Annotated in this window: 111 protein-coding genes (2 of these 111 only partly in view); 53 read left to right on the top strand and 58 right to left on the bottom strand. The window is 60.7% G+C overall.

From position 1 onward, the window contains the following. Positions 1 to 2,177 carry the 3' portion of an ATP-dependent DNA helicase DinG gene (gene dinG, locus ACJ8IL_RS05845; protein WP_025302063.1) on the top strand. 22 nt of this gene lie to the left of the window's left edge, so 2,177 of the gene's 2,199 nt are visible here — the last part of the coding sequence; its start codon lies off the left edge, out of view; it ends in the stop codon at positions 2,175 to 2,177. Here the strand turns inward: dinG and ACJ8IL_RS05850 are convergent, their stop codons facing one another. After that, on the bottom strand, positions 2,178 to 2,612 hold the full coding sequence (locus tag ACJ8IL_RS05850; protein ID WP_442516400.1) for an Lrp/AsnC family transcriptional regulator: 435 nt from the start codon (positions 2,610 to 2,612) through the stop codon (positions 2,178 to 2,180). A 136-nt stretch (positions 2,613 to 2,748) separates the two neighbouring features. On the opposite strand from ACJ8IL_RS05850, the gene ACJ8IL_RS05855 reads away from it, so the two are divergent. Then, a complete protein-coding gene (locus tag ACJ8IL_RS05855) occupies positions 2,749 to 3,657 on the top strand; it encodes a DMT family transporter (protein ID WP_442516401.1) in 909 nt (302 codons plus the stop codon). A 3-nt stretch (positions 3,658 to 3,660) separates the two neighbouring features. Here ACJ8IL_RS05855 and prpR read toward each other — a convergent pair whose 3' ends face one another. After that, positions 3,661 to 5,262, bottom strand: a complete 1,602-nt coding sequence (prpR, locus tag ACJ8IL_RS05860; RefSeq protein WP_442516402.1) for a propionate catabolism operon regulatory protein PrpR — start codon at positions 5,260 to 5,262, stop codon at positions 3,661 to 3,663. Between the two features lie 245 nt (positions 5,263 to 5,507). Here prpR and prpB point away from each other — a divergent pair, with 245 nt between their 5' ends. From prpB to ACJ8IL_RS05880, 4 genes are all read left to right on the top strand, one after another. Further along, positions 5,508 to 6,398, top strand: a complete 891-nt coding sequence (gene prpB, locus ACJ8IL_RS05865) for a methylisocitrate lyase (RefSeq protein ID WP_049203922.1) — start codon at positions 5,508 to 5,510, stop codon at positions 6,396 to 6,398. 33 nt (positions 6,399 to 6,431) lie between these two features. Next, positions 6,432 to 7,595: a bifunctional 2-methylcitrate synthase/citrate synthase gene (gene prpC, locus ACJ8IL_RS05870; RefSeq protein WP_442516403.1), complete on the top strand. Its 1,164-nt coding sequence runs from the start codon at positions 6,432 to 6,434 to the stop codon at positions 7,593 to 7,595. A gap of 50 nt (positions 7,596 to 7,645) precedes the next feature. Next, positions 7,646 to 9,097 carry a bifunctional 2-methylcitrate dehydratase/aconitate hydratase gene (locus ACJ8IL_RS05875; RefSeq protein WP_368907174.1) on the top strand — a complete coding sequence of 484 codons (1,452 nt, stop codon included), beginning with the start codon at positions 7,646 to 7,648 and terminating at the stop codon, positions 9,095 to 9,097. 79 nt (positions 9,098 to 9,176) lie between these two features. Further along, positions 9,177 to 9,806: a LysE family translocator gene (locus ACJ8IL_RS05880; RefSeq protein ID WP_147822963.1), complete on the top strand. Its 630-nt coding sequence runs from the start codon at positions 9,177 to 9,179 to the stop codon at positions 9,804 to 9,806. Here the strand turns inward: ACJ8IL_RS05880 and ACJ8IL_RS05885 are convergent. Next, positions 9,803 to 10,642, bottom strand: a complete 840-nt coding sequence (locus ACJ8IL_RS05885; RefSeq protein ID WP_043137060.1) for a helix-turn-helix transcriptional regulator — start codon at positions 10,640 to 10,642, stop codon at positions 9,803 to 9,805. The two genes, ACJ8IL_RS05880 and ACJ8IL_RS05885, sit on opposite strands and share 4 nt — an antisense overlap. Before the next feature lie 99 nt (positions 10,643 to 10,741). Here ACJ8IL_RS05885 and ACJ8IL_RS05890 point away from each other — a divergent pair, with 99 nt between their 5' ends. Genes ACJ8IL_RS05890 through ACJ8IL_RS05905 form a run of 4 tightly spaced genes read left to right on the top strand, consistent with a single transcriptional unit; the run spans position 10,742 to position 15,754 of the window. Further along, a complete protein-coding gene (locus ACJ8IL_RS05890; RefSeq protein ID WP_142590630.1) occupies positions 10,742 to 12,166 on the top strand; it encodes an MFS transporter in 1,425 nt (474 codons plus the stop codon). Between the two features lie 57 nt (positions 12,167 to 12,223). Next, the gene (locus ACJ8IL_RS05895; protein WP_442516404.1) at positions 12,224 to 12,853 is read left to right on the top strand and encodes an FMN-binding negative transcriptional regulator; all 630 of its coding nucleotides are present in this window, start codon (positions 12,224 to 12,226) and stop codon (positions 12,851 to 12,853) included. Positions 12,854 to 12,891: 38 nt separating this feature from the next. Next, positions 12,892 to 13,851 carry a DNA-binding protein YbiB gene (gene ybiB, locus ACJ8IL_RS05900; protein WP_167324949.1) on the top strand — a complete coding sequence of 320 codons (960 nt, stop codon included), beginning with the start codon at positions 12,892 to 12,894 and terminating at the stop codon, positions 13,849 to 13,851. Between the two features lie 46 nt (positions 13,852 to 13,897). Then, positions 13,898 to 15,754 (top strand): M3 family metallopeptidase, encoded by a 1,857-nt coding sequence (locus ACJ8IL_RS05905; protein ID WP_442516405.1) that lies wholly within the window; start codon positions 13,898 to 13,900, stop codon positions 15,752 to 15,754. A gap of 63 nt (positions 15,755 to 15,817) precedes the next feature. Here the strand turns inward: ACJ8IL_RS05905 and ACJ8IL_RS05910 are convergent, their stop codons facing one another. The 3 genes from ACJ8IL_RS05910 to ACJ8IL_RS05920 all read right to left on the bottom strand — a co-directional run bounded on the left by ACJ8IL_RS05910 (position 15,818) and on the right by ACJ8IL_RS05920 (position 17,796). Beyond that, entirely contained in the window at positions 15,818 to 16,453 is a 636-nt protein-coding gene (locus ACJ8IL_RS05910; RefSeq protein WP_049208897.1) for a carbonic anhydrase, read from the bottom strand. A gap of 286 nt (positions 16,454 to 16,739) precedes the next feature. Further along, positions 16,740 to 17,000, bottom strand: a complete 261-nt coding sequence (gene bhsA, locus ACJ8IL_RS05915; RefSeq protein ID WP_060432705.1) for a multiple stress resistance protein BhsA — start codon at positions 16,998 to 17,000, stop codon at positions 16,740 to 16,742. Between the two features lie 166 nt (positions 17,001 to 17,166). Continuing rightward, positions 17,167 to 17,796, bottom strand: a complete 630-nt coding sequence (locus ACJ8IL_RS05920; protein WP_442516406.1) for a flavin reductase family protein — start codon at positions 17,794 to 17,796, stop codon at positions 17,167 to 17,169. Positions 17,797 to 17,914: 118 nt separating this feature from the next. Between ACJ8IL_RS05920 and rlmF the strand changes: the two genes are divergently transcribed. The 5 genes from rlmF (at position 17,915) to ACJ8IL_RS05945 (ending at position 22,879) form a co-directional block, all read left to right on the top strand. Continuing rightward, positions 17,915 to 18,880, top strand: a complete 966-nt coding sequence (rlmF, locus tag ACJ8IL_RS05925; RefSeq protein ID WP_173889061.1) for a 23S rRNA (adenine(1618)-N(6))-methyltransferase RlmF — start codon at positions 17,915 to 17,917, stop codon at positions 18,878 to 18,880. Between the two features lie 294 nt (positions 18,881 to 19,174). Then, positions 19,175 to 20,479 (top strand): methyl-accepting chemotaxis protein, encoded by a 1,305-nt coding sequence (locus tag ACJ8IL_RS05930; protein ID WP_442516407.1) that lies wholly within the window; start codon positions 19,175 to 19,177, stop codon positions 20,477 to 20,479. 182 nt (positions 20,480 to 20,661) lie between these two features. Next, positions 20,662 to 21,231, top strand: a complete 570-nt coding sequence (locus ACJ8IL_RS05935) for a TetR/AcrR family transcriptional regulator (protein WP_060432707.1) — start codon at positions 20,662 to 20,664, stop codon at positions 21,229 to 21,231. Positions 21,232 to 21,242: 11 nt separating this feature from the next. Then, entirely contained in the window at positions 21,243 to 21,881 is a 639-nt protein-coding gene (locus tag ACJ8IL_RS05940; RefSeq protein ID WP_414104871.1) for a GNAT family N-acetyltransferase, read from the top strand. After that, a complete protein-coding gene (locus tag ACJ8IL_RS05945) occupies positions 21,869 to 22,879 on the top strand; it encodes an alpha/beta hydrolase family protein (RefSeq protein WP_442516408.1) in 1,011 nt (336 codons plus the stop codon). Before ACJ8IL_RS05940 ends, ACJ8IL_RS05945 begins: the two co-directional genes overlap by 13 nt. 2 nt (positions 22,880 to 22,881) lie before the next feature. On the opposite strand, the gene ybiO is transcribed toward ACJ8IL_RS05945, so the two are convergent. The 6 genes from ybiO to dps all read right to left on the bottom strand — a co-directional run bounded on the left by ybiO (position 22,882) and on the right by dps (position 28,732). Beyond that, positions 22,882 to 25,101, bottom strand: coding sequence for a mechanosensitive channel protein (gene ybiO, locus ACJ8IL_RS05950; protein WP_053085973.1), 2,220 nt, complete (start codon positions 25,099 to 25,101; stop codon positions 22,882 to 22,884). Between the two features lie 153 nt (positions 25,102 to 25,254). Continuing rightward, positions 25,255 to 25,977 (bottom strand): glutamine ABC transporter ATP-binding protein GlnQ, encoded by a 723-nt coding sequence (gene glnQ, locus ACJ8IL_RS05955; protein ID WP_004939230.1) that lies wholly within the window; start codon positions 25,975 to 25,977, stop codon positions 25,255 to 25,257. Continuing rightward, positions 25,974 to 26,633, bottom strand: a complete 660-nt coding sequence (gene glnP, locus ACJ8IL_RS05960; RefSeq protein WP_019454487.1) for a glutamine ABC transporter permease GlnP — start codon at positions 26,631 to 26,633, stop codon at positions 25,974 to 25,976. Before glnP ends, glnQ begins: the two co-directional genes overlap by 4 nt. 103 nt (positions 26,634 to 26,736) lie before the next feature. Then, positions 26,737 to 27,480: a glutamine ABC transporter substrate-binding protein GlnH gene (gene glnH, locus ACJ8IL_RS05965; protein ID WP_004939223.1), complete on the bottom strand. Its 744-nt coding sequence runs from the start codon at positions 27,478 to 27,480 to the stop codon at positions 26,737 to 26,739. A 339-nt stretch (positions 27,481 to 27,819) separates the two neighbouring features. Then, on the bottom strand, positions 27,820 to 28,086 hold the full coding sequence (locus ACJ8IL_RS05970; RefSeq protein ID WP_049208895.1) for a DksA/TraR family C4-type zinc finger protein: 267 nt from the start codon (positions 28,084 to 28,086) through the stop codon (positions 27,820 to 27,822). Positions 28,087 to 28,228: 142 nt separating this feature from the next. Continuing rightward, the gene (gene dps, locus ACJ8IL_RS05975; protein WP_025302086.1) at positions 28,229 to 28,732 is read right to left on the bottom strand and encodes a DNA starvation/stationary phase protection protein Dps; all 504 of its coding nucleotides are present in this window, start codon (positions 28,730 to 28,732) and stop codon (positions 28,229 to 28,231) included. 356 nt (positions 28,733 to 29,088) lie between these two features. On the opposite strand from dps, the gene ACJ8IL_RS05980 reads away from it, so the two are divergent. Further along, positions 29,089 to 29,640 (top strand): AAA family ATPase, encoded by a 552-nt coding sequence (locus ACJ8IL_RS05980; RefSeq protein ID WP_025302087.1) that lies wholly within the window; start codon positions 29,089 to 29,091, stop codon positions 29,638 to 29,640. On the opposite strand, the gene nanQ is transcribed toward ACJ8IL_RS05980, so the two are convergent. Then, complete coding sequence (gene nanQ / locus ACJ8IL_RS05985) at positions 29,622 to 30,089, bottom strand: N-acetylneuraminate anomerase (protein ID WP_060432710.1); 468 nt, start codon at positions 30,087 to 30,089, stop codon at positions 29,622 to 29,624. The genes ACJ8IL_RS05980 and nanQ overlap by 19 nt on opposite strands. Before the next feature lie 132 nt (positions 30,090 to 30,221). After that, positions 30,222 to 31,109 (bottom strand): threonine/homoserine exporter RhtA, encoded by an 888-nt coding sequence (gene rhtA / locus ACJ8IL_RS05990; RefSeq protein WP_025302089.1) that lies wholly within the window; start codon positions 31,107 to 31,109, stop codon positions 30,222 to 30,224. A 400-nt stretch (positions 31,110 to 31,509) separates the two neighbouring features. On the opposite strand from rhtA, the gene ompX reads away from it, so the two are divergent. Further along, a complete protein-coding gene (ompX, locus tag ACJ8IL_RS05995) occupies positions 31,510 to 32,028 on the top strand; it encodes an outer membrane protein OmpX (protein WP_019454480.1) in 519 nt (172 codons plus the stop codon). A gap of 86 nt (positions 32,029 to 32,114) precedes the next feature. Here the strand turns inward: ompX and ACJ8IL_RS06000 are convergent, their stop codons facing one another. Beyond that, positions 32,115 to 33,098 (bottom strand): nitrilase family protein, encoded by a 984-nt coding sequence (locus ACJ8IL_RS06000; protein WP_060432711.1) that lies wholly within the window; start codon positions 33,096 to 33,098, stop codon positions 32,115 to 32,117. A 91-nt stretch (positions 33,099 to 33,189) separates the two neighbouring features. On the opposite strand from ACJ8IL_RS06000, the gene ACJ8IL_RS06005 reads away from it, so the two are divergent. Further along, entirely contained in the window at positions 33,190 to 34,062 is an 873-nt protein-coding gene (locus tag ACJ8IL_RS06005) for a LysR family transcriptional regulator (protein ID WP_127146407.1), read from the top strand. A gap of 4 nt (positions 34,063 to 34,066) precedes the next feature. On the opposite strand, the gene ACJ8IL_RS06010 is transcribed toward ACJ8IL_RS06005, so the two are convergent. The 6 genes from ACJ8IL_RS06010 to ltnD all read right to left on the bottom strand — a co-directional run bounded on the left by ACJ8IL_RS06010 (position 34,067) and on the right by ltnD (position 39,718). Beyond that, the gene (locus ACJ8IL_RS06010; RefSeq protein ID WP_147822974.1) at positions 34,067 to 34,597 is read right to left on the bottom strand and encodes a GNAT family N-acetyltransferase; all 531 of its coding nucleotides are present in this window, start codon (positions 34,595 to 34,597) and stop codon (positions 34,067 to 34,069) included. Between the two features lie 63 nt (positions 34,598 to 34,660). Beyond that, complete coding sequence (locus ACJ8IL_RS06015; RefSeq protein WP_048795956.1) at positions 34,661 to 36,031, bottom strand: GntP family transporter; 1,371 nt, start codon at positions 36,029 to 36,031, stop codon at positions 34,661 to 34,663. A 104-nt stretch (positions 36,032 to 36,135) separates the two neighbouring features. Further along, positions 36,136 to 36,912 (bottom strand): 2-oxo-tetronate isomerase, encoded by a 777-nt coding sequence (otnI, locus tag ACJ8IL_RS06020; RefSeq protein WP_025302094.1) that lies wholly within the window; start codon positions 36,910 to 36,912, stop codon positions 36,136 to 36,138. 3 nt (positions 36,913 to 36,915) lie between these two features. After that, complete coding sequence (otnC, locus tag ACJ8IL_RS06025) at positions 36,916 to 37,548, bottom strand: 3-oxo-tetronate 4-phosphate decarboxylase (RefSeq protein ID WP_038629064.1); 633 nt, start codon at positions 37,546 to 37,548, stop codon at positions 36,916 to 36,918. Next, on the bottom strand, positions 37,545 to 38,804 hold the full coding sequence (gene otnK, locus ACJ8IL_RS06030) for a 3-oxo-tetronate kinase (protein WP_442516409.1): 1,260 nt from the start codon (positions 38,802 to 38,804) through the stop codon (positions 37,545 to 37,547). The genes otnC and otnK overlap by 4 nt, the downstream gene beginning before the upstream one ends. Continuing rightward, positions 38,804 to 39,718, bottom strand: coding sequence for an L-threonate dehydrogenase (gene ltnD, locus ACJ8IL_RS06035; RefSeq protein WP_442516410.1), 915 nt, complete (start codon positions 39,716 to 39,718; stop codon positions 38,804 to 38,806). The genes otnK and ltnD overlap by 1 nt, the downstream gene beginning before the upstream one ends. A 283-nt stretch (positions 39,719 to 40,001) precedes the next feature. On the opposite strand from ltnD, the gene ygbI reads away from it, so the two are divergent. After that, complete coding sequence (gene ygbI / locus ACJ8IL_RS06040; protein ID WP_025302098.1) at positions 40,002 to 40,772, top strand: DNA-binding transcriptional repressor YgbI; 771 nt, start codon at positions 40,002 to 40,004, stop codon at positions 40,770 to 40,772. A 13-nt stretch (positions 40,773 to 40,785) separates the two neighbouring features. Here the strand turns inward: ygbI and ACJ8IL_RS06045 are convergent, their stop codons facing one another. The 4 genes from ACJ8IL_RS06045 to ACJ8IL_RS06060 form a co-directional block, all read right to left on the bottom strand. Then, entirely contained in the window at positions 40,786 to 40,980 is a 195-nt protein-coding gene (locus ACJ8IL_RS06045; RefSeq protein WP_442516411.1) for a hypothetical protein, read from the bottom strand. A gap of 179 nt (positions 40,981 to 41,159) precedes the next feature. Beyond that, positions 41,160 to 41,927, bottom strand: a complete 768-nt coding sequence (locus tag ACJ8IL_RS06050; protein WP_025302099.1) for a molybdopterin-dependent oxidoreductase — start codon at positions 41,925 to 41,927, stop codon at positions 41,160 to 41,162. Then, positions 41,920 to 42,525, bottom strand: a complete 606-nt coding sequence (locus ACJ8IL_RS06055; protein ID WP_049203409.1) for a cytochrome b/b6 domain-containing protein — start codon at positions 42,523 to 42,525, stop codon at positions 41,920 to 41,922. The genes ACJ8IL_RS06050 and ACJ8IL_RS06055 overlap by 8 nt, the downstream gene beginning before the upstream one ends. Before the next feature lie 13 nt (positions 42,526 to 42,538). Further along, positions 42,539 to 43,165, bottom strand: coding sequence for a hypothetical protein (locus ACJ8IL_RS06060; protein ID WP_025302101.1), 627 nt, complete (start codon positions 43,163 to 43,165; stop codon positions 42,539 to 42,541). Between the two features lie 140 nt (positions 43,166 to 43,305). Here ACJ8IL_RS06060 and ACJ8IL_RS06065 point away from each other — a divergent pair, with 140 nt between their 5' ends. Then, positions 43,306 to 43,977, top strand: a complete 672-nt coding sequence (locus ACJ8IL_RS06065; protein WP_021504273.1) for a heavy metal response regulator transcription factor — start codon at positions 43,306 to 43,308, stop codon at positions 43,975 to 43,977. Further along, positions 43,974 to 45,392, top strand: coding sequence for a heavy metal sensor histidine kinase (locus ACJ8IL_RS06070; RefSeq protein WP_197835452.1), 1,419 nt, complete (start codon positions 43,974 to 43,976; stop codon positions 45,390 to 45,392). Before ACJ8IL_RS06065 ends, ACJ8IL_RS06070 begins: the two co-directional genes overlap by 4 nt. Before the next feature lie 13 nt (positions 45,393 to 45,405). Here the strand turns inward: ACJ8IL_RS06070 and ACJ8IL_RS06075 are convergent, their stop codons facing one another. Together ACJ8IL_RS06075 and ACJ8IL_RS06080 are read right to left on the bottom strand one after the other, a co-directional pair. Then, positions 45,406 to 46,872, bottom strand: coding sequence for a sensor histidine kinase (locus tag ACJ8IL_RS06075; RefSeq protein ID WP_025302103.1), 1,467 nt, complete (start codon positions 46,870 to 46,872; stop codon positions 45,406 to 45,408). Positions 46,873 to 46,875: 3 nt separating this feature from the next. Beyond that, positions 46,876 to 47,589, bottom strand: coding sequence for a response regulator transcription factor (locus tag ACJ8IL_RS06080; protein WP_141997590.1), 714 nt, complete (start codon positions 47,587 to 47,589; stop codon positions 46,876 to 46,878). Between the two features lie 150 nt (positions 47,590 to 47,739). Here ACJ8IL_RS06080 and ACJ8IL_RS06085 point away from each other — a divergent pair, with 150 nt between their 5' ends. From ACJ8IL_RS06085 to ACJ8IL_RS06100, 4 genes are read left to right on the top strand one after another with little or no spacing between them, the layout of a single operon-like run. Continuing rightward, positions 47,740 to 48,351, top strand: a complete 612-nt coding sequence (locus ACJ8IL_RS06085; protein ID WP_442516412.1) for a cytochrome b/b6 domain-containing protein — start codon at positions 47,740 to 47,742, stop codon at positions 48,349 to 48,351. Positions 48,352 to 48,361: 10 nt separating this feature from the next. Next, positions 48,362 to 49,138, top strand: a complete 777-nt coding sequence (locus ACJ8IL_RS06090; protein ID WP_442516413.1) for a molybdopterin-dependent oxidoreductase — start codon at positions 48,362 to 48,364, stop codon at positions 49,136 to 49,138. A gap of 56 nt (positions 49,139 to 49,194) precedes the next feature. Beyond that, entirely contained in the window at positions 49,195 to 49,485 is a 291-nt protein-coding gene (locus tag ACJ8IL_RS06095) for a pentapeptide MXKDX repeat protein (RefSeq protein WP_141997592.1), read from the top strand. Between the two features lie 51 nt (positions 49,486 to 49,536). Then, the gene (locus ACJ8IL_RS06100) at positions 49,537 to 50,007 is read left to right on the top strand and encodes a YkgB family protein (RefSeq protein WP_004939115.1); all 471 of its coding nucleotides are present in this window, start codon (positions 49,537 to 49,539) and stop codon (positions 50,005 to 50,007) included. Between the two features lie 44 nt (positions 50,008 to 50,051). Here ACJ8IL_RS06100 and ACJ8IL_RS06105 read toward each other — a convergent pair whose 3' ends face one another. Next, positions 50,052 to 52,091, bottom strand: coding sequence for a choline transporter (locus ACJ8IL_RS06105; RefSeq protein ID WP_004939112.1), 2,040 nt, complete (start codon positions 52,089 to 52,091; stop codon positions 50,052 to 50,054). Positions 52,092 to 52,491: 400 nt separating this feature from the next. On the opposite strand from ACJ8IL_RS06105, the gene betI reads away from it, so the two are divergent. The 3 genes from betI to betA all read left to right on the top strand — a co-directional run bounded on the left by betI (position 52,492) and on the right by betA (position 56,473). Then, positions 52,492 to 53,094: a transcriptional regulator BetI gene (betI, locus tag ACJ8IL_RS06110; protein ID WP_025302109.1), complete on the top strand. Its 603-nt coding sequence runs from the start codon at positions 52,492 to 52,494 to the stop codon at positions 53,092 to 53,094. Positions 53,095 to 53,108: 14 nt separating this feature from the next. Next, positions 53,109 to 54,581 (top strand): betaine-aldehyde dehydrogenase, encoded by a 1,473-nt coding sequence (gene betB, locus ACJ8IL_RS06115; RefSeq protein WP_025302110.1) that lies wholly within the window; start codon positions 53,109 to 53,111, stop codon positions 54,579 to 54,581. Between the two features lie 224 nt (positions 54,582 to 54,805). Further along, on the top strand, positions 54,806 to 56,473 hold the full coding sequence (gene betA / locus ACJ8IL_RS06120) for a choline dehydrogenase (RefSeq protein ID WP_442516414.1): 1,668 nt from the start codon (positions 54,806 to 54,808) through the stop codon (positions 56,471 to 56,473). Positions 56,474 to 56,582: 109 nt separating this feature from the next. On the opposite strand, the gene ACJ8IL_RS06125 is transcribed toward betA, so the two are convergent. The 3 genes from ACJ8IL_RS06125 to ACJ8IL_RS06135 form a co-directional block, all read right to left on the bottom strand. Beyond that, entirely contained in the window at positions 56,583 to 58,208 is a 1,626-nt protein-coding gene (locus tag ACJ8IL_RS06125) for an FMN-binding glutamate synthase family protein (RefSeq protein WP_099816784.1), read from the bottom strand. A gap of 186 nt (positions 58,209 to 58,394) precedes the next feature. Continuing rightward, positions 58,395 to 58,985 (bottom strand): LuxR family transcriptional regulator, encoded by a 591-nt coding sequence (locus ACJ8IL_RS06130; RefSeq protein ID WP_004939094.1) that lies wholly within the window; start codon positions 58,983 to 58,985, stop codon positions 58,395 to 58,397. A 21-nt stretch (positions 58,986 to 59,006) separates the two neighbouring features. Further along, a complete protein-coding gene (locus ACJ8IL_RS06135; protein ID WP_033637688.1) occupies positions 59,007 to 59,723 on the bottom strand; it encodes an EAL domain-containing protein in 717 nt (238 codons plus the stop codon). A gap of 514 nt (positions 59,724 to 60,237) precedes the next feature. On the opposite strand from ACJ8IL_RS06135, the gene ACJ8IL_RS06140 reads away from it, so the two are divergent. Genes ACJ8IL_RS06140 through ACJ8IL_RS06155 form a run of 4 tightly spaced genes read left to right on the top strand, consistent with a single transcriptional unit; the run spans position 60,238 to position 65,204 of the window. Next, complete coding sequence (locus ACJ8IL_RS06140; protein ID WP_033647475.1) at positions 60,238 to 60,780, top strand: fimbrial protein; 543 nt, start codon at positions 60,238 to 60,240, stop codon at positions 60,778 to 60,780. Positions 60,781 to 60,828: 48 nt separating this feature from the next. After that, positions 60,829 to 61,515: a fimbrial biogenesis chaperone gene (locus tag ACJ8IL_RS06145; RefSeq protein ID WP_142590616.1), complete on the top strand. Its 687-nt coding sequence runs from the start codon at positions 60,829 to 60,831 to the stop codon at positions 61,513 to 61,515. A 12-nt stretch (positions 61,516 to 61,527) separates the two neighbouring features. Beyond that, positions 61,528 to 64,122 carry a fimbria/pilus outer membrane usher protein gene (locus ACJ8IL_RS06150; protein WP_406903425.1) on the top strand — a complete coding sequence of 865 codons (2,595 nt, stop codon included), beginning with the start codon at positions 61,528 to 61,530 and terminating at the stop codon, positions 64,120 to 64,122. 8 nt (positions 64,123 to 64,130) lie between these two features. Continuing rightward, positions 64,131 to 65,204, top strand: a complete 1,074-nt coding sequence (locus ACJ8IL_RS06155; protein WP_442516415.1) for a fimbrial protein — start codon at positions 64,131 to 64,133, stop codon at positions 65,202 to 65,204. A 75-nt stretch (positions 65,205 to 65,279) separates the two neighbouring features. On the opposite strand, the gene ACJ8IL_RS06160 is transcribed toward ACJ8IL_RS06155, so the two are convergent. The 5 genes from ACJ8IL_RS06160 to ACJ8IL_RS06180 form a co-directional block, all read right to left on the bottom strand. Next, positions 65,280 to 65,738: a helix-turn-helix domain-containing protein gene (locus ACJ8IL_RS06160; RefSeq protein WP_025302117.1), complete on the bottom strand. Its 459-nt coding sequence runs from the start codon at positions 65,736 to 65,738 to the stop codon at positions 65,280 to 65,282. 205 nt (positions 65,739 to 65,943) lie between these two features. After that, positions 65,944 to 67,524: a malate dehydrogenase (quinone) gene (gene mqo, locus ACJ8IL_RS06165; RefSeq protein ID WP_025302118.1), complete on the bottom strand. Its 1,581-nt coding sequence runs from the start codon at positions 67,522 to 67,524 to the stop codon at positions 65,944 to 65,946. Positions 67,525 to 67,985: 461 nt separating this feature from the next. Then, on the bottom strand, positions 67,986 to 69,413 hold the full coding sequence (gene phoA, locus ACJ8IL_RS06170; protein ID WP_060432724.1) for an alkaline phosphatase: 1,428 nt from the start codon (positions 69,411 to 69,413) through the stop codon (positions 67,986 to 67,988). Between the two features lie 130 nt (positions 69,414 to 69,543). Beyond that, positions 69,544 to 70,251 carry a glutathione S-transferase N-terminal domain-containing protein gene (locus ACJ8IL_RS06175; RefSeq protein ID WP_025302120.1) on the bottom strand — a complete coding sequence of 236 codons (708 nt, stop codon included), beginning with the start codon at positions 70,249 to 70,251 and terminating at the stop codon, positions 69,544 to 69,546. 74 nt (positions 70,252 to 70,325) lie between these two features. Then, on the bottom strand, positions 70,326 to 71,009 hold the full coding sequence (locus tag ACJ8IL_RS06180) for an ArsR/SmtB family transcription factor (RefSeq protein ID WP_197780686.1): 684 nt from the start codon (positions 71,007 to 71,009) through the stop codon (positions 70,326 to 70,328). A gap of 174 nt (positions 71,010 to 71,183) precedes the next feature. Here ACJ8IL_RS06180 and ACJ8IL_RS06185 point away from each other — a divergent pair, with 174 nt between their 5' ends. Continuing rightward, the gene (locus tag ACJ8IL_RS06185; protein ID WP_025302122.1) at positions 71,184 to 71,531 is read left to right on the top strand and encodes an antibiotic biosynthesis monooxygenase family protein; all 348 of its coding nucleotides are present in this window, start codon (positions 71,184 to 71,186) and stop codon (positions 71,529 to 71,531) included. A gap of 32 nt (positions 71,532 to 71,563) precedes the next feature. Here the strand turns inward: ACJ8IL_RS06185 and ACJ8IL_RS06190 are convergent, their stop codons facing one another. Beyond that, entirely contained in the window at positions 71,564 to 72,295 is a 732-nt protein-coding gene (locus ACJ8IL_RS06190) for an isochorismatase family protein (protein WP_060447548.1), read from the bottom strand. Positions 72,296 to 72,427: 132 nt separating this feature from the next. Here ACJ8IL_RS06190 and ACJ8IL_RS06195 point away from each other — a divergent pair, with 132 nt between their 5' ends. Further along, complete coding sequence (locus ACJ8IL_RS06195) at positions 72,428 to 73,324, top strand: LysR family transcriptional regulator (RefSeq protein ID WP_043143397.1); 897 nt, start codon at positions 72,428 to 72,430, stop codon at positions 73,322 to 73,324. A gap of 168 nt (positions 73,325 to 73,492) precedes the next feature. Then, positions 73,493 to 73,990, top strand: coding sequence for an AAA family ATPase (locus ACJ8IL_RS06200; protein WP_308369626.1), 498 nt, complete (start codon positions 73,493 to 73,495; stop codon positions 73,988 to 73,990). A 32-nt stretch (positions 73,991 to 74,022) separates the two neighbouring features. Here ACJ8IL_RS06200 and ACJ8IL_RS06205 read toward each other — a convergent pair whose 3' ends face one another. From ACJ8IL_RS06205 to ACJ8IL_RS06220, 4 genes are all read right to left on the bottom strand, one after another. Next, complete coding sequence (locus ACJ8IL_RS06205; protein ID WP_308369625.1) at positions 74,023 to 74,529, bottom strand: GNAT family N-acetyltransferase; 507 nt, start codon at positions 74,527 to 74,529, stop codon at positions 74,023 to 74,025. Positions 74,530 to 74,587: 58 nt separating this feature from the next. Beyond that, a complete protein-coding gene (locus ACJ8IL_RS06210) occupies positions 74,588 to 74,845 on the bottom strand; it encodes a YjhX family toxin (RefSeq protein ID WP_004939031.1) in 258 nt (85 codons plus the stop codon). 233 nt (positions 74,846 to 75,078) lie between these two features. Beyond that, complete coding sequence (gene cynS / locus ACJ8IL_RS06215; RefSeq protein ID WP_049208879.1) at positions 75,079 to 75,549, bottom strand: cyanase; 471 nt, start codon at positions 75,547 to 75,549, stop codon at positions 75,079 to 75,081. 19 nt (positions 75,550 to 75,568) lie between these two features. Further along, a complete protein-coding gene (locus ACJ8IL_RS06220) occupies positions 75,569 to 76,222 on the bottom strand; it encodes a carbonic anhydrase (RefSeq protein ID WP_049203432.1) in 654 nt (217 codons plus the stop codon). Positions 76,223 to 76,336: 114 nt separating this feature from the next. Between ACJ8IL_RS06220 and cynR the strand changes: the two genes are divergently transcribed. Then, positions 76,337 to 77,287, top strand: a complete 951-nt coding sequence (gene cynR, locus ACJ8IL_RS06225; protein ID WP_442516416.1) for a transcriptional regulator CynR — start codon at positions 76,337 to 76,339, stop codon at positions 77,285 to 77,287. On the opposite strand, the gene ACJ8IL_RS06230 is transcribed toward cynR, so the two are convergent. Continuing rightward, a complete protein-coding gene (locus tag ACJ8IL_RS06230) occupies positions 77,211 to 77,642 on the bottom strand; it encodes a hypothetical protein (protein ID WP_442516417.1) in 432 nt (143 codons plus the stop codon). The genes cynR and ACJ8IL_RS06230 overlap by 77 nt on opposite strands. A 91-nt stretch (positions 77,643 to 77,733) precedes the next feature. Between ACJ8IL_RS06230 and ACJ8IL_RS06235 the strand changes: the two genes are divergently transcribed. Beyond that, on the top strand, positions 77,734 to 78,645 hold the full coding sequence (locus ACJ8IL_RS06235) for an alpha/beta hydrolase family protein (RefSeq protein WP_435967733.1): 912 nt from the start codon (positions 77,734 to 77,736) through the stop codon (positions 78,643 to 78,645). Positions 78,646 to 78,731: 86 nt separating this feature from the next. Here ACJ8IL_RS06235 and ACJ8IL_RS06240 read toward each other — a convergent pair whose 3' ends face one another. Continuing rightward, a complete protein-coding gene (locus ACJ8IL_RS06240) occupies positions 78,732 to 78,947 on the bottom strand; it encodes a hypothetical protein (RefSeq protein WP_025302132.1) in 216 nt (71 codons plus the stop codon). After that, the gene (locus ACJ8IL_RS06245) at positions 78,944 to 79,588 is read right to left on the bottom strand and encodes a hypothetical protein (protein ID WP_442516418.1); all 645 of its coding nucleotides are present in this window, start codon (positions 79,586 to 79,588) and stop codon (positions 78,944 to 78,946) included. Before ACJ8IL_RS06245 ends, ACJ8IL_RS06240 begins: the two co-directional genes overlap by 4 nt. A 181-nt stretch (positions 79,589 to 79,769) precedes the next feature. Here ACJ8IL_RS06245 and ACJ8IL_RS06250 point away from each other — a divergent pair, with 181 nt between their 5' ends. Beyond that, a complete protein-coding gene (locus ACJ8IL_RS06250; protein ID WP_025302134.1) occupies positions 79,770 to 81,362 on the top strand; it encodes an ABC-F family ATPase in 1,593 nt (530 codons plus the stop codon). A 51-nt stretch (positions 81,363 to 81,413) separates the two neighbouring features. Here the strand turns inward: ACJ8IL_RS06250 and moeB are convergent, their stop codons facing one another. Next, a complete protein-coding gene (gene moeB, locus ACJ8IL_RS06255) occupies positions 81,414 to 82,169 on the bottom strand; it encodes a molybdopterin-synthase adenylyltransferase MoeB (protein ID WP_049295269.1) in 756 nt (251 codons plus the stop codon). Between the two features lie 2 nt (positions 82,170 to 82,171). Then, positions 82,172 to 83,410, bottom strand: a complete 1,239-nt coding sequence (gene moeA, locus ACJ8IL_RS06260; RefSeq protein WP_060432730.1) for a molybdopterin molybdotransferase MoeA — start codon at positions 83,408 to 83,410, stop codon at positions 82,172 to 82,174. 157 nt (positions 83,411 to 83,567) lie between these two features. Between moeA and ACJ8IL_RS06265 the strand changes: the two genes are divergently transcribed. After that, positions 83,568 to 84,104, top strand: coding sequence for a DUF924 family protein (locus ACJ8IL_RS06265; protein WP_038629078.1), 537 nt, complete (start codon positions 83,568 to 83,570; stop codon positions 84,102 to 84,104). A 116-nt stretch (positions 84,105 to 84,220) separates the two neighbouring features. Here ACJ8IL_RS06265 and ACJ8IL_RS06270 read toward each other — a convergent pair whose 3' ends face one another. Then, complete coding sequence (locus ACJ8IL_RS06270) at positions 84,221 to 84,487, bottom strand: hypothetical protein (protein ID WP_173889037.1); 267 nt, start codon at positions 84,485 to 84,487, stop codon at positions 84,221 to 84,223. 414 nt (positions 84,488 to 84,901) lie between these two features. On the opposite strand from ACJ8IL_RS06270, the gene ACJ8IL_RS06275 reads away from it, so the two are divergent. The 7 genes from ACJ8IL_RS06275 (at position 84,902) to ACJ8IL_RS06305 (ending at position 91,837) form a co-directional block, all read left to right on the top strand. Then, positions 84,902 to 85,858 carry an isoaspartyl peptidase/L-asparaginase family protein gene (locus ACJ8IL_RS06275; protein WP_308369623.1) on the top strand — a complete coding sequence of 319 codons (957 nt, stop codon included), beginning with the start codon at positions 84,902 to 84,904 and terminating at the stop codon, positions 85,856 to 85,858. A 19-nt stretch (positions 85,859 to 85,877) separates the two neighbouring features. Beyond that, a complete protein-coding gene (locus ACJ8IL_RS06280) occupies positions 85,878 to 87,752 on the top strand; it encodes a dipeptide ABC transporter ATP-binding protein (RefSeq protein WP_442516419.1) in 1,875 nt (624 codons plus the stop codon). A 23-nt stretch (positions 87,753 to 87,775) separates the two neighbouring features. After that, a complete protein-coding gene (gene gsiB, locus ACJ8IL_RS06285) occupies positions 87,776 to 89,311 on the top strand; it encodes a glutathione ABC transporter substrate-binding protein GsiB (RefSeq protein WP_025302140.1) in 1,536 nt (511 codons plus the stop codon). Between the two features lie 52 nt (positions 89,312 to 89,363). Next, the gene (gene gsiC / locus ACJ8IL_RS06290; RefSeq protein ID WP_025302141.1) at positions 89,364 to 90,284 is read left to right on the top strand and encodes a glutathione ABC transporter permease GsiC; all 921 of its coding nucleotides are present in this window, start codon (positions 89,364 to 89,366) and stop codon (positions 90,282 to 90,284) included. Between the two features lie 9 nt (positions 90,285 to 90,293). Then, a complete protein-coding gene (gsiD, locus tag ACJ8IL_RS06295; protein WP_169540348.1) occupies positions 90,294 to 91,202 on the top strand; it encodes a glutathione ABC transporter permease GsiD in 909 nt (302 codons plus the stop codon). A gap of 81 nt (positions 91,203 to 91,283) precedes the next feature. After that, on the top strand, positions 91,284 to 91,526 hold the full coding sequence (locus ACJ8IL_RS06300) for a type II toxin-antitoxin system CcdA family antitoxin (RefSeq protein WP_079449478.1): 243 nt from the start codon (positions 91,284 to 91,286) through the stop codon (positions 91,524 to 91,526). 2 nt (positions 91,527 to 91,528) lie between these two features. Then, positions 91,529 to 91,837 carry a CcdB family protein gene (locus tag ACJ8IL_RS06305; RefSeq protein WP_025302144.1) on the top strand — a complete coding sequence of 103 codons (309 nt, stop codon included), beginning with the start codon at positions 91,529 to 91,531 and terminating at the stop codon, positions 91,835 to 91,837. Between the two features lie 34 nt (positions 91,838 to 91,871). On the opposite strand, the gene fghA is transcribed toward ACJ8IL_RS06305, so the two are convergent. Genes fghA through ptrR form a run of 3 tightly spaced genes read right to left on the bottom strand, consistent with a single transcriptional unit; the run spans position 91,872 to position 94,804 of the window. Next, positions 91,872 to 92,714, bottom strand: coding sequence for an S-formylglutathione hydrolase (gene fghA, locus ACJ8IL_RS06310; protein WP_015377214.1), 843 nt, complete (start codon positions 92,712 to 92,714; stop codon positions 91,872 to 91,874). Between the two features lie 14 nt (positions 92,715 to 92,728). Next, complete coding sequence (locus tag ACJ8IL_RS06315; RefSeq protein WP_016928454.1) at positions 92,729 to 93,853, bottom strand: S-(hydroxymethyl)glutathione dehydrogenase/class III alcohol dehydrogenase; 1,125 nt, start codon at positions 93,851 to 93,853, stop codon at positions 92,729 to 92,731. Positions 93,854 to 93,883: 30 nt separating this feature from the next. Further along, a complete protein-coding gene (gene ptrR, locus ACJ8IL_RS06320) occupies positions 93,884 to 94,804 on the bottom strand; it encodes a putrescine utilization regulator PtrR (protein WP_060432733.1) in 921 nt (306 codons plus the stop codon). Between the two features lie 105 nt (positions 94,805 to 94,909). Between ptrR and ACJ8IL_RS06325 the strand changes: the two genes are divergently transcribed. The 7 genes from ACJ8IL_RS06325 (at position 94,910) to mglC (ending at position 103,279) form a co-directional block, all read left to right on the top strand. Further along, a complete protein-coding gene (locus ACJ8IL_RS06325) occupies positions 94,910 to 96,067 on the top strand; it encodes a YbfB/YjiJ family MFS transporter (protein ID WP_197835481.1) in 1,158 nt (385 codons plus the stop codon). A gap of 243 nt (positions 96,068 to 96,310) precedes the next feature. Then, on the top strand, positions 96,311 to 96,976 hold the full coding sequence (folE, locus tag ACJ8IL_RS06330; protein WP_004938969.1) for a GTP cyclohydrolase I FolE: 666 nt from the start codon (positions 96,311 to 96,313) through the stop codon (positions 96,974 to 96,976). Between the two features lie 79 nt (positions 96,977 to 97,055). After that, positions 97,056 to 98,228, top strand: a complete 1,173-nt coding sequence (yeiB, locus tag ACJ8IL_RS06335) for a DUF418 domain-containing protein YeiB (protein WP_442516420.1) — start codon at positions 97,056 to 97,058, stop codon at positions 98,226 to 98,228. 126 nt (positions 98,229 to 98,354) lie between these two features. Further along, on the top strand, positions 98,355 to 99,392 hold the full coding sequence (gene galS / locus ACJ8IL_RS06340; protein ID WP_025302148.1) for an HTH-type transcriptional regulator GalS: 1,038 nt from the start codon (positions 98,355 to 98,357) through the stop codon (positions 99,390 to 99,392). A gap of 264 nt (positions 99,393 to 99,656) precedes the next feature. Continuing rightward, a complete protein-coding gene (gene mglB / locus ACJ8IL_RS06345; RefSeq protein ID WP_025302149.1) occupies positions 99,657 to 100,649 on the top strand; it encodes a galactose/glucose ABC transporter substrate-binding protein MglB in 993 nt (330 codons plus the stop codon). Between the two features lie 99 nt (positions 100,650 to 100,748). Beyond that, the gene (mglA, locus tag ACJ8IL_RS06350; protein ID WP_004938959.1) at positions 100,749 to 102,257 is read left to right on the top strand and encodes a galactose/methyl galactoside ABC transporter ATP-binding protein MglA; all 1,509 of its coding nucleotides are present in this window, start codon (positions 100,749 to 100,751) and stop codon (positions 102,255 to 102,257) included. An 11-nt stretch (positions 102,258 to 102,268) separates the two neighbouring features. After that, the gene (gene mglC / locus ACJ8IL_RS06355) at positions 102,269 to 103,279 is read left to right on the top strand and encodes a galactose/methyl galactoside ABC transporter permease MglC (protein ID WP_004938953.1); all 1,011 of its coding nucleotides are present in this window, start codon (positions 102,269 to 102,271) and stop codon (positions 103,277 to 103,279) included. Positions 103,280 to 103,346: 67 nt separating this feature from the next. On the opposite strand, the gene sanA is transcribed toward mglC, so the two are convergent. The 8 genes from sanA to metG form a co-directional block, all read right to left on the bottom strand. Then, positions 103,347 to 104,090 (bottom strand): outer membrane permeability protein SanA, encoded by a 744-nt coding sequence (sanA, locus tag ACJ8IL_RS06360; RefSeq protein WP_060432736.1) that lies wholly within the window; start codon positions 104,088 to 104,090, stop codon positions 103,347 to 103,349. A 169-nt stretch (positions 104,091 to 104,259) separates the two neighbouring features. Beyond that, complete coding sequence (locus tag ACJ8IL_RS06365; protein WP_004938945.1) at positions 104,260 to 105,957, bottom strand: NAD-dependent malic enzyme; 1,698 nt, start codon at positions 105,955 to 105,957, stop codon at positions 104,260 to 104,262. Positions 105,958 to 106,178: 221 nt separating this feature from the next. After that, positions 106,179 to 107,063 carry a cytidine deaminase gene (cdd, locus tag ACJ8IL_RS06370; protein ID WP_442516421.1) on the bottom strand — a complete coding sequence of 295 codons (885 nt, stop codon included), beginning with the start codon at positions 107,061 to 107,063 and terminating at the stop codon, positions 106,179 to 106,181. Positions 107,064 to 107,200: 137 nt separating this feature from the next. Beyond that, positions 107,201 to 107,896 carry a CidB/LrgB family autolysis modulator gene (locus ACJ8IL_RS06375; RefSeq protein WP_147822994.1) on the bottom strand — a complete coding sequence of 232 codons (696 nt, stop codon included), beginning with the start codon at positions 107,894 to 107,896 and terminating at the stop codon, positions 107,201 to 107,203. Further along, on the bottom strand, positions 107,893 to 108,300 hold the full coding sequence (locus ACJ8IL_RS06380; protein WP_442516422.1) for a CidA/LrgA family protein: 408 nt from the start codon (positions 108,298 to 108,300) through the stop codon (positions 107,893 to 107,895). The genes ACJ8IL_RS06375 and ACJ8IL_RS06380 overlap by 4 nt, the downstream gene beginning before the upstream one ends. A 138-nt stretch (positions 108,301 to 108,438) precedes the next feature. Beyond that, positions 108,439 to 109,650, bottom strand: coding sequence for an MFS transporter (locus ACJ8IL_RS06385; protein ID WP_049205818.1), 1,212 nt, complete (start codon positions 109,648 to 109,650; stop codon positions 108,439 to 108,441). 131 nt (positions 109,651 to 109,781) lie between these two features. Continuing rightward, a complete protein-coding gene (locus ACJ8IL_RS06390) occupies positions 109,782 to 110,849 on the bottom strand; it encodes a sugar ABC transporter substrate-binding protein (protein ID WP_049205821.1) in 1,068 nt (355 codons plus the stop codon). A 221-nt stretch (positions 110,850 to 111,070) separates the two neighbouring features. Next, a protein-coding gene (gene metG / locus ACJ8IL_RS06395) for a methionine--tRNA ligase (protein ID WP_049208866.1) crosses the window boundary here: on the bottom strand, positions 111,071 to 111,240 show its 3' end. The gene runs 1,858 nt beyond the window's last position; 170 of the gene's 2,028 nt are visible here — the last part of the coding sequence; its start codon lies off the right edge, out of view; its stop codon occupies positions 111,071 to 111,073.

Raw genomic sequence — 111,240 nt, forward strand, 5'->3', positions numbered from 1 at the left:
AAGATCAGATTGGCCAGTGGTACAAAGCCCTGCAGCAGCAAATACCGGATTTCATTTCCCGCGCGCCCCAGCGTCAGATGATCGCCGAGGTGGCGAAGACGTTGGCCGGTGACTACCCGCGCCATCTGGCGATCGAGGCGCCGACCGGCGTCGGTAAAACGCTGTCTTATCTGATCCCGGGCATCGCCGTCGGGCGGGCGGAGAGCAAGCCGCTGGTGGTGAGCACCGCCAACGTGGCGCTACAGGACCAGATCTACAGCAAAGATTTGCCGCTGCTGAAGAAGATTATCCCCGATCTGAAATTTACCGGTGCCTTTGGCCGCGGGCGTTACGTCTGCCCGCGTAACCTGGCGGCGATGAGCACCGACGTCAGTCAACAGGGCGATCTGACGCTGTTCCTCGACGACGAACTGGCGCCGTCCAGCGGCGAAGAGCAGGCGCTGTGCCAGAAACTGACCAAGGCGTTGGCTCGCTTCGAGTGGGACGGGCTGCGCGATCACTATCAGCAGAGCATCGACGATCCGCTGTGGGCCAAGCTGAGCACCGACAAGGCCAACTGCCTGGGGCGCAACTGCCACTACATTCGCGAATGCCCGTTCTATATTGCCCGCAAAGAGATCGAGAGCGCCGACGTGGTGGTGGCCAACCACGCGCTGGTGATGGCGGCGCTGGAGACGGAATCGGTGCTGCCGAACCCGAAAGAATTGCTGCTGGTGCTGGACGAAGGCCATCATTTGCCTGAGGTGGCGCGCGACGCGCTGGAGATCGACGGGGAAATCACCGCGCTGTCGACCAACCTGCAGTTGGACATGATCGTGCGCCAGGTCGAGCAGTGCATGACGCAGTACCGGCCGAAGAATCCGCCGGGGCTGGCCAACAGCGAACGGCTGAAAAATCATTGCGAAGAGCTGCGCGAGCTGGTGCAGATCTTCGAGCATCAGGTCAGCGCCTACCTGCCCGGCGATAGCGTGGCGGCCGAGCACCGTTTTGAAATGGGCGAGCTGCCCGCGGAGATGGTGGAGAGCTGCGCGCGGCTGTTTAAACTGACCGATGCATTACGCGGGCTGGCGGAGTTCGTGCTTAACGATCTTACCGAGCAGACCGGCAAGCACGACATCGTGCGTCTGCATCGCGCGATCATTCAGATGAGCCGCACGCTGGGCTATCTGGAGGCGATGAGCAAGCTGTGGCGGCTGGCGGCGCTCGACAAGTCGTCCAACGCGCCGATCTCCAAATGGGTCACGCGCGAGCTGCGCGATAACGTTACCCATCTGTATTTGCACTGCGTCGGCATCCGCGTCAGCGACCAGCTGGAGAAGCTGCTGTGGCGCAAGGTGCCGCACGTGGTGGTCACCTCGGCCACGCTGCGTTCACTGAACAGCTTCGCGCGTCTGCAGGAGATGAGCGGGCTGAGCGAGAAGGCCGGCGATCGCTTCGAAACGCTCTCTTCGCCGTTCAATCACGTCGAACAGGGCAAGATTGTCATTCCGCAGATGCGCTATGAACCGGCGCTCGCCAACGAGGCGGAGCACCTCGAGGAGATGGCGCGGTTTTTCCGCGCCGAGCAGGCGAGCGGCAAGCACAAAGGCATGCTGATCCTGTTCAGCAGCCACCGGGCGATGCAGACTTTCCTCAGCTACGTGACCGATCTGCGGCTGATGCTGCTGGTGCAGGGCGACCAGCCGCGCTACCGGCTGGTGGAAGAGCACCGCAAGCGGGTGGAGAAGGGCGTCGCCAGCGTGCTGGTGGGGCTGCAATCGTTCGCCGAAGGGCTGGATCTGAAAGGCGAACTGCTGACCCAGGTGCATATTCACAAAATCGCGTTCCCGCCGATCGACAGCCCGGTGATCATCACCGAAGGCGAGTGGCTGAAATCACTGAAGCGCTATCCGTTCGAAGTGCAGAGCCTGCCGAGCGCCTCGTTCAACCTGATCCAGCAGGTCGGCCGACTGATCCGCAGTAACCAATGCTACGGCGAGATCGTGATCTACGATCGCCGGCTGTTGACCAAAAACTACGGTTCGCGGCTGTTGGCGTCGCTGCCGGTGTTCCCGATTGAGCAGCGCGCGGTGCCGGAGGCCGACAAGGCGCATCTGGCGGCGCTGAAATCCGCCGCCGACGCGGCCAAAAAAGAGAAGAAGCGCGGCAACCCGTTCGCCCGCAAACGGCGGCGTTGATCAGAGCAGCGGCGGCAGGCGGCGCTTGACCGGCGTGGTTTTCACGATCGAGGTGTTGCTCTGCGCATGCTCGGCCAGCCGATCGAGGGTATGGTCGAGCTGTTCCATCGAGTGCGCCACCAGCCGCACGATAAAGCAGTCTTCGCCGGTCACCTTATCGCATTCGACCACTTCCGGGATCGCCTGAATCAGCTGCTCGACCTTCTTCAGCATGCCCGGCAGCGGCTTGATGCGCACCAGCGACTCGAAGGCATAGCCTACCGCCTGCAGATTGACGTTCAGGGTATAACCCTGGATCACGTCGCTTTCTTCCAGCCGCCGCAGTCTTTCCGACGTGCTCGGCGACGACAGCCCCACCTGCGCGCTCAGCGTCTTCAACGATGCACGCGCATCTTCCGCCAGAATGGTCAGGATTTGGCGATCGATATCATCCATAACGCCTCCGTTAGGTGTTTTCTTTATTATAGCTGCGAGAAAAAGGCAGTTAAGCATATCTGCCTTTTTTATGCTATGGAAAGCCGCCCCGCGAAGCCGCAAGCTATGTCTCTGGGCAAGCTTCGAGGAACGCAGAATGAATGCAGAGATAAAACGCGGATCGCTGGAGATGGCGGCGGCGATGTTGATTTCCGGCTCTATCGGCTGGTTTGTGTTGATGTCCGGCCAGCCGGTTATCAACGTGGTGTTTTGGCGCTGCGCGGTAGGCGCGCTGGTGCTGCTGGCGGTGTGCGGCGTATTGGGGCAGCTGCGACGCGATGCGCTGACGCGCGCCACGCTGCTGCTGGCGATCGCCGGCGGCGTCGCGCTGGTGATCAACTGGCTGCTGCTGTTTGCCGCCTATTCCTATGCCTCTATTTCCATCGCCACCGCGGTGTATAACACCCAGCCGTTTATGCTGGTGGGGCTGGGGGCGCTGTTTTTGGGGGAACGGCTGACCGCCCGCAAGCTGCTGTGGCTGGGGCTGGCGTTCGGCGGCATGATGCTGGTGGTGCTGGCGCAGCCGCGGCAGGCGGGGGAGCAGAGCCATTATCTGGCGGGCATCGCGCTGGCGCTCGGCGCGGCGTTTTTCTACGCCCTGATGGCGCTGGCGGCCAAGCGGCTGAAGGGCACGCCGCCGCATCTCATTGCGCTGATCCAGGTGACGGTAGGGGCGGTGATGCTGTTGCCGCTGGTGGATTTCCATGTTTCGGTCAGCGTTGGGCAGTGGGGGATGCTGGCGATGCTCGGCGTGCTGCACACCGGCCTGATGTACGTGTTGATGTACGGTGCGCTGCAGAAGCTGCCCACCAACCTGATCGGCTCGCTGTCGTTTATCTACCCGATCGCCGCCATGCTGGTGGATCGCCTGGCGTTTGGCCACCGCCTGTCGGCGTGGCAGCTGCTGGGCGCGGCGATCATCCTGCTGGCGGCGGCGGGCATGAACCTGCTGGGCGATCGGCGAGCGCGACTGCTGCCGGCCTCGGACGGCCGGCGCGCCGGCTGATGCTCAGTTCGGTTTTTTCAGCCGGCGCCATAAGGTGGTGCGGCTGATCCCGAGCAACCGGGCGGCGGCGGCGTGGTCGCCCCCGCACCGCGCCAGGGCTTCGTGGGCGGAGATGGGCGCCGCCTGCGTCTCGGGCGGCGTGACCGCCGCCAGCTCCGGCAACAGCCACTGCAGCGTTTCACCGCTCGGCGCTGCGCCGGTGCTCAGCATCAGCGCTACCCGTTCCATCATGTTGCGCAGTTCGCGCAGGTTGCCGGGCCAGGCGTAATGGCTTAGCGCGGCGTAACAGCCGGCCAGGGCGGTGCGCAGCGGCTCCGTCAGCGGCACATCGAGCGCCGCCAGCGACTGTTTCAGAAAGTGTTCCGCCAGCATCGCAATATCGTCGCCGCGCGCCCGCAATGGCGGCAGCTGCAGCCGCAGGGCGCTCAGGCGGTAAAACAGATCGGCGCGAAAACCGCCCCGTTGAATCTCCTGCTCCAGGCGGGTGTGGGTGGCGCTGATGACGCGAAAGTCGACCGTTACCGGCTGTTGCCCGCCCACCCGGGTGATAGTTTTCTCTTCCAGCGCGCGCAGCAGTCGCGTTTGCAGGTGCAGCGGCATTTCGCCGATCTCATCCAGAAACAGAGTGCCGCCGTTGGCGGTTTCCAGCAGCCCGCGCCGGCCGCCGCGCCGTGATCCGGTGAAGGCGCCTTCCTCATAGCCGAACAGTTCCGCCTCCAGCAGCGATTCGGCGATGGCGCCGCAGTTGATGGCGACGAACGGCGGCGTCGCCCCCCTGGACGGTGCGCCGCGCCGGGAAAAGTATTCGCGGTGGATTGCCTGCGCCGCCAGCTCTTTGCCAGTGCCGGTTTCTCCTTCAATTAATACCGCCGCCGGCGAGCGGGCGTACAGCATGATGGTGCGCCGGGTCTGCTCCATCTGCGGGGAGTCGCCCTGCAAATCGCCCAGCCCATAGCGTGGCTGCAGGGTATCGCGTGCGGCGTAATCGCCGCCGCGTTTGCCGCCGCTCAGCATCAGGCGCGTTACGTCCAGCGCATCGCTGAAGGCGGCGCGCAGGGTGGCGGCGGAATAGAGAAAAATGGCGGTGAGCCCGGCCTCTTCCGCCAGATCGCTGATGAGGCCGGCGCCGACCACCGCCTGAATACCGGCGGCTTTCAGCTCGGCGATCTGGCCGCGCGCGTCCTCTTCGGTGACGTAACTGCGCTGCTCCAGCGGCAGATCGAAGGTTTGCTGGAACTCCATCAGCGCGGGCAGGGGCGTTTTATAGGTGATGACACCGATCCGATCGGCGGTTCTGCGCGCCTTGCTCAGCGCCTGCAGCAGGTCGAAGCCGCCGGGCTTGACCAAAATGACCGGCACCGACAGGCGGCTTTTCAGGTAGGCGCCGTTGGAGCCGGCGGCGATGATGGCGTCGCAAGGCTCGGTAGCCAGGCGTGCGCGGATGTGCTGCACCGCCTCCTCGAAGCCGAGACGGATCGGGGTGATGGTCGCCAGATGGTCGAACTCGAGGCTGATGTCCCGGAACAGATCGAACAGGCGGGTGATGGAGACAGTCCAGATCACCGGTTTGTCCGGCGCGCGGGATGGCGTGATGTGATCGCTCATGGTGGGTTACCGAATGGAAGTGGCTGCATTAGGTGTAGCCTTGTTTCAGTCATGTTTCAAATATGCCGATTGAAACCGCGATTGAAACGTTAACTGAAACGTTTTTTATCCCTTTGCCAGGCCAATGGCGCTGAATATGTTGTAATTCACTTATTTTTATCGTTTTTAATTTTTCCCCTCACCGAAGTGAAACCTGGCCCGCTCCTTGCTCTGTCTGTTTCATCTGGCTAATCGGAGAAAACGTCATGACGCTGCGCTCACCCGGGCTCGCCTTTCGTCAGGCCCTGAATAAAGAGAAACCCCTGCAAATCGCCGGCGCGATCAACGCCAACCATGCGCTGCTGGCCCAGCGGGCCGGGTTCCAGGCCATCTATCTTTCCGGCGGCGGCGTGGCGGCGGGTTCGCTGGGGCTGCCGGACCTGGGCATTTCGACGCTGGACGATGTGTTGACCGATATTCGCCGCATCACCGACGTCTGCCCGCTGCCGCTGCTGGTGGATGTCGACAGCGGTTTCGGCGCATCGGCGTTTAACGTTGCCCGCACGGTGCGCTCGGTGAGCAAGGCCGGGGCGGCGGCGCTGCATATCGAAGATCAGGTCGGCGCCAAGCGCTGCGGCCATCGGCCCAATAAGGCCATCGTCTCCACCGAAGAGATGGTGGATCGCATCAAGGCGGCGGTAGATGCGCGCAGCGATCCGGACTTCGTGATCATGGCGCGCACCGACGCGCTGGCGGTGGAGGGGCTGGAAGCGGCCATCGAGCGCGCTCAGGCTTACGTGGCGGCCGGGGCCGACATGCTGTTCCCGGAAGCGATCACCGAACTGGGCATGTACCGCCGTTTCGCCGAAGCGACGCAGGTGCCGATCCTCGCCAACATCACCGAATTCGGCGCGACGCCGCTGTTCACCACCGACGAGCTGCGCAGCGCTCGGGTGGATATGGCGCTGTATCCGCTGTCGGCCTTTCGGGCGATGAACCGGGCGGCGGAGCGGGTGTACCGCGCCCTGCGCGAGGAGGGCACGCAGAAAAGCGTCATCGACACCATGCAGACCCGCAACGAGCTGTACGAAAGCATCAACTACTATTTGTTCGAAGAGAAACTCGACGCTCTGTTCGCTCGCCAACGCGACGAATAGGCGCCATTCACGCAGAAGCCAAATGAGGACAGTATGAGCCAAGCGATCCCCCCGCAAAGCCCGACTGGCGTTAAGCCGAAAAAATCCGTGGCGTTATCCGGCGTGCCCGCCGGAAATACTGCGCTGTGTTCCGTAGGGCGCAGCGGCAACGATCTGCACTACCGCGGTTACGACATCCTCGATCTCGCGCGCCACTGCGAGTTTGAAGAGGTCGCCCATCTGCTGATCCACGGCAAGTTGCCCAACCGCGACGAGCTGCAGGCCTATAAACACCGTCTCAAAGCGCTGCGCGGCCTGCCCGCCAGCGTGCGCACGGTGCTGGAGGCGCTGCCGGCGGCTTCGCATCCGATGGACGTGATGCGCACCGGCGTTTCGGCCCTTGGCTGCACGCTGCCGGAAAAAGAGCAGCACGGCGCGGCCGGCGCGCGCGACATTGCCGATCGGCTGCTGGCGTCGTTGGGATCGATGCTGCTCTACTGGTATCACTACAGCCACAACGGCGAACGTATTCAGCCGGAGACCGACGACGATTCCATTGGTGGCCACTTCCTGCACCTGCTGCACGGCGAGGCGCCTTCCGCCAGCTGGGAACAGGCCATGCACGCGTCATTGATCCTGTACGCCGAGCATGAGTTCAACGCCTCGACCTTCGCCGGCCGGGTGATCGCCGGCACCGGATCCGACGTCTATTCGGCGATCGTCGGCGCCATTGGCGCGCTGCGCGGGCCGAAGCACGGCGGCGCCAACGAGGTGTCGCTGGAGATCCAGCAACGCTATGAAACGCCGGACGAAGCGGAAGCCGACATTCGCCGCCGCATCGACAACAAAGAGGTGGTGATTGGCTTTGGGCACCCGGTGTACACCGCCTCCGATCCGCGCCATCAGGTGATCAAAGAGATCGCACTGCGCCTGTCGCAGGAAGCGGGCGCGATGAAGCTGTATGACATCGCCGATCGGCTGGAAAGCGTGATGCACGACACCAAAAACATGTTCCCCAACCTCGACTGGTTCTCGGCGGTGTCTTACCACCAGCTGGGGGTGCCCACCGAAATGTTCACGCCGCTGTTCGTCATGGCGCGCGTCAGCGGCTGGTCGGCGCACATCATCGAGCAACGGCAGGACAACAAAATCATTCGCCCGTCCGCCAACTATACCGGGCCGGAAGCGCGAGCCTTCGTACCGCTGGATCAGCGCTGAGCGCCGGTCGTTATCGTGTCGTTTTCACTCTGGAGCCTTTGGGAATCATGATGCTTGAGTCTGCCAATACCCGCCGTCCGCCGTTCGATCGCGAAATGGTCGATATCGTCGATTATGTGATGAAAGAGGCCGTCGATACCCCGGCGGCGTACCGCACCGCTCACTATTGCCTGCTCGACACCCTCGGCTGCGGGCTGGAGGCGCTGAGCTACCCGGCCTGCAAGAAACTGATGGGGCCGGTGGTGCCGGGCGCCGAGGTGCTGAACGGCAGCCGGGTGCCGGGCACCCGTTTCCAGCTGGATCCGGTGCAGGCGGCGTTCAATATCGGCGCCATGATCCGCTGGCTCGACTTCAACGACACCTGGCTGGCGGCGGAGTGGGGCCACCCGTCGGATAACCTGGGCGGGATCCTGGCGGTGGCCGATTGGCTCTCTCGCCAGGCGGTGGCGGCAGGCAAAGCGCCGCTGACCATGCGGCAGGTGCTGATCGCCATGATCAAGGCGCATGAGATCCAGGGCTGCCTGGCGCTGGAAAACGCCTTCAACCGGGTAGGGTTGGATCACGTGCTGCTGGTGAAGGTGGCGTCCACCGCGGTGGTGGCGCAGCTGCTCGGCCTGAGCCGCGAGGCGATCCTGAACGCGGTGTCGCTGGCGTGGGTGGACGGGCAGTCACTGCGTACCTATCGCCACGCGCCGAACGCCGGCACCCGCAAATCCTGGGCAGCGGGAGATGCGACCGCCCGCGCGGTGCGGTTGGCGCTGATGGCCGCCACCGGCGAAATGGGCTACCCCTCGGCGCTGACGGCACCGACCTGGGGATTCTACGACGTCTCGTTCAACGGCAAACCTTTCCGCTTCCAGCGGCCGTACGGCGCATATGTGATGGAGAACGTGCTGTTTAAAATTTCGTTCCCGGCGGAGTTCCATGCCCAGACCGCCGTGGAGACGGCCATGACGCTGCACCGCCAGATGCAGGCCGCCGGCAAAACCGCCGCCGACATCGCCAGGGTGAGCATCCGCACCCACGAGGCTTGCCTGCGCATTATCGACAAGCAGGGGCCGCTGGATAACCCGGCGGATCGCGATCACTGCATTCAGTATATGGTGGCGATCCCGTTGCTGTTCGGCCGGCTGACGGCGGCGGATTACGAAGACCGGGTGGCCGAAGATCCGCGTATCGACGCATTGCGTAGCAAGATCCACTGCCATGAAGATCCCGCTTTCACGCGCGATTATCACGATCCGGAAAAGCGCTCGATCGCCAATGCGCTGACGGTGGAGTTCGCCGACGGCAGCCGTCTGGATGAGGTGGCGGTGGAGTATCCTATCGGCCATGCGCGGCGGCGCGAAGAGGGCATCCCCCTGCTGATCGAGAAGTTCAAAACCAACCTGGCGCGCCAGTTCCCAGCCCTGCAGCAGCAGCGCATTCTCGAGGTGTCGCTGGACCGCCAGCGGCTGGCGCAGATGCCGGTCAACGAGTATCTCGATTTGTGGGTGATCTGAGGTGAGCGGCGCTGACAAGCCACGTCGGCGTCGCTATGATGGACGTTCCATCCCCGTCCGTCTTCTTATCAGGTGATTCATGATTGATGCCGCAACGTTGTTGTTGTTTTCCGGTGCCTGCGTGGCGCTGGCGCTGACCCCCGGCCCGGATATGCTGCTGATCGCTTCGCGCAGCGTCAGCCAGGGGCGGCGCGCCGGTTTCGCTTCGCTGGCGGGCATTCAGCTCGGCACATACTGCCACGCGCTGGCGGCGGCGCTGGGGTTGTCGCAACTGTTCGTCGCGGTGCCGCTGGCTTACGACGCGGTGAGAATGTTGGGCGCCGCCTATCTGCTCTACCTGGCGTGGAAAACGCTGCGATCCGGCAGCAGTCTGCAGGCTTCTGCCGGGTTGCAGGCCGTGCCGACGGCGCGAATTTTCCGGCAGGGACTGTTCACCAACATCCTCAACCCGAAAATGGCACTGTTCGTGCTGGCGCTGTTCCCCCAGTTTATCGATCCGCGTGCCGGCTCGGTGGTGGTACAGATGCTGGCGCTGGCGACGGTGCTGAATCTGGTGGGGTTGCTGATTAACGGCGGGGTGATCCTGGCGGTCAGCCGCATGAAAAGCCGCTTCGCCGGCCGCCGCTTCAGCGCCCGCTGGCCGAACTACCTGCTGAGCGGCGTATTTGCCGGGCTGGCCTGCAAGCTCATTTTCGACAGCCGCCGCTAACCCTCGCGCAGCAGCGCTTCAAAGGCCGCGCTGGCCGGTTCGTCCTGCAGCGCGCTGTACATCACCAGCCGCAGGTGGTTCTCTTCGTCGACGATGAAAGAGGCGTGGTCAAAGGTGACCGGGCCGATTGCCGGGACGATGAAGCTGCGCCGCCCCTGGCAACGTCCGTGAATGTCATGCTGCCGCCAGAGCTGGCGGAATTGCGGCGATACCTGCTCCAGCGCCTGTACCCGTTGGCGCATCACCTCATCCTCCGGCGCACGGGCGTAGTCGCGGCGGAAGCTGGCCAGGATTTGCGGCGCCTGCGCCCGCCACTCCAGCAGGCGCGCATTGAGCTGCGGATCGGCAAACAGCATCCACAACATGTTGCGTTCTTGCGCCGGGCGATCGCCGATGGCGAACAGCCGCTGCGCCGCCGGATTCCAGGCGATGATGTCCCAACTCAGGTTCATGACGTAGGCCGGCCGCAGCGTCAAATCGTCCAGCAGGCGCCGCACCAACGGCGAAACCTGGCACCACTGATGCCCAACCGGCACCGGCGGGCGCTGATGCGCCAATAAGAACAGGTGGTAGCGGCCGGCGGCGTCGAGCTGCAGCACCCGCGCCAGATTTTCCAAAAACGTCACCGACGCATTGATTTCCCTGCCTTGCTCCAGCCAGGTGTACCAGGTGAGGCCGACGCCGGCCAGCGCCGCCACCTCCTCGCGCCGCAATCCCGGCGTGCGGCGGCGGCTGCCGCTTGGCAAGCCGACTGACTCTGGTGACAGTTGTTCTCGCTTTTGCCGCAGAAAATCCCCCAGTTCGTGGCGGGTGCGTTCGAGGGTGCGTGGGGGCATGTCGGCCGTCCTGTTGCTGTCAGTAATAGTATAAATGGCTATATAGTAACAGTTTAAACCCTGTTCCATACTGCGGCCATCATAATCTCTGGAGGTGGTATGGAACATTCATTATCTCGTGAGCGGCGAGGGCTGCCTGACCTGCCGGTGCTGCTGTTGGGCGGGTTCGTCACGGTGTTCGATCTGTTCGTGGTCAACGTGGCGGCGCCGGTGATCCAGCGGCAGTTCGCCGCCGATTTCGCCGGGGTCGGTTTGATCGTCGCCGGTTATGAGCTGGCGTTTGGGGTGCTGTTGATCGCCGGTGGGCGTTTGGGCGATCGCTTCGGGCGTCGGCGCTTGTTCAGCCTCGGCATGCTGGGATTCACGCTGAGCTCCCTGTTGTGCGGGCTGGCGGGATCGCTCGGCCTGCTGATCGCCGCGCGTATTCTGCAGGGGGCGACGGCGGCGCTGTTGTTCCCGCAAATTTACGCCTTGATGCGGGTCCTGTACGCGCCGCAACAGCGGCGGCGCGCCTTCGCTTGGCTGGGCATGACGCTGGGATTGGCGGCGATCTTCGGCCAGATCCTCGGCGGATTTATCATCGAGGCTAACCTGTTCGGCAGCGGCTGGCGCATGATCTTTTTGATCAATTTGCCGATCGGCGCAATGGCGCTGTGGGCGGCGCGGCGCATTCCCGAATCGCGCGTGGCGCAGGCGCAGCGGCTGGACGGCGTTGGCCTGTGGCTGGCGGCGACCGGCCTGTCGCTGTTGTTGCTGCCGTTGCTGGAGGGGCCGGCGCGCGGCTGGCCGTGGTGGATAGCGCCGATGTTGGCGTTAGCGATGCTGACGCTGTGGGGCTTTCTGCGTTGGGAGCGCCGTCTGGCGCAGCGCGGTGATGATGCGGTGCTCGATCCGGCGCTGTTCCGTCAGGCGGGCTTCGCGCCGGGCATGGCGGTGGTGCTGGCGATTTATGCCACCGCCTCCTCGTTTTTCTTGTGTTTCGCACTGCTGCTGCAGGCGGGGGCGGGGCTGACGCCTTTTCAGGCGGGCAGCCTGTTCGCCCCGGCCAGCGCGGCCTTTATGCTGGCGTCGATGCTGGCGCCCCGGCTGGCGCTGCGTTGGGGCAATGGCGTACTGAGCGTGGGCGTGGCGATTTACGCCGCCGGGTTGGCGCTATTGATGGCGCAGGCGCTGTGGGGTGAGGCGCTGGCGCACCCTCTGCGGCTGCTGCCGGGGTTAGTGGTGCTGGGATTCGGTCAGGCGCTGAGCATGACGCCGCTGCTGAATCTGGTGCTGGGTTTGGCGCCGGAGCGGCAGGCGGGCATGGCGGCGGGTCTGGTTGCCACCGTGCAGCAGGTGGGGGGCGCGTTGGGCATCGTGGTCAGCGGCGTCGCTTTTGTGCCGCTGTTGGCGAGCGGCGGCGCAGCGGAGCGCTATGCCCAGGCCTTTGCCGGCGCCATGGTATTTAATCTGTTGGCGATGGGCATCGCCCTGCTGTTGTTAAACCGGATCACTCGAAATACTCAGAAAGCGGATCTTAAGTAGGCCGCCGGCGGGTGCTTTACTGTTGTCATCATGAGAGAGCGATAAGGAGCCACACTGATGTTTCAACCCGCCACATTTCGCGAAGACAATCTGGATGCCCAACTGGCGCTGGTGCGCGCCCACCCGTTGGGGCTATTGGTCAGCCACGGCGAGCAGGGATTAACGGCCGATCCGCTGCCGTTTCTGGCCGATGTCGAACAGGGGCAGATCCGGCTGCGGGCGCACCTGTCGCGCGCCAACGCTCACTGGCGACGGCTGCAGCACGCGGCGGAATGCCTGGTGATTTTTCAGGGCGTGGAGGGCTATGTGTCGCCCGGCTGGTACCCGAGCAAGGGCCAGACCGGCAAAGTGGTGCCGACCTGGAACTACAGCATGGTGCAGCTGTATGGCGTGCCGACGGTGACGGACGATCCGGCCTGGCTGCGCCGCCAGCTGATCGACCTGACGGCACAACAGGAAGGGCGCCGCCCGGCGCCCTGGCGGCTCGACGACGCGCCGACCAACTATATCGCCGCACAGCTTAAAGGCATCGTCGGTATCGAGATCGCCGTTACCCGGCGCGAAGGCAAATGGAAAATGAGCCAAAACCGCAGCGCCGACGATGCCGGCGGGGTGATCGCCGGGCTGCGCGAGGGCGATGACGCGCAGCGGCGACTGGCGGCGGAGGTTGAGCGGCGGCGCGGATAGGGTATGCTAACCGAAGAGTGAGCTGAGGGAACCTTCGGATGGATTACACCAAAATTATCAAAGAAATAGGCCGCGGCAAAAATCATGCGCGCGACCTGGACCGGCAGACCGCCTTTGAGCTGTATCAGGCGATGCTGGCCGGGGAGGTCCCCGAGCTGGAGCTGGGCGGCATTCTGATCGCGCTGCGCATCAAGGGCGAAGCCGAAGAGGAGATGCTGGGCTTCTATCAGGCGATGCAGCAGCAGGTCTTGCCGCTGCAGGCGCCGCAGGGGCGGCCACTGCCGGTGGTGCTGCCGAGCTACAACGGCGCGCGCAAGCAGGCCAACCTGACGCCGCTGCTGGCGCTGCTGCTCGCGAAAGTGGGCCTGCCGGTGGTGGTGCACGGCATCCTGGACGACAGCACCCGTGTGACCAGCGCCGAGATTTTCCGTGCCCTGGGGCTGCCGTGGTCGGAACAGGCCGCTCATGCCCAGCAGCGCCTCGATAACGGCGAGGCGGTATTCATGCCGGTTTCCGCGCTGTCGGCGCCGTTGGCGCAGCAGCTTGGGCTGCGTTGGCGCATGGGGGTGCGCAACAGCGCCCATACGCTGGCCAAGCTGGCGACGCCGTTCGGCGAACAGGATGCGCTGCGCCTCGCCAGCGTCTCTCACCCGGAGTATGTTGGCCGGGTGGCGTCGTTTTTCCGCCAGATCGGCGCCCGCGGGCTGTTGATGCACGGCACCGAAGGCGAAGCCTACGCCAACCCGCAGCGCTGCCCGCAGATTCACCATATCGTCGGCGGCGAACAGCACGTATTGCTGGAGCGCACCTTGCAGGATGAAACGCCGGCATTGCCGGCGGCGAAAGACGCGGAAACCACCGCACGCTGGACCGAGCGCTGCCTGGCGGGCGAGGTGGCGATCCCGCAGGCCATCCAGCGGCAGGTCGCCTGTTGCCTGGTGGCCGCCGGCGAGAGCGAGACGCTCGAGCAGGGGCTGCAGCGCCTGCGTCAGGCCTAAGCGCGACTATACTGGGATATTTCCTCATCGGCTGAGAAGGACGGTTATGCAACAGGCTCTCGATTACTTCAATCAATTGAACCAGGATTACCTCGACGTTCACCGCGCCAAAGAAGAGCTGTTCTGGCAAAACTACATGGGCACCGGCGATGAAGGCGTGTCGGCGCGCTTTTCCGCCGCGGAAAGCGCCTATAAGCGCTTTATCGCCGAACCGCGCCGGCTGGCCGAGATCCGCAATCTGCTGGCCGGATTGGAAGCGCTGCCGCAGGAGGCGCAGCGCGATGCGCTGATCCACGGCCTGCAAGGTTGGCTGCGTTTCTTCGACTGTAACGCCATTGAAGATCCGCAGGCGCAGGCGTTGTTGGATCAGATCATCCACGCCGAATCCGATCTCTACTCGCGCCGCAAGGGCTATCAGGTCACGCACCTGAACGCCGACGGCCAGCGGGTGGCGGCCTCGCTCGGCGAGCTGCTGACCAACCAGGCGACCAACCCGAATGAAGACTACCGCCGCAGCTCGCAGCAGGCGCTGCGCGACCTGGAGCAATGGCTGCTGCATAACGGCCTGCCGGAGCTGATTGGCCTGCGCAACCGCTTTGCGCGCCAGATGGGTTATCGCAACTATTTCGACTACAAGGTGAACAAAACCGAGCGCATGACGCCGGAGCAGCTGTTCGCCATTCTGGATCGCTTCGAGCGGGAAACCCGCGAGGCCAACGCGCGCAGCCTGCAACAGCTGGCGGCCGACAAGGGCAGCCAGGCGCTGGAGCCGTGGAACGTGCGCTTCGCCAGCGCCGGCGACGTCACCCGTCAACTGGATCCTTACTTCCCGTTTTCTCGTTCGCTGGAACGCTGGGTCGACAGCTTCAAACGCCTGCACATCGGCTTTGGCGGCGCCGAGATGAATCTCGATCTGCTGGTGCGCAAAGGCAAGTATGAGAACGGCTTTATGCACGGCCCGGTGCCGCCGTTTGTGCGCCAGGGGGAATGGGTGCCGGCGCGCATCAACTTCACCAGCCTGGCGCAGCCGGGGCAGGTGGGCAGCGGCGCTTACGGGCTCAACACCCTGTTCCACGAGGGCGGCCACGCGGCGCACTTCGCCAACATTCGCCAGAATGCGCCGTGCTTCTCGCAGGAGTTCCCACCGACCTCGATGGCCTATGCCGAAACCCAGTCGATGTTCTGCGACAGCCTGCTGGACGACGCCGACTGGCTGAAACGCTATGCGAAAAACGCCGCCGGCGAAGCGGTGCCTGATGCGCTGATCGAGGCCGGCATCGCGGCGCGCCAGCCGATGCGTGCGTTCAACGAACGCCACATCCTGCTGGTGCCGTACTTCGAGTGGGCGCTGTACCAGTGGGATGACGAGCAGCGCACGCCGGAAGCCATTACCGCGCTGGCGCGCGAGGTCGAGCAAAAGATCCTCGGCATCAGCGGCAGCCCGCGTCCGACGTTGGCGATCCCGCACCTGCTGTCGCTAGAATCCGCCTGTTCCTACCAGGGCTATCTGCTGGCGATGATGGCGGTAGAGCAAACCCGTCACTTCTTCCTGCAGCGCGACGGTTACCTGACGGACAACCCGGCCATTGGCCCGGATCTGGCGCAACACTACTGGTTGCCGGGCAACAGCGTCAGCCATGACGACACGCTGCACAGCCTGACCGGCGAAGGGTTTAATCCTGACTATCTGGCGCAGGCCTGCAACCAGACGGTGGCACAGGCGTGGCATGAGGCGCAGCAGACGATGGCCGCCGCGGCCAAGCGCCCGCAGCCGCCGGCAGATTTCGATTTGCAGGCGCACATCCGGGTGGTGGATGGCGAGACGGTATTGGCGGACAACGCCGAGGGTGACGAGCGGATGTGCCGCGACTTCGCTGCGGCGATAGAGGCGCGCTTGCCTTAAGGCTGACAATAAAATCCACGCCGCGGCGTGGATTTTATTTAATGATAAAAACCGGGCGTTATTTTATTCGAAATAGACGTCGGGATTATCGGCCAGAGACACGAAGCTCTTGGTGTTTCTATCCAGCGTGCGAATTTCGCCGCTTTCGATGTCGTATACCCAGCCGTGTAGGCGCAGCCCACTGTTGCGCAGACCCACCGCCACAGAAGGGTGGGTTTTGATATTATTTAGCTGAGCTATGACGTTCTCTTCAACCATAGCGTTAACTTTGTCTGTTTCGTTATCCCAGGTTTTCTTTTCGACCACCGCTTTGGCCGCATCCGCGTAGTGCAGCCAGTGGGCCACCGCAGGCATGGGGTCGAGGCACTGACAGGACGCGATAGCCTTCATGGCGCCACAGTTCGAGTGGCCACAAATCACGATATCAGTCACGCCCAGCGCCACCACCGCGTACTCGATGGTGGCAGAAACCCCACCCGGCTCCGGGCCAAAGGAAGGGACGATGTTACCGGCGTTACGGATAACGAAAAGCTGCCCAGGTTCTTGCTGCGTCACCAGCTCGGGCACCAGACGGCTGTCAGAACAGGAGATGAAAAGCGCTTTAGGATTTTGGCTGGAGGCCAGGCTGCGAAAGAGTTCCTTACGCTGCGGGAAAATCTCTTTCTGGAAACTGAGGAAACCTTCAATGATATGTTGCATACAACGCTCTCTGCATCTGTAGTCTGCGTAACATGATAATCATCCTCTCCCGTTAGTCCAGCAATGGGGTGGTAAAAAAATGTGTGCTTAACTGCCTGAAAACCCCATAAAATAAAGGGTTTCTGCCTGTTGGCGACGGTATTTTCCGGGTCGTTGACGCGTGGGTTGCTGACAAAGCGGACGATAGGAAAATTGCTGTCGTACCCATTCAGCGCTGACGTACGCGAACATAAAAAAAGCCCGCCGGGATGATATCCGGCGGGCTTTTTGACGTCTGGGGCGGCGATTATTTGTAGATAACCGCGGTGGCGTGCATCAGGTTATTGCCGCTGGTAGAGGTGATGGTGAAAGCCTTGGCGCCTGCGGCATCGGCTTTGGCGGCCAGCTGAGAGGTCAGGCTGCTCAGGTCGGTTGCGCCGCTGGCGACGATCACGCCGGCTTTTTCGAATTGGGCGGCATCCTGGGCGCTGACGTGTTCAGCGGCAAAAGTGGTGAAAGAAACGGTGGCCAGAGCAATAGCAGCAGCAAAAGTTTTGATAGTTTTCATGTTCGTCATTCCTGTCAAAGTGAATTAGGGAGAAAGGGTTTGCCTTTCGATGGGCAGATTATTGCGCAGTGACAGGCGGGATGAAATCGGAGAGTGTTGATAGTTTTATTCAGATTTTTTGATTATTAATTCCCCCGTTTATCTTCTGCATAAACGGGGGAAACGATCAGCGTGACGGGCGCGTCAGATCGAGACGGTGCTGTTCGGAAATGCCGTAGTAGGCGGTCGGGCCGCCGGCGCGCAGGATAGGTTCGGCGGCGGCCGTCTGGTAGACGCCGTGTTCATCCAGCAGCGCCGGATCGAGATGCACCGCCACCACCTCGCCCAACACCAGCCAGGTCTCCACCTGTTCCCCGGCGGCGGTTTGCAGTTGGATGCATTGGGTCAGCCGGCATTCGAAGTTCACCGGGCTTTCGGCCACGCGCTCGGCTTTGACCCGGCGCCCGGGCAGCGGCGTGACGCCGGCGAAGGCGAATTCGTCCTCACCGCGCGGCAGGGTGATGGAACTGTTGTTCATCGCTTCCGCCAACGGGCGCGTCGCCAGGTTCCAAACGAACTCGCCGGTTTCTACGATATTCGCCACGCTGTCTTTCCAGCCGGTGCTGGCGAAACCGATGATCGGTGGGCGGTAGTTGAAGCAGTTGAAAAAGCTGTAGGGCGCCAGATTACGCAAGCCAGCGGCGCTGCGGGAAGAGATCCAGCCGATGGGGCGCGGGCCGACGATGGCGTTCAGCGGATCGTGCGGCAGGCCGTGGCCGGCGGCGGGTTCATAATAATAGCGAGATTCACGGCTCATGGGGGCCCCTGTGGCAATCGATGAAGCTTTCATTGTGCCGGGTTTCCCGCCGCTGCGCCATTGCGGGCCGGATGTGTTATCTTACGCGCCGGAAATCCCTTCAAGAGAGCCCGTCACGGTGGAAAAAAAGAAAACCTTCCCGCAGCAGAAAAGCGGCCTGCACCCGCGCAACCGTCATCGTTCGCGCTACGACTTCCCGGCGCTGATCGCCAGCTGCCCGGCGCTGGCGCCGTTCGTGAAACCGAACGCCTGGGGCGATGTTTCGGTGGACTTCGCCGATCCGGCGGCGGTGAAAATGCTGAACCGTGCGTTGCTGCAACACTTTTACGGCATCGAGCACTGGGATATTCCGGCGGACTACCTGTGCCCGCCGATCCCCGGCCGCGCCGACTATCTGCACCACCTGGCGGATCTGCTGGCGACCAGCAACGGCGGCGAGATCCCGCGCGGCAAGGGCGTGGCGATCCTCGACGTCGGCGTCGGCGCCAACTGCATCTACCCGATCGTCGGCCTGCGCGAATACGGCTGGCGTTTCACTGGGTCTGAAATCGATCCGGTGTCGCTCAACGCGGCCAAGATGATCGTCGAGATGAACCCGACACTGCGCAATAGCGTGCGTCTGCGGCTGCAAAAACAGCCTGAGCTGATTTTTAGCGGCATCATCGGCGCGGCCGAGAAATTCGACGCCACCCTGTGCAACCCGCCGTTCCACGCGTCCGAGCAGGAAGCGCGCGCCAGCACCCGCCGCAAGCTGCATAAATTGGGCAAAGGGGAAGTGGCCGACAAGCCGGTGCAAAACTTCGGCGGCAAGAACAACGAGCTGTGGTGCGAAGGCGGCGAAGAAGCCTTTGTGCGCAAGATGGTGGAAGAGAGCGTCAGCAAGGCCAACAACTGCCTGTGGTTCACTTCGCTCATCTCGAAAAACACCACGCTGCCGGCCATTTATCATGCGCTGAAGGTGGCGGGCGCGGCCGAGGTGCGCACCATTGAGATGGCGCAAGGGCAGAAGATCAGCCGCTTCGTCGCCTGGACCTTCCACGACGCCGAGCAACAGGCCACCTGGGCAGCCGAACGCTGGCGTTAATCCTTCCGGCGCCGGTTATCCTGCCGGCGCCGACAAAAAACCGCATTTTACCTTTCAATTTTCATCACTTACGTTATTCTCAATACAGTTTTGATAATAAAAATCTTAGGTTGTTGGTTTATTTAAATTCGAATAATTACTTTACTGAATAAATAAATTTAATCCGGTTAAGAGCAATAACCAGAAGGATCGGCGCTGCCCGTTCCTTCCGCGATGGCACGTCTGCGTGTGGGCGCGGCATGTGGCCAGAAAAAATAAGAAAAGCGCCATCATCTGCCACAAGGACTACACCTTATGCTGTTACGATTCAGTCAGTTAACTACCCACAAAGGCGCCGAACTGAGCGCGATAGAACACGCCGTTCCGATGATCGTATTCTCGCCTGACGGCACGGTCTTGCGCGCCAACGATCTCTTCCTCAGCACGCTGGGATTTCAACGCGATGACGTGATAGGTCAGCATCACCGTATTTTCTGCGATCCGAACTATGTCGCCAGCCCGTTATATCGCAAACATTGGGAGACGCTGAATAAAGGCCAACCCATCACGGACACCATAAAGCGCATCGCGAAAAACGGCGAGGCGGTGTGGCTGCAGGGCACCTATGCGCCGGTGCTGAATAAACAGGGTAAGGTGGTGGAAATCGTCAAAATCGCCAGCGAAGTGACCGAGCGAGTGACGCAGGCGCAGGAGCACCGCAGCCTGCTGGCGGCGTTGAATCGCTCGATGGCGATGATTTCTTTCACGCCGCAGGGCACCATTGTCAGCGCCAACGACAATATGTTGGCGCTGATGGGCTATCGGCTGGAAGAGGCGTGTGGGCAGTCGCATGCGGTGCTGTGCCCGCCGGAGTTCGCCGCTTCCGACGATTATCGGCGGCATTGGCAGCGCCTGGCGCGCGGCGAGTTCATCACCGGGCGTTTTGAGCGCGTCAACCGGCGCGGTGAACGGGTATGGCTGGAGGCCAGCTATAACCCGATCCTCGACAACGACGGCCAGGTGGTGAAAGTGGTGAAGATTGCCCAGGACATCACCCGGCTGATGCAACAGCAGCAGCACGAAGAAGAGATGGTGCGCAACGCGCATCATCTGTCGCTTGACACCGATCGGCAGGCGGCGCAGGGTGCGGTCATCGTACAGCAGGCGGTGAAGGGCATGCAGCAGGTCGAAGCGGCGGCGCGCGAAACCTCAGACGTGGTCACCGAGCTCGGTAAGTGCTCTCAGCAGATCGGCACCATCGTCGAAGCCATTCGTAAAATCGCCTCCCAAACCAACCTGCTGGCGATTAACGCCTCCATCGAAGCCGCCCACGCCGGTGAGCACGGGCGCGGTTTTGCCGTGGTGGCCAACGAAGTGCGCACGCTGGCGGAGCAGTCGCGCAAGGCGGCGACCGAGATCGAACGCATGACCAAGTCTATCCAGCAGGGCGTAGCGGCGGCGATCGCCGGCATGGCGACCTGTGTGGAACAGGCTGGCGGCGGCGTGGCATTGACCCATGACGCCGGAGAAGTGATCAACCAGGTCAACATCGGCATGCACGACGTCGTGAAGCTGATGCAGGCGTTTACGTCGGTGAAGCAGGGCGACGCGCTGCACTGAGTGTGCCGGGCGCCGCCCCTAAAAGCGGGGCGGCGTTTGCCTCTTCCTACCGATTCCTGCGCCGTTGAGCTGCGGTTCAATTTTATCGGTCTATGCTAGACTTGAAAATGAACGAACGTTCGTTCATTTGTTGATGTCAATTTGTGGCGCCAGGCGCCCCTTCACCGTTTCGGGAGCTGACGATGGGAAATCGAGAAAAGATTGTCGAGGCCGCGCTGCACAGCTTTACCCATAAGGGATTTCACCAGACCAGCATGCGAGATATCGCGCAGGCAGCGGGCGTCAGCGTCGGCAACCTCTATAACCATTTTTCCGGCAAGGAGGCGTTGATCGGCGAAATTGCGCTGCTGGAAAACGGCATATTCGCCGAGTTCGCCGCCGGATTGCGGGCCGACAGAACGCGGCCGAAACAGGCGCTGTCGGCCTTTTTCACCGCCTATCACGCCTTTGTCGCCGAGCCGGCCAATGTGCAACTGTCGGCGGAGATCGTGGCGGAGGTGGCACGCAACCCGGCGTTGGCCGAGCCGTTCAGCGCCAACCAGCGGCAACTGATTGAGGCGCTGGCGACGACGATCGCCGACGCTCAGCAAACCGGTGAGATCGCGGCGGCGATAGCGCCGTTACCGCTCGCGCAGCTGGTGCTGGACGTGATCGAAAGCCAGGCCTGGCGGCAGGCGATCTTTGCGTCGCCTGCGCCGGAGGAGACCGCGCCGGTGCGGCTGTTGGAGCAGTTGCTCTACCGCCAACCCTAGACGAGGTTGATATGTTGCATATTGATCCTTATCACGACGCTGATCGCCTGCAAACGGCGGCGCTGATCTACGCCGCGTTCAGCGACAAGTTTCAGCGCGCGCGCCGTCTCAGCGCCCGCCTTCAGTGGCGTCTGTTCTATCGGCTGTGGAGTTGGCAGCAAAGCGGCAGCCGGGAGCGCAGCTTCGTGGTGAAGCAAGATGAACAGGTGGTGGCGGCCTTTGCCCTCCATGCGGCCGCTGGCGAGAACAACGTCGGGCTGCGTCCGCGCACCTTGCCGATTTGGCGGCTGTGCCGCCGCTATGGCTGGCTGAACGTTTGGCGCATGTATCTGCAAATTGCGGTGCTGCAGCACACTCCGGCGGCCGGTGAGCTGTATCTCTCTTACCTGGCGGTGGCCGAGAACCAGCGCGGTAAAGGGGTGGGCAGGCGGCTGCTGCAGTGGATGAACGACTACGCCGCCGAACAAGGCACAGGCCGGCGTCTGAGCCTGCACGTCAGCCGGCGCAACGTGGATGCGCAGCGTCTGTACCGGCGCTGCGGCTTTCAGGTGCGGCGCGAAGAGCATTACGCCTCGCTGGGCTTACTGTTCGGCCAGGCCGATTGGATATTGATGGAGAAACGCAACGGGGAGGCGACGTGCGCAAAATAGGGCTGTGCCTCGTGGCGCTGGTTTTGGCGGCGTTTGGCTGGGTGATTTACGTCAACGACTTTCGCTTTGTCACCGAACCGGTCGTGGTGACCGCCGGCGGCAACCGGTTGACCGGCACGCTGGTGTTGCCGCAGCATGCGCCGAGCAAGCCCGGCATCGTGGTGTTCGTGCACGGCGATGGGCCGGCTAACGCCAGCCGCGACGAAGGCTATTACGGCATTTGGGAGGTGATGGCGCAGCAGGGCTATGCGGTTTTATCCTTCGATAAGCCGGGCGTTGGCGGCTCCGGCGGCAACTGGCTGCATCAGACCATGGCGGATCGCGCGCGGGAAACCGCCGATATCATCGACTGGGCCCGGCGGGACGGGCGCTTCGATGCGCGCTGCGTGGGGCTCTGGGGCACCAGCCAGGCGGGGTGGGTGATGCCGGAGGTGGCGCGTTTGCGCCCCGACATCGCCTTCACGCTGGCGTTGGCGCCGGCGATCAACTGGCTGCGGCAAGGGCGTTATAACACCCGGGCAGCGATGGTGGCGGCAGGGGACAATGAAGCGTCGATCGCCGCGCGCGAGGCGCACTGGCGCCACATTCAAACGCTGCTCGAACAACCGGACGGCTACGCGCAGTACCGCCGCGAGTCTGGCGCCACCGCCGCATTGAGCGCCGACCGCTGGCGCTTTATTCGCGTCAACATGGCCAGCGACGCGACGGCGGGATTGCGAAATTTCACCACGCCGGTGCACCTGATCCTGGGTGGGCGCGACGTCAACGTGGACGTGGACGAAACCGAACGTGTGTATCGGCAAACGGTCCCGGCCTCGCTGTTGACGGTGACGCGCATCGACGAAGCCGACCACGTGATGATCAAACCGCTGTTCGCGCGCCATCCGTGGCTGATCAACGTGGTGGGCCTGTTTGCGCCGCGCTCGGTGCAATACGATGCCTACCGGCAGGACGTGGCGGCCTTCCTGGCCGCTCAGCCCTGCGGGCGCGGGCGCTAACCTCAGATCGCCGCGGGCGGCGCCTGTTCTTCGTGCGGCTGCGGCGCGCGGGAGATCTGCATCGCCTGTTGCGGCATGCCGATACCGGCCCGATCGAAATGGATTTTCACCAGCCGGTCGAGGGCGTATTGCACCACCCACTGTTTCAGCGCCTGCGTGCGCACCGTCACGCGGGTGGTGAACGAGCGGTCTCCCAGCGCCACCACGCCGTTGAAGACCGGCTCGCCAATCAGGAAATGCTTCACCTGTTCATCCTGCTTCAGCGCCTCGATGGCCTGATGCAGCACCTCATTGACCCGATCGATGTCCTCGTCGCGGCTGACGGTGTAGTTGGCGCGATACACCCCAAACTCACGCGCATAGTTGGCCAGCGTGGTGATCGAAGAGTACGGCACGATGTGATAGACGCCGTAGTCGTCGCGCAGGCCGATCGAGCGGATGGTCATGCGCTCCACGGTGCCGGTGATGCCGCTGACGGTGACATATTCGCCGGTGTTCATGCCGTTTTCAAACTGGATGAACACGCCGGTGATCACGTCTTTCACCAGCGTCTGGGCGCCGAAGCTGATGGCCAGCCCCAGCGCGCCGGCGCCCGCCAGCAGCGGCGCGATGTTCAGCCCGACCTGCGACAGCACGATCATCACGGTAATGGTGCTGATCACGATAGCCAGCACGTTGCGAAACAGCGTCAGCAGCGTGCGTTCACGCGCGCTCGGCCGCACGCCGTTGCTCAGTTCCAGCGCCAGGCGGTGTTCGATGATGCTGGCCATCAGCGTCCAGCTGAAGACGGCAATCAGCAGGATCAGCAGGATATGCACCAGCCCGCCGAGCGTCCGCTGGCCATTTTCGCTGCCCGCCCACTGGTACAGGTTGATCAGGTGCCAGGCGTCGAGCAGAAACAGCGTCACCGCCAGCACCACCATCACCCGCAGTATCTTCAACCCGTTGGGGATGTAGGAGTTGATGCGCCGCTCGAGCATCGGATAGCGCAGATTGACGTCGGTCGGCAGCGAAATGCGGCGGAAAATCCAGCGGGTCAGCATGCCGGACAGCAGGGCGCCGACGCCGACCACCAGCAGGCTTTTCACCGTGGCGCTCATCATAAAGCGCAGGCTGTTGCCGATGTCGAACTGAGACAGCACGAACAGCACCAGAAAATAGGCGATCGCCAGCAGGTGCCAGATATGCCCCAGACCGCGCAGGATCACGCTGAAAAACGCCATCGACCGTTCGGCCAGCAGGTTGATCTGTTGCTGTATCGGTTTGCGGTTGTGCAGGATCAGCCAAATGGCGTACAGCGTCAGCGCCAGCATCACCACCAGGTTGACGGCGGCGGCGGCCGGGTAGCTTATTTGTACCGCCACCACCGGCACCACCACCATCAGACCGTAGCCGATCAGCCCGCTGAGCCAGGCGAGGCGCGTGTTCCAGTAGCGTGCGCTCCGGTCGCTGAAGGGGAAGGGACGCAGGTAGTCGAAGTTAGGGGCGAAAATCAGCCGCAGCACCGCCTTGAAAAATTCAATCACCGCGAAGGCGCTGAGAAACAGGGTCTGCAGCCGCAGAATGGTGGCGCTGTCGGCGTGGACGTGGCGGGCGAACAGATTGCCCGCCGCCAGCGCCAGCAGCAGCACCAGCAGATCGACGGCGAAAGCGCCGAGAATGGCGGCGGGGCGCTTATACCACGGGCCGCGCTGCAGCCGCGCATTGTGCCCCCAACTGCCCATGCGTTTGTACAGCGGCGCGATCAACCGCCGGATCAGGTGGAACAGCGCAAAGGTGACCGCCACCGTCAGCAGAAAGTAGCCCAGCGCGCGGAAAAAGCCGGCGGGATTGAAAACGCGCTTCGGGCCGGAGTCGATCAGCTTTTGCAGCGCGCCGAGCTTCTGGTTAAAGGTGCCGATGCCTTCCTGCGCCAGCGAGTTCAGGCTGTCGCTCAGCGTGGCTGGCGTCGATTCCTCCGACGTTGCCGGCGCTGCGGCGGGGGCGTCGCCGGCGGTCTGTTTCAGGTGATTGATGAGTTCCGCGCGCGCTTTGTCATCTTGCAGCAGATCGGCCAGCGCGGCGTAGGCGGCCTTCTGCTGCTCGCTCTTGTCGGCGGGCGCAGGCGGCGCGTTTTGCGCCAGCGCCGGTGGTGCGAAGACGCTCAGGGTCAGCAACAGCAGCAGGAAAAGCAGGTGTTCTCGCAGATGAGAACCTCGTCGGGAGTATGCGTTTGGCGGCATTGTTCCTCTCTTTGGCGTTCTGTGATCGGCGGATGTCAGAGCAATACGATGAAAACAATGAATATAGTAGGAAAGGAAACGCGATGGGGCGTGGGAACGCGTGCGGAATGAAAGCGGCGGGCGCGTGGCGCGCCCGCCGTTAAACCGCCAGGATCAGGAAACGTGCTGCAGGAACTCCTGCAGACGCGGGCTTGGCGGATGGTTGATCAGGTCGTGCGGGTTGCCGTCTTCGGCAATCCGGCCCTTATCGATAAAGATCAGGCGCGACGCCACTTTTTCGGCAAAGCCGACTTCGTGGGTGACGATGACCATCGTCATGCCTTCCTCGGCCAGATCCTGCATCACCTTCAGCACTTCGTGGCGCAGCTCCGGATCGAGCGCAGAGGTCGGCTCGTCGAACAGCATCATTTTCGGCTTCACCGCCAGCGCGCGCGCAATGGCCACGCGCTGCTGCTGGCCGCCCGACAGTTCGGACGGGTAGTGGTGGGCGCGCTCCGCCAAACCGACCTTAGCCAGCAGCTCGCGCGCCAGCTTTTCCGCATCGGACTTCTTCGCGCCGCGCACGCGGATCGGGCCAAAGGCGACGTTTTCCAGCGCCGTCAGGTGCGGGAACAGGTAGAACTGCTGGAATACCATGCCGGCTTCCTGGCGGATCAACCGATCGTCCACTTTCGGATCGTTGGCTTTTAGGCCATCGACGATCAGATCGCCGCTGGTCACCTCTTCCAGCTTGTTGATGCAGCGCAGCAGGGTGGATTTGCCAGAGCCGGATGGCCCGATGATCACCACCACTTCGCCTTTGTCGATCTTCAAATCGATGTTGTGCAGCACCTGGGTTTGGCCAAAATGCTTGGAGACGTTTTTAAATTCAATCACAGGATTTTCATCCTTCTTTCCAGACGACGCAGCACGAAGCTCAGCACCAGGGTAATAATCAGGTAGATAACCGCCACGGCGCTCCAGATTTCCAGCGCGCGGAAGTTACCGGCAATAATTTCCTGACCCTGACGGGTCAGCTCCGCCACGCCGATCACGATGAACAGCGAGGTGTCTTTGATGCTGATGATCCACTGGTTGCCCAGCGGCGGCAGCATGCGACGCAGCGCCAGCGGCATAATGACGTAGCGGATGGTTTCGCGGCGCGACAGGCCGAGCGCCAGGCCGGCTTCGCGGAAACCGTTATGAATCGACAGCACCGCGCCGCGGGTGATTTCCGCGATGTAAGCGCCGGAGTTGATCATGATGGTCACCACTGCCGCGGTGAACGGATCGATACGCAAGTCGCTAAATGCCATCGGCAGGGCGAAGTAGATGAACATCACCTGCACCACGATCGGCGTGCCGCGGATCACTTCGATAAACACCAACGCGATGTGGTTGGCGATCCATCCGCCGTAGGTGCGGGCAAAGCCGGCGACGAGGCCGATGATCAGGCCGCCAATCAGACCGAGGACCGAAATCCACAGGGTCATTTTGGCGCCCTCTAACAAGATAGGAATGGCGGGCCAGATGGCGCTCCAGTCGAACTGCATGATATTTCTCCCGGTGATCCCAAACGTGGGTATCAGATACAACGAAGCGCAGGGGGTTAAGCGACCCCCTGTGCTTAAGTTAATAGCTTGCCAAATTCACAGCTTACTTAGGTTCGGTACCGAACCACTTCTTGTAGATTTCGTTATAGGTGCCGTTCTCGCGCAGGGTTTTCAGCGCGCCGTTCACCTTCTCGCGCAGCTCGTCGCTGCCTTTAGGGAAGGCGATGCCATACTGCTGCGCTTCCAGCGAATCGCCGACGGTTTTGAACTTGCCGGCGCCGGCCGTCTTGATGAAGTATAGGATGTTTGGCGTGTCGTGCAGCACCGCATCGGCGCGCTTGGTGCCCAGCTCCATGTAGGCGTTGTCGATGTTAGGGAACTGACGCAGATCCTTGGTTTTGATGTGCTGCTTGGCGTAATCCACCGAACCGGTGCCGCTCTTCACCGCCACCACTTTACCATTTAGATCGTCGATGCTTTTCACGCTGTTGTTGTCGGCGTTGACCATTACCAGCAGGCCGCTCTTGTAGTAGCCGTCGGAGAAGTCGATAGCTTTCTTGCGCTCATCGGTGATGGTGATGCCGGCCAGCGCCAGATCGACGTTTTTGGTCTGCAGCGCCGGAATGATGCCGCCGAAGTCCATCGGTTTCAGGGTGTAGTCCAGCTTCAGCTCTTTGGCGACAGCCGCCCACAGATCGATGTCGAAGCCGACGTATTTGTCGCCTTGTTTGAACTCAAAAGGAACGAAAGCGGTGTCGGTGGCAACCACCAGTTTGTCTGCTGCGTGGGAACTTACGGCAAAGGCCAGAGAGAGTGCGGCCAGGGAGACTTTAAAAATCGACTTCATGAGAGGAATTCCTGTACAGGTTGCGGATTACCCATTTTTTATATTGCAGTTGGTGCCATGAAAAAATCGTGCCATGTTTTCAACTACTATAAAAACAAAGAGTTACTTCGTGATGTTGTGCCGAAAAGGCGAATTGTTATGGTTGTGCACCACAATGAGGCACCGAAATGGTGCGTAAGAATTATCTTGGTGCACGGGGCTATCATTAACCAAATTTTGGCTGTGAAACAACCGTTCTTTAACGTTTTTGCTTCAATATTGATAACTAACTCTAACTTTCATGATGCACCGACGGTGCAAGCGGGGGCCGCGAGAGGAGAAAAAGGGGAGCAGATAATGCTAACGCAACTGGCTGTCTTTGCTGCCGCGCCGGTTGTACAGGCTATTGGCCGCGTGTTTTTTGTCTTGTTCTGCCTGGCAGGCGAGACAAAAACGCACGCCTGTTAACGCCTTGCGGCGCGCCTCGGGGATCGGTTCTCCGCATTCCTGGCAATAGCGTTCGCTCTCGCCATGCCCGAGCGCATCACGCGCACGCTGCACCGCATCGTCGACGGTGGAGTCAATCTGATCTTGTACGGCGCCGTCTGCCGCCCAGCCGCTGGCCATCATCACCTCCTAACAAGGGAACTCTACCGTTTAATATGGGCCGTTTTTTGCACAATTCAACGACCGCGCAAAAGAAAACAGGCCGGGCGAAGCCCAGCCTGTTCTGCCCGGCACGACGGGCGGTCTGCAACGCGTTGCGGCGTTATTCGATATTGGATTCGATGAACCACAGGAACTTGTCCAGATCGCGCGATGCGGCGGTGAACATGTCGGCGGTGTCTTCATCTTCCACTTCGGTAATGGCCTTACGGATGTCATTCGCCACCGCGCCGTAGCGATCGGCCAGCGCTTTCAGGTGTTCTTGCACGCTGTGGATATTGGTCGGATAGCTTTTCAGCGGCGTCTGATCGTTAACGACCTGTACGGTGCCCAGCGCCACGCCGCCCAGTTGCACTACGCGCTCGGCGAAGGTGTCCTGATGCTCGATGATGGCGGTGCGGAAGCCGTCCAGCATTTCATGAACCGCGATGAAGTTCGCGCCGCGCATGTTCCAGTGCGCCTGTTTGGTGATCAACGAAAGATCGATAAATTGCACGACCTGATGGTTCAGCGCCTTGATGGCTGCCAGTTTGACTTTTTCGTCCAGATCGTTACGGGTATACAGCAGATCAGAAGATTTCGTTTTCACCAGTTTAGCGGTACTCATATCAGATATCCTCTTGATTAGTCGTTGTCCTATTTCGTTACGGGATCAATTATAGCAGGGGTATTTATTTTTGCCGTACGAAAATGGCTATTGCACAAATAGGCTTGGTCTAATGTCAATATTTTAATTTGGTTTGTGTTTCTATGTAATGCAATGAATTTAATTGCTATTTTTATTTTTTTGTTATTGTTTTGGTTAGTGACGATTTATCCCTGTTATCTTATTTTCTGCGGATAGGCTGATTCGACTAAATATCCATATTGTTATCGTGCTGTTAATTGTAAGCCTATTCAGATTGATAGCCGTAATTGATGCGGTTAAAGTAAGGGAATTATCCCAGTTTTTATTGGCGAGTGATGAAAATTAACGTCGTCGGCACCAGCGGCAGCGGTAAAAGCACCCTGGCGCGTCAATTGGCGGAACGGCTTGACGTTCCCTATATCGAGATGGACAGCCTGTATTGGCGGCCCGAGTGGCAGGGGACGCCCGATGACGCGTTCCTGGCGCGGTTAGAGCAGACGCTGGCCGAAGCGGGAGGAGGCTGGGTGCTGGACGGCAACTACAGCCGCACGCAACCGATTAAGTGGCGCGAAGTCGATTATATCCTGTGGTTGGACTACGGCTTCTGCCGCACGCTGTGGCAGGCCGTGCGCCGGGCGTGCCGACGCGCGGCCAGCAAACGTGAGCTGTGGCCGGGCACCGGCAATCGTGAAAGTTTCCGCCGTTCTTTCTTCAGCCGTGAGTCGATCGTGCTCTGGACGATCCGCACTTACTCGAAGAACCGGCGAAAATACCTGGCGGAGATGGCCCGTACCGATGTAGGGCGCCATTTCAAGCGCTTGCGCTCTCCCCGCCAGGCCGCCGATTTTCTACGGGCGCTGCCGCAGGGTCACAGCAGTAGGCGGTGATGGATCCTCACCACCGCTTTCTTAATGTGCTGCGGGCGCTGCCATAGGCAGCCGGTCTTGTGCGGTTCCATCTGGAAAAAGATCGCGAACATACCGTGCGTCATGTGCAGCGTTTGCGGGTGGCGTTTGATGTCCAGCAGCAGCAGATCGCTATTTTCCGCGTGGGGGTGTTCACGATGCCCGTTGCCCGCCAGGCCGTATTCGATTCGCTCTTCACCGCTGATCAGCAGATGCAGCGCGATGTATTCCTGATGCATTTCGGCGCGCTTTTCCGCCGCCGGCGCGGTGGTCAGCGTCATCACGTCCATAAAGATGTTGTCGCCGTCTATCGGGTGATGCCCCAGCGCCAGTTCGGGCAGGTCGCATCGGCGCAACTCGGTCAGGGTTGAAACCAGCGCCGGCGCGAGTCCGCGGCCGAAGCGTGGGTTGAACAGGCTGTTGTGAATCACTGTTATTCTCCATGTGAGCGAAAGTCCAAAGAGCCTGCGATACAGGCTAAGGGGAAGTATGCCGACTTGTCACGAGGAAAACAGTTAACCCGCCTGCATTCCGACGTTGCGGTCTGCAGGCGGGTCGGGCGATCAGGAAAGGCTTTCGAGGCGAGGTTTGGGGCGAATGGTGAGGGCGGAGCCCATGGAGGCGGCGATGATCGCCGCCAGCGCCAGCCATTGCACGCCGCTCAGGTGTTCGCCGAGGAACAGCATGCCGGATAACGCCGCCATCGCCGGTTCCAGGCTCATCAAGGTGCCGAAGGTGCGCGCCGGAATTTTGGGCAGCGCGATGATCTCCAGCGAATAAGGCAGCGCGGTGGAGAGGATGGCTACCGCCAGGGCTATCGGCAGAATCTCAACGTTGAACAGCACGCTGCCGGTTTGCCAGGCGCCGATCGGGCAGAACACCAACGCGGCGATCAGCGAGCCGAGCGCTACCGTGCCGGGGCCGTGATCGCCGCCGGCCTTCTGGCCGAAGATGATATAGACCGCCCAGCAGGCGCCGGCGCCGAGCGCGCAGGCGGCACCGAAGGGGTCTATCCCGCCCACGCCGTGGCCGAGCGGCAGCAGGAACCATAATCCGGCGATCGCCAATGCCACCCAGAGGAAGTCGATCGGCCGCCGCGAGGAGAACATGGCCACCGCGAGCGGGCCAGTAAACTCCAGCGCCACGGCGATGCCGAGCGGCACGGTGCGCAGCGACAGGTAGAACAGGTAATTCATCGCGCCGAGCGACAGGCCGTAAATCAGCAGCGGCAAGCGGCTGCCGGCGGCGATGCGCATACGCCATGGGCGGAAGATAATGAACAGAATCAGGGTGCCGATGAAAAGACGCAGCGTCGTAATGCCTTCCGCACCCACGATCGGGAACAGGCTTTTGGCCAACGAGGCACCGCTCTGGATAGACACCATGGCGATGATTAACAGACAGATAGGCAGCAGCGCGGAGGGCGCTCTGCCGGAAGTAGATAACGACATCCTTAACGGGCCTTTTATGCGCCGTTCCTCAGCCTTGAGAAAACGGTCGAAACGGGGATGCGAGCAGTGTAAATGAAATGGCGAAAATCTGTCTGAGAAAAGCGCGCATCGCGGTGAAATCCACCGATCCTCGGATGAGATGGGGTGGATTTGGTCAAAAAGTGCGCTTTTTCTTAAGAATTATCTGGATATTAAATTGGTGATTTTTGTCACAGAAAGCCGTAGAATATGGCCGAAAATAGAGCGAAAATAAGCAGATACACTGTTCTTGAAATCTTCTGTTACACGATATAAAGCATTAGACACTCATTTCAAGGCAGAGTTTCACGCTAATTTTTGTTATATTTTCAAAGCATGAACAAATGGATGTACTTAATAATAAAACGCGTTTGAGGTGGTTATGAAAAAAATTGCATGTCTTTCCGCAGTAGCAGCTTGCGTATTAGCAGTTAGCGCAGGTACCGCATTCGCTGGTCAGAGCACCGTATCCGCTGGCTATGCGCAGGGTGATTTCCAAGGCGTTGCTAACAAGGCCGACGGTTTCAACCTGAAATACCGTTACGAGTTCGACAACAACCCACTGGGCGTAATCGGTTCCTTTACCCACCTGGAAAAGGACGGTTCTCAGGACGGTTTCTACAACAAAGCTCAGTACAACTCTATCTCTGCCGGTCCAGCATACCGCATCAATGACTGGGCGAGCATCTACGGTCTGGTTGGCCTGGGTTACGGTAAATTCACTACCAACGCTCAGAACGGTACTTCTCGTCACGATACCGCTGACTACGGCTTCACCTACGGTGCCGGTCTGCAGTTCAACCCAATCGAGAACGTTGCCCTGGATGTCGGTTACGAGCAGAACCGCATTCGTAGCGTTGACGTTGGCACCTGGAACGTTGGCGTAGGCTACCGCTTCTAAGTGTGTTCGTGCCTGAGGGCATGAACCTGCGGCAGCTTTTGTCGCACCGATAAAAAATCCGCCTCCGGGCGGATTTTTTTTATCTGTTATCGGCTGCCGCGCCCCGTCGGCTGTGTCGAAAAGCGCGCGCTGCGGGCATCGCGTTCATAGCCTTGCGGTTCGGTCAACAACCCGTACAGCTCGGGGCGGCGTCCGTAAATCCAGCGGCGGCCGGTGCTGAGTGGGATCAGCGTCAGATCGAGATCGGCGCTGACCAGCCGGTCTTCCGCCGCCCAGGTCTCCGCTACGATGCGGCCGTAAGGATCGAGGATCATCGCGTTGCCGGTGCGTATTTCATCGTCATCGCGGCCCACGCCGTTGCTGAACAGCAAGAACAGCCCGTTGTCGTGAGCGCGCGACGGCAGCCAGCGCATTAGCCAGCCGCGGCCGTGTTCGCCGCGAAAGGCGGCTTCTATCGCCTGCGGATCTTCCACCCGCCGCTGCCACAGCGCCTGCGGGATTGGCTTCATGCCGTGCGGGCTGCGCGAATGGGTGCCGCCGGTCTGGTGCGGGGCCATTAGCACGTCCGCGCCCAGCAGCGCCGTTGCGCGCACATTCTCCACCAGATTGTTGTCCCAGCAGATCAATACGCCCACGCGTACGCCCCAGGGGGTATCGAACACCGTATAGCGGTCGCCGCTGGCGATAGCCGGGTGCTCGAAGGCGTGCAGTTTGCGGTGCACATGCAGTTCGCCGTCCGGCAGACAAACGGCATAGGCGTTGTAACACCGGCCATCATCGCCCAGCTCGATCAGCCCGACGCCAATCGCCATGTTGTAACGCTCAGCCAGCGGGCGAATGCGCGCCAGCGAAGGGCTGCTCACGATCGGCTCCGCCAGCGCCCGCACTTCGGCGTCGGACAGATGGCGCACGTGCCAATAGCCGGTGACGCACATTTCCGGGAAGGCCAGCAGCTGTACCTGCTGCTCGGCCGCCTGAGCGATAAAGCGCTCCATGGTCGACAGGTTGTAATTTTTATCGTTGGCGCGATGCTGGAATTGCACCGTGGCGGCGCGTAATGAGATGGTCATGGTGTCTCTCCGGTTAGGGTCTGCGTTGATTACAGCAGGCGAATTGATTACTGTACAATCAATTAAATTCCCTATTTGATAACTTAATGGAATGGATATAAAACAACTGCGCGCCCTGGTGGCGCTGGCCGAACAGGGCAACTATCGTCAGGCGGCGAGCCGGCTATGCATCAGCCAACCGGCGCTGAGCAAGCAAATTCAGGCGCTGGAAACCCAGCTCGGCGTTCGATTGTTCGAGCGTGGCCGACAGGGGGCGGTGCTCACCGCCGGCGGGCAGCGGCTCTACCCGGAGGCGCAGGTGCTGGTGGCGCAGTACCAGCAGTTTCAGCAGCGCGCTCGGCGGGTGGCGCTCGGGGAAGCGGGGCGGCTGTCGCTGGGATTTGGCCTTTCCAGTTTTCATCTGGCGCCGCAGCTGGTGGCCGCCTTTCGCCAACGGTTTCCCGAGGTGGCGATCGGCCTGGAAGACTTGCCGTCCGAACGGCAGTATCAGCTGTTGCTGCAGGGAGAGTTGCAGGCGGGGTTCGTGCGCTTGCCGGTCAATACGCCGCTGTGCGGCGTCGCGTTGTTGAGCGATCGGTTGGTGCTGGCTGCGCCGGGTGCGCTGGCGCTACGTGCCGACGACCTGATGGCGCGTTTCAATCTGCTGCCGCTGTTGCAGTTGACGCCGAAACGCGGGCGCGGGCTGAGCGATCAGTCGCTGCGGTTTATCGCCGCTCACCGGTTGACGCCGAACGTGGTGCAGCAGGCCGGTGATATCCAAACGTTGTTGGCGCTGGTCGCCGCCGGCGTCGGCGTCGCGCTGCTGCCGCACAGCATCACGCATATCGCGCCGGCCGGCATCGACATTTTACCGCTGAGCGGCGAGGAGACGGAGTGGCAGGTCGGTATCGCCTGGGATCCGCAGCGCACCGACGCGCTGCGGGACAACTTCATTCAGACGGCGTTGGCGGTACAACGCGCTTAGGCATTCAAAGCGGGCAATGCATCACCACGATCGGGCTCTGGTGATACTCGCTGCGGTGGCTTTCGCTGAAGCCGACCTTTTTCGCCAACGCCAGCGAAGCCTGGTTTTCAGGCGAGATGATGCAGACGGTTTGCTCGCCCGGCAGGTGCGTCTTACCCCAGGCCAGCGCCGCTCGCAGCGCCTCGGTGGCATAGCCTTTGCCGTGCGCCGAACTCACCAGCGTCCAGCCCATCTCCGGCGCATCGAGCGCCGGGGTGATGTCGCGCAGGAAGTTGGAGAAGCCGATGCTGCCGAGATACTCGCCGCTCTGTTTGTCACGCACCGCCCAATACCCGTACCCCAACAGCGCCCAGTGGCCGACGTAGCGCATCAGGCGCCCCCAGGAGTCTTCCCGGTCGCGCGGGGTGCCGCCGATATAGCGTACCACCAGCGGATCGGCCCACAGAGCGGCCAGCGAGTCGAAGTCGTCCAGCGTGTGTGCGTCCAGCCGCAGGCGTTCGGTGACAAGCGTTGGCGCGGTGTTGATTACGGTCATGTTGCTGCTCCTGCACAGGGTGAAAGGCGATGAAAAACAACGGCGTTCAGTATGCCAGAGAAATCACACCGCCAGCCACAATAGCCAGGTGAACAGAAAGCCGCTCAGACCGAGCAGGGTGGTCAGCACCGTCCAGGTCTTCAGGCCATCGGCCACCGACAGCCCCAAATAGCGCGTGACGATCCAAAAACCGGAGTCGTTGACGTGGGAAAGCCCCAGCCCGCCAAAACAGGTCGCCAACGTCACCAGCACCAGCTGCAGCTGATTCAGCCCGCTGACCGCTTCCGACAACAGACCACCGGTGGTCAGGATCGCCACGGTGGCGGAACCCTGTGAAGCGCGCAGCGCCAGCGAAATGATAAAGGCGGCGGGTACCAGCGGCAGGCCGATGGCCGTCAGTACTTCGGCCAGCGCCTTGCCGACGCCGGATTCCACCAGCACCTTGCCGAACACGCCGCCCGCGCCAGTCACCAGGATCACCACCGCGGCGGTCGGCAGCGCGGCGCCCATCACGTCGCTGGCGTGTTGCAGGCTCCAGCCGCGGCGCAGCGCCAGGAAATAGAAGGCCAGCAGCAGGGCTATCATCAGCGCCACCGCCGGCGAGCCCAGCAGAGACAGCGCATCGCGCAGCGCCGAACCTGCCGGCAACAGCGTGGCGGAGACGGTGCCGAGCATGATGATGGCGATCGGGATGACGATCAGCGCCGCCACCAGGCCGGCGCCAGGCGGGTTGATGCGATCGCTGAGGGGCGCTTGCCCTTCCGGACGCGGCTCCGGCGCCGCCAGCTGCAGCTGTTCCAGCACCTCTATCGATAATGGATAGGTTTTGCGGTTGAGGTAGTTGGCGGCGAAATAGCCGATCACGCCGACCGGGATACAGATCGCGAGGCCGATGATGGTCAGCCAACCGATGTCGGCGTTGAGCAAGCCGGCGGCGGCGACCGGGCCGGGGTGTGGCGGTAGCGCGACGTGTACCGTCAACATCACGCCAGCCATCGGCAGGCCGAACTTCAGCGGTGACACTTTGGCGACCTTGGCGAAGCCGTAAATAATCGGCGCCAGAATGATAAAGCCGACGTCGAAGAACACTGGAATGCCGAGGATAAATGCAGCGAGGGTCAGCGCGGCGACGGTATGTTTCGGCCCCAGCCCCTGGCTGAAGCGCTGCGCCAGCGACTCGGCGCCGCCTGAGTGTTCGATCATGCGCCCGAGCATCGCCCCCAGACCGATGATGATGGTCACCGAGCCGAGCACGCCGCCCATCCCGGCGGTCATTACTTTCATCACTTCACCGGTCGGAATGCCGCTGGCCAACGCCACCAGCAGACTGACCACCAACAGCGCGACAAAGGGCTGCACCTTCGCCTTAATCACCATCAATAACAGCAGCACCACGCCGAGTACGGCAATCAGCAACAGCAGAGAGGTAGACATGAAAAAGCCTTTCGTTGGGTAAGCGTTGGCACCGCGATCGCCGCGTGGCGATACGGGTGCGTTTCATTGTTATAAAATCGATTTCCTGGTGTCGGCGTGCGGCTTTAGCGGTAAGGCTTCAGCCAGCCGAGCCCGGCGGCGGTGTCGCCGCGCGGGCGGTATTCGCAACCGATCCAGCCCTGATAGCCGAGCGCATCCAGCTTGTCGAACAGCCACGGGTAATTCAGTTCGCCCTCGTCAGGCTCATGGCGATCCGGCACCGAGGCTATCTGGATATGCGCGTAGCGCCCGGCCAGCGTCTCCAGCAGCCCGCTGATATTGCCGTCCACCAACTGCGCGTGGAAAAAGTCGAACTGAATGAACACGTTCGGTCTTTCGATCGCCGCCACCGCTTCCGCCGCCTGATGTTGACTGGCGAACAGGTAGTCGGGCTTGACCGGCGGGCTGAGCGCTTCGATCAGCACCTTGACGCCGTGCGGGGCGAAGGCGTCGGCGGCATAGCGCGCATTGGCGATAAAGGTGTCGAGATAACGCTGTCGATCAGCGCCCGCGGGCACTACGCCGGCCATCAGGTGCACGCAGGGGCAGGAAAGGGCGATGGCGTAGGCCAGCGCGCGATCGATATCGGCGCGCGCATCCCGCTCGCGGCCCGGCAGCGCCGCCAGCCCCCACTCACCGGTGGCGGCATCACCGGGCGCGGTGTTGAACAGCACCTGTTGCAGGCCGTGTTCGCGCAGCTTCTCGGCCAACAGCTCCGCGGGATGCTCGTAAGGGAACAGGAATTCCACCGCGTTGAAGCCCTGCGCGGCAGCGGCGGCGAAGCGATCGAGGAATGGCACCTCGGTAAACATCATCGACAAATTGGCGGCAAATTTAGGCATGGTTCAGCTCCGTAATTCGGCAATTTCATCATCGGTCAAATAGCGGATCGGACGATCGCCGAGGGTGAAGATCAGTCGCGCCGCATCTTCCATCTCTTCGGCATTGTCCGCCGCCGCTCGCAGGTCTTTACCGGTCACCACCGGCCCGTGGTTGGCCAGCAAAAAGGCACGGTGGGTCGGCGCCAGGCGGGCCAGATCCTGTGCCAGCCTTTCGTCGCCGGGCCGGTAGTAAGGCACCACCGGCACCTTGCCGACGCGCATCACCACATAGGGGGTGAACGGTTTGATGGCGTTGTCGGCGTCCAGCCCCTGCAGGCAAGAGAGTGCCGTGAGGTAGGTGCAATGCAAGTGCACGACCGCTTTGCATTCCGGGTTGTTCAGATAGAGCGCCCGATGAAAGCTGATCTCTTTCGACGGTTTGTCGCCGGAGAGCCAGTCGCCGTTCAGGCTCACTTTAGACAGGCGGTCGGCCTGCAACTCGCCGAGACAGGAGCCGGTCGGCGTCGCCAGCAGCGCGCCGTCCGGCAGCAACAGCGAGAGGTTGCCGGCAGAGCCGGTGGCGTAGCCGCGTTGGAAAAACGAGGCGCCCAGGCGCACCATCTCTTCACGCGCCTGCTGTTCGGTGGTCATGCTCATACTGAAAACTCCGTTTGCGCGCGTGAGAAGAAGGCTTCATCGCCAAAATTGCCTGATTTCAACGCCAGGGAAATGGCCCGATCGCTGGCGCGCACCCAGGGAACGCCGGGGGAAATGCTGGGGCCGATATGGAAGCCGCGAATGCCCAGCGCCTGCGTGACCACGCCGGAGGTTTCGCCGCCGGCGACGATAAAGCGGTTGAACCCCAACTGATGCAGTTGCATCACCAGTTCGGCGAACAAGGCTTCTACCGCTTCGCTGGCGGCGGCGCCATGCCGTTGTTGCGTTTGCTGCAGCGACTCCGGCGATGCAGTGGCGTAGATCAGCGGGGCAAGCGCTTCCCCGGCATGGCGCTGCGCCCAATGCGCCAACTCGGCGGCGTAGGCCGCTCGCGCCTGCGGATCGAGACAGCGGCCGATATCGATGGCCTGCGCCGCCGCGCGTTCACGGTAGTGCGCCACCTGCCGGTTGGTCATCACAGAACACGAGCCCGACAGCACCGCCGCTTTTTCCCCCTGCGGCGCACCGGCCGCCTCTGCCGAACGTTCGCCATTCTGCGCCCATTGACGCGCCAGGCCGATCGCCAGGCCCGAACCGCCGGTCACCAGCTTCATCGTTTTCAACGCTTCACCCTGGGTGAGCAGATGCCGTTCGTTGAGCGTATCCAGCACTGCGTAGCGCACGCCGTCCTGCGCCAATTGCTGCAGCTTCTCGCTGACCGCCTCGGCGCCGCGATCCATTTCTGCCGCCGTCACCAGCCCACAGCGTCCGGTGGCCTGGGATTCCATCAGGCGAAGCAGGTTGCTGTCGGTCATTGGCGTGACCGGGTGATGACGCATGCCGGATTCAGACAACAGCTGTTCCCCGACAAACAGGTGGCCCTGATAGACCGTGCGGCCGTTTACCGGCAACGCCGGTGAGACAACCGTGAAATTTTCTCCCAGCGCGGCGAGCAGAGCATCGGTCACCGGGCCGATATTGCCCTGTGCGGTGCTGTCGAAGGTGGAGCAGTACTTGAAGTAGAACTGACGGCAGCCCTGTTCTTGCAGCCAGGCCAGCGCCTGCAACGACTGTTCGATCGCCTGCTCTGCCGGGCAGGAACGCGATTTCAGGCTAATGACCGCCGCCTGTGCGTTTATTTGCGTTTCGTCTTGCGGCACGCCATTCAGCTGCACCGTCGGCAGGCCATTTTGCACCAGAAAACTGGCGATGTCGGTCGCGCCGGTAAAGTCATCCGCGATTACGCCAAGCAGCATCAGAGCGCCTCCTTTTTTTGCGGCAAATCAATGCCGGCAAAGATTTTGATCACCGCACTGTCGTCTTCTTTACCGTAGCCGGCGTTGCTGGCGGCGGTAAACATGGTGAAGGCGATGGAGGCCAGCGGCAGCGGGAAATGCAGTGCCTTGGCGGTATCCGCCACCAGCCCCAGATCCTTGACGAAGATATCCACCGCCGATTTGGGCGTATAGTCGCCGTCGACCACGTGGCGCATGCGATTTTCGAACATCCAGGAGTTGCCGGCGGCGTGGGTGACCACGTCGTACATCACGTCCAGCGGGATGCCGGCGCGGGCGGCCAGCGCCATGGCTTCCGCGCCGGCGGCGATGTGTACGCCAGCCAACAGCTGGTGGATGATTTTTACCGTCGCGCCCAGGCCGATCGTTTCGCCGATGCGGTAAACCTTGCCGGCGATGGCGTCCAGCACGGGTTGCAGGCGCTCGAAGGTGGCGTCTGCGCCGGCGGCCATCACCGTCATCTGGCCTTCCTCTGCCTTGGCCGCTCCGCCGGAAACCGGCGCATCCAGCATCGGCAGCCCGTAGTCCAGCAGCCGTTGCTCGATCTGTTTGGCGTCATCAGCGGAAATGGTCGAACAGACCATCACAGCGGTGCCCGGCTTGAGCTTTGGCGCCAGGCCTTGTTCGCCGAACAGGATCTGCTTCACCTGGGCGGCGTTCACCACCAGCAGCAGCACGGCGTCCAACTCGGCGGCGAAGTCGCACGCGCTGGAGGACGTTTGCTTAGCGCCGGCCTGTTGCAGCGCCGCCAGTGCCTGCGGATTCAGGTCCGCCCCGTAGGTGGTCAATCCGGCGCGGAGGCACGAGCGCGCCGCGCCCATGCCCATCGCCCCCAGTCCGATGACGCAAACGGCATAATTCCCTGGGTGTGTCATACTGCACTCCTGTTAATTTTAGTGATAATTTGTTTTGTTGTGTTAAATGTAAGCGCTTAGTGGCCGTTTATCCGCGATCGATATCACAATAATTAACAATGTGTGAAACGAATTTTTCGGGTGATTTCTGGTCCGTATCAACATTACTATTATGTTTTTAAATAAGATTATGTTTACCTGACCTAACTGCGCTCGCCGTCACGCCGCGAAAAATTAGGGCTATCGGCGAACGAAAATTGACGTAAAATCACAATTATTATCACCGCAGCAACGAGAGGGAACCGTGATACCTGTAGAACGCCATCAACAAATTCTTGCGCTGGTATCCGAACGCGGCGTCGTCAGCATTGCCGAGCTGACCGAACGGCTGGGGGTGTCGCACATGACGATCCGCCGCGATTTGCAAAAGCTGGAGGAACAGGGCGCGGTGCAGTCGGTCTCGGGCGGCGTGCAGGCGCCTGAGCGGGTGGCAAGCGAACCTTCGCACCAGGCCAAAGAAGGGATGTTCAGCCGGCAGAAAATCGCCATTGGCCGGCTGGCGGCGCGGCAAATTCCCGCCAACAGCTGTATTTATCTGGATGCCGGTACCACCACGCTGGCGCTGGCGAAACAGATCGGTGAACGTGAAGATTTGACGGTGGTGACCAACGACTTTGTCATCGCCGGGTTCCTGATAGAGCATAGCCAGTGCCGAATCATCCACACCGGCGGCACGGTGTGCCGGGAAAACCGTTCCTGCGTTGGCGAAGCGGCGGCGCAGGCGCTGCGCGGTCTGTTTATCGATCTGGCGTTTATCTCCGCCTCTTCGTGGAGCATGCGCGGCCTGTCGACGCCGAACGAAGACAAGGTGATGGTGAAGAAGGCCATCGTCGAGGCCAGCCGCCGCCGCATTCTGCTCAGCGATACGTCCAAATACGGCAAGGTCGCGACCTACCTGGCGCTGCCGATTGCTGCCTTTGACGCTGTCATTACCGACGAGGGGTTGCCCGCCGCCGCGCGGGAGGCCATTGAGCAAGCGGGGATTGCATTGCTGACGGCGGGAGAAGAAGAATAAGGACGAACCGGAATCAGGATGAAAGTTCGGTATCGATGCTACGTGCGGGCGGTTCACTGGCTTCAACGCCGCCGCGTTCACGCCATTCGCGGCGCCTTTGTTCAGCCCATTCTTCGTGGAAGGCTTGCATCTCTTTTTGGTGCGGTTCCTTCATGCTCATAGGGATTGGGTGGGATTCTGCCGTTAACAGGCGGGATTTCGATGACATATAATCCGTCCTCAATAAGCGCTTGGTTGTACAAATAATGTACGCGATGCGCGTGTTTTTTCAAGAGCGAGTCGTAAATTCTGGCTAATGCTGGCCTGAGCGGTACGCTGAAAACCAATAATCGCAGCGGAGAAGATCCTCCAGCCGCCGATGAAAGTTGTGCGCAGCGCCGCGCAAAACTAAATGCCGCTGAACCAGTTGTAGCCCTGATCTTCCCAATACCCGCCTGGATTGACGTCGCTGACGAAGATCGCGGCGATATGTTTGGCGTTTTTGAACCCCAGTTTGGTCGGCACGCGCAGCCGCAACGGGTAGCCATAGTCAGCCGGCAGCGCCTTGCCGCCGAAATCCAGCGCCAAGATGGTCTGCGGGTGCAGCGCGGTGGCCATGTCGAGGCTGGCGTAGTAACGATCGGCGCATTTGAAGCCGACGTAACCGGCATTCAGATCCGCGCCGACGTGCTGCAGAAAGGTGCGCAGCGGCACGCCTCCCCATTGACCAATGGCGCTCCAGCCCTCAATGCAGATCAGACGCGTGATCTGGCTTTGCTGCGGCAGCCGCTGCAGCTGTTCCAGCGTCCAGGGGGCTTTTTTCTCCACCTTCCCCGCGACTTCAAGCCGGTAGCCGGCGAGATCGATCTCGGGGACGTTGTATTCCGGGTAAAACGCGTTGAAGGGGAAAGGGTGGGTGATCTGGTCCGGCCGGTAAGTTTGCGCCAGCCGCTGGCCGCTGAACAGCCAGGCCTGCACCCGGTCGTTCCAGCGTGACATGGCCCACAGCACCTTATCCACCCGATCGCCGTCTTGCAGGTTGCAACCGGTGAGCATGGCGATGCCGCCCAGTGTCAGCCCGGAGCGCAACATCAGGCGGCGCTGCAGATTGACCAGCTGCTTTTTTTGGTCCGGTTCCAGTTTTGGCGCGGTTGCCCGCGGTTTTTTCTCATTCATGTTTGCCACCCGTTATCATCGCCCACAGGGTTTTGGGCACGACAGCCACCATAAAGACGTGGATCGCCACAAACAGGCCAATGCCGGCCATGGCGAAGAAATGCACGTAGCGCGCGAAATCGAAGCCGCCAAACAGGGCGACCAATCCCTGCAGCTGAACCGGCTTCCAAATCGCCAGGCCGGACAGCACCAGTAATAGCCCCAGCGCCAGTACGCCGAGGTACATCAGTTTCTGAATGGCGTTATAGCGGCCATGCCGGTGGCGCAGGCGCAGCGTCAACGCCAGCCAGATATCCTGCCGCAGCGCGCCGAGGCGAAGCGGCAACAGATCGCGGCGAAAATGACCGCTGAACAGGCTCCACAACAGATAGCAGACGGCGTTGAGCGCCAATAGCCACATCACCGCCAAATGCCAACCAATCGCGCCGCCCAGCCAACCGCCCAGCGTCATCTGCGGCGGAAAGCGGAAATCGAACAGCGGCGAGGCGTTGTAGATTTCCCAACCGCTCATGAACATGCACACCATGGCGAACAGGTTGATCCAATGAGTGATTCGAACCGGCCAGCGATGCACCGGCGGCGACGCGTTGGTCTTCATGGCTTTCCTCCGGTTACATCGGCGGCACAGTGCCGTCTTTGCCGGCGGAAATGCGGGTGGCGATGCGTTCGCCCTTATCGTCGGCGGCGGAGAACAGCACGATGTGCACGCCCGGTTTCAGCAGGCTCAGATCGCCCGGATCCAGCGTCACGATCGGCACGTCTTCCGGCACGACGACGGTTTTCTGCTGGTTGCCGTAGGTGACGGTCAGGGTGCGGCCGTTGGATTTCACCAGTTTACCGACGGTGCCGTTGGTCATGGTGTCCACTTTGCCGTCGGCGGATTCCCAGGCCGAGTGCCCTTCGCCGGTGCCGCGCAGGCTGGCGGCGAACACGTGCACTTCCAGCGCTTTGAGCGTGCCGTCCGGCTGCGGCACGGCGGCGGTGCCGATAAAGCTGTCCGGTTTGATATCGTCCAGCGTGGCTTTGGAAACGCTGAGCACTTTGGTCTGATCGTTCAGCTTGACGCTGAGTGTCTCGCCCTTGCGGTCGGTCAGCTGCAGATTGCCGTCGGCAACCTGCGTGATGGTGCCGCGCAGCGGCGCAATCACCTTGCCCGGCGGTTGGGCGGCGGCGGCCAATCCGCTGGAAAGCAGTAACGTGGACAACAGTAAACCGGCTATACGATGACGGGTAATCATAACGTTCTCCTGAAATGAGTTTGCCGGTTAAGCATGGTTGACCTACTGGGTCAGCGCCATGGCCGTTTGATGACATTAATGTCATCAAGTTTGTCCGCCGAAGCTGCTAGTATTTTTGCAGACGTAACGAGGTGGTGAGCATGCGAATACTGGTAGTTGAAGACGATATCGGCACAGGGGATTACCTGAAGAAAGGGCTGGGGGAAGCGGGCTACGGCGTCGATTTGGCGCGCACCGGCACCGACGGGCTGTTTCGCGCGTTGGAGCAGGACTACGATGCGATCGTGCTCGATGTGATGCTGCCGGGGCTGGACGGTTGGCAGATCATCGAGGTATTGCGCAAGAAAAGCGACGTGCCGATCCTGTTTCTCACCGCCCGTGATGGCGTGCAGGATCGCATCCACGGCCTGGAGCTGGGCGCGGACGACTATCTTATCAAGCCGTTTTCCTTTACCGAGCTGGTGCTGCGTTTACGCACCTTGCTGCGCCGCGGGCCGGCGCGCGAAGCCGATCATTACGCTATCGCCGATCTGCAGCTGGACGTGCTGCGCCGCCGGGCGGTGCGCCAGGATCAGGTGATCCCGTTGACCAACAAGGAATTCATGCTGCTGCACCTGCTGGTGCGGCGCGAGGGCGAAGTGCTGTCGCGTACGCAGATCGCCTCTCAGGTGTGGGACATGAATTTTGACAGCGACACCAATGTGGTTGACGTGGCGATCAAACGCCTGCGCGCCAAAATCGACCGGCCGTTCGACGTCAAGCTGATCCACAGCGTGCGCGGCATCGGCTATGTCTGCGAGCCACGCTCGTGAGCGGGCGCACGTCACGTCGGCCGGTGTCGCTGACGCTGCGCACCGCTACGCTGTTCGCGCTGGTGGCCGCGTTGGTGGTGAGCGGGACAGGCGGGTATCTGTTTAGCGCCATGCGCCAGGAAATGACGCTGCGCAGCGATCTGCAGGTGACCGGGCGCGTAGAGTATTTCCGCCATTTACTGGGGCAGCGCTTTCCTTTGGCGCGCCTGACCGCCAATAACGGCCTGTTTGAAAACATGCTGGGCAATGAACAGGACGTGCTGATTTTCCAAATCCCGGGGCAAAAACCGCTCATCAACGTGAACCCCGCCAGGGTGGCCCTGCCGCCGATCGCGCCGACGCCGCCTGAACAGGCGCAGACGTTGGCCGCCATACGCGGCGGAGAAACGGCGCAGGGGGTGCCGCTGCGCGCCGCTTCGGCGATGGTGCGTCTGGAAGACGGCAGCCTGTTGCAGATCTCCGCCGCGCATGTGATGGCCAACGAGCAGAAGATGCTGGCGCGTTACCTGTGGCGCATCGTCGCGGCGGTCGCGGTGGCTTTCCTGCTGATTGCGCTGCTGGGCTATGGGGTCATGCGGCGGGGATTGAAGCCGTTATGGCGCATGGCGGCGCAGGCGTCGCAGATTGCGCCCAATACGCTGTCGACACGCCTCAGCGAGCAGGGGGCGCCGAAGGAGTTGCAGCAGCTGACCCGTTCGTTCAATGCGATGCTCGATCGGTTGAATGAAGGCTATCAGCGGCTGACGCAATTTTCCGCCGATCTGGCCCATGAGATCCGCACGCCGGTAGGGGCGTTGATGGGCCAGTGCCAGGTGGCGCTTTACCAGCCCCGCAGCGTGGAGGAGTACGAAACCCTGCTGTCGAACAATATGGATGAGCTGGAGCGCATTTCCCGCATGGTGGAAAATATCCTGTTTCTGGCGCGCGCCGGCGAGGCGCAGTCTGCGCTGAACTACAGCCGCCTGGATGTGGCGCTGGAGCTGCGGCGGGTGGCGGATTACTTCGAAGGGCTGGCGGAAGAGCGCGGCATTGCGTTGAGCTGCGAAGGGGAAGGCGCGCTGGAGGCGGACGCGATGTTGTTCCAGCGGGCGCTGAGCAACCTGGTGGCCAACGCGGTGCGTTATGCCGACGAAAACAGCCTGATCGTCCTGCGGGCTGAACGGCGCGCCGATGCCTGGTGGGTGCAGGTCATCAATCAGGGGCAGCCGATCGCGCCGGCACAGTTGGAAAAATTGTTCGATCGTTTCTATCGCGCCGATCCCGCACGCAGCGCCGGCAATCATGCCAGTGGGCTGGGGCTGTCTATCGTGCGCGCCATCATGACGCTGCACGGCGGTGAGGTGCGCGCCGAATGTATCGGGCGCGCGCCTGTCGCCAGCATCCTCTTCAGCCTGCGGTTCCCGATCGCACAATAACCGTTGTGCCGTGTTAACGCGGCGGAATGGCGAAGCGGAAGCAGGCGCCGCTTTGCGCTTGTTCGATCAGCTGAATATCGCTGTCGTGCAGCTGCAGAATACGCCGCACGATCATCAACCCCAGTCCGCCGGAAGGGCGCCGGGCGCCGCTCAGAACAGACGGGCGCACGAACAGATCGGCGCGCAGCGTCTGCGGAATGCCGGGGCCGCTGTCGCTGACCTGGACCATGACCCGATCGTCCTGCCGCCACAGCCGCACGCCGATGTCGCCGCCGGGCGGCGTATGGCGAATGGCGTTGTCCAACAGGTTGGTCAGCACCCGCTCAATCATGCTGAGATCGGCGAACACCGGCGGAATGCCGGGAGCGATGTCGGCGTGCAGCCGCTGGTTGCGCGCCTCTGCCGCCAGCTCGAACTTCTGGAACACGTCCTGCAACAGCTCGCTGAGGGAGAAGGGCTCTTTCTGCGGCTTCACCACGCCATACTCTAATCGAGCCAGCTCGAACAGCTCCTGCGCCAGCTTGCCCACCTTGCGGCTTTGCGCCAGCGCGATCTCCAGATAGCGCCGCCGATCGGCTTCGCTCAGGGTGGCGGCCTTAACCGACAGCGTCTCCAGATAGCCGTGCAGCGAAGTGAGCGGGGTGCGCAGATCGTGCGAGACGTTGGCGATGAATTCACGCCGCAGCCGATCCTGCTGCGCCAGCGTTTGCCATTGTTCGGCCAGGCGCTGCGCCATGCGGTGGAAGGCCTGTTGCAGCTGGCTGACTTCGTCGCGCCCGGCCGGTACTGCAGGCAGCGCCGCGTAGGCCTGCACCGCCTCAATGCCGCCGCTGTCCAGCGCGCTGACCTGGCGGGTCAGGCGACGGATAGGGCGCGTTACCCAATAAAACGCGAAACCGCCGGCTAGCAGGCTGAACAGCACCATCAACCCAGAAGTCCACAGCGCCATCCTGACCGCCGAGTTGAACTGGGCGTTGCTGGCCAGCGCCGTGTACTCTTCGCCGAGCAAGACCACGTACAGATAGCCTTCGACCCGGCCGTCGACCTTCAGCGGCGCGACGCTGAACACCTTGCGCCCGTCCGCGCTGCGCGGATCGTCGCCGTACACCGGCATCTGCGCGCCATCGAGCAGCGCCTGCAGCGGCGCCAGCGCGACCCGCTGCCGCTTCAGATGCCCGGCCGGCGCGGCGTTGCCGATAATCGCGCCCTGTTTGTCGAGCAGGTAAACCTCCACGCTGGGGTTCACCGCCATCAGCTGGTCGAACAGGGTATGCACCGCCTGCGGATCCGGCCCGTTCACCCCCAGCAGCGGATTGCTGTCGGCGATATGCTGCGCCAGGTTGCCGGACAGGCGCTGGATCACCGCCTGGCTGTACTGGGTGCTGCTGCGTACCTGCATCCAGCCGGAAAAGGCGCAGCCGATGACGATCAGCAGCGTGAAGATCAGCGTGAGGCGTTGCGCTAACGTAAGGTTTTTCATGGCTCACTCATGCGGCGTGGCCGCGAATTTATAGCCCATGCCCCACACCGTGAGGATGCGCTCGGGTTCCGCCGGGTTGCGCTCGATCTTGATGCGCAGCCGGTTGATATGGGTGTTGACGGTGTGCTCATACCCTTCGTGCTGATAGCCCCAGACCTGATTCAACAGGCTGAGGCGCGAGAACACCTGGCCCGGATGGCGGGCGAAAAAGTACAGCAGGTCGAATTCGCGCGGCGTCAGCTCGACCGGCTGCTGATGCAGGTGCACTTCGCGGGCGATGGGGTCGATGGTCAGATCGTTGAAGCTGAGCACGCCGGCGTCCATGCGCAGGTTGCGGCTCATCGCCTCCTGGCGGCGAAACAGCGCCTTGACTCGAGCCACCAGCTCCAGCATGGAGAAGGGTTTGGCCAGATAGTCATCGGCGCCCAGCTCCAGCCCCAGCACGCGGTGCACCTCGCTGGAGCGCGCGCTGGTGATGATGATCGGCGTGTAGCGCGTCATGGTGCGCGCCCGGCGGCAAATCTCCAATCCGTCCACGCCCGGCAGCATCAGATCGAGGATGAGGGCATCCCAGCCGCCCTGTTCCAGCATCGCCATGCCCTGATTGCCGTCGGCGGCGTGGCTGATGGCGTAACCCTCGTCACGCAGATGCAGCTGCAGCAGCTCGGCGATGTCGCCGTCGTCCTCGACGATCAAAATTCGTTTTGGCTTTTCCATTCTCATTACCGCTGATTGCCCGATCCTCTCTGAAGTCTACACAACCCCCACCGGTGGAGTTATCACATTTTATTTAACTTTGCGTGAGGTCTTGGGGAACAAATCCGGGGAATACTCGACTCATCGCATCGTTAGCTGGCAGGAATCGTTATGAGCCTCACTCTCACTCCGGAACAACGACAGACCGTGCATCCGCTGTGGCTGCGGTTGACGCATTGGCTGAATGCGCTGGCGATGCTGATCATGGTCACCAGCGGCTGGCGCATCTACAACGCTTCACCGCTGTTCAATTTCAGCTTTTTCAACGAGCTGACGCTCGGGGGCTGGTTGGGCGGCGCGCTGCAGTGGCATTTTGCCGGCATGTGGCTGTTTGGCATCAACGGGCTGTGCTACCTGCTGCTGAACCTCACCAGCGGGCGCTTCAAACGTAAGTATTGGCCGCTCAGCCCGAAGCAGTTTCTCGCCGATGTCGGCGCGGCGCTACGCGGCAGGCTGCAGCACGCCGATCTGCGCCACTACAACATGGTGCAGCGCGTGGCCTATCTGTCGGTGATGATCCTCGGCGTGCTGAGCGCATTGTCCGGACTGGTGCTGTGGAAGTCGGTGCAGTTTCCGCTGCTGCGCGCGCTGCTCGGCGGCTATGAGGCGGCGCGCTATATCCACTTTTTCGCCATGTCGGCGCTGGTGGCCTTCGTCGCGATCCACCTGGTGATGGTGGCGCTGGTGCCGCGTACTCTGCTGGCCATGCTGCGCGGACGTTAAGGAGTTCACGATGAAAAAGGATAAACCGATCATGACGATTGGCGAAGGGCAGACGATCGTCAAAGAAGCGCAGCGCTTGCTGAGCGCGTCTTCGCGCCGCCGCTTTCTGCGCAATGGCCTGACGCTGGGCGGCATCGCCATGCTCACCGGCTGCGATCTCAGCGACAACGCCAACGTCGAGCAGGCGCTAAGCCGCATGTCGCGCCTCAACGATCGGGTGCAGGGCTGGCTGTTCAACGGCGATCGCCTGGCGCCGGTCTACCCGGAATCGATGATCACCCGGCCGTTCCCGTTCAACGCCTTTTACGCCGAGGAGGACGCGCCGGACATCAACGGCGACGACTATCGGCTGGAAGTGGCGGGGTTGGTGCAGGACAAGCGCGCCTGGAGCCTGCCGCAGCTGCATCGGATGGCGCAGGTCAGCCAGGTGACGCGCCATATTTGCGTTGAGGGTTGGAGCGCCATCGGCAAGTGGGGCGGTGTGCCGTTCGCCACCTTTCTCAAGGCGATCGGCGCGGATCTGAGCGCCCGCTACGTCAGCTTCAAATGCGCCGACGACTACTACACCAGCATCGACATGGCCACCGCGCTGCACCCGCAGACGATTATCGCGCTGACCTATGACGGCCAGATCTTGCCGCGCAAGTATGGCTACCCGATGAAGCTGCGCATGCCGACCAAGCTGGGCTACAAGAATCCGAAACACATTCAGGTGATCGAGGTCACCAACCGCTTCCCGGGCGGTTACTGGGAAGACCAGGGTTACAACTGGTTTGGCGGCAGCTGAGGCCGCCGGCCATTCTCCGGCACTCCGGTGCCTTTGACATGACGGAAGGAAATACCATGAAAAAGTTATTCGCAATCATGATGTGCAGCGCGCTGATGCTGGGCGTGGCCGGCGCCAACGCCGCGGACGGCATGAGCAAAGACGCGATGAAAAAGGACGGCATGAGCCAGATGTCGCACGACGGCATGGCGAAAGATGGGATGAAGAAAGAGTGCATGGGCAAGGCGTGCATGAAGAAAGACAAGATGGGGAAAGACGCCATGAAAAAGGATGGTATGGCGAAAGACGGTATGGCCAAAGACGGCATGAAGAAAGACGAGATGAAAAAGGACGCGATGGGGCACTAAGCCGCCTCACCCCGCGGCCGCAAGCGGCTGCGGGCAACATAAGGAGAGAGGATGATGCTGGCGACATGGCTGCGGCGCTTTCGGCGCTCGAACGGGGACGTTATCTTTATGCGTGCGGCGTTGGTGGTGATCTTCGCCGCCTTCGGCTACGCCAAATGGTTTGATTACGAAGCGCAGGGGTTAGTGCCTCTGATCGGTAACAGCCCGCTGCTGAGTTGGATGCATCAGGCGTTCGGCATTCGCGGCGCCAGTTATGCATTGGGCGTCGCCGAATGGAGCTTCGGTTTACTGTTGCTGGCGGGGTTCTGGTCGCGGCGGCTGGGTTTGCTGGGGGCGATCGGATCGACGGTGACCTACCTGACCACGCTGACGCTGATCTTTTCCACGCCGGGTGCCTGGGAGCCCTCCGCCGGCGGTTTTCCCGCCATGGCCGGGGCCACCAGTTTTTTAATCAAGGATCTGGTGTTGCTGGCCGGCTCCCTAGTGCTGCTGAAGGCCGATTTGCCGGCTGAGCAGGCATAAAAAAGGGCGTAGCCTGGCTACGCCCTCTGGTTATTTCTCGACCGTCACATATCCGGGAAGGTCAGGGTGCCCCCCGGCGCTTCGCGATGAATGTGCAGGAAGTTCAGGTGCTTCTCGTACTGGTCGAGGATATCGCCAATCACCTGTTCCTTGCTGTAGTCCATCAGGTCGTTGCCCTGTGTGCCTTCCATCAGGAAGGTTTCCAGCCGGTAGTAGTGCGATTTACCGGAGCGGGCGCGGTAGGTGAAGCCCGGCACCGAGTAGCGCATCGGCCAGATCTGATAGATGAAGTTCTGTTCCTCGCCCAGGTGCACCAGCAGTTCCAGGTGGTTCAGGCGCTCGTCTTCGGTCGGCGGCACTTCGCTGAACTCCACTTTCGCGCCGCGCAACTCCAGCTCGCGCGCCACGTCCTGCATCGCCGGGCGGCAGACCTTATCCAGCATTTTCTGCGTGTACTGCGTGCCCGGGTAGTTCATCACCCGCGACAGACGCTGTTTCCAATTGAGCACATCGTGGCTGGAGACCGGCACCGGCGCCAGGGTGCTGAGCGCGCTGGCCTTGCGGTAGTCTTCCACCCGCAGCGATTTATACAGCCCGGCCATCACGAAGAAGATCACGAAGCTGAACGGCAGGCCCATGATCACCGTGGTTTTCTGCAGCGCCGGTACGCCGTCGGTCATCAGCATGCCGATGGTCAGCAGGCCGATGGCCACCGACCAGAAAATCCGCAGCCAGTTCGGTGCATCATTATTGATATCGGCCAGGCGCGAGGTGAAGTTACCCAGCACCAGCGAGCCAGAGTCCGCCGAGGTGACGTAGAACAGCAGGCCGGTGATGGTGGCCACCGAGGCGCTGAAGGTGAAGCCGGGGTATTGCGCCAGCAGGCTGTAGAAGCCGCGTTCCGGGAACTGCATCACTTCCTGAGCAAACTCGGCGTTGCCGTGGATGATCTGGTACAGCGCGCTGTTGCCGAAGATAGACAGCCACAGCAGGGTAAACACGAACGGTATGATCAGCGTGCCGACCACGAACTGACGAATGGTGCGCCCGCGCGAGATGCGCGCCAGGAACAGGCCGACGAACGGCGACCACGCCACCCACCAGGCCCAGAAGAACAGCGTCCAGTTGTTCATCCACTCCACCGGCCGATCGAAGGCGAAGCTGTTGAGCGTCATGCCCATAAAGCGGTTGACGTAATCGCCGACGTTGAGCACCAGCGCGTTGAGCAGGAACTCGGTGTCGCCGAAGAACAGCACGAACAGGATCAGGCCCAGCGCCAGCAGCACGTTCAGCTCGGACAGGATGCGGATGCCCTTGTTGACCCCCGAGGTGACCGAGATGGTGGCCATGATCACCGACAGCAGGATCAGCGAGCCCTGCACCGTCAGGTTTTCCGGGATCTCGAACAGCACCTTGAGGCCGTAGTTGAGCTGCACCACGCCAATGCCCAGCGTGGTGGCGATGCCGAAGATGGTGCCAAGCACCGCGGCGATGTCCACGCTGTGGCCGATCGGGCCGTTGATGCGCTTACCGAAGATCGGGTACAGCGCCGAGCGGATGGTCAGCGGCAGATTGTAGCGATAGCTGAAGTAGCCGAGGGCGATGCCCATCAGCGCATACATCGACCAGCCGGTCAGGCCGTAGTGGAACAGCGTCCAGACCATCGCCTGGCGCGCGGCCTCCAGCGTTTGCGCGTCGCCTTCCGGCGGCATCATGTACTGGGTCACCGGCTCGGCGACCGAGAAGAACATTAGATCGATGCCGATGCCGGCGGCGAACAGCATCGCCGCCCAACTCATCAGGCTGAACTCCGGTTTGGACTGTTCCGGCCCGAGCTTGATGGAACCGAAGCGCGAGGCGGCGATAAACACCACGAACACGATGTACAGCGTCGCCGCCAGCAGGTAGTACCAACCGAAGGTGGTCGACACCCAATTCAGCGTGCGGGTGATCCACTGCCCTGAGAAGTCGGTGAAAAAGATGGTCATCAGCGAGAAGGCCAGGATCAGCCCCGCCGAGGTGAAGAAAACCACAGGGTTGAGGCGGTCCTGCTGCGGTTTGGAGGAGGTTTCGCGTGTTGTCATCGTCATCCTCTGAACTGAGTAAAATCGTGCCGCTCCGCATTTCGGGGCGCGTTGGCGCCGCCGGAAAACGGGCGAATGAAGGCGGCGACCATCCCCATGGGAATGGCCTGAAAAACGCCGCTTTCGCCTGTTGCTGAAGCACCGGAGCGCTTCGTGGCGGGAACCGCTTACAGCCACTGATTTTGGTCAGATTCGTTAATTACCTCACAAAAATCAGCCAGTTCCACAACCAGATAGTACAAATTTTTAACCAGGCGGCAATAAAATATATGCAATTTTTATTGAACGTTCAATCAAAAAAAAGTTTAATAGTCCTCATGATGACCTGAATCACGGGCGAAACGGCAGTGAAATTTGCCCGCTGAGATAAGGCCGAAGTCGGTTTTGTGAGAGTCGAAATATGCCAAAGGTAGGAATGCAGCCAATCAGAAGGCAGCAGTTGATTGATGCCACGCTCGCCGCGGTAAACGAAGTGGGAATGCATGACGCCACCATCGCGCAGATCGCGCGGCGGGCCGGCGTTTCCAACGGCATCATCAGCCATTATTTCAAGGACAAGAACGGCCTGCTGGAAGCCACGATGCGCTATCTGATCAGCCATCTGGGCGAGGCGGTGAAGCTGCGGTTGCAGGCGCTGACCGATAACAGCCCGGCGGCGCGGCTGCAGGCGATCGTCGCCGGCAACTTCGACGACAGCCAGATCAACAGCGCGGCGATGAAGACCTGGCTGGCCTTTTGGGCCAGCAGCCTGCACCAGCCGCAGCTCAACCGGCTGCAACAGGTGAACGGCCGCCGGCTTTATTCCAACCTGTGCGCCGAGTTTCGCCGCGTTATGCCGCAGCCGCAGGCGCGGTTGGCGGCCAAGGGGCTGGCGGCACTGATCGATGGGCTGTGGCTGCGCAGCGCGCTGCGCGGCTCGGCGTTCAATCAGTCGCAGGCGTTGACGCTCACGACCGAATACATCACGTTCCAACTCCGGGGGCAAACGCCGCCCGGAGGCTAACTCAAGGAGATCCTATGTCCCGTTTTGGCTTGCAGAAGCTCTATATTCATGGCGCCTATGTAGACAGCACCGCTGGAAAAACCTTCAACGCCATTAACCCGGCGAACGGCGAAGTTCTGGCTGAAGTCCAGTCCGCCGGCGCTGAAGACGTCGATCGTGCGGTGGCCAGCGCGGCCAGCGGGCAGAAGGTGTGGGCGGCGATGACGGCGATGGCGCGTTCGCGCATCCTGCGTCGCGCGGTGGATATTCTGCGCGAGCGCAACGATGAACTGGCGGCGCTGGAAACGCTGGATACCGGCAAAGCGATGTCGGAAACCACCGCGGTGGACATCGTCACCGGCGCCGACGTGCTGGAGTATTATGCCGGCCTGATCCCGGCCATTGAAGGCGAGCAGATCCCGCTGCGCGACACTTCGTTCGTTTACACCCGCCGCGAACCGCTGGGCGTGGTGGCCGGCATCGGCGCCTGGAACTACCCGATTCAAATCGCGCTGTGGAAGTCCGCGCCGGCGCTGGCGGCGGGCAACGCGATGATCTTCAAGCCGAGTGAAGTTACGTCGTTGACGGCGTTGAAGCTGGCGGAAATCTACACCGAAGCCGGCCTGCCGGACGGCGTATTCAACGTGGTGACCGGCAGCGGTGCGGAGGTGGGGCAGTACCTGACCGACCATCCGGGCATCGCCAAAGTCTCTTTCACCGGCGGGGTGAAAACCGGCAAGAAGGTGATGGCCAACGCGTCGGGTTCGACGCTGAAGGAAGTCACCATGGAGCTGGGCGGCAAGTCGCCGCTGATTATCTTCGACGACGCCGATCTGGATCGCGCCGCCGATATCGCCATGATGGCCAACTTCTACAGCTCCGGCCAGGTGTGCACCAACGGCACCCGCGTCTTTGTGCCGGCGGCGCTGCAGGCGCAGTTTGAGGCGAAGATCCTCGAACGCGTGAAGCGCATTCGCCTCGGCGATCCGACCGATCCGCAGACCAACTTCGGGCCGCTGGTCAGCTTCGCGCACATGGAGTCGGTGCTGCGCTTTATCGAAAGCGGTAAGAACAGCGGCGCGCGCCTGCTGTGCGGCGGCGAACGCGTCACCCATGGCGAATTCGGCAAGGGCGCTTATGTGGCGCCGACGGTATTCAGCGACTGCCGCGATGAGATGGAAATCGTGCGCGAGGAGATCTTCGGGCCGGTGATGAGCATTCTCAGCTACCAGAGTGAAGAGGAAGTGGTGCGCCGCGCCAACGACACCACCTTCGGCCTGGCCGCGGGCGTGGTGACCCACGATCTGGCCCGCGCACACCGCGTGATTCATCAGTTGGAAGCCGGCATTTGCTGGATCAACACCTGGGGCGAGTCGGCGGCGGAAATGCCGGTCGGCGGTTATAAGCAGTCCGGCGTCGGCCGCGAAAACGGCCTGACCACGCTGGAGCACTACACCCAGATCAAATCGGTGCAGGTTGAGCTGGGCGAATACGCCTCGGTATTTTAACTATCCCCGTCGTCTTTCAAGCTACAGCGTTGTTGGCTGCGAGCGCAGACCCCAGTCACTTACTTGAGTAAGCTCCTGGGGCTCTGCGCCCTTGCCGCCTAGCTGTAACTCGAAATCCATAGGGGATATATCTTTTTTGCATCCAAAACTGCCTTGATATATTCAGCATGCGGAATTCAAGCCATTCGCATCATCCAGGCATACGAATATTTAGGAGATAATGAATGGAATTTGACTACATCATTATCGGTGCCGGTTCCGCCGGCAACGTGTTAGCCACCCGATTGACCGAGGACGCCGACGTCAGCGTGCTGCTGCTGGAAGCCGGCGGCCCGGATTACCGGATGGATTTCCGTACTCAGATGCCGGCCGCGCTGGCGTTTCCGCTGCAGGGCCGCCGCTATAACTGGGCGTATGAAACCGATCCTGAGCCGCACATGAACAACCGCCGGATGGAATGCGGCCGCGGCAAAGGGCTGGGCGGTTCGTCCCTGATCAACGGCATGTGTTATATTCGCGGCAACGCGATGGATTTCGACAACTGGGCCAAGGCGCCGGGTCTGGAAGACTGGACCTATCTGGACTGCCTGCCGTATTTCCGCAAGGCGGAAACGCGCGATATCGGCCCGAACGATTACCACGGCGGCGATGGCCCGGTGAGCGTCACCACGCCGAAGGCCGGTAACAACGAACTGTTCCACGCCATGGTGGAAGCCGGCGTGCAGGCGGGCTATCCGCGCACCGACGATCTGAACGGTTACCAGCAGGAAGGCTTCGGCCCGATGGATCGCACCGTGACCCCGAAAGGGCGCCGCGCTAGCACCGCCCGCGGTTATCTGGATCAGGCGCGTTCGCGGCCGAACCTGAAAATCGTCACCCATGCGCTTACCGACCATATCGTGTTCGACGGCAAGCGTGCGGTGGGCGTCAAGTATTTGCAGGGCGACAGCAATCAGCTGACTCACGCCACAGCGCGCCGCGAAGTGCTGCTGTGCGCCGGCGCCATCGCCTCGCCGCAAATTCTGCAGCGTTCGGGCGTCGGCCCGGCGGCGCTGCTGAAAAGCCTGGACATCAACGTGGTGCACGATCTGCCGGGCGTCGGAGAAAACCTGCAGGACCACCTGGAGATGTACCTGCAATACGCCTGCAAGAAACCGGTGTCGCTGTACCCGGCGTTGCAATGGTTTAACCAGCCGAAGATCGGTGTGGAGTGGCTGTTCAACGGCACAGGCGTCGGCGCCAGCAACCAGTTCGAGGCCGGCGGCTTCATCCGCAGCCGCGCAGAGTTCGCCTGGCCGAACATTCAGTATCACTTCCTGCCGGTGGCGATTAACTATAACGGCAGCAACGCGGTGAAAGAGCACGGCTTCCAGGCGCACGTCGGCTCGATGCGTTCGCCGAGCCGCGGCCGGGTGCAGGTGAAATCGAAAGATCCGCGTCAGCACCCGAGCATTCTGTTCAACTACATGGCGACTGAACAGGATTGGCAGGAGTTCCGCGACGCTATCCGCATCACGCGCGAAATCATGGCGCAGCCGGCCCTGGACGAATACCGCGGCCGCGAGATAAGCCCAGGGCCGGACGTGCAGACCGACGAACAGCTGGACGCCTTTGTGCGCGAGCACGCCGAAACCGCCTTCCACCCGTCCTGCTCGTGCAAGATGGGCGAGGATGAGATGGCGGTGGTCGACGGCCAGGGCCGGGTGCACGGCATGGAAGGATTGCGGGTGGTGGATGCGTCGATTATGCCGCTGATCATCACCGGCAACCTGAACGCCACCACCATCATGATCGCCGAGAAGATCGCCGATCGCATTCGCCAGCGTGCGCCGCTGCCGCGTAGCACCGCCGACTACTACGTCGCCGGCGATGCGCCGGTGCGCAAGCAGTAACCGACACGCCCTCTCGCCGTTGAGGGGGAGGGCCGCCGTAGCAAGCAACCCCTCTCCATATGCTCTTCCCCAAGGCGAGGGGGCAACTCTCTTTTTATCCCTTATCCCATCATGCCGCCGGCAGCGAGATCGCCTGATCGAAACTGTTGGGCGTCGCCATGCGCCACATGCGGGCGTAGAACTCGCTTTTGATCTCCGGCTGCAGCAGCGCGCCCGGCTCCAGGTAGTAATAGATATCGGCGTATACCTTGATCTCGGTCGGCGTGATGCGGCGCAGCATATGGTGCGAGGTCAGCTGCTCCGGGCGGCTGACGCCGGCCGCCGCCAGCATGTCCGCCAGCGCTTTCACCGTATTTTGATGGAAGTGATAGACGCGCTCCGCCTTGTTCGGCACCACCAACGCCTTCTGACGCAGCGGATCTTGCGTCGCGACGCCGGTCGGGCAGTGGTTGGTGTGGCAGCTTTGCGACTGGATGCAGCCGACGGCGAACATAAAGCCGCGCGCCGAATTCACCCAGTCGGCGCCGAGCACCAGCACGCTGGCGATGTCAAAGGCGCTGATGATCTTGCCGCTGGCGCCAATCTTGATTTGGTCGCGCAGGCCGCAGCCCACCAGCGTGTTATGCACGAACAGCAGCCCTTCGCGCAGCGGCATACCCATATAGTTGGAGAGTTCGAGCGGGGCGGCGCCGGTGCCGCCTTCCTTGCCGTCCACCACGATAAAGTCCGGCAGAATGCGGGTGTGCAGCATCGCCTTGACGATGGCGACGAACTCCCACGGGTGGCCGATGCACAGCTTGAAACCGACCGGTTTGCCGCCTGACAGCTCGCGCAGCTGCTGGATGAAATGCATCATTTCCAGCGGGGTGGTGAAGGCGCTGTGCGAAGCCGGCGAGATGCAATCGACGCCTTCCGGCACGCCGCGGGTGGCGGCGATTTCCGCATCCACCTTCTTCGCCGGCAGAATGCCGCCGTGGCCCGGTTTGGCGCCCTGGCTGAGCTTGATTTCAATCATTTTCACCTGCGGGCTTTGCGCCTGTTCGGCAAAGCGGCGCGGATCGAAATGGCCGTCGGCGGTGCGGCAGCCGAAATAGCCGCTGCCCAGCTCCCACACCAGATCGCCGTTGTTTTCGCGGTGATAGCGGCTGATGCTGCCCTCGCCGGTGTCGTGGTAGAAGTTGCCTTTGGCCGCGCCGAGGTTGAGCGCGCGGATGGCGTTGGCGGAGAGCGCGCCGAAGCTCATCGCCGAAATGTTGAAGATTGACGCGGAGTAGGGCTGGCGGCAGTCGGCGCCGCCGATGGTGACGCGAAAACTGGTCGGATCGGCGGCTTCCACCGGCCGCATGGAATGGCCGATGCACTCATAGCCGGTTTGGTACACATCTAGCAGGGTGCCGAACGGCTTGTCGCCCATCTCGTTTTTCGCCCGGCGATACACCAGCGTGCGCTGGGTGCGCGAAAACGGGATTTCTTCATTGTCCTGCTCGAGGAAATACTGGCGCAGTTCCGGGCGGATGAACTCGAAGAAGAAGCGCAAGCGGCCGATGATCGGGTAGTTGCGGCAAATGGCGTGGCGTTGCTGCGTGAGATCGTAGATACCCAGCACCATCAGGCAACCGCAGGCCAGGGCCGGCAGCCAGAACCACGGATGATTGTGCATCATGATCAAGAAAACCAGGGTGAGCAAGATGCTCAGCACAAAGCAGGTATAGCGGCTGAATAAGGACGACTTCATAACATCTCCTGATGTTTATTTTAATCCACACGACATGACTCACGGATAATCCGTGTGCAAATCGTAACCAACAGGAGGGGATGTTGTGTGTCTGTTGCTGCTTTGTCGCCAGTTGTTACATTAATTTAACGTGACGGAAGGGGGGGCGGGTTGCCGCGCGGCGAACCGCGCAACAAGCCTGGGTATTTATTTGCCGGCGACGAAGATGGTGCTCATGCTGCGCAGCCGCAGTTTTTTCATCGCGCTGTATTTCTGCGAGAAGATGGTTTTCGGGTGCGTGCCGCGCTTTTCCGCAATGTGCAGCAGGCTGTCGCCACGCAGCAGGTTGAAGATCACGTCGCTTTCCGCCGGACTGAGCTCGCGGGTTTTCTGCACCCGGATACCGCCCGGTTCTTTGCTTTCCAGCAGCCGCTGGATTTTTTCCTGCAGCGAATAAAGCGGAATGCGGGTGGAGACCAACTCGACGGAAATCCCCAGGATCGACAACAGTTTCACTACCCGCTCGTCGTCATAAAACACCAGCAGGCGCGTCTTGCTGTTGTACTGCTGATGCAGGGACACCAGGCTTTCGATCACGTTGACGCTCTGTTCGAGGTTTTGCGAGGTGAAAATCAGCGCGATATCGTGCTTGGTGATCTTCTCTGCTTTGGCGCCACCGTGCATGAAATCGGAAAACAGGCGGATATCGTACGCGCCGTAGTGTTTCTTCAGCAGCACCGACAGGCCAACATAGCTGTACTTACACTCACTAATCACAAGAACGTTGTTTTTAGACATAGGGCAAACACCAATACCGAGTTAAAAGTATTCAGCTGTAAGAAGCGAGTTCAAATCCTTGATGCTGGATTCCTTCCACAGCTTTCCCTGCAGTGCGTAATATGGCATTTCATCCAGCCATTTCTTGTGTTCGGGAGTTTCAACTCCTTCGATAATTACCTTGTAATGATTAAGGTAAAAGAAGCGCAGTAACGCGCGCATCAAGCCCTCACCGCCGGACTTTTTCATGAAGTCCCAAAGCAGAAAACGGTCGAGCTTAACGAAGCGGAACTGGCTGTTGTACAACGCGGAAAAACCCGCATAGCCAGAACCAAAATCATCGAGCCAAAATGAATAACTATTCAATGACGGATCGCCGTGCACGCGATCTTTCACCAGCCGGGTTGAATTCTCGCTGATCTCAAAATGAATACAGCGCATAGCATTAATTCTTTCGGCAAAGTGAGTATTCGCCAGCGATTGCAGGGAATAATCGTCAACATTCAAAGTGGCTATCACTTGGTTTTCATGAAACCAGTGTTTGTATTTATCGATCAGATTGATCTGATCCATCAAAATCTCAATCCGGGTGGCGCTGTCGGCGTGACGAAAGAACTGTTCAGGAGAAAAATGGGCGTATTCGCTATTAAACGTAAAGCGAGACAGACATTCAACGGCCAGCAATTGTCCCGATTTCGCGAACATTGGCTGAAAAACATAATTAATGCCGTTATTTTTCTCTCTGAAAGAACCGCTCATTTCCCAATCCTTGGATTGATATTTAACTTGTTGATTTTAAATGCTTAAAAAGAAAGTTACTCCAGGTTTATTGGTAAATTTCTTATTTAAAACGTCAGAATGGCCGAAGCGTGTCGACAGACCATTTAACGCGTAATTCGTGCCAAATTCCAAACGTCGCAATCTGTTACTAAATGTAAATATCCGGGATAATATTCTGATTTTCAGGCCTTAATGCAAAATCTTGAACTCTGCAGCTTTCCCAAACACAGATTATTCCTATTCATATGAATCGTCAACATCGATCGATAGGTATCCGCCGATAGTTTATTCCTATCAAGAGGGGCCTTATGAATGTTTTAAACGATTTAACATTAAGAATATGCTTAGTCTATATTTCGTCCGGCAATGAGTTCATCGAGGCAACGCTCCTTTTCAGCAAGGGAGTGCTATCGCTGAGTGTATGCTCAGTGGCGGCAATATATATATAAGCCCGCCACTGAATCGATTATTTTATTGTTCTATGGAGCTGGAAATGAAAAAAGTATTATTGCCTTTGGCTGCCCTGGTATTGTCTGCAACTGCTTCCAACGCAATGGCAGCAAACGGCACTGTTAAATTCACCGGTGAAATCAAACAGTCTACCTGCCAGGTAACTAGCGATACTCAGAATAAAGAAGTTTACCTGGGTACTTACCCAACTTCTGCGTTCCCAACCGTGGGTTCTAAATCCGCTTCTAAAGCTTTCCAGATCTCTCTGGAAAAATGTGATGCCGGCGATTACAGCCTGCGCTTCGACGGTAACACCGTTGCTGGTAACCCAGACCTGCTGTCCGTAAGCAACGTTGGCGGCACTGGCGCTGCAGCTACCGGCGTGGGTATCGAAATCACCGATAACAACGGCAAGCCATTCGCTATCGGCGACGGTTCAAACATCAACGACGACGTAGCGAAAGTCACCATCGCTGCTGACGGTAAAGCGACCTTCAACCTGCAGGCTCGTTACCGTTCATTCGATAGCAACGTAACTGCAGGTCTGGCTAACGCCACCAGCCCGTTCACTATCGAATACAAATAATCGTCTTTCAGGACACACACGGCCAAGGATGGCCCGTAGAGGAAACCGATGAAAAAGTTCTTTGCTGCTCTGCTGATGCTGGGCACCTTTAACAGCTACGCCGGTATCCAGGTAGATGCCACTCGCGTTATCTATAAAGGCGATGACAAATCCGCCTCTCTGCCCATTCATAACGATGCTTCAGAAGCTTATATGGTGCAGACCTGGCTGGACACCGGTGACAGAAACCAAGTGCCGAAAAATCTGCCTGTCGTTGTCGTTCCACCGATTCTGAAATTGGACGCTGCTAAAACTGCAGTTCTGCGCTTTATCTATTCCGGTAATGGTTTACCTCAGGATAAAGAAACCCTGTTGTGGATTAACGTGCAGGAAATTCCACCGGCGCCGAAGCAAGAAAACGTGCTGCAGGTTGCGGTGCGTACCCGAATCAAACTTTTTTACCGGCCGGTGGCGTTGAAAGCGACGCTGGACGAGCAAGTACAAAACTTGCGTTGGCAGCGTGAAGGTTCACGTTTGCAAGTGATTAACGATGGCCCGCTGCATATTACCTTTGGGGCGCTGCATTTGAAAAACAGCGCAGGCAAGACCGTGGATGTGGACGCCAACATGGTGAGCCCGAAAGATCGCTTATCGATCAACATCCCGGCGGGCGTCAGCGTCGGCAACAGGATTGCTTTCAGTTATATCAACGATTTTGGCGGTAGAACGGAAGTCAAGGACGTTCCAGTACAATAAGAGAGACAGGGAATGGCAAATCAACGAAAAGTAGCAGGCGGAACGACGCGGCTGACACAGCTGATCCGAATTGCAATCATTGCCGCCAGCGCGCCGATGTTATGGAGTGAAGCGGCGCTGGCAGAGTTTAACATGTCGTTTATTCACGGCGATGAAAACCTGAGCAACGCGGAAGCGGTCGCTCAGGGCGATGCTTTGCAACCGGGCGTTTACCCATTCGACATCTACGTCAACCTGACTCAGGTCGATCATAAGGATGTTACTTTTCGTCAGGTTAAAGGCCAGACCGCGTCTCAACCCTGCCTGAAAGTTGAAGACCTGCGTAACTACGGCATCAAACTGCCGGAAACGCTGCAGGCCGGCAGCTGTGTTGATGTGTCTGAGTTGATTAAAGACGCCACCGTCAGCTATGACGCGGCGGTGCAGCAGATCAACATTTCCGTGCCGCAGACCATGATGGATCTGAGCGCGATCGGGGCGATCCCGCCAAGCATGTACGATGAAGGCATCAACGCGCTGTTCGCCAACTATAACTTCAACTACAACAAGAACAGCTATCGCCGAGATGACGCCGACGACAGCGAGTACATGTTCCTCGCGCTGAACAGCGGCCTCAACCTGGGCAGATGGCGCCTGCGCAACAACTCCACCTGGGACAAGCAGAGTGGCAGCAGCAGCAACTGGACCAACGTCTCCTCCTGGGCCGAGACCGATATCGTGCCTTGGCGCAGCCGTTTGGTGATGGGCCAGGCGAGCACCAACAACAGCGTGTTCAACAGCTTCCAGTTCCGCGGGGTGCAACTCTCCAGCGTTGACGACATGCTGCCGGACAGCCTGCGCGGTTATGCGCCGGTGGTGCGCGGCGTGGCGGCGACCAACGCCCGCGTCGAGATCCGTCAGAACGGTTACGTCATCTATAGCACCAACGTCGCGCCGGGTCCTTTTGAGATCCACGACGTTTATCCGCATACCAACAACGGTGACCTGCAGGTCACCGTGAACGAGGCCGACGGTTCGCACAAAACGTTCAGCGTGGCCTACTCTTCCGTGGCCAACATGCTGCGCGAAGGCATTTGGAACTTCCAGCTGACCGCCGGTAAATACCACAACGGTAACGGCGGCTATCAGCCGAAACTGATTCAGGGTACTGCGGCATACGGCATGAACTATGGCCTGACGCCGTTCGGCGGTGCCATCATCGCGGAGCACTACCGTTCCGCTGCCGTGGGTATCGGTAAGAGCCTGGGATCATGGGGTGCTATCTCCGTGGACGGTTCTATTTCCGATACCGAGCTGGCGAACGGCGATCGCAAGCAGGGGCAGAGCTTCCGTTTCCTGTACTCCAAGTCGCTCAACCAGATGGGCACCAACTTCCAGTTGGCGGGTTATCGCTATGCGACTTCCGGTTACTATGATCTCAGCGATGCGGTCCAGGAGCGCAACAGCTGGCGCAACGGCATTTATGCCAATGATTACTGGGATCCGAACGATCTGCAGCCGGGCCAGCCTTCCTGGAGCAACAACCAGAAACGTACCCGATACACCGCGCGCTACGGCAACAAGCGTGAACGCGTCGAGCTGTCGCTCAGCCAGCAGCTGTGGGCGGGCGCCAGCCTGTACGCCAACGTGAGCCACCAGAACTACTGGGGCGTGTCCGGTAACGATCGCACGATTCAACTGGGTTACAACGACGGCTTCAAGCGCATTTCCTACGGTGTTTATCTGCAGGATACGCGCGGGCAGTACGGCTATTCCGACCGCAGCGTGAACTTCACGATGTCGATCCCGTTGGATTGGGGCCAGAGCAACAACTCGACCACCGCCAACTTCAGCGCGGCGCACAGCAAACAGAGCGGCGACAGCTACTCGACCGGCATCAGCGGCACCATGCTGGACGACCGTCGCATGAACTACTCGGTCTCCACCGGGCATACGCAGTCCTCTGGTCAGAGCAGCAACCTGAACCTGGGCTACAGCAGCAGCATTGGTAACATCGACGGTAGCTATGCCTACAGCTCCAAATACCGCCAGGAAGGGGTGGGCCTCTCCGGTGGTCTGCTGGTGCACTCCGGCGGCGCGACCCTGACACAGCCGTTGCAGAACACGATCTTGCTGGTGGAAGCGAAAGACGCCAAAGGCGTGCGTCTGGAAAACCAGCCGGGCGTGACCATTGACCGCTTCGGTTATGCGGTGGTGCCGTCGGCCAACCCGTACCGCTATAACTATGTGGCGCTGCGCACCGAAGATTTTGGTCCGGGCCTGGATGTGCCGGTAGCCAGTAAGCAAGTGGTGCCTACCGAGAAATCGGTGGTGAAGGTGAGCTTCGATACCTTCAAGGGCGTCAGCCTGCTGATTCACGCTCGTCTGGGTGATAACGGTTATCCGGCCATCGGTGCCGGCGTGTTCAACGAATCCGGCCGTAACAGCGGCACCGTGGGTCTGGACGGCGCAACCTATGTTTCCGGCGTGCAAGCAGGTGAAAAACTGACGATCAAATGGGGCCCGAAAGCCGATCAACAATGCGTACTGCCGATCCCGGCGAACGTGGGCGACAAACAAGTGGCCATGGGATATCAGGAACTGACCCTGCAATGCCAAAAACTGTAAGGTACACCATGAACTTGAATAAATTAGCACGTAACACACTTCTGTCAGTGGTGGGGCTGGCGGGATTGGCGATGGCGCAACAGGCGGCGGCGATGCAGTGCCGCGATGGCAGCTCGGCGGGCTCAAAAAACCCGGTTGGCAGCGTGACGCAGGATATTGACGTCGGTCGCACGATCGTGCTGGCCGCCAGCGACTTCGTCAAAGGCAACCTGATTTGGCGTTCGCAGAACTTCGAATCGAAGTTCACTTGTTGGGATACTGACAACCATCCGCAGGGTGAGCACGCCTATATTTATTGGAACCCGCAGAACTCCTTTGGCGCACTGGATAAGTCGTTGGAGATTGGGGTATCGATCAACGGGCGTGATTATGATGCTATCAACCTGAAGCAAAGTTCCAACCGGCCGACTGGCCCCGATTTGGGACCGGGTACCAAACCAGGTAGCAACAGAAGGAAAGCCGATCCTCAGGTGGTAACCGCGACTTATTCGGTGTATATCAAGGCCACCGGGGTGAAACCACCGGCGGGCAACTTCCCGGCGTTGGGACGTGCTTCGCTGTTCCAAATCGACGGTGAGTTGGGCCTGAACGCCACCAAAGACAGTAACTTTAACGCCTATATCAAAGGATTGGACAAGATCCGCGTGATCCAGTGCAACCCGCAGATCACCGTGTTGGCCAACAACGGCGCCAGCGTCGATTTCGGCGTGCTAACCAGCTCCAGCGCCAAAGTCGGCACCATCGCCAAGCAGGTGCCGTTCGATATCAAGGCTACCTTGAGCGGCGGCGAATGTGCCGGCCAATCTCTGCAGGCCAGTTTCAGCAGCACCAACGCCGATCCGTCAGACAACACGCAGATCCTGCCAACCACCAAACCGGGTGTGGCGATCTTCCTGACTCAGCAGCGTGATACCAATAAAACGCCGATCCCACTGCAAACCAACGTGGATTTCGGCGGCGTGCTGCAGGATAAGCAGAACGAAGTGAAAGAGACCTTTATTGCGAACCTGAAGTGGTTGACCAATACGCCAAAGACCGGGGTGTTCAACGCTACCGCTAACGTCGACGTCACCTTCAAATAATTCGGTGCCTGGTCAATAAAGAAAGGGTTCAGTTCTCGCGAACTGAACCCTTTTTTGTGCCTTATACCGCGCTGGTTAACGCAGCCCCATCCAGCTGGTGCAAACGCCTTCCGGCGGTTTGCCGGCGTACCAGCGTGGCAGCGTGGGGGCATCATGGTGCGATTCAGCCTGCGCCTCTATCGGCTGTGCCGGCCACTCCGCAACATCCCAGCGGGTGGTACGGCGATACACCGCCGGGGTTTTACCGAACTGTTTCTTGAAGGCGCGTGAGAACGAAGGCTGAGAATCGAAATGGTATTGCAGGGCGATATCCAGGATCGGACGCGGGGTGGAGCGCAGCGCCTGCGCCGCCTGCGACAGGCGCCGCTCGCGGATATAGCTGCCGAGCGCGTGGCCGGTGGTGCTGCGGAACATGCGCTGCAGGTGCCATTTGGAGTAGCCCGACTTGGCGGCGACGTTATCCAGCAGCAGCGGTTGGTCCAGATGAGTTTCAATCCAGTCTAGTAAATCGTGAATGATATTGACGCGATCCATGGTTTTAGTTCTCCCGCAAAAACGACATTCAGGTCACAGTGACTTAGCTTAATTATCCAAGAATATACTTTGATAATAGGCGTGAGTGCGCCGTTACGCAAGGGTAAACCGGGGGTAAAAAGGTGGCCAAAAATGCTCTTTGAACGGCAGGGGGATAAAAGAAAGGCCGCATAAAGCGGCCTTATCAGTAGGAAGCGATGGAAAATCAGTTAGTTTCCGGTTTCACTTCAATGTAGTTCAGACCCAGCACGCTGCTGGTGTAACCGCGGATCTTGTTGGTCATCTCGATATCGCCGTTCAGCTTGTGGCCGTAAGACGGAATGATCTCTTTCAGCTTGCTCTGCCATTCCGGCGTCGCCACTTTGTCTTTGAACACGGTTTCCATCAGATGCAGCATGATCGGCGCAGCGGTAGAAGCGCCCGGCGAAGCACCCAGCAGAGCGGCGATGCTGCCGTCTTCAGAGCTGACGACTTCGGTGCCGAACTGCAGCACGCCGCCTTTATCCGCGTCTTTCTTGATGATCTGTACGCGCTGGCCTGCGGTCCACAGCTTCCAGTCTGCCTGCTTGGCGTCCGGGAAGTACTCTTTCAACGCGGCGAAGCGATCGTCGTCGTTCATCATCAGCTGGCCGACCAGGTATTTCACCAGATCGAAGTTATCCAGACCGACGTGGGTCATCGGCATCAGGTTCGAGGTGCTCAGCGAGTGCATCAGATCGAACAGCGAACCGTTCTTCAGGAACTTGCTGGAGAAGGTGGCGAACGGCCCGAACAGCAGCACGCGCTTGCCGTCCAGCATGCGGGTATCCAGGTGCGGCACGGACATCGGCGGCGAACCTACGCTGGCCAGGCCATACACTTTGGCCAGGTGCTGGTTGGCGATCGCCGGGTTGGTAGTGACCAGGAACTGGCCGCCGACCGGGAAGCCGCCGTAGCCGTCGGCTTCTGGGATGCCGGATTTCTGCAGCAGGGTCAGGGACGCGCCGCCTGCGCCGATGAACACGAACTTGGCGTTAACGGTGGTTTCTTTACCGTCGCGGTTCAGATCGGCAACGGTCACGCTCCAGGTTTGGTCGGCGTTGCGCTTAATGTCGCGCACTTCGTGGCTCAGGTTCAGCTTAAACTTGTCGCTGGCGCTCAGCGCGTCAACCAACTGGTGGGTGATCACGCCGAAGTTGACGTCGGTACCCAGCGGCATGCGGGTCGCGGCGATTTTCTGCGCCGGATCGCGGCCGTTCATCACCAGCGGCGCCCACTGCTTGATTTGCGCAGGGTCTTCGGAATATTCCATGCCGCGGAACAGGGTGCTGTGCTGCAGCGCCGCGTAGCGTTTACGCAGGAAGTTGACGTTGTCGTCACCCCACACGAAGCTCATGTGCGGCACGCTGTTAATGAAGGATTTCGGATCTTTCAGGACAGCGTTTTTCACCTGATAAGACCAGAATTGGCGAGAGATTTCGAAAGACTCGTTGACCTTCACCGCCTTGCTGATGTCGATGGTGCCATCGGCTTTTTCCGGCGTGTAGTTCATTTCGCTAAAGGCGGAGTGGCCGGTACCGGCGTTGTTCCAGCCGTTGGAGCTCTCTTCCGCCACGCCGTTCATGCGCTCGTACATGTCGATGGTCCAGGTCGGCTCCAGCTCATGCAGATAGGTACCCAAAGTGGCGCTCATGATGCCGCCGCCGATCAACACCACGTCGACGGTTTTATTCTTCTCTTCAGCCGCCGCCTGCTGCGTAACGCTAAACAGGCTGAGACTGAAAATCAGGACGAGTAATTTTCTCATTGAATTAAATCTCTTGTGTGTAAATTCTACTCATTGCAGGTGAAAGAATTTAGCGGGAGTTACCCTGGAAAATAATGAAGCCGACCGCCCGGCGTGAGCCGATAGGCAGCGATAATGCCTTTTTGTTAATAGGGTATTTAACGAAAAGTGAACTATTGCAGGCCGTCCGGATGCAAATTGATCGGTTCACGTTACTGGCGGGGTATTATTGTTTGCGAGAATGTTAAAAACTACTTTTGTAACTAAAAAAAATGAATATAAGCAAAAATAGGGCGGTTGCTGTCGCAGGAATAAACAGAGAGGGAAGAAAGGCCGTATAACCGCGTTATTTTAAGGGGTTAATTGTCACGCAATTAAACGTTATTTCGTTATCACACAATAATTGCGGTTAAATTGCAAATACCTATCGGTAACCAATCATAAATGGCCGCCGTTGCGAGCGGCCATCGTTCAGCTGGCGGTTACTTGATGCCCATCGCATCGCGCATGGTGAAGAACAGATCGGTCTGATCGGTCAATCCCACCACGTTGGCGGCGTGCGGGCCGTAGGCCGCGACGCGCAACTGAGTGCCGGTATGCCCCTGCGACTCTTCTTCCGAGTTGCCGTAGCTGAGGGTCATCGGTGCGCCGTCTTTGGTGGTCAGTATCTGGGTCAGGCCCGGCGCTTTGGCGTTGGCGGCGACGATCTGGCTGGAGTGCGCGTGGTCGGCGGTGACGATCACCAGCGTGTTGCCGTCGGCGCGGGCGAAGGCCAGCGCTTTTTGCACCGCTTCGTCCAGATCGACGGTTTCACCAATCTGCCCGCACGGATTGGCGGCGTGATCCTGCTTATCGATCGACGCCCCCTCGACCTGCAGGAAGAAGCCGTTCGGGTTGTCTTTCAGCAGCGCGATCGCTTTGTCGGTCATCGCCGCCAGCGTTGGCGTGGCCGCGGTGCGCGCCGGGTTGTTTTCGCAGGTTACCGCCGGCTTGTCGAGGTTGCCGTGATAGCTGGCTTTCGGCCCCAGCCAGCGCACCGGCATGTTGCCGTCGGCGAACAGGCCCAGCAGCGGTTTTTGCTGATTGGCCAGGGTAACGGCCTGCAGTTCATCTGCGTTGCTCACCCACTGATAACCCTGTGCCGCCGCCTGGTCCTTCAGCGATTTTCCTTGCCATTCGCCGCTTTTCGCCAGCTGGTTGAAGGACTTCGCACCGCCTCCCAGCGTGACGTCGGCACGGGTTTTCAGCAGTTGCTCGGTGATCGAGCCGCGGCCGCCGTTTTCCAGCGCGTTAGCGGCACATTTCTCGCTGGTTTCTTCCGGGCCGTAGCATTTGCGCGAGGTGACGTGCGACACCAGCGCCGCCGGCGTGGCGTCTTGCAACTCGGCGGTGGAGACGTTGCCGGTGGCCTTGCCGGCCGCCTTGGCGATCTCCAGCAGCGTTGGCTGGTCTTTGCCGTTCACGTCCACGCCGAGCGCACCGTTATAGGTTTTCACCCCGGTGGCCCAGGCGGTGGCCGAGGCGGCGGAGTCGGTCACGTAATCCGGCTTGTGGGTTTTCTTGTCCAGCGAGTAGTGGGTGTATTGCCCGGTCAGCGGCAGGGCGTCGATGCCCTTGAAGTAACCGCCTGCGCCTTCAGCGTAGTTGCGCGCGGCGGTGATCTCGGAATCCCCCATGCCGTCGCCGATCAGCAGGATCACGTTTTTCACCGTTTTGTCCGACAGCGACGCCTTCAGCGCGGCGGTCTGATCGCCGGCCAGGCGACGGGCGCCGCCCGGCTCGGTGAGGGTGCCGCGCGCGGCGCGCTCGGTCAGGCCATCGGCATTGGCCGAGGTTTCCGCCGCGATGGCGGAGGAACAGAGCAGGGCGGACAGCACGGCGCCGGCGATCAGGGATACAGCAGGTTGCATGGGTAAGCTCCTTGTCGTAATACAACAATGTAAATAACATCAAATTGTTACGAAAGGAGAGTAGAGCAGAGGGATGACAATTTTATGACAGCGGAAGGCGGGACGGCCCGGCGGCCATCCCGTGTGACAATCAGGCCGCGCGCGCCGGGATAGCGAGCCCACGCTGCACCGCCGGGCGCGCCAGACCGCGCTCCAGCCACTGCGCGACGCGCGGGAAGCTGTCGAACTCCACCAGATCGCGCGCCTCATAGAAGCCGATCAGGTTGCGCACCCAGCCCAGCAGCGAGATATCGGCGATGGTGTAGTCTGCGCCCATGATCCAGTCACGGCCCTCCAGGCGCGTTTCCAACACACCAAGCAGGCGTTTCGATTCGTTTTTGTAACGCTCCAGCGGCCGCTTGTCTTCATATTCGCGCCCGGCGAATTTATGGAAGAAACCGAGCTGGCCGAACATCGGGCCGACGGCGGCCATCTGGAAGAACACCCACTGAATGGTTTCATAACGCTGGGCTGGATCCTGCGGCAGGAAGCGGCCGCTCTTTTCCGCCAGGTAGAGCAGAATGGCACCGGATTCGAACAGCGGCAGCGGCCGGCCGCCGGGGCCGTCGGGATCGATGATCGCCGGGATCTTGCCGTTCGGATTCAGCGCCAGGAATTCCGGCGTCCAGGTTTCGTTGTTGCCGATGTCGATTAGGTGCGCTTCATAAGGCAGGCCGATCTCTTCCAGCATGATGGAGACTTTGACGCCGTTCGGCGTCGGCAGAGAGTAGAGCTGCAGCCATTCCGGATGCTGAGCCGGCCAGCGTTTGACGATCGGGAATTGGGTGGAATCGAGCATGGAAACTCCTCGGGTTGGCGGGGTCGCTTAAGCGTACCCCTAGAGTATTGCAGTAAAACTACCCTGTCGCCGGGTTACACCGTGAGGTCAAAATGTGCGGCCAGCGCTTTTTTACCGGCGGGGGTCAGCTGCAGCTCGCGGCTGTCGAGCCGGCGAAGGAGCCAGCCGCGTTGGATAAAGGCGGCCAACAGCGCGGCGCCCAGCGCGCCGCCGAGGTGAGATCGGCGCTCGCTCCAGTCCAGACAGCCGCAGGCGAAACGGCGGCGAGTGGGCGCGGGGGAGCAATCGACGCCCAGCCGCGTCAGCGCGGCCTGACCGGCGTCGCTTAATCGGTAGTCTTCTTCACCGGTCAGCCAGTTCAGCGCATGCAGCCGATCGTGCAGCTTCACCGCCACCTCGCCCGCCATATGGTCGTAGCAGGTGCGGGCATATTGCAGCGTGGTGGGCGTGCTGCTTTTCACCGACGGGCGCGGTACGCCCGCCAGCGCCATCAAGCCTTCCAGCGCGTCGGCCACCGGCTGACCGGCCAGCCGGAAATAGCGGTAGCGCCCCTGTTTGACGCAGGCGATCAGCCGCTGCTCCAGCAGTTTCGCCAGATGCGCGCTGGCGGTGGACGGGGCGACCTCGACCGCCGCGCTGAGCTCGGTGGCGGTGTAGGCGCGCCCGTCCATCAACAGGCACAGCATGCGCGCCCGGGTGCGGTCGGCGATGGCGGCGCTCAGCGCCGCTAAACGATCTTCAATGTCGATGTTATGCATACTTCGAGGTTAGACGAAGTATGGCTGCGCGTCCATCGTTAGTCTGTGGTTATCGCACTCTGGTGCTGTGCGTCCGTGTCCGCTTGATATTGATGAGCGGGCGTTGGAATCGGTGCGGTGGCGCCATTCTTACCATGCGTGCGTACCGGAATTTTACCGTGAGAGGAGACGATAATGATCGCCGTGATTTTTGAACTGCAGGCCGCTGATGGGCAGCGTGATACCTATCTGGCGCTGGCGGCGGAGCTGAAGCCGCTGCTGGCGCAGATCGACGGATTCATTTCCATCGAGCGCTTTCAAAGCCTGGCCGATCCTGCGCGCCTGCTGTCGCTCTCCTTCTGGCGCGACGAGGCGGCGGTGCAGCAGTGGCGCAATCTCGAGCAGCATCGCGCGGCACAGGCGCGCGGCCGTGGCGAGGTGCTGGCGCAGTATCGGCTGCGGGTGGCGGAGGTGGTGCGGGATTACGGGCTGGAGAGACGCGACCAGGCGCCGCAGGATAGCCGTTGCTATCACCGCACCTGAAAAAAGCCCGCTGACGGCGGGCTTTCACCCGCTTATTTCGCTTCGCTGCCCACCTTCATCGCCCCGGCGTAGCGGGCGCCCATTCCCCAGGCGGCGCCGTGGTCGCGGGCGATCTGCAATACGCCCCCCGCCGTGGCCTTGCGGCTCCAGTCCTGCTGCCATTCCAGCATCAACGCCACCCAGTTGATAGGGGTGGCGCCTGCCTGTATCAGGCGCTGCATGGCGTTGTTTTGACTATCTGGCGTAATGTCGCCGGTGACGTCCGACAATATGTAGACCTCATACCCCTCGCCCAGAGCGGACAGCGCCGGCAGCATCACGCAGCTGGCGGTCCACAGCCCGCCGATGATGATTTTCTTGCGGCCGGATTGTTTGATCAGATCCACCACGCGCCGATCCTGCCAGACGTTGATGGCGGTGCGATCGTACACCTGCAGATCCGGGCGTGCCTGCGTCACCTGCTGGAATACCGGCCCGGCGAAGCTTTTGGCGTTGGCCGAGGCCAGAATGGTCGGCACGTTGAACACCTTGGCGGCCTTGGCGATGCCGGCGGCATTATTCACCAGGTTGGTTTGATCGATAGAGGAAATGGTCATGCCGAACATGTCCTGCAGATCGACCAGCAGCAACAGGCTGTTGTCGGCGGTCAGCGGTTGCACATAACCCGCCTGGCGGCTATCGGCGGCGGGGGACTGCGCCAGCGCGGCGACGGGAGCGGTGGCGGCGCTCAGGCCGAGCATCAGGGCGATTAGGGTCTTTTTCATTATTAACTCCATGATTATCAGTAGATTAAATTCACGTCCCACTCAGGGAAGCGGTTGAATGAAGTCTACTGATATTTATTTGGTTAATAATCTATGGTTTATTGAATTAATAATTAACCTGAAGGATATAATATGGACGTGCTACTGACGATGCGCGCCTTTCGCCGCGTGGTTGAGCGCAACAGTTTCTATAAGGCGGCGGAGGATCTGGCGATCACGCCGGCGGCATTGAGCAAGCAGATTAAGCAGTTGGAAAGTCGGTTGGGGACGCTGTTGCTGGTGCGCACCACCCGCAGCATGAGCCTGACCGAAGCCGGGCAGCTCTATTACCAGGAAGCCTGCCGGTTGCTTGGCGAGTTCGACGCGCTGGAGCAGACGGTTGCCGCCAGCGCGCAGCAGGTCTCCGGCACGCTGCGGGTCAATGCGCCGCTCTCGTTCGGCCTGACGGTGCTGTCGCCGCTGCTGCCGCCGTTTATGCAACGTTACCCGCAGCTGCAGGTGGAACTGACGCTGGACGACAGGGTATTGGACGTAGTGGCGGCCGGTTTCGATATTTCCTTGCGCATTCGCCGACGGCTGCCGGATTCTTCCCTCAGCGCCCGGGCGCTGGGTGACGTGCACCAGCGAATTTGCGCCGCGCCCGGCTATTTGGCGCAGCACGGCGTGCCGCAAACGCCCAATGAATTGCCGCGGCACAGCTGTCTGGCCTATTCCCTGGCAGAAAAGCCGGGGCAGTGGCAGTTCACCGCCGGCGAGGAGAGCCTGAGCGTGACGTTCACTCCCCGGCTGATCGCCAACAACAGCCTGATGCTGCGGGATATGCTGGTGGCGGGACTGGGCATCGGTTCGCTGCCGTCGTTTGTGGCGGATCCCGAGATTGCTGCCGGCAGACTGGTGCGGCTGTTCCCTGAACAGATTGCCGACGTGCATCAGGTCTTCGCGGTTTACCCGACGCGCCGGCATGTGCAGCAGAAAGTGAGTTTATTCACCGAGTTTGTGCGAGAACAGGGATTGATGATGGCGAATTGACAACGGTGCACGGTTGTCATATTCATCAGCTATGAAAAAATCCTACCGCCCATTCGCGCAAATTATTATCCCCCTTCTCCAAAGGGTGGGATAGCGCGTGTGTCGCCAATAAAAACCCGCCGGCAGGCGGGTTTTTTTATCCCCTTCCGGCAACGACCGGAGAACGTCATGCAAACCCACCCTGCAGTTTTACACCTGATGTGCGGCAAGGCCGGCGCAGGCAAATCGACGCTGGCGCAGAGTTTGGCGCAGCAACCGCAAACGCTGTTGCTGAGCGAAGATGCGTGGCTGGCGACGCTGTATGAACAGGAGATGGCCAGTCTGCAAGACTACGCGCGCTGTTCCGACCGGTTGCGGCGGGCGCTGGGCGGGCACCTCGTTCAGCTGCTGCGCGGCGGTTGGTCCGTGGCGCTCGATTTTCCGATGAATACGCCGGACAGGCGGCGCTGGGCCAAAGCCTTGGCGGAGGAAGCCGGCGTCGCGCACTGCCTGCATTTTCTCGACGTCAGCCATGCGCAGTGCCTGAGCCGGATAACGCTGAGAAACGCGCGCGGCGAGCATCCGTTTACACTGAGCGAAGCGGAGTTTGAGCGCCTGGCACAGTACTTTGTTCCCCCGACGGAAGAGGAAGGGATGACCGTCTTGCGTTATGGCGAACAGAACTGAAAACCGGCGCCATGACGGCGCCGGCAACAGGGTTAGGCTTCGGCGTTAAACGCGTTGTGGAAGGCGACTTCCGCACACGGCAGCGCGCCCTGGAAGGCGATGGCGCGGAAGTAGTCTTGCGGCACGTCCGGCAGGGTCAGCGCGGTCTGCGCCTGGAAGCCGAAACGGCCGTAATAGTTCGGATCGCCCAGCACCACGCAGCCTGCGGCGTGCCGTTCCTGCAGCTCGGCCAATAGCTGGCGGATCAGCCGGCTGCCGATCCCCCGGTTCTGACTGGCCGGCAGCACCGACACCGGCGCCAGCCCGTACCAACCGGCGGTGCCGTTGCTGAGTGTGACCGGCGAGACGGACGCGTGCCCGATCGGTGTGCCATTGTGCTCAGCGACCAGCGACAGGGTGAGAGCGCCTGCCGCACGCAGCGCGTTGACGATAAACTGCTCGGTGTGGCTGCTGTGTTCGGCATGCAGGAACGCAGCGGCGGTCAGGGTGGCGATGGTGCCGACGTCGGCCGGCGTTTCGTGGCGTAACGTGATGTTCATGGTTGTATCCTGATTAAATAAGGCTGTGCCGACCGGGCTGCCCGGCCGGTATCGATGATTAACGGTTATCCAGCTGCGCACGCACGGCCTTGAGCCCGGCAAAGGTGACGCGATAAGGGCGCCCCTGGCGAGAGAGGATCAGGCGTTTGGTTTTGAGCTTGGTGAAGACGGCCAGCGAGCAGTCGGCCAGGCCGAGCCCTTCGCGGGTGTAGCATTCGACGTGGGTGACGCGACCGGCGTCGTTGCGGGTGAAGGCGATATAGCCGCCTTTGGCCAACACGTGCAGCACGCGTTGTTCCGCTTTGGAAATGTTCATGTTGGGAGATCCTGTAATAACCCCAGATACGCGCATCCCCGCGCAAACGCGCGTCGGATACGTCAGAGTCCCTCGCCATACGGCAAGGAAGCGACTATCGGGTGGTTACAATCTCCAACATACAGGCCTCGGGCAGTGAAAAACGCCAGGGCGGCGTTTAAGCGCAGTTAATGTAGCCAATGGCCGGTTGGCTGTCAATTTGCCGGCAGCGCGGGCCGCCGGCGAAAGGCCAATTAGAAAGGCTTGGTTGGCAGGTATTTGCCGTCCAGGGTGATCACCGCGCGTTCGCCGCCGTCCGGATCGGCGACCTTCTTGATATCCAGCTTGAAGTTGATGGCGCTGATGATGCCGTCGCCAAACTGCTCGTGCACCAGCGCTTTCAGCGTGGAACCGTAAACCTGCAGCATTTCATAGAAGCGATAAATGGTCGGATCGGTTGGCACGCCGCCGGGAATGCTGCCGCGCAGCGGGATGGTTTGCAGCAGCAGCACCGCTTCTTCGTCCAGCCCCAGCTTGGCCGCTACCGTGCGCGCCGCCGGTTCCGGCAGCGCATGCTGCCCCAGCAGGGCGGCGGTGACAAACGCCAGGCTGAGACCGGTGCCCTCGGCCAGCGCTTCGAACGTCAGATTATGGCGGATCTTGGCGGCCATGATGGTGTCGGTGAGCGCTTCGCGCGGGGCGGTGTTGTGCAGAGAGTGTGTCATGTTGACTCCTTTTGTGGGCTTAAAAACGGGCGATCGCCGGGGTGGCGGTCACCTCGGGATGGGTGGCGAGCGGCACGAAGCGGCGGGTTTCGCCGTCCAGCGCCTCGATAGCGCCGCTGGCGATGTCATAGACCCAGCCGTGCAGCGCCAGGCGGCCCTGATCCAGCGCCAGGGCGACGGAAGGGTGCGTTTTGATGTTGTTGAGCTGGGCGATGACGTTTTCGCGCACCATCGATGCGACCCGGGCTGCGTCGGAGGCGTGCGGATAAGCCTGGTTGACCGCCTTGGCGGAATCGGCGTAACGCAGCCAGCCGGCGACCGTCGGCAGGTGATCCAGACACTGGCAGGTGGCGATGGCGGTCATCGCGCCGCAGTCGGAATGGCCGCAGATCACGATGTCTTCTACGCCCAGCGCAGCGACGGCGTACTCGACCGAGGCGGTCACCCCGCCGGGTTCGGGGCCAAAAGAAGGCACGATGTTACCGGCGTTGCGGATCACGAACAGATCGCCCGGCTCGCGCTGGGTGACCAGCTCCGGCACCAGGCGGCTGTCGGAACATGAGATAAACAGGGTGCGCGGGTTTTGGCGGGTCGCCAACTGCTGAAACAGCGCCGTGCGTTCAACAAAGGCTTCGCGCTGGAACTTCAGGAAGCCTTCAATCACCTCTTTCATCCGTTTCTCCATTGGGTGTCGTTATGCGATGGCGGCATGATGAACGCTTCTGGCTATAGGGTCTAAGACCCATTTATAATGCTGGCTATAGGTTTTACTAATAGCTGGGGCGCTATGCTGCTGCGACACATCCGTTATTTTCTGGCCGTTGCCGAACAGGGCAACTTCACCCGCGCCGCCGAAGCGTTGCACGTCTCGCAACCGACGTTGTCCCAGCAGATCAAGCAGTTGGAAGACGCACTGGGAGCGCCGTTGTTCGATCGCAGTGGCAGAGCCGTGCGCCTGACCGACGCCGGTGAGGCGTGGATGCGCTATGCGCGGCTGGCGCTGCAGGATTTGGACGCCGGCGCGCGGGCGATCCATGACGTGGCGACGCTGGCGCGCGGCCATTTGCGGCTGGCGATGACGCCAACCTTCACCGCCTATCTGGTGGGGCCGACGATCGATGCGTTCTACCGCCGCTACCCGGGGATTACCCTGAGCATTGAGGAGATGGCGCAAGAGCGGATCGAGGCGCTGCTGGCGCAGGATCTGCTGGACCTGGGGATCGCCTTCGAGATGGCGCAGTCGGCGGAGGTAGAAGCCACGCCGTTGTTCAGCGAGACGCTGGAGCTGATGGTCGGCGCCGATCATCCCCTGGCGGCGCATCGCCGGCCGCTGACGCTGGCGGAGTGGCAACATCTGCCGCTGGCTTTGCTGAGTGGCGACTTCGCCACGCGGCAGTTTATCGATCGCTACTGCACGCAACAGGGGTTTCGGCCGCAGGTGGCGGTGGAGGCCAATGCGCTGGGCGCCATCGTCGAGATCGTGCGGCGCGGGCAGCTTGCCACGCTGCTGCCAGCCGCCATTGCACGCGAGAACCGGCAGTTGAAAAAAGTGGCGTTGGCCAACGCCATGCCGGTGCGACAGGCGGTATGGCTGCAGCGCAAAGGCGCTTACCGCAGCGCCGCCGCGCAGGCGTTTATCGCCGTTTTGCAGCAACAGGGCGTTACGCCAACGCACTCCAGCGCTGCGTCATCCCCAGCAGATGCACCAGCCCGAAGCCGAGGCAAATCAGTGAGCTGACGACGATAAAACGCTGGCTGCGGCCGGTATCGCGCAGGGCGAAGGGGCCGGCGACGCCGCGCAACAGGTAGATGAAGGTAATGATAAACAGCACGGGCCGCAGCAGCGGCAGCGGCGCGATCAGGCCCGCGCCGGAAAGCGCATACAGCGCCCAAATAAACAGCATCAGCGCGATACCGGCGGTGAAGACGGCCGGGAACTTTTTACCCGCTTCCGCCGCCTTAATGAAGCGATCGCCGGCGCCGCACAGCCGATAGCCGCGCGGCCCGGCGGCGATCACCCAAATATGCAACAGGGCGGCGATGGTGCTCAGCGCGGCGCCGATCAGCAGTGCGGTGTTATAGAGGTGTGGCATGGTAAGGCTTCCCTGTCAGAAAAGTGATTGGCATGAAGCGTAGACCAGAAAAGACGAATTAACCGAACGCAACAGGGAAGAGGAGCAAGTGATGAGAGTGGCGACAGGCATGCTGAGCATATTGGCGCTGTGGAGCGGGCTGGCGATGGCGCAATCTGCAGCGCTGACGCTGCCGCGGGAGGATGGTTCGAGTATTCATTACTATCTGGACGCTGCGGTGCCCGGGCAATCGTCGGCGGCGCTGTTGGTGATCCTGCAAGGTTCGGATTGCAACAGCGTGCGGCATATCCGCCTGGTCACGCCGATGCGGCAGGTGTTACCCGCCGCAGACCTGCTGACGGTGGAGAAATACGGCATCGACGACACCTTGCCGTACCGCGAAGAGGTGCCGCGGCAGGATTGCCCGGACGCTTTCGTGCAGCATGATACGCCGCAGCGGCGGGTGAGCGATGTCACCCAGGTACTGCAGGCGGTGAGTGTGCGCAACGGCTATCAAAAGGTCGCGGTGCTGGGGGGCAGCGAAGGGGCGGTGATCGCCAATCTGGTGACGGCCTCCTCGGGCCTGGTTGACGCCACCCTGGCGTTCAGCGGCGGCGGACGCTGGTTTATTGACGATGTGCGCCACAGCGTGGCCGACGCGCCAAAAGAAGAGAAAGCCGGGCTGAACGCATTTTTACAGCAGGTGCTGACGGCGCCGCCGTTCCCCCTGAACGCCAGCGATCATGGCTATGCCTGGTGGCATGGCATGCTGAACATCGATCAGCTTGCCACCCTGCGCAGCATCAAGACGCCGGTGCTGATCGTGCAGGGTGACCAGGATCGCGCCGTTTCGCCGGGGGCGGTCGGGAAAATGATCGCCGAGCTGCGGGCCGACGGCAAAACGAATATCACTTACCTGAATTATCCGGCTTTAGACCATGTGATGCGGCGCGAAAATGGCGAGAGTGAAATGACGCGGGTGGTGGCGGATATGCGCGCGTGGCTGGAGAAGCAGCTGCGCTGAGCGTCGGTATTAGGACAAACTATGTAATAATTGACGCGAGTTTCTTTGGACTGAGTGATCTGCTGCTCAATTGAACACAATGTTATTTAATCAGGGCTTCCGTCGTGTATTTTTTTAACCGCAAACCTGAAAATGAAATACCCTAAGAAAATTCCAGCTATGGAGGTCGCAACCCACAGATACTTAAAACTATCGTCGGAATAAAACATGAACCAGACAATGGCTAACAGCGAGAGGGCCACAACGCCGCACCCAATGCCCTGAATAATTCTGGATAAAGCCGCCAGCATAAAGTTCTTCATACGTTAACCTTTGCAAAAAAGTACTGACAAATTTGGTTGAATTTCTTTCGATCTCTTTCCCAAACCGAGACGGCATCCTCGAATGGTCGGACTTTGTTTTCTAACAGAAAGTACAGCAGATCGAGGTTTCCCAGGCGTCTGAGTTGATCAGACATCCGTGAGTTTCTTGCCCTCAAGTCGCGTGATGTATAGACAGAGCGCGATATGCTTGCCCCAGCGGTGAGAATTGAGCCAACGGCAACACCGGAGACAAGCCGTGGGATGATTTGTTTAGAGAATATATATCCCATGTTTGCGGTGGCTAACTGATTAAAGGCGAATTTGCCGATGAGTTTGCCTGATGTTCTTATGGTCATGTCCTTAACATCTTCAAACTTGACCTTACTGGCGAAGTTTTCGATGAAGATATGAGCCACTTTCTCGATGCTTGCTTTATTGGCCAGGCCTGACTTGATGAGTCTGATAAATCGCTCTTTATCTTGCGAGTTTAACCATCTGTTTTCAGTATCAATATAGTCGTAGCCCAGGTAGTAGAAATCGACCGGTACGCTGATAAAACCTTGTGCAAACCCGCGCACTAAATTGCTGTCAATGTTTACGGCATCCGCCATGTCGTTGGCTATCTGCTTTACGCTTTTCATAGAAATCCTTTTCAATATGAACCGCCGAATCTAGCAGACTTTTTGTACGCAAGCCAATGCCCACCGGCAAACGGCACCAGCCTGACGCTCAAAATGTCACCGAAACTTCCCGCGATCTCTGCACCCCGTTGTGGCATAATGCGCGCCAAATCACATTCCCTATGTATAAAGAGCGAGCGCTGTGTTAAGCACTAACAACATCACCATGCAGTTCGGCAGTAAGCCGTTGTTTGAAAACATCTCTGTTAAATTCGGCGGCGGCAACCGTTACGGCCTGATCGGCGCCAACGGCTGCGGCAAGTCCACCTTTATGAAAATCCTCGGCGGCGATCTGGTGCCGAGCGGCGGCAACGTGTTCCTCGATCCGAACGAGCGCCTGGGTAAACTGCGTCAGGATCAGTTCGCCTTCGAGCAGTACAGCGTGCTGGACACCGTGATCATGGGTCACACCGAACTGTGGGCGGTGAAGGAAGAGCGCGACCGCATCTACGCATTGGCGGAGATGAGCGAAGAAGACGGCTATAAAGTAGCCGACCTGGAAGTGGCCTACGGCGAAATGGACGGTTATACCGCCGAAGCGCGTGCCGGCGAACTGCTGCTTGGCGTGGGCATTCCGGTGGAACAGCACTATGGCCCGATGAGCGAAATCGCGCCGGGCTTCAAGCTGCGCGTGTTGCTGGCGCAGGCGCTGTTCTCCGATCCGGAAATCCTGTTGCTCGACGAACCAACCAACAACCTGGACATCGACACCATTCGTTGGCTGGAGCAGGTGCTGAACGAACGCAATAGCACCATGATCATCATCTCGCACGACCGTCACTTCCTGAACATGGTCTGCACCCACATGGCGGATCTGGACTACGGCGAGCTGCGCGTCTACCCGGGCAACTACGACGAATACATGACCGCCGCCACCCAGGCGCGTGAGCGTCTGATGGCGGACAACGCCAAGAAGAAAGCGCAGATCAGCGAGCTGCAGTCGTTCGTCAGCCGCTTCAGCGCCAACGCCTCCAAATCCAAGCAGGCCACGTCGCGCGCCCGCCAGATTGACAAGATCCAGCTGGAAGAGGTGAAAGCCTCCAGCCGCCAGAACCCGTTCATCCGTTTCGAGCAGGACAAGAAGCTGTTCCGTAACGCATTGGAAGTGGAAGCGCTCACCAAGGGCTTCGACGAAGGCCCGCTGTTCAACAAGCTGAACCTGATGGTGGAAGTGGGCGAGAAGGTCGCGGTGCTGGGCGCCAACGGCATCGGTAAAACCACCCTGCTGAAAACGCTGGTGGGCGACGCGCAGCCGGACAGCGGCACCGTGAAGTGGTCGGAAAATGCCCGTATCGGTTATTACGCGCAGGATCACGAATACGAGTTCGACGACACCCTGACCGTGTTCGACTGGATGAGCCAGTGGAAGCAGGAAAAAGACGACGAGCAGGCGGTGCGCAGCGTGCTGGGCCGTTTGCTGTTTAGCCAGGACGACATCAAGAAGCGCGTGAAGGTGCTGTCCGGTGGCGAGAAGGGCCGCATGCTGTTCGGCAAGCTGATGATGCAGCGCCCGAATATTCTGGTGATGGACGAACCGACCAACCACCTGGATATGGAATCCATCGAATCGCTGAACATGGCGCTGGAGATGTACGAAGGCACGCTGATCTTCGTCTCCCACGACCGTGAGTTCGTCAGCTCGCTGGCGACCCGGATTCTGGAAATCACCCCGAACAAGGTGATCGACTTTACCGGCAACTACGAAGACTATCTGCGCAGCCAGGGCATCGTGTAACCCTCGCGGTAACGCATCAGGGCGGGAATTATCCCGCCCTTTTTTTATCCGTCACGCCCCGCCGCACACTTCGCAGTGCGGATCCTTCGGCAGCTTCATCTCGCGGAACTGCATGCTCATCGCATCGAACATCAACAGCTTGCCGCGCAGCGGCTGACCATAGTCGGCCAGCAGCTTGATGGCTTCCATCGCCTGCAGAGTGCCGATGGTGCCGACCAGCGGCGCCATCACGCCCGCTTCGACGCAGGTGAGGGCGCTGTCGCCGAACAGCCGGCTCAGGCAGCGGTAGCAGGGCTCGCCCGGCTGATAGGTGAATACGCTGAGCTGGCCTTCCATACGGATCGCCGCGCCGGAAACCAGCGGCTTGCGCTGTGCGTGGCACAGGCGATTCAGGGCGTCGCGCGCCGCCACGTTGTCGGTGCAGTCCAGCACCAGATCGCAGGCGGCGATCTCTGCCGCGATCGCGTCATCTTCCAGACGGCCGTCGATGGCGTCGATGCGAATATGCGGATTGATGGCGCTCAGTTCCTGCCTGGCGGAGGCGACTTTGCTCTGGCCGATGCGATCGTCGCGGTGCAGGATCTGGCGCTGCAGGTTGGAGAGCGAGACGGTGTCGAAATCCACCAGCACCAGATGGCCGACGCCGGCCGCCGCCAGATATGGCGCGGCGGCGCAGCCCAGCCCGCCCAGCCCGGCGATCAGCACGCGGGCGGCCTTCAGCTTCTCCTGGCCGTCGAAGTCAAAGCCGCGCAGCACGATCTGGCGGTTGTAGCGCAGCGCTTCGGCGTCGGTCAATTCCGGCAGCATGTTCAGCTCCTCAGCAGGGCGTTGAACGGCTCGATCTCCACCGTTTCGCCTACCGCCACCGAACCGCGTTCGCGCTCCAGCACGATGAAACAGTTGCCCTGGCTGTAGGAGCTGAAGACGTGCGAGCCCTGGTGGCCGGTAGTGCTGACCTCCAGTTCACCCGCGGCGTTGCTGCTGAACACCCCGCGCTGAAAATCGAGGCGGCCCGGCGATTTCTTCAGCGGGGTTAGCGCCCGTGCGCGCAGGCGCGGCGGCAGGCGCCAGTCACTGTGACCGGCCAGCTTCGCCAGCAGCGGTTGCACCAGTTGGTAGAAGGTCAGGGCGGCGGAAACCGGGTTGCCCGGCAGGCCGCAGAACCAGGCGTGGCCCAGTTTGCCAAAGGCGAACGGTTTGCCGGGTTTGATCGCCAGCTTCCAGAAGCTGACCTGGCCCAGCTCGTCCAGCATCTGTTTGGTGTAGTCGGCCTCGCCGACCGAGACGCCGCCGCTGCTGATCACTACGTCGGCCTGGCTGTCCGCCTGTGTGAAGGCGTCGCGCAGCGCATCGCGATCGTCGCGGATAATGCCGAGATCGAGCACCTCGCAGCCCAGCTGTTCCAGCATCAGGCGCACCGCGAAGCGGTTGGTATCATAGATTTGGCCCGCCTGCAGCGGCTGGCCGACCGGCTGCAGTTCGTCGCCGGTGGAGAACACCGCGACCTTCAGCTTACGCATTACCTGCACTTCGGCGACGCCGAGCGAAGCCAGCAGCGGCAGCTGCGCGGCGCCTAGCTTCACGCCGGCTGGCAACACGCTCGCGCCTTGGCGAATGTCTTCACCCGCCAAACGGATATTCTGGCCGGCTTCAACCGGTGCGGTAAAACGCACGCCCTGGTCGCTCACTTCGGCCTGCTCCTGCATGATCACCGCGTCCGCCCCGGCCGGGATCGGCGCGCCGGTCATGATGCGCACGCAGCTGTTGGCCGGCCATTCGCCGTCGAACGGCGCGCCGGCGAAGGCTTTCCCGGCGACCGGCAGCGGCGCATTGGCCGCCAGATCGGCGAGGCGCACCGCATAGCCGTCCATCGCCGAGTTGGCGAACGGCGGCACGTCGAGCGGCGAGACCGCCGGCGCGGCGGTGATGCGGCCGGCGGCGGCGGTCAGGGCGACGGATTCGGTCTGCTGCAGCGGGGCGATCTGCCCGAGCATTTTTTCCAGCGCTTGCTCCAGGGAGATGAGATCGGAAGTATGGCAATGATCCATAAGGGGAACTCCGTAATCAGGGTGCGCATTGATAGCGACAAAGTGCGGGTATTATGGCAGAGAACGCCGGGGGGGAGAACGGGTTATGCCCGCCATCTTTCGCACTGCGCCGGAAGCGCGAACGGGTATAAACTGGGTAAAACAGAGGAGGATCATGATGCATAAACAGGTTATCGAGTTCTGGTTCGACGAGATCGAACCGGTGATGTGGTTTAAAAAGGACGACGATTTCGATCGTCTGCTGCACAGCCGTTTTGGCGAAATCTGGCGGGCGGCGGCGGCGGGGGAGCTGGCGCACTGGCGCGACACTATCGAGGGGCGTCTGGCGGAGGTGATCGTGCTCGATCAGTTCAGCCGCAACCTGTTCCGCGGCACGCCGCAGTCGTTCGCCTGCGATGGCATGGCACTGGTCCTGGCGCAAGAGGCGATCCGCAGCGGCGAGTGCGAACGGCTGAGCCGCGAGCAGCGAGGTTTTCTCTATCTGCCGTTCATGCATTCGGAATCGCCGCTGATCCACCAACAGGCGCTGGTGCTGTATACCGAGCTCAATAACGGTGACCAGTTGGAGTTCGAGCTGCGGCATAAGGCGATCATCGATCGTTTCGGCCGCTACCCGCATCGCAATGCGATATTGGGGCGCACCAGCACGCCGGAAGAAGAGGCCTTTTTGCAGCAACCGGGGTCTGGGTTCTGACAATTTACCCCAGCGTGCAGTCGGCGGCGAATAGCCGACTGCGCGATATTATGCCAGGCGCGTTAACACCGTATGGAAATATAAGGCCATACGCTCTCTCTGCATATAAGGCCCCTTCATTCCGGTTTCTGGCCTTTTATGACCGAAGAAACATTTACGGAGAAAAGATTAGACGCGCCAGGCTCAATGGTGAATGTTTTGACATCTGGATCGGTCTGGTTGACGGGGGTAAAAAATACGATGGAGCCTTCGCGGCCGGGCGTTGTATCAGTAAAAAAACTTTCGTCATTTGGCAAAACTATCTTAAGTTTGGTTACAAAAATTTCGCTGCCATCATCAGCATTAAAAAAACGGATGCGTGATGGTTTTTCATTTTTTTTCATTTAATTACCCTCAGTTATCATAGATCTCGTCGGCTGGCTGAAGGTCAGGTTTTGCAAAGCCTTGCCGAATGCAATACGCCTCGATTTTTCCTTCAGCTTATATAAAACCGGCCAAGGGGGAAAGCGTTGACGAAGGGATATTAAAAATTGCATGGCCCTGTATAGGTCCGGCGAATTACCCAAAATCGCAGCGCCTTTCCGGCGAAAAGATGAATTTATAACCTGCTGTTTTTATTCCAATAAGCTATTTCAAGGTGCGAAATGGTCTAAGCGCGCTACGCTAAAAGCGGGACGTGGACGTTATGCTGTACTTCCACTGTAGGACTAAATAGAGTCGAAAAGACTGAATAATAATGATACCGCGCTCAGCTTATTCGCTGCGCAACGGCGGGATTAACACAGGGTGTCAGGCAAATGAGCAAACCAGTGATTGCCATTCATGGCGGCGCGGGCGCAATTACCCGGGCGGCGCTGAGTGCGGAAAAAGAACGGCAGTATATCCAGGCGCTGTCCGAGATCGTGGCCGCCGGGCAGGCGGTATTGGTACAGGGCGGCAGCGCGCTGGATGCGGTGACCGAAGCGGTGCGGCTGCTCGAAGAGTGCCCGCTGTTCAACGCCGGCAAAGGCTCGGTGTTTACCCATCAGGGCACGCACGAACTGGATGCCTGCGTGATGGACGGCCGCACCTGCGACGCCGGCGCTGTCGCCGGCGTCAGCCATATCCGCAACCCGGTGCTGGCGGCGCGCGCGGTGCTGGAAAACAGCGAACACGTGCTGTTTGCCGCCGAAGGCGCCGAGAAGTTTGCCGCCGCCCACGGCCTGGAAATGGTTACTCCCGACTTCTTCTTTACCCAGGAACGCTTTGATCAGTTGCACCGCGCCCAGGCGGAACAGGGGCGGGTCTTGCTCGATCACGACGGCGCGGCGCAGGCCGGCGATCCGCTCGATCCCGATCGCAAATTCGGCACCGTCGGCGCGGTGGCGCTGGATGCGCTGGGCAACCTCGCCGCCGCCACCTCCACCGGCGGCATGACCAACAAGCAGGCCGGGCGGGTGGGCGACACGCCGATCATCGGCGCCGGTTGCTATGCCAACAATGCCACCGTGGCGGTCTCCAGCACCGGCACCGGCGAAATCTTCATGCGTGGCGTGGCGGCCTATGACGTCTCCGCCCTGATCGAATACGGTGGCCTCAGCCTGCAGGCGGCCAGCGATCGGGTGGTGATGGAGAAGCTGCCTGCACTGGGTGGCAGCGGCGGCATGATCGCCGTCGATCGCCACGGCAATATCGCGCTGCCGTTTAACTGCGAGGGGATGTATCGCGGTTTTGGTTATGTCGGCGATGCGCCGTCCGTCGGGATTTATCGCTAAGCGTTCACCGGGAGGGTGTATGACCGACGTTTCATTCCGGCCCGCCGGCGACGGGTTGTCATTGCCGCCGCAGCGGGTGCTGACGGTGCGCGATCTGAGCATCCGTTTTCCTCAAGCGGACGGCGCCGTGGAAGCGGTGCGCAACCTGTCGTTCGATCTCGATCGCGGCGAGACGCTGGCGATCGTCGGTGAGTCCGGCTCTGGCAAATCGGTGACTTCACTGGGACTGATGCGGCTGGTGGAGCAGGGCGGTGGGCGCATCGTCAGCGGCGCCATGACGCTACGCCGGCGCGACGGCGCGTTGCTCGAGCTGGCGCATGCCTCGCAGAGCACGCTGCGCACGGTGCGCGGCGCCGACATGGCGATGATCTTCCAGGAGCCGATGACCTCGCTCAACCCGGTATTTCCGGTCGGCGAGCAGATCGCCGAATCGCTGCGCCTGCATCAGGGCATGGACCACCGCAGCGCGCGTCAGGAGGCGCTGCGCATGCTCGATCTGGTGCGCATTCCGGAGGCCAAAGAGGTGCTGGGGCGCTACCCGCATCAGCTTTCCGGCGGCATGCGCCAGCGGGTGATGATCGCTATGGCGCTCTCTTGCAAGCCGGCGTTGCTGATTGCCGATGAACCCACTACCGCCCTCGACGTCACCATTCAGGCGCAGATCCTGCAGCTGATCCGCGTGCTGCAACAGGAGATGCAGATGGGGGTGATCTTCATCACTCACGACATGGGCGTGGTGGCAGAGATAGCCGACCAGGTGCTGGTGATGCGCCGCGGCGAGCAGGTGGAACAGAATCGAGTGCGTGAATTATTCGCCGCGCCGCAACAGGCCTATACCCGGGCGCTGCTGGCGGCGGTGCCGAAGCTGGGGGAGATGGCCGATCGGCCGCTGCCGGCGAAGTTTCCGCTGGCGGATGGCGAGGGGGATACGGCGCCGCAGGATACCGTGCCGCCAGACGCTGCGCCGATCCTGCGGGTGGAGCATCTGGTCACGCGTTTTGATCTGCGCGGCGGGTTGTTCAATCGGGTCACTCGCCGGGTGCACGCGGTAGAAAACGTCAGCTTCGATCTTTACCCTGGCGAGACGCTGGGGCTGGTGGGCGAGTCCGGCTGCGGTAAGTCCACCACCGGGCGCGCTTTGCTGAAGCTGGTGGACAGCCAGAGCGGCACCATCAACTTCGCCGGGCGGCGGATAGACCAATTGAAGGGGTCGGCGCTGCAGCATCTGCGGCGCGATATTCAGTTCATCTTTCAAGATCCTTACGCCTCGCTCGATCCGCGCCTGACGGTCGGTTTCTCCATCATGGAGCCGCTGTTGGTGCACAACGTGATGCGCGGCCGTGAGGCGGAACGGCGGGTGGCCTGGCTGCTGGAACGCGTAGGTCTGCAGCCGGAGCATGCGCGCCGCTATCCGCACGAATTTTCCGGCGGCCAGCGCCAACGCATCTGCATCGCGCGCGCGCTGGCGCTGAACCCGAAAGTGGTGATCGCCGATGAAGCGGTCTCGGCGCTGGACGTGTCGATTCAGGCGCAGATCGTCAATCTGCTGCTCGATCTGCAGCGTGAGTTCGGCATCGCTTTTCTGTTCATTTCACACGACATGGCGGTGGTGGAGCGTATCAGCCACCGGGTGGCGGTGATGTACCTCGGGCAAATTGTCGAGATCGGCCCGCGGCAGGCGATATTCGACAATCCGCAGCACCCCTATACCCGCAAGTTGATGGCGGCGGTGCCGGTAGCCGATCCCGCTCATGCCCACAAACGGCAGCCGCTGCCGGCCGATGAGATCCCGAGCCCAGTGCGCGCACTGGGCGATGAACCCGTTACCGCACCGCTGGTGCAGGTTGGCGCCGGGCACTTTGTCGCCCGCCACCCGATCGCCGGTGCTTTTTAAAGACCTCAGGAGAGACAAGCGACATGAAGCACACATTCAAACGCAATGCGCTGTTGGCCGCCATACTGCTGGCGGCGGGAACCGGCCCGGTTTGGGCGGCGAAGGACGCGGTGATTGCCGTGGCGTCCAATTTCACCACTCTTGATCCTTACGACGCCAACGACACGCTGTCGCAGGCGGTGGCCAAGTCTTTCTATCAGGGGTTGTTCGGCTTCGACAAGGACATGAAGCTGGTGAACGTGCTGGCGGACAGCTATGAGGTCAGCAAAGACGGCTTGACCTATACCGTCAAACTGCGTCAGGGCATTAAATTCCACGACGGCACCGCGTTCAACGCCGAGGCGGTGAAGGCCAACCTCGATCGCGCCAGTAACCCGGACAGCCACCTCAAGCGCTACAACCTGTTCAAGATGATCGACAAAACCGAGGCGGTGGACGCCAATACGGTGAAGATCGTGCTGAAGGCGCCGTTCTCGGCGTTCGTCAACAATCTGGCGCACCCGGCGGCGGCGATCATCTCCCCGGCGGCGCTGAAGCAATACGGCAAAGAGATCGGTTTCCACCCGGTCGGCACCGGGCCGTATCAGTTCGTGACCTGGAACCAGACCGATTTCGTCAAGGTGAAGAAGTTCGACGGCTACTGGCAGCCGGGGCTGCCGAAGCTCGACAGCATCACCTGGCGCCCGGTGGTGGATAACAACACCCGCGCGGCGATGCTGCAGACCGGCGAGGCGACCTTCGCCTTCCCGATCCCTTACGAGCAGGCCAAGGTGCTGGAGGGCAACGCCAAGCTGGACGTGGTGGCTGCGCCGTCGATCCTGCAGCGTTACATCAGCATGAACGTCACTCAAAAGCCGTTCGACAACCCGAAGGTGCGCCAGGCGCTCAACTACGCGATTAACAAGGACGCGCTGATCAAGGTGGCGTTCGCCGGTTATGCGGTGCCGGCGGAAGGGCCGGTGCCCCCGGCCATCGATTTCGCCGCCCGCTATAAGCCGTGGCCGTACGATCCGGCCAAGGCGCGCGAGCTGTTGAAAGAGGCCGGCTACCCGAACGGCTTCACCACCACGCTGTGGTCGTCCCACAACCACAGCACCGCGCAGAAAGTGCTGCAGTTCACCCAACAGCAGCTGGCGCAGGTGGGGGTGAAAGTGACGGTGACGGCGATGGATGCCGGGCAGCGCGCGGCGCAGGTGGAGAGCGTCGGGGTGAAAGACACCGGCGTGCGGCTGTTCTACACCGGCTGGTCGGCCTCGACCGGGGAAGCGGACTGGGCGCTGTCGCCGCTGTTCTCCACCCAGGCGGCGCCGCCGAAGCAGTTCAACACCGCGTTCTACAGCAACCCGCAGGTGGACAAGGATCTGACCGACGCGCTGGCGACCACCGATCGCGCCGAGAAGCAGAAACTGTATCAGGATGCACAGGATCGCATCTGGGCCGACGCGCCCTGGATCTTCCTGGCAACCGAACGTCTGTTGTCGGCCAACAGCAAACAGCTGAGCGGCTTCTACGTGATGCCGGATACCTCGTTCAACTTTGATAACGCCGATCTGAAATAAGGCGCCCATCCCCGCCTGCGGCCAGACGGCGGCAGGTGGGGGAAGGAATGAGATGCTCAATTATTTTCTGAAACGACTGCTGGGCCTGATCCCGACGCTGCTGATCGTGGCGGTGCTGGTGTTCCTGTTCGTCCACCTGCTGCCGGGCGATCCGGCGCGGCTGGCGGCGGGGCCGGAGGCCGACGAGGCGGTGGTGCAGCTGGTGCGCAAGGATCTGGGGTTGGATAAGCCGCTGCCGCAGCAGTTCGCGCACTTTTTCGTCAACGCGCTGCGGGGCGACTTCGGCATCTCGATGGTGTCCAAGCGCCCGGTGAGCGAAGAGATCGCCTCGCGCTTTATGCCGACCTTCTGGCTGACCGTCGCCAGCATGCTGTGGGCGGTAGCGTTCGGCCTGGCGATCGGCGTGGTGTCGGCGGTGTGGCGTAACCGTTGGCCGGATCGTCTCGGCATGACGCTGGCGGTATCGGGGATCTCGTTCCCGGCCTTTGCGCTCGGCATGCTGCTGATGCAGGTGTTCTCGGTCGAGCTGGGGTGGCTGCCGACGGTGGGCGCCGACAGCTGGCGGCACTACATTCTGCCTTCTATCACCTTGGGGGCGGCGGTGGCGGCGGTGATGGCGCGTTTTACCCGCGCTTCGTTCGTCGAGGTGTTGCAGGAGGACTACATGCGCACCGCGCGCGCCAAGGGCGTTCGGGAAAGCGTGGTGGTGATGAAGCACGGCCTGCGCAACGCGATGATCCCGGTAGTGACCATGATGGGGCTGCAGTTCGGCTTCCTGCTCGGCGGTTCGATCGTGGTGGAGAAGGTGTTCAACTGGCCGGGGCTGGGGCGCTTGCTGGTGGACTCGGTGGAGATGCGCGATTACCCGGTGATCCAGGCCGAGGTGCTGCTGTTCTCGCTGGAGTTCATCCTGATCAACCTGCTGGTGGATATGTTGTACGCGGCGATCAACCCGGCGATTCGTTACCAATGAGGAGGCGGCATGATTAAGCATTGGCGGCGCAACGCCGCACTGAAGGCGATGCCGCTTATCGACCCCAACGCGGTACGCACGCCGTGGGGCGAGTTTTGGCGGCGTTTTCGCCGCCAGCGGGCGGCGCTGGTCGCCGGCCTGTTGGTGCTGCTGCTGATTGCGGCGGCGCTGCTGGCGCCTTATCTGGCGCCGTTCGATGCGGAAAACTATTTCGATTACGACCGGCTGAACGAAGGGCCTTCGCTGATGCACTGGTTGGGGGTGGATTCCCTCGGACGCGATATTTTCAGCCGCATCCTGATGGGCGCGCGCATTTCGCTGGCGGCCGGGGTGTTCTCGGTGCTGGCGGGCGGGGCGATCGGCACCCTGCTGGGGCTGCTGGCCGGTTACTATGAAGGCTGGTGGGATCGCCTCACCATGCGCGTCTGCGACGTGCTGTTCGCGTTTCCCGGCATTTTGCTGGCGATCGGCGTGGTGGCGATCATGGGCAGCGGCATGGCCAACGTGATCGTCGCGGTGGCGATCTTTAGCATTCCGGCCTTCGCCCGCCTGGTGCGCGGCAATACGCTGGTGCTGAAGCACCTGACCTATATCGAGTCGGCGCGCAGCATCGGCGCCTCGGACTGGACCATCATCCTGCGGCACATCCTGCCAGGCACCCTGTCTTCGATCGTGGTCTATTTCACCCTGCGCATCGGCACCTCGATCATCACCGCCGCCAGCCTGTCGTTTTTGGGCCTGGGCGCCCAGCCGCCGACGCCGGAGTGGGGGGCGATGCTCAACGAAGCGCGCGCCGATATGGTGATCGCGCCGCACGTGGCGATCTTCCCCAGCCTGGCGATATTCATCACCGTGCTGGCGTTCAACCTGTTGGGTGACGGATTGCGCGACGCGCTCGATCCGAAATTGAAGGGGTGAGGGCATCGCTGAATTGGCATACCCCTGTTTTACGAGTATAATTGATGAAAATTTGACCCGTGTATATTACAGGGATGAGGTATGGATATGGCAAATAGCAATGTGACGAAAAAGACAGTCAACGTAACCATCGATCGCGATCTTTTCCAGCGCGCAAAATCCCTGGGCGTCAATGTGTCATCCGTATTGACGGACGCATTGAGCGTCCGCGTCAGGGATATTGAGATTCAACAGTGGCGCGAGCAAAATCGCGCGGCCTTAGAAGAACTTAATCGTATCACTGAAGAAAATGGTTTGTTGTCTGATGAATATCGGACATTTTAAATATGCAATTTACCGTATATGACAATACGTATCCGGCATCAGCCTATCCCTACTTACTGGACGTTCAAAGCGATCTTATTGATGTCCTCTCGACCCGGTTAATGATCCCCCTTTATGCTTTGGATAACGTCAGGGTTAAAATTTCTGCACGTTTATGCCCGGAGATTGAGGTCAACGGCGAAAAGTTTCTTGTTATGACGCATGAGATGGCTGCCGTACGTATTTCGCAGATTGGGAAGGCCGTTGGTAATGTCAATGAGCACAGGAATCAAATTAAAGCCGCTATCGATTTTCTGATTGATGGCTTTTGAATAAATCCGGGCGGTTAAACCGCCCGGATTTTTATCAGCGGAACAGGTGCTCGGCGTGGAAGCGCAGGTGATCTTCCACGAAGGTGGCGATGGTGAAGTAGCTGTGATCGTACCCCGGCTGAATGCGCAGCGTCAGCGGCCAGTCGCGCTGGCGCGCCAGTTCGGCCAGCCGCGCCGGCTGCAGCTGATCGGCCAGGAACTGGTCGTCATCGCCCTGATCGATAAGGACCGGCATTTTTTCCGCGCCGCTGGCCAGCAGATGGCAGCTGTCGTACTGCAGCCACTGGCTCTCGTCGCTGCCCAGATAGGCGGTGAACGCCTTGCGGCCCCACGGCACCTGGCACGGGTTGACGATCGGCGCGAACGCCGATACCGAGCGGAAGCGCTGCGGATTGCGAAACGCCATCATCAGCGCGCCGTGGCCGCCCATCGAGTGGCCGAAGATCGACTGACGATCGCTGACGCTGAAGTGCTGTTCGATCAGCGCCGGCAGTTCGGCGCTGATGTAGTCGTACATGCGGAAGTGGCGATCCCACGGCGCCTGGGTGGCGTTCAGGTAGAACCCGGCGCCCTGGCCCAGATCGTAACCTTCGTCGTTCGGCACCTCGTCACCGCGCGGGCTGGTGTCCGGCATCACCAGCACCAGGCCCAGCTCGGCGGCGATGCGCTGCGCGCCGGCTTTCAACGTGAAGTTCTCGTCGTTGCAGGTCAGCCCCGACAGCCAGTACAGCACCGGCGGCGGGTTGTCATCGCGCGGCGGCGGCAGGTAGATGCTGAATGTCATGTTGCAATTCAGGCTCTGCGCCGCGTGGCGATAACGCTGTTGCCAGCCGCCGAACATGCGGTGCTCTTCGAGAAGTTCCAATGACAGCGTCATCTCTGCCTCCTGGCTTATTTGTCGAAGTGGATGACGGAACGGATCGATTTGCCTTCGTGCATCAAATCGAACGCTTCGTTGATCTGCTCCAGCCCCATGGTGTGGGTGATAAAGTCGTTCAGCGCGAATTCGCCGTCCAGATAGCGCTCGACGATGCCCGGCAGCTGCGAACGGCCCTTGACGCCGCCGAATGCCGAGCCGCGCCAGACGCGGCCGGTGACCAGCTGGAACGGCCGGGTCGAAATCTCTTCGCCGGCGCCCGCGACGCCGATGATCACCGATTCCCCCCAGCCCTTGTGGCAGCACTCCAACGCGGAACGCATCACGTTGACGTTGCCGATGCACTCGAAGGAGAAGTCGACGCCGCCGTCGGTCAGCTCGACGATCACCTCCTGAATCGGTTTGTCATAGTCTTTCGGGTTGATCAGATCGGTAGCGCCCAGCTTGCGCGCCAGATCGAACTTGCTGGTGTTGATGTCGATGCCGATGATGCGGCCCGCGCCGGCCATCTGCGCGCCGATGATCGCCGACAGGCCGATGCCGCCCAGGCCGAAGATCGCCACGGTGTCGCCCGGCTGCACTTTGGCGGTGTTCATCACCGCGCCCATGCCGGTGGTGACGCCACAGCCCAGCAGGCACACTTCTTCCAGCGGCGCTTCCTTGTTGATTTTCGCCAGTGAAATCTCCGGCACCACGGTGTATTCGGAGAAGGTGGAAGTGCCCATGTAGTGGAAGATCGGCTTGCCGTCCTTGAAGAAGCGGGTGGTGCCGTCCGGCATCAGGCCTTTACCCTGGGTGGCGCGGATCGCCTGGCACAGGTTGGTCTTGCCGGATTTACAGAATTTGCACTCGCCGCACTCCGGGGTGTAGAGCGGGATCACGTGATCGCCGACCGCCACGCTGGTGACGCCTTCACCGACCGCTTCCACCACGCCGCCGCCCTCGTGGCCGAGGATCGCCGGGAACACGCCTTCCGGATCTTTGCCGGACAGGGTGTAGGCGTCGGTGTGACAAACGCCGGTGGCGACGATCCGCACCAGTACTTCGCCTTTTTGTGGTGGCATCAGCTCGACTTCTTCGATCTTCAGCGGCTGGTTCGGGCCCCAGGCAACGGCGGCGCGGGTTTTGATCATCTCCATCATAGTCTCCTCAGTGGTTTTCTTTTTAAATCAGGCGATATCGAAAACGTCTGATAAATCGTTGGGGGTGCTTTCATCAACAGCGGCGGTCTCCGTCTGTTCAATAATCAACTCTTTCAGCGCGCGCACGTTCGGCCCGAACGCGTCGCGGCGCCACAGCAGCCAGGTGGCGGTGTCGGCCACGTCCGGCGGCAGGGTGTGAACTCGAACCCGCTCATGGCCCGGCAGCAGGCTGAGCACCGAATGCGGGATCATCGCCAGCCCGGCGCCGCTGGCGACGCAGGCCAGCATGGCGTGATAGGACTGGATCTCCATAATTTGCCCTGGCCGCGCGCCTTCGCGCTTGAACCAGGCCTCCAGCCGCAGGCGGTAGGAGCAGCTGGCGCGAAAGGCGAACAGCGTTTCGCCATTGGCGTCTTTGGCGCTGTGGATCGGCGCGTGATCGAGACAGGAGATCACTACCATATGTTCAGGATAGGCGATGCAGCCGTTCAGCTCGTCATAGGGCACCGGGCCGTCGACCAGCGCCGCCGCCAGCGTGCCGGCGCGCACCCGATCGGCGATTTCGCCGGAGGTGCCGGTGGTCAGCGACAGCGAAACCTGCGAGAAACGCTGGTGGTAAGCCGCCAGCAGCGAGGGCAGGCGGGTGGCGGCGGTGCTCTCCATCGAGCCGAGGGCGAAGTTGCCCGCCGGTTCGCCGGCGTGGGTGATGCTCATCGCCTCGTCGCTGAGCGCCAGGATGCGGTTGGCGTAGCACAGAAAGTTATGGCCCATCGGCGACAGGCGCAGGCGCTGTTTTTCGCGGATAAACAGATCGGCGCCCAGCTCCTGCTCAAGCTGGCGCAGCCGGGTGGTCAGGTTCGACGGCACGCGGTGCAGCTGCTCGGCGGCGCGGGCGACCGAGCCGGTTTCCGCTACGCAGCAGAACATGCGAAGCTGGGTCAGATCCATAATATTCTCGTTTCGTGATGAACTTGATTAGTATTATTCAGTTTTTGTGAGTTTAATACTGCGGCATGATACTGGCAACTTTCTTTTAACCTTTTGGATACCGGTATGGCTTTACGTATTGCCTTGAGCGGTTTTGCCGCGCTGATCGTCGCGATGGGCATTGGCCGCTTCGCTTTCACCCCGCAGGTGCCGCTGATGATCGCGGAACATCAGTTCAGCCTCACCGGCGCCGGGCTGGTGGCGGCGATCAACTATTTGGGCTACCTGTGCGGCGCCTACGACGCGATGCGCGCCACGCGCCACGTCGAGCGGCGTCTGTGGCTGGGCGTATGGGGCGCGATGGCGCTGACGCTGCTGTCGGCGCTGGCGCAGGATGCATGGACGCACGGCGCGCTGCGCTTCGTCATCGGCTGGGCCAGCGGCTGGGCGATGGTGCTGGTGGCGGCCTGGACCAACGAGCGGTTGGCGCACTACGGCCGGCCGGCGCTGAGCGCGGCGGTATTCGCCGGGCCGGGCGCCGGCATCTTCCTTAGCGGCATGCTGGCGGTGGGCATCAACGCGCTGGGGCTGACGGCGGCGCAGGCCTGGCTGGTGTATGGCGGGCTGGCGCTGGTGTTGGTCGGGGGGATTAGCGCCTTTCTGCCGCGCAGCGGCGAGCTGCATCGCCCGGACGTGGCCCCGGAGCCGCTGCTGCTGACGCCGGCGCTCAAACGCCTGGTGTGGAGCTACAGCCTGGCCGGCTTTGGCTACATCCTGCCGGCGACGTTCTTGTCGCAGATGGCGGCCGCGCGCTTTCCCGGTAGCCTATTCGCGCAGTTCGTCTGGCCGGTGTTCGGCGGCGCGGCGGTGCTGGGGATTGTGATCGGCATTTTGACCCGCCATCGGCTGACCACCCAGACCCGGCTGGCGATCACGCTGTGGATACAGGCGCTGGGCGTGCTGAGCGCCGAAGCGGTGCCGGGTGTGACCGGCCTGGCGTTGGGGGCGTTGCTGACCGGCGGCGGTTTCCTCTGCGTGGTGCAGCTCGCCCTTCAGCACGGCCGTGAACTGGCGCCGCGCCATGCGCGCTACATGGCCGGATTGCTGACCACCGGTTATGCGATCGGCCAACTGGTCGGGCCGATGCTGTCGGCGCTGTCGACCGCCATGACTCATCGGCTGGAGCCGGCGCTGTACGTGGCGGTGGCGGCGCTGTTGGTGGCCGGTGCGCTGGTAGTGAATACCCCGGCGCGGCGGTTGGCGCAAAAAACGGCGATGCGCTGATTAAAATCCATACAAAAAAAGCGGGATCCCGCAGCCGGCCTGATTGTGCTAAATGCGAATATTTCACCTGCGGATGAAGCACAATCACTGGATAATCGCCGCGCTCTCATCTACAGTGGGGCAAAATCTTGACCGGGTTCACGTTATCCATCACGAAAACTCTGCCGTCACGAGAGCAAGCAATTCGCCGGCCGCACGCCCTACCAGGCCGCCGGCGGGTTCCGTCCGCAGGAGAACAAATACATGACATCATTAAGTAAAGAAGCCGCGCTGGTGCATGCGGCACTGGAAGAGCGTGGTCTGGAGACACCGCTGCGCGGGGAAGTGCTGGATCGCGAAACGCGCAAGCGTCGCATCAAAGAGCACATGACTGAAATCATGCAGCTGCTGAATCTCGATCTGTCTGACGACAGCCTGGCGGAAACGCCGCATCGCATCGCCAAAATGTATGTCGACGAGATCTTCTCCGGGCTGGACTACGCCAACTTCCCGAAAATCACCGTCATCGAGAACAAGATGAAAGTGGATGAGATGGTGACGGTGCGCGATATCACGCTGACCAGCACCTGCGAGCACCACTTCGTCACCATCGACGGCAAGGCTACCGTGGCCTATATCCCGAAAGACTCGGTGATCGGTCTGTCGAAGATCAACCGCATCGTGCAGTTCTTCTCCCAGCGTCCGCAGGTGCAAGAGCGTCTGACCCAGCAGATCCTGGTCGCGCTGCAGACCCTGCTCGGTACCAATAACGTGGCGGTATCGATCGACGCGGTCCATTATTGTGTCAAGGCGCGCGGCATTCGCGACGCGACCAGCGCCACCACCACCACCTCGTTGGGGGGGCTGTTCAAGTCCAGCCAGAATACCCGCCAGGAGTTCCTGCGCGCGGTGCGTCATCACCAGGGGTGATGGCGTTGCGGGGCGACTCGCAATAGCATAACAGGCGCCTGCGGGCGCCTTTTTCATGAGCGGAAGACAGCGATAAAAAATGAACAGTCATCCTCTGCCGCGCATCGCTACGCTGGACTGCGTGCGCGGCATCGCCATCCTCGGCATCTTATTGCTGAACATCAGCGCCTTCGGCTTGCCGAAGGCCGCCTATCTCAACCCGGCCTATTTGGGGATGCCGTCGTCGCGCGATGCCTGGACCTGGGCGCTGCTGGATCTCTTCGCCCAGGCCAAGTTCCTGGCGATGTTCGCGCTGTTGTTCGGCGCCGGGTTGCACATGCTGCTGCGGCGCGGCAAAAGCTGGATCCGCGCGCGGCTGTCGTGGTTGGTGCTGTTCGGCCTCGCGCACGCCATCTTCCTGTGGGACGGCGATATTCTGCTGGCCTACGGGCTGATCGGCCTGGTGTGCTGGCGCATGATCCGCGAGGCCAAAGAAACTTTCCAGCTGCTGAAAACCGGCGTGGTGCTCTACCTGATCGGCGTGGCGGTGCTGCTGCTGCTCGGTTTTATCTCGCACGGTGAACCGGGCAGCTTCTGGCAGCCGGGCGTGGCGGAGTTGCAGTACGAGAAGTTCTGGAAGCTGCAGGGCGGTTTCGAAGCCTGGCGCAGCCGCGCCGATCTGCTCTCGTCCAGCCTGCTGGCCATCGGCGCGCAGTATGGCTGGGAGCTGGCGGGGCTGATGCTGTTCGGCGCTGGGCTGATGCGCAGCGGCTGGCTGCGCGGCAGCTACTCATCCGGCTATTACCTGAGGCAGGCGGCGTGGCTGCTGCCGCTTTCGGTGCTGATCCAGCTGCCGACGGTGGCGCTGCAATGGCAGGTGCAGTGGGACTATCGCTGGAGCGGTTTCCTGCTGCAGGTGCCGCGTGAGCTGGGCGCCCCGCTGCAGGCGATGGGCTATCTGGCGCTGTGTTACGGTTTCTGGCCCGCACTGTCGCGCCTGCGCATCGCCCACTGGCTGAGCCAGGTGGGGCGCATGGCGCTGAGCAACTACCTGCTGCAAACGCTGATCTGCACCACGTTGTTTTATCGCTTCGGTCTCTATGAGCAGTTCGACCGGCTGCAGCTGTTGGCGTTCGTGCCGCTGGTCTGGCTGGCCAACCTGGCGTTTTCCGTACTGTGGCTGCGTTATTTCGCTCAGGGGCCGATGGAGTGGCTGTGGCGCAAGCTGACGCAGCTGGCCGCCGGCGAAGCGGAGCCCAAAACGCTGAAATGAGTGCCCATCGGCAGGTTAAAAAAATGTATGTAAACGTTTTCTTTCCTGTGACGTAATTCACGCGAGCAGCGGGCCAATCGGGGTAGGATAGCGCCACCGGCCACTACCCCGATTTCAGGATCCCGCATGCCTCCAGTTCATCCGATCACCATTCGCGACGTGGCGAAACGCGCCGGGGTCTCCGTGGCGACCGTCTCCCGCGTGTTGAACCACAGCGCGCTGACCAGCAAGGAGACGCGCGAGCAGGTGCTGCAGGCGGTGGCGGATCTGGGCTATCGCCCCAACGCCAACGCGCAGGCGCTGGCGACCCAAAGCAGCGATACCCTGGGCGTGGTGGTGATGGACGTCTCCGATCCGTTCTTCGGCGCGCTGGTGAAAGCGGTTGACACGGTGGCGCAGAAACACCACAAATACCTGCTGATCGGCAACAGCTATCATCAGGCGGACAAAGAGCGCCATGCGATCGAAGTGCTGATCCGTCAGCGCTGTAATGCCCTGATTGTTCACGCCAAAGCCCTGAGCGACGCCGAGCTGATCGGCTTTCTGGAGCAGGTGCCGGGCATGGTGCTGATCAACCGGATTATCCCCGGCTATGAGCCACGCTGCGTCGGGCTGGATAACGTCTGCGGCGCGGAAATGGCGATGCGTCTTTTGCTGTCGCAGGGCCATCGGCGCATCGGCTACCTGGGCTCCAATCACCCGATCGAAGACGGGCCGCTACGCCAGCGGGGCTATGCGCAGGCGATGGCCGCCGCCGGGCTGGCCACGCCGGACAACTGGCGCGCCTACGGTTCGCCGGATCTGCAGGGCGGCGAGGCGGCGATGGTGGAACTGCTGGGGCGTAATCTACAGCTGAGCGCGGTGTTCGCTTACAACGACGCCATGGCCGCCGGCGCCATGGCGGTGCTGAAAGAAAACGGTATCACGGTACCGCAGCATTTCTCGCTGATCGGCTTCGACGACATTCCCATCGCGCGTTACACCAGCCCCAAACTCACCACGGTGCGTTACCCGATCGTTTCGATGGCCACGCTGGCCACCGAGCTAGCATTGCAGGGCGCAGCAGGCCTGGCGGAGCCGCAGGCCGCTCATCTGTTCATGCCGACGCTGGTGCGGCGCCATTCTGTCGCCCCCTGGCAAAGTGAGGCGACGGTCACTCTCTGACGATTTAATCCTGTGTAACCGTTTTCAATCTGTGAGAAAATTCACAGAATATTAACATCACGCCGTCTATGCTCTAGGCGTTTTCCGGCGCAAAGGCCCTTGCCGCTGCAACCTTTATCTCGCGCTGACACAGCATTTCTCGGAAATAATAAGATCCACGGACGACAGGTGTTGAGTGGAAATCGCCTGGCCTGGGGTGTGCGCACTGCCGGTGACCATTGGCTCAAAGACGAGTAATACCCTACACAGAACCGGAGACTGACAATGAATAAGAAGGTTTTCACCCTGGCCGCCATGGCCGCAGCCATGATGTTTGGCGCCGCAGCCCATGCTGATACCCGTATTGGCGTCACGATTTACAAATACGACGACAACTTCATGTCGGTGGTGCGCAAGGCGATCGAGAAAGATGCCAAGGCTTCGCCGGACGTCACTCTGCTGATGAATGACTCGCAGAACGACCAGTCCAAACAGAACGATCAGATCGACGTGCTGCTGGCCAAGGGCGTGAAAGCGCTGGCGATCAACCTGGTCGACCCGGCCGCGGCACCGGTGGTTATCGATAAGGCGCGCGCAAACGATATCCCGGTGGTGTTCTACAACAAAGAACCTTCCCGCAAGGCGTTGGACAGCTATGACAAGGCATATTACGTCGGCACCGACTCCAAAGAGTCCGGCGTGATCCAGGGCGAGCTGATCGCCAAACACTGGCAAGCCAACCCGGCCTGGGATCTGAACAAAGACGGCCAGATCCAGTTCGTGCTGCTGAAGGGCGAACCGGGCCACCCGGATGCCGAAGCGCGCACTACCTACGTGGTGAAGACGCTGAACGAAAAAGGCATCAAGACCCAGCAGCTGCAGATGGATACCGCGATGTGGGATACCGCGCAGGCGAAAGACAAGATGGACGCCTGGCTCTCCGGCCCGAATGCCAACAAGATTGAAGTGGTGATCGCCAACAACGACGCCATGGCGATGGGCGCGGTGGAAGCGCTGAAAGCGCACAACAAGACCAGTATCCCGGTGTTCGGCGTCGATGCGCTGCCTGAAGCGCTGGCGCTGGTGAAATCCGGCGCGATGGCGGGCACGGTGCTGAACGACGCCGACAACCAGGCGAAAGCCACCTTCGAGCTGGCGAAAAACCTGGCGGCAGGCAAACCGGCCACCGAAGGCACCCAATATAAAGTCGAAAATAAAGTCGTGCGTATCCCTTACGTCGGTGTAGATAAAGACAACCTGTCTCAGTTCGTTAAATAAGAATTGAGATCCCGCTAAGACCCCGCCTGCGGCGCCAACACCAGGGATACCGCCGGCGGGGATGTTTACGACTGCAAGATCGTTAAGCCAGGTGTATTTATGGCCGATAGCTCACGCGAATTTTTGCTGGAAATGACGGATATCTGTAAGTCATTTCCCGGCGTCAAAGCTTTGGACAATGTCAATTTACGCGTCCGTCCGCACTCGATTCACGCCCTGATGGGGGAGAACGGGGCGGGGAAATCGACGTTGCTGAAATGCCTGTTCGGCATTTATAAAAAAGACAGCGGCAGCATTGTGTTTCAGGGCAGGGAAATCGATTTCAAGAGCTCGAAGGAAGCGTTGGAACACGGCGTTTCGATGGTACATCAGGAGCTGAACCTGGTGCTGCAACGCACCGTGATGGACAACATGTGGCTGGGGCGCTATCCGACCAAAGGCCTGTTCGTCGATCAGGACAAGATGTTCAAAGACACCCAGGCGATCTTTGACGAGCTGGATATCGACATCAACCCGCGCGAAAAGGTGGGCAACCTGTCGGTGTCGCAGATGCAGATGATCGAGATCGCCAAGGCGTTTTCCTACGACGCCAAGATCGTCATCATGGATGAACCGACCTCTTCGCTGACGGAGAAAGAGGTCAATCATCTGTTCACCATCATCCGCAAGCTGAAAGAACGCGGCTGCGGCATCGTCTATATCTCGCACAAGATGGAAGAGATCTTCCAGCTGTGCGACGAGATAACGGTGCTGCGCGACGGCCAGTGGATCGCCACCCAGCCGCTGGAAGGGCTGGATATGGACAAGATCATCGCCATGATGGTCGGCCGCTCGCTGAGCCAGCGCTTCCCGGACAGGCAAAACACGCCGGGTGAGGTGATCCTTGAGGTGAAGAACCTGACGTCGCTGCGCCAGCCTTCGATCCGCGATGTTTCCTTCGATCTGCACCAGGGCGAGATCCTCGGCATCGCCGGGCTGGTGGGCGCCAAGCGCACCGACATCGTAGAGACGCTGTTCGGCATTCGTGAAAAGGTGGCGGGCACTATAAAGCTGCACGGCAAGGCGATCGACAACCACAGTGCCAACGAAGCGATCAACCACGGGTTTGCGTTGGTGACCGAAGAGCGCCGATCCACCGGGATTTACGCTTACCTCGATGTGGGTTTCAACTCGTTGATCTCCAATATCCGCAATTATAAAAACAAGCTCGGCCTGCTGGATAACGCGCGGATGAAGAGCGACACCCAGTGGGTGATCGACGCCATGCGGGTGAAAACGCCGGGGCATCACACCCATATCGGCTCGCTGTCCGGCGGCAACCAGCAGAAGGTGATCATCGGCCGCTGGCTGCTGACGCAGCCGGAGATCCTGATGCTGGATGAACCGACGCGCGGCATCGACGTGGGCGCCAAGTTCGAGATTTATCAGCTGATGACCGAACTGGCGAAGAAGGGCAAGGGGATCATTATCGTCTCGTCCGAAATGCCGGAGCTTTTGGGGATCACCGACCGTATTTTGGTGATGAGCAATGGTCAGGTTGCGGGCATCGTTAACACCAAACAGACCTCGCAAAATGAAATCTTACGTCTCGCCTCCCTGCACCTTTAAGGATCGGAATTATGAACGCGCTAAATAAAAAAACCTTATTTACCTATTTCAAGGAAGGCGGCATTTACGTGGTGTTGCTGGTGCTGTTGGCCATCATCATCATTCAGGATCCTACCTTCCTTAGCCTGATGAACCTGAGCAACATCCTGACGCAGTCTTCGGTGCGCATCATCATCGCGCTGGGCGTGGCGGGATTGATCGTGACTCAGGGCACCGACCTGTCCGCCGGGCGGCAGGTGGGGCTGGCGGCGGTGGTGGCGGCCACGCTGCTGCAGTCGATGGATAACGTCAACAAGGTATTCCCGCACATGGAAACCTGGTCGATTCCCCTGGTCATCTTGCTGGTGTGTGCGGTCGGCGCGGTGATCGGCCTGGTTAACGGCCTGATTATCGCCTATCTCAACGTGACGCCGTTCATCACCACCTTGGGCACCATGATCATCGTCTACGGCATCAACTCGCTGTATTACGATTCGGTCGGCGCGTCGCCGGTCGCGGGTTTCGATCCGAAGTTTTCCACCTTTGCCCAGGGCTTCTTGCGCTTCGGCGACTTTAAGCTGTCGTACATTACCTTTTACGCGCTGATCGCCATCATATTCGTCTGGATCCTGTGGACCAAGACCCGCTTCGGCAAGAACATCTTCGCCATCGGCGGCAACCCGGAAGCGGCTAAGGTGTCCGGCGTCAACGTGCCGTTGAACCTGATCATGATCTATGCGCTGTCCGGCGTGTTCTACGCCTTCGGCGGCTTGCTGGAAGCGGGGCGCATCGGCAGCGCCACCAATAACCTCGGCTTTATGTATGAGCTGGACGCCATCGCCGCCTGCGTGGTGGGGGGCGTCTCGTTTGCCGGCGGGGTGGGTACGGTGTGGGGCGTGGTGACCGGGGTGATCATCTTTACCGTCATCAACTACGGCCTGACCTATATCGGCATCAACCCGTACTGGCAATACATCATCAAGGGCAGCATCATCATCTTCGCCGTGGCGTTGGACTCGTTGAAATACGCCAAGAAGAAGTAGGTTTACCGCAGTACAGACAACAAGGCCGGCCTATTTTGCCGGCCTTTCTTTTTGGGCGTTTTCTGCGTCAGGGCTGTTTGGCTTTCTGTTTCTCTTCTTTCAGCTTGTGCTCCAGCTCCACCAGCTGTTCCGGTGACACGGCGGGATAACCCTGGGCGTCTTCCGGCACGGTGTGCATGGCTGAGATCGGGATCAGCGGGCCAAGGAAGCGCGGCTCGCGCTTGAGGATGTACAGATCGGTCAGCGCGCCCAGACGGGCGAAAATCTCGCGGACCCGCACCGTCATCATGTCTTTCGGCGACGGCACCGCATAGCACTGCGCCTGAATGCCCATGTGCAGGGCGATGAACAGCGCCCGTTCGCAGTGGAAGCGCTGGGTGATGATGATGAAGTCGTTGGTGTCGAACACCTTGCGGGTGCGCACGATGGAATCCAGGGTGCGGAAGCCGGCGTAATCCAGCACGATATCGCTCGGCGCCACGCCGGCGGCGATCAGATCGCGCCGCATGGTCATCGGTTCGTTGTAGCTTTGCTGGGCGTTGTCGCCGCTCAGCAGCAGGTATTTCACCTTGCCGCTGTTATAGGCGTTGATCGCCCCCTGAATGCGGTAACGGTAGTACTGGTTGATCACCCCGGTGCGGTAATACTTGGCTGTGCCGAGCACCACGCCAACCTGGCGGTGCGGCAGCTCCTGCAGTTCGTCGTAGACGTAAGGCGCGGTTTTCCAGCTGATCCAGCGATCGAGCGCAATAGCCGAACCCATCAACACCGCAATGATGATGAACAGGCTGATGATCAGGCGTTTCCACATGTTGTTGCCTTACGCGCGCCGGGCTGAAAAAGATGGATCAAGGCTACTTTACCTGACCGATCGACGCAAGACGCGAACCGCCTGAAGCACGCGCAACGCCGCATTTTTAGGCGGTTTTGCCGCACAAAAAAGCCCGGCGGAGCCGGGCTGGGTCATTTCAGCGCGTTGATCAGAACGAAGTGCGCTTGTAGCTGCGGTACTGCGGTCGCCAGAAGTTGTGCTCGATGGCTTTCGACAGCGCGTCTTCGGAGGTGACGATCGCCACACCTTGCAGCTGCGCCGCTTTACCCACTTCCATGGCGATGCACTTCGACACGCCCTGAATATCGTCGATATTCGGCAGCAGCGCGCCGTGGCCGTCGGTGGCCAGCGGCGAACAGTCCGCCAGCGCGCGGCTGGCGGCCATCAGCATGGCGTCGGTGACGCGGGTGGCGCCGGAGGCCAGCACGCCGAGGCCAATCCCCGGGAAGATGTAGGAGTTGTTGCACTGGGCGATCGGGTACAGCTGCTCTTTGTAGCTCACCGGCGCAAACGGGCTGCCGGTCGCCACCAGAGCGGCGCCGTCGGTCCAGTTGATGATGTCTTCCGGACGGGCTTCCACGCGCGAGGTCGGGTTGGACAGCGGCATCACGATAGGGCGTTCGCAGTGCTTGTGCATCTCGCGGATCAGCTCTTCGGTAAACAGCCCCGGTTGACCGGACACCCCGATCAGAATGGTCGGCTTGGCGTTGCGCACCACGTCCAGCAGCGAGATGGCGTCGCTGGCGGTTTCCCAACCGGCCAGGTTGTCGCTCTTCTGCACCAGCTTGCTCTGGAAATCGAGCAGGTTCGGCAGTTTGTCGGTCAGCAGGCCGAAACGGTCAACCATGAACACGCGGGCGCGCGCTTCGTCTTCGCTCAACCCTTCGGACTTCATCTGCGCGATGATCTGCTCGGCGATGCCGCAGCCGGCGGAACCGGCGCCGAGGAAGGTGACGGTCTGATCGCGCAGCTGGCTGCCGGCGGCGCGGCTGGCGGCGATCAGGCTGCCGAGGGTGACCGCGGCGGTGCCCTGGATGTCATCGTTGAAGCAGCAGATCTCGTCGCGGTAGCGGTTCAACAACGGGGTGGCGTTGTTCTGCGCGAAGTCTTCGAACTGCAGCAACACGTTCGGCCAGCGGCGTTTGACCGCCTGAATAAACTCTTCGACAAAGGCGTGGTACTCCTCGCCGGAGATGCGCGGATGGCGCCAGCCCATGTACAGCGGATCGTTGAGGCGCTGTGGGTTGTTGGTGCCGACGTCCAGCACCACCGGCAGGGTGTAGGCCGGGCTGATGCCGCCGCAGGCGGTGTACAGCGACAGTTTGCCGATGGGAATGCCCATGCCGCCGATGCCCTGGTCGCCCAGGCCGAGGATACGCTCGCCGTCGGTGACCACGATCACCTTGACGTTCTGCTTGGTGGCGTTTTGCAGCATGTCATCGATGCGATCGCGGTTCGGGTAGGAGATGAACAGCCCGCGCGCGCGGCGATAGATATCGGAGAAGTGTTCGCAGGCCTCGCCGACGGTCGGGGTGTAGATGATTGGCATCATCTCGCTCAGGTGCGAGTCCAGCAGGCGGTAGAACAGGGTTTCGTTGGTGTCCTGGATGTTGCGCAGGTAGATGTGCTTGTCGTTATCGTTCTTGAAATCCTGATACTGACGGTAGGCGCGCTCCACCTGTTCTTCGATGGTTTCCACCGCTTCCGGCAGCAGGCCGTGCAGGTTGAAGTGGCTACGTTCTTCCTCGGTGAAAGCGCTGCCTTTGTTCAGCAGCGGAAATTCCAGCAGAATCGGGCCGGCGTAAGGGATATAGAGCGGGCGTTTGCTTTCGTATTCTAGTTCCATCAGTTTTACTCTTCACGTATCAGATAACTTTATTGCCGACGATCCTAAGAGATAAAGAGAAGATGTACAGCATTTGTTGCCAGATGATGAACCAGGTTGGCGTAATTATCGACAATCAAATGATTTTTTAACTAAAGAAAGTGTTTCTGGCGGCGTCGGGGCATTGTATTTGGCGGGCGGGGCTGTTAACGGCGGAACCGGATGGCCCCGCCATGGCGCGTTTAGAAAGCGGCGCGGCTGACGTTCTGGCAGCCCAGCGCTGTCAGGGTGGCGCGGGTGGCGTCCCATTGGCTGACGATCGCGTCCTGCGGTTCGGCCAGTACGGCGCGGCGAATGTTCAGGCAATCGCCGCCTGAGAGGTTCAGCAGGATCAGCGCGGCCTGCAGCGGCGGCAGACTCGGGTTGAAGGCGGCGTTTTCCGCATAACGGCCGGCATAGATAATGCCATCTGTCGTTTCCAGCGCTACGCCGCTGTGGGCGTTGCTGTACGGTGCGTGACTCTGATTGGCCGCCGCCAGTGCCGCCTGCGTCAGTGCGTCGTCCAGCGCCAGTTGGTGACCGTGATCGACCTTGTCCATCAGCAGCGAAGCGACATCCAGATCTTTCGGGCCGAAGGCGTCCGGCAGATAGTCCGCCAGCGTGGCCGGCGCGCGGCCCGGCAAACGGATTTGCAGCTCGCCGCCGCTGTTCAGCTCATTCATAAACTGGCGGCAGTGGCCGCACGGCGTGTAGTTGACGGTGACCGAGGCCAGCGCCGATTCGCCGCGCAGCCAGGCGTGAGTCACTGCGCTTTGTTCCGCATGCACGGATTGCTGCAGCGGCGCGCCGCTGAATTCCATATTGGCGCCGAAATAGAGGTTGCCACTTTGCCCGCGCGCGATGGCGCCGACGTGGAAATGCGATATCGGGGTTAACGAGCAGGCCGCCGCCAGCGGCAGCAGTGCGAATGCCAGCGCGTCATCGTCCAACCCGCAGCCTGAGCGGATCGCCGCCGCTTGCTCGGCCGTGAACATCGCCGGGAAGTCAGGCGCGTCCAGATAGGGCAGCAGGGCGGATTGCAGTGTCGCGGGCAGTGCGCTGAAAGCGGTGTGAAAACGCGGATGCATAGAAGGTCTCTCTACGAGTTAACGGGGTAACATTCTAGGCAGGCCAGAGACATTAAAATGTGATTAATGTCTCTTAATTGGTGAAATTAATGCAATGAAATAAATAAATGCGAGATGTATCGCAAGTTTCGCCGTATTCAGCCGAACAGATGCAGCAGCACCGGGAACAGGAACGGCGCCAGCAGTGAGGTGATGATGCCGCAGATCACCAGCGCCAGCGAGCCGAATGCGCCTTCCTGGTAGTCCATCTCCGCGCAGCGTGCGGTGCCCAGCGCGTGGGATGCGGTGCCCATCGCCAGGCCGCGCGCAGAGTGGGTGGTGATTTTCAACAGGTTGAACAGCGTATGGCCGAACACGGCGCCGAGGATACCGACGAAAATGACGCAGACTGCGCTGATCGCCGGAATACCGCCGAGCGAGTCCGCGACGGCCATGGCGATTGGCGTAGTGACCGATTTCGGCAGGATAGAGGCGGCGATTTCCGGCGTGGCGCCCAGCCACAGGGCGATGGCGCCGCCGCTGATCATGGCGGTCAGGCTGCCGATGAAGCACACCGCGATAATCGACTTCCAGCGCGCGCGGATCTGGTGCAGCTGTTCATACAGCGGGAAGGCCAGCGCGACAACCGCCGGCTGCAGCAGATCGTTGAGGATTTTGCTGCCCTGAAAGTAGCGCTCATAGGGGATGCCGGTGAGCAGCAGCAGCGGGATGATCACCACCATGGACACCAGCAGCGGATTGAGCAGCGGCATGTTCAGCTTGCGCGCCAGCCAGCGCGCGGCGAAATAGACCGCCAGCGTCAGCGGCAGCGACCACCAGATTTCATGGATCATGGGTTGCCCTCCGTGTCGTCGGGCTTACCGGCGATGCGGCGCTCGCGGTGAAAATAGTGTGAGGTATAGCCGACCACCACCAGCACCATCAGCGTGCTGATGAGGCAAGAGATGACCAGCGGGCCCAGATGCGCGACGATCTGGTCATAGTATTTCATCACCCCGACGCCGATCGGCACGAACAGCAGCACCATGTAGCGGATCAGCAAATGGCAGCCGGGTTTAATCCATTTGGCCGGCAGGATCTGGGTAGAGAGCAGGGCGAACAGCAGCAGCATGCCGAGGATGCTGCCGGGAATGGCGAACGGCAGCAGCGCCGCCACTGCATTGCCGACGAACAGACACAGGTAGATGAGGAGCAGGGCTCTCAGGTATTTCCAGCACAGTGTGAGCACGTTGGCCATTGTCTTTCCCCGTTTAATTGCTGCATTCATCATACAATTAAACTGTGAGCCATGCCACAGATCGCACCATGAATTATCGCTATGGGTGCCATACCCGATCGGCGGGTTGACAGCCTGCAATGGCTACCACGCGCGGGTTCAGCGCGTGTCTTCGGCCGCTGCCGCCGCGTGTTCTGCCAGCCGGTGGCCGAGGAAGAAAAACAGCAGGCTGAGCAGCGCGGCGACGATCAGCATCACGAACATCAGCGGCGGCGCGGCATAGCTGAGCAGCACCCCGCACAGTACCGGGTTGATGGCGCCGCCCAGCGCGCTGAGATTCTGTACTCCATAGTAGCTGCCTTTCAGGTGCGGGGGCGCGATAAAGTCGATGAACATGTATTCCACCGGGATCACGATGATTTCGCCGAGGGTAAACACCGCCATCGCCGCCAGCCACAGCCAGACCGCCTGGCCGGCCGCCATGAAACCGAGCAGCCCGACGATGAAAAACAGCGTGCCCAGCACCAGCCAGCGCAGCATGTTTTCCTGGCGCATACCGCGGCTGAGCAGGTATTGCAGGGCGATAACGATGCTGGCGTTGACGATCATCACCAGCCCGATGATTTTGTAGGCGAACTCGGCGCTGGAGACGGTGATCAGATACTGCGACAGATAGCCGGTGAACTGACCGAACACCACGGCGCCCAGGGTGCTGCCGAGGGTGAAGTAGATAAGCCGCCGATCGCTCCGCAGGATTGTCAGCGTCTGGCGGAAGTTGGGGAGCGCGGCCGGTGCGGCGGCTGGCGTTGCGCGCTGTTGCCGACCGCGCAAGCGCAGGCTTAGCGCCGCCACCGTCGCCAGCGCCAACCCGCCCGACAGGTAAAACGGCAGCAGCGGGCTAAGCCCGGCCACCAGAACGCCGAGCGCAGAACCGATCGCCCAGCCGACGTTGACCAGCGTGTAGTTGATTGAAAAAGCCTTGATGCGCTGCTCAACCGGCAACCCGTCGGCGAAGCAGGCCTTAATGGTGATGCTCAGCACCGAATAACAGGTATGCAAGATGGCCAGCACCACGATCACGCCGCCGGGGCGCGGGATCCAGGGAATGGCGAAGAAGCTCAGCGCAAACAATACAATCGACAGCAGGATCAGGCGGTTCTTGCTGAATTTGTCCACTAGATAGCCGCCGTACAGGCTGGCAAGGATGCCGAGGGTCAGGCTGACGCCCAGGATCACGCCCACGCTCTTCGGCAGCAGATGGAAATGCTCGGTGAGGTAGATGGTAATGAACGGCAGCGTCACGCCGCGGCCGATGGTCAACACCAGCGAACTGGCCAGCAGCATGTTAATCAGCGAGGGGAATCCCTTCATTCGAAGCCTGTTTATGCATACAGTTATTGGGCGATGCAGATAACATAGCGTATTTTGGCGAGGACGGAAGGGGGAAGCCGAAAATTAGTTTAAAAACAGAGGCTGCGTCGGCAGCCTCGTCAAAAACAGCATTATTTACCGTGTTCGGCCTGCAGCGTGGCGAACCACGGTTGCACGAAGTCGCTGCTGCTGCCCCAGCCGGGGATGATCTTCGCCAGCCCGGCGACGTTGACCGGCCCCGGCTGCGCCAGCAGCAGCGCCTGAGGAATGACCGTCGCTTTGAACTGATAGCTGTCCGGCGTGCTTTCCCCGGCGATCTTGTTGGCCACCAGGCGCACGTTGACTGCGCCGATAAGCTTCGGATCCACCGCCACGCTGACCTGCCACGGGCTGCCGGCTTCGCGCATCAGCTGCAAGTCCTGGTTGGAGATATCGATGCTGTACAGCTTGATCTCGGTGCGGCCGTTCTCTTTCAACGCTTTGTAAGCGCCCTGAGTGAAGGCGTCCCAGGTGCCCCAGATGGCGTCGATCTTGCCTTTCGGGTATTTCGCCAGCACCGCGCCCACCTTGTTGGCGGTATCGCCCTGCACGTCGGATGAAACCGCGCCAATCGATTCCAGCTCGTGAATGCCCGGATGCTGTTTCAGCAGCTGCTGATAGGCGGCCTGGCGGCGTTCCATCGGTGGGAAGCCGGCTACCCAGAGTTTGATGATGTTGGCCTGGCCGTTGAAATCCTTCACTAACTGGCCGAAGGAGGCGTTGGCCAGCGAAGCGTCGTCCTGCTGCGAGACGGTGACGCCGGGAACGCTGCCACTGACGTCGGTATCGAACGCCGCGACGGCGATGCCGGCTGCCGCGATGCGCTTGACCAGCTCGGTGGAATAGGGGGCTCGCCCCTGTGAGAGAATGATGCCGTCATATTTCTGGCTGATAGCCTGGTTGACGAAGTCCTGGAAGCGCGCGTCGTCGCCGTTGCTGAGGAAGGTGTCCACCTTGAAGCCCAGCTTGCGTCCTTCCTGGATGGCACCCGCCAAAAATTGCGTGGTGTTGTCGTCGGAACCGAGGTTGCGGATCACCGCGATGCGCACCGGCCCCTGATGCTGAGCGATGGCAGCTGGCACGGCGGCGTTTTCCGCTGCCTGCAACGGCAGGGCAGCCAGCAGGCTGAGGGCGAGCAGCGAAGTCTTGACGTTTTTCATTATTATAGGCTCCAAAAAGCAGGGAAACGATCCCGGTGAAGGTCTGTTATAGCAGTCTTTCTGTCTGGACGTCTATTTGTTGTTGCGGAGCATCATAGCGAGATGCGGCAGGCGAGGGAATCAGAGCGGTTATGACTTTTTCTTACTGCTTATAACGTCGGGTTTGAGACATTAAAAAAGGGCCGAGCAAGCTCGACCCTCGATGTTACGCACCGGTGCGGTTATTTGACCTGCATACCAGGCTGCGCGCCGCTGTCCGGGCTCAGCAGGAAGATCTCTTTCCCGCCAGGGCCCGCCGCCATCACCATGCCTTCCGAAACGCCGAAACGCATTTTGCGCGGCGCCAGGTTGGCGACCATGATGGTCAGACGGCCTTCCAGCGCTTTCGGAT

The sequence above is a fragment of the Serratia sp. CY47444 genome, from assembly GCF_052168635.1.
Lineage (GTDB): Bacteria > Pseudomonadota > Gammaproteobacteria > Enterobacterales > Enterobacteriaceae > Serratia > Serratia bockelmannii.

Coding starts and splice junctions, on each gene's coding strand:
- ACJ8IL_RS05850 (WP_442516400.1), bottom strand. CDS start 2,612: ATGGATGATATCGATCGCCAAATCCTGACCATTCTGGCGGAAGATGCG.
- ACJ8IL_RS05855 (WP_442516401.1), top strand. CDS start 2,749: ATGAATGCAGAGATAAAACGCGGATCGCTGGAGATGGCGGCGGCGATG.
- prpR (WP_442516402.1), bottom strand. CDS start 5,262: ATGAGCGATCACATCACGCCATCCCGCGCGCCGGACAAACCGGTGATC.
- prpB (WP_049203922.1), top strand. CDS start 5,508: ATGACGCTGCGCTCACCCGGGCTCGCCTTTCGTCAGGCCCTGAATAAA.
- prpC (WP_442516403.1), top strand. CDS start 6,432: ATGAGCCAAGCGATCCCCCCGCAAAGCCCGACTGGCGTTAAGCCGAAA.
- ACJ8IL_RS05875 (WP_368907174.1), top strand. CDS start 7,646: ATGCTTGAGTCTGCCAATACCCGCCGTCCGCCGTTCGATCGCGAAATG.
- ACJ8IL_RS05880 (WP_147822963.1), top strand. CDS start 9,177: ATGATTGATGCCGCAACGTTGTTGTTGTTTTCCGGTGCCTGCGTGGCG.
- ACJ8IL_RS05885 (WP_043137060.1), bottom strand. CDS start 10,642: ATGCCCCCACGCACCCTCGAACGCACCCGCCACGAACTGGGGGATTTT.
- ACJ8IL_RS05890 (WP_142590630.1), top strand. CDS start 10,742: ATGGAACATTCATTATCTCGTGAGCGGCGAGGGCTGCCTGACCTGCCG.
- ACJ8IL_RS05895 (WP_442516404.1), top strand. CDS start 12,224: ATGTTTCAACCCGCCACATTTCGCGAAGACAATCTGGATGCCCAACTG.
- ybiB (WP_167324949.1), top strand. CDS start 12,892: ATGGATTACACCAAAATTATCAAAGAAATAGGCCGCGGCAAAAATCAT.
- ACJ8IL_RS05905 (WP_442516405.1), top strand. CDS start 13,898: ATGCAACAGGCTCTCGATTACTTCAATCAATTGAACCAGGATTACCTC.
- ACJ8IL_RS05910 (WP_049208897.1), bottom strand. CDS start 16,453: ATGCAACATATCATTGAAGGTTTCCTCAGTTTCCAGAAAGAGATTTTC.
- bhsA (WP_060432705.1), bottom strand. CDS start 17,000: ATGAAAACTATCAAAACTTTTGCTGCTGCTATTGCTCTGGCCACCGTT.
- ACJ8IL_RS05920 (WP_442516406.1), bottom strand. CDS start 17,796: ATGAGCCGTGAATCTCGCTATTATTATGAACCCGCCGCCGGCCACGGC.
- ACJ8IL_RS05930 (WP_442516407.1), top strand. CDS start 19,175: ATGCTGTTACGATTCAGTCAGTTAACTACCCACAAAGGCGCCGAACTG.
- ACJ8IL_RS05935 (WP_060432707.1), top strand. CDS start 20,662: ATGGGAAATCGAGAAAAGATTGTCGAGGCCGCGCTGCACAGCTTTACC.
- ACJ8IL_RS05940 (WP_414104871.1), top strand. CDS start 21,243: ATGTTGCATATTGATCCTTATCACGACGCTGATCGCCTGCAAACGGCG.
- ybiO (WP_053085973.1), bottom strand. CDS start 25,101: ATGCCGCCAAACGCATACTCCCGACGAGGTTCTCATCTGCGAGAACAC.
- glnP (WP_019454487.1), bottom strand. CDS start 26,633: ATGCAGTTCGACTGGAGCGCCATCTGGCCCGCCATTCCTATCTTGTTA.
- glnH (WP_004939223.1), bottom strand. CDS start 27,480: ATGAAGTCGATTTTTAAAGTCTCCCTGGCCGCACTCTCTCTGGCCTTT.
- ACJ8IL_RS05970 (WP_049208895.1), bottom strand. CDS start 28,086: ATGGCCAGCGGCTGGGCGGCAGACGGCGCCGTACAAGATCAGATTGAC.
- dps (WP_025302086.1), bottom strand. CDS start 28,732: ATGAGTACCGCTAAACTGGTGAAAACGAAATCTTCTGATCTGCTGTAT.
- ACJ8IL_RS05980 (WP_025302087.1), top strand. CDS start 29,089: ATGAAAATTAACGTCGTCGGCACCAGCGGCAGCGGTAAAAGCACCCTG.
- rhtA (WP_025302089.1), bottom strand. CDS start 31,109: ATGTCGTTATCTACTTCCGGCAGAGCGCCCTCCGCGCTGCTGCCTATC.
- ompX (WP_019454480.1), top strand. CDS start 31,510: ATGAAAAAAATTGCATGTCTTTCCGCAGTAGCAGCTTGCGTATTAGCA.
- ACJ8IL_RS06000 (WP_060432711.1), bottom strand. CDS start 33,098: ATGACCATCTCATTACGCGCCGCCACGGTGCAATTCCAGCATCGCGCC.
- ACJ8IL_RS06005 (WP_127146407.1), top strand. CDS start 33,190: ATGGATATAAAACAACTGCGCGCCCTGGTGGCGCTGGCCGAACAGGGC.
- ACJ8IL_RS06010 (WP_147822974.1), bottom strand. CDS start 34,597: ATGACCGTAATCAACACCGCGCCAACGCTTGTCACCGAACGCCTGCGG.
- ACJ8IL_RS06015 (WP_048795956.1), bottom strand. CDS start 36,031: ATGTCTACCTCTCTGCTGTTGCTGATTGCCGTACTCGGCGTGGTGCTG.
- otnI (WP_025302094.1), bottom strand. CDS start 36,912: ATGCCTAAATTTGCCGCCAATTTGTCGATGATGTTTACCGAGGTGCCA.
- otnC (WP_038629064.1), bottom strand. CDS start 37,548: ATGAGCATGACCACCGAACAGCAGGCGCGTGAAGAGATGGTGCGCCTG.
- otnK (WP_442516409.1), bottom strand. CDS start 38,804: ATGCTGCTTGGCGTAATCGCGGATGACTTTACCGGCGCGACCGACATC.
- ltnD (WP_442516410.1), bottom strand. CDS start 39,718: ATGACACACCCAGGGAATTATGCCGTTTGCGTCATCGGACTGGGGGCG.
- ACJ8IL_RS06045 (WP_442516411.1), bottom strand. CDS start 40,980: ATGTCATCGAAATCCCGCCTGTTAACGGCAGAATCCCACCCAATCCCT.
- ACJ8IL_RS06050 (WP_025302099.1), bottom strand. CDS start 41,927: ATGAATGAGAAAAAACCGCGGGCAACCGCGCCAAAACTGGAACCGGAC.
- ACJ8IL_RS06055 (WP_049203409.1), bottom strand. CDS start 42,525: ATGAAGACCAACGCGTCGCCGCCGGTGCATCGCTGGCCGGTTCGAATC.
- ACJ8IL_RS06060 (WP_025302101.1), bottom strand. CDS start 43,165: ATGATTACCCGTCATCGTATAGCCGGTTTACTGTTGTCCACGTTACTG.
- ACJ8IL_RS06065 (WP_021504273.1), top strand. CDS start 43,306: ATGCGAATACTGGTAGTTGAAGACGATATCGGCACAGGGGATTACCTG.
- ACJ8IL_RS06075 (WP_025302103.1), bottom strand. CDS start 46,872: ATGAAAAACCTTACGTTAGCGCAACGCCTCACGCTGATCTTCACGCTG.
- ACJ8IL_RS06080 (WP_141997590.1), bottom strand. CDS start 47,589: ATGGAAAAGCCAAAACGAATTTTGATCGTCGAGGACGACGGCGACATC.
- ACJ8IL_RS06085 (WP_442516412.1), top strand. CDS start 47,740: ATGAGCCTCACTCTCACTCCGGAACAACGACAGACCGTGCATCCGCTG.
- ACJ8IL_RS06090 (WP_442516413.1), top strand. CDS start 48,362: ATGAAAAAGGATAAACCGATCATGACGATTGGCGAAGGGCAGACGATC.
- ACJ8IL_RS06095 (WP_141997592.1), top strand. CDS start 49,195: ATGAAAAAGTTATTCGCAATCATGATGTGCAGCGCGCTGATGCTGGGC.
- ACJ8IL_RS06100 (WP_004939115.1), top strand. CDS start 49,537: ATGATGCTGGCGACATGGCTGCGGCGCTTTCGGCGCTCGAACGGGGAC.
- ACJ8IL_RS06105 (WP_004939112.1), bottom strand. CDS start 52,091: ATGACAACACGCGAAACCTCCTCCAAACCGCAGCAGGACCGCCTCAAC.
- betI (WP_025302109.1), top strand. CDS start 52,492: ATGCCAAAGGTAGGAATGCAGCCAATCAGAAGGCAGCAGTTGATTGAT.
- betB (WP_025302110.1), top strand. CDS start 53,109: ATGTCCCGTTTTGGCTTGCAGAAGCTCTATATTCATGGCGCCTATGTA.
- betA (WP_442516414.1), top strand. CDS start 54,806: ATGGAATTTGACTACATCATTATCGGTGCCGGTTCCGCCGGCAACGTG.
- ACJ8IL_RS06125 (WP_099816784.1), bottom strand. CDS start 58,208: ATGAAGTCGTCCTTATTCAGCCGCTATACCTGCTTTGTGCTGAGCATC.
- ACJ8IL_RS06130 (WP_004939094.1), bottom strand. CDS start 58,985: ATGTCTAAAAACAACGTTCTTGTGATTAGTGAGTGTAAGTACAGCTAT.
- ACJ8IL_RS06135 (WP_033637688.1), bottom strand. CDS start 59,723: ATGAGCGGTTCTTTCAGAGAGAAAAATAACGGCATTAATTATGTTTTT.
- ACJ8IL_RS06140 (WP_033647475.1), top strand. CDS start 60,238: ATGAAAAAAGTATTATTGCCTTTGGCTGCCCTGGTATTGTCTGCAACT.
- ACJ8IL_RS06145 (WP_142590616.1), top strand. CDS start 60,829: ATGAAAAAGTTCTTTGCTGCTCTGCTGATGCTGGGCACCTTTAACAGC.
- ACJ8IL_RS06150 (WP_406903425.1), top strand. CDS start 61,528: ATGGCAAATCAACGAAAAGTAGCAGGCGGAACGACGCGGCTGACACAG.
- ACJ8IL_RS06155 (WP_442516415.1), top strand. CDS start 64,131: ATGAACTTGAATAAATTAGCACGTAACACACTTCTGTCAGTGGTGGGG.
- ACJ8IL_RS06160 (WP_025302117.1), bottom strand. CDS start 65,738: ATGGATCGCGTCAATATCATTCACGATTTACTAGACTGGATTGAAACT.
- mqo (WP_025302118.1), bottom strand. CDS start 67,524: ATGAGAAAATTACTCGTCCTGATTTTCAGTCTCAGCCTGTTTAGCGTT.
- phoA (WP_060432724.1), bottom strand. CDS start 69,413: ATGCAACCTGCTGTATCCCTGATCGCCGGCGCCGTGCTGTCCGCCCTG.
- ACJ8IL_RS06175 (WP_025302120.1), bottom strand. CDS start 70,251: ATGCTCGATTCCACCCAATTCCCGATCGTCAAACGCTGGCCGGCTCAG.
- ACJ8IL_RS06180 (WP_197780686.1), bottom strand. CDS start 71,009: ATGCATAACATCGACATTGAAGATCGTTTAGCGGCGCTGAGCGCCGCC.
- ACJ8IL_RS06185 (WP_025302122.1), top strand. CDS start 71,184: ATGATCGCCGTGATTTTTGAACTGCAGGCCGCTGATGGGCAGCGTGAT.
- ACJ8IL_RS06190 (WP_060447548.1), bottom strand. CDS start 72,295: ATGAAAAAGACCCTAATCGCCCTGATGCTCGGCCTGAGCGCCGCCACC.
- ACJ8IL_RS06195 (WP_043143397.1), top strand. CDS start 72,428: ATGGACGTGCTACTGACGATGCGCGCCTTTCGCCGCGTGGTTGAGCGC.
- ACJ8IL_RS06200 (WP_308369626.1), top strand. CDS start 73,493: ATGCAAACCCACCCTGCAGTTTTACACCTGATGTGCGGCAAGGCCGGC.
- ACJ8IL_RS06205 (WP_308369625.1), bottom strand. CDS start 74,529: ATGAACATCACGTTACGCCACGAAACGCCGGCCGACGTCGGCACCATC.
- ACJ8IL_RS06210 (WP_004939031.1), bottom strand. CDS start 74,845: ATGAACATTTCCAAAGCGGAACAACGCGTGCTGCACGTGTTGGCCAAA.
- cynS (WP_049208879.1), bottom strand. CDS start 75,549: ATGACACACTCTCTGCACAACACCGCCCCGCGCGAAGCGCTCACCGAC.
- ACJ8IL_RS06220 (WP_049203432.1), bottom strand. CDS start 76,222: ATGAAAGAGGTGATTGAAGGCTTCCTGAAGTTCCAGCGCGAAGCCTTT.
- cynR (WP_442516416.1), top strand. CDS start 76,337: ATGCTGCTGCGACACATCCGTTATTTTCTGGCCGTTGCCGAACAGGGC.
- ACJ8IL_RS06230 (WP_442516417.1), bottom strand. CDS start 77,642: ATGCCACACCTCTATAACACCGCACTGCTGATCGGCGCCGCGCTGAGC.
- ACJ8IL_RS06235 (WP_435967733.1), top strand. CDS start 77,734: ATGAGAGTGGCGACAGGCATGCTGAGCATATTGGCGCTGTGGAGCGGG.
- ACJ8IL_RS06240 (WP_025302132.1), bottom strand. CDS start 78,947: ATGAAGAACTTTATGCTGGCGGCTTTATCCAGAATTATTCAGGGCATT.
- ACJ8IL_RS06245 (WP_442516418.1), bottom strand. CDS start 79,588: ATGAAAAGCGTAAAGCAGATAGCCAACGACATGGCGGATGCCGTAAAC.
- moeB (WP_049295269.1), bottom strand. CDS start 82,169: ATGCTGCCGGAATTGACCGACGCCGAAGCGCTGCGCTACAACCGCCAG.
- moeA (WP_060432730.1), bottom strand. CDS start 83,410: ATGGATCATTGCCATACTTCCGATCTCATCTCCCTGGAGCAAGCGCTG.
- ACJ8IL_RS06265 (WP_038629078.1), top strand. CDS start 83,568: ATGCATAAACAGGTTATCGAGTTCTGGTTCGACGAGATCGAACCGGTG.
- ACJ8IL_RS06270 (WP_173889037.1), bottom strand. CDS start 84,487: ATGAAAAAAAATGAAAAACCATCACGCATCCGTTTTTTTAATGCTGAT.
- ACJ8IL_RS06275 (WP_308369623.1), top strand. CDS start 84,902: ATGAGCAAACCAGTGATTGCCATTCATGGCGGCGCGGGCGCAATTACC.
- ACJ8IL_RS06280 (WP_442516419.1), top strand. CDS start 85,878: ATGACCGACGTTTCATTCCGGCCCGCCGGCGACGGGTTGTCATTGCCG.
- gsiB (WP_025302140.1), top strand. CDS start 87,776: ATGAAGCACACATTCAAACGCAATGCGCTGTTGGCCGCCATACTGCTG.
- gsiC (WP_025302141.1), top strand. CDS start 89,364: ATGCTCAATTATTTTCTGAAACGACTGCTGGGCCTGATCCCGACGCTG.
- gsiD (WP_169540348.1), top strand. CDS start 90,294: ATGATTAAGCATTGGCGGCGCAACGCCGCACTGAAGGCGATGCCGCTT.
- ACJ8IL_RS06300 (WP_079449478.1), top strand. CDS start 91,284: ATGGATATGGCAAATAGCAATGTGACGAAAAAGACAGTCAACGTAACC.
- ACJ8IL_RS06305 (WP_025302144.1), top strand. CDS start 91,529: ATGCAATTTACCGTATATGACAATACGTATCCGGCATCAGCCTATCCC.
- fghA (WP_015377214.1), bottom strand. CDS start 92,714: ATGACGCTGTCATTGGAACTTCTCGAAGAGCACCGCATGTTCGGCGGC.
- ACJ8IL_RS06315 (WP_016928454.1), bottom strand. CDS start 93,853: ATGGAGATGATCAAAACCCGCGCCGCCGTTGCCTGGGGCCCGAACCAG.
- ptrR (WP_060432733.1), bottom strand. CDS start 94,804: ATGGATCTGACCCAGCTTCGCATGTTCTGCTGCGTAGCGGAAACCGGC.
- ACJ8IL_RS06325 (WP_197835481.1), top strand. CDS start 94,910: ATGGCTTTACGTATTGCCTTGAGCGGTTTTGCCGCGCTGATCGTCGCG.
- folE (WP_004938969.1), top strand. CDS start 96,311: ATGACATCATTAAGTAAAGAAGCCGCGCTGGTGCATGCGGCACTGGAA.
- yeiB (WP_442516420.1), top strand. CDS start 97,056: ATGAACAGTCATCCTCTGCCGCGCATCGCTACGCTGGACTGCGTGCGC.
- galS (WP_025302148.1), top strand. CDS start 98,355: ATGCCTCCAGTTCATCCGATCACCATTCGCGACGTGGCGAAACGCGCC.
- mglB (WP_025302149.1), top strand. CDS start 99,657: ATGAATAAGAAGGTTTTCACCCTGGCCGCCATGGCCGCAGCCATGATG.
- mglA (WP_004938959.1), top strand. CDS start 100,749: ATGGCCGATAGCTCACGCGAATTTTTGCTGGAAATGACGGATATCTGT.
- mglC (WP_004938953.1), top strand. CDS start 102,269: ATGAACGCGCTAAATAAAAAAACCTTATTTACCTATTTCAAGGAAGGC.
- sanA (WP_060432736.1), bottom strand. CDS start 104,090: ATGTGGAAACGCCTGATCATCAGCCTGTTCATCATCATTGCGGTGTTG.
- ACJ8IL_RS06365 (WP_004938945.1), bottom strand. CDS start 105,957: ATGGAACTAGAATACGAAAGCAAACGCCCGCTCTATATCCCTTACGCC.
- cdd (WP_442516421.1), bottom strand. CDS start 107,063: ATGCATCCGCGTTTTCACACCGCTTTCAGCGCACTGCCCGCGACACTG.
- ACJ8IL_RS06375 (WP_147822994.1), bottom strand. CDS start 107,896: ATGATCCATGAAATCTGGTGGTCGCTGCCGCTGACGCTGGCGGTCTAT.
- ACJ8IL_RS06380 (WP_442516422.1), bottom strand. CDS start 108,300: ATGGCCAACGTGCTCACACTGTGCTGGAAATACCTGAGAGCCCTGCTC.
- ACJ8IL_RS06385 (WP_049205818.1), bottom strand. CDS start 109,650: ATGAAGGGATTCCCCTCGCTGATTAACATGCTGCTGGCCAGTTCGCTG.
- ACJ8IL_RS06390 (WP_049205821.1), bottom strand. CDS start 110,849: ATGAAAAACGTCAAGACTTCGCTGCTCGCCCTCAGCCTGCTGGCTGCC.